The sequence below is a fragment of the Paenibacillus sp. FSL K6-1122 genome (assembly GCF_037977015.1).
Classification (GTDB): Bacteria; Bacillota; Bacilli; order Paenibacillales; family Paenibacillaceae; genus Paenibacillus; species Paenibacillus amylolyticus.
Map to the genome: position 1 here is coordinate 5,124,121 of NZ_CP150272.1, position 115,343 is coordinate 5,239,463.

Annotated in this window: 80 protein-coding genes and 1 pseudogene (1 of these 81 running past the window's edge); 36 read left to right on the plus strand and 45 right to left on the minus strand. The window is 45.9% G+C overall.

The window, feature by feature from the left end:
- The 3 genes from NSQ20_RS23065 to NSQ20_RS23075 all read right to left on the minus strand — a co-directional run.
- Nucleotides 1–1,866: the 5' portion of a beta-ketoacyl synthase N-terminal-like domain-containing protein gene (locus tag NSQ20_RS23065; RefSeq protein WP_339194816.1), read on the minus strand. It extends 2,334 nt beyond the left edge of the window; the window shows 1,866 of its 4,200 coding nt (coding positions 1–1,866); it begins with the start codon at nt 1,864–1,866; its stop codon lies off the left edge, out of view.
- On the minus strand, nt 1,856–18,631 hold the full coding sequence (locus tag NSQ20_RS23070; protein WP_340033051.1) for an amino acid adenylation domain-containing protein: 16,776 nt from the start codon (nt 18,629–18,631) through the stop codon (nt 1,856–1,858). Before NSQ20_RS23070 ends, NSQ20_RS23065 begins: the two co-directional genes overlap by 11 nt.
- Nucleotides 18,632–18,694: 63 nt before the next feature.
- Nucleotides 18,695–19,171, minus strand: coding sequence for a DUF6790 family protein (locus NSQ20_RS23075; protein WP_026080959.1), 477 nt, complete (start codon nt 19,169–19,171; stop codon nt 18,695–18,697).
- Nucleotides 19,172–19,594: 423 nt separating this feature from the next.
- Between NSQ20_RS23075 and NSQ20_RS23080 the strand changes: the two genes are divergently transcribed.
- Together NSQ20_RS23080 and NSQ20_RS23085 are read left to right on the plus strand one after the other, a co-directional pair.
- Nucleotides 19,595–20,020 (plus strand): Rrf2 family transcriptional regulator, encoded by a 426-nt coding sequence (locus NSQ20_RS23080; RefSeq protein WP_036668516.1) that lies wholly within the window; start codon nt 19,595–19,597, stop codon nt 20,018–20,020.
- A gap of 111 nt (nt 20,021–20,131) precedes the next feature.
- Nucleotides 20,132–20,989 (plus strand): SDR family oxidoreductase, encoded by an 858-nt coding sequence (locus NSQ20_RS23085; protein WP_340030944.1) that lies wholly within the window; start codon nt 20,132–20,134, stop codon nt 20,987–20,989.
- Between the two features lie 189 nt (nt 20,990–21,178).
- Here NSQ20_RS23085 and NSQ20_RS23090 read toward each other — a convergent pair whose 3' ends face one another.
- The 5 genes from NSQ20_RS23090 to NSQ20_RS23110 all read right to left on the minus strand — a co-directional run bounded on the left by NSQ20_RS23090 (nt 21,179) and on the right by NSQ20_RS23110 (nt 25,644).
- A complete protein-coding gene (locus NSQ20_RS23090) occupies nt 21,179–21,718 on the minus strand; it encodes an RNA 2'-phosphotransferase (RefSeq protein ID WP_315937217.1) in 540 nt (179 codons plus the stop codon).
- 31 nt (nt 21,719–21,749) lie between these two features.
- On the minus strand, nt 21,750–22,190 hold the full coding sequence (gene imm48, locus NSQ20_RS23095) for an Imm48 family immunity protein (protein WP_340030947.1): 441 nt from the start codon (nt 22,188–22,190) through the stop codon (nt 21,750–21,752).
- 309 nt (nt 22,191–22,499) lie between these two features.
- Entirely contained in the window at nt 22,500–23,489 is a 990-nt protein-coding gene (locus NSQ20_RS23100) for a serine/threonine-protein kinase (RefSeq protein WP_340028797.1), read from the minus strand.
- A 296-nt stretch (nt 23,490–23,785) separates the two neighbouring features.
- Nucleotides 23,786–24,658 (minus strand): alpha/beta hydrolase, encoded by an 873-nt coding sequence (locus tag NSQ20_RS23105; protein ID WP_340030949.1) that lies wholly within the window; start codon nt 24,656–24,658, stop codon nt 23,786–23,788.
- A gap of 332 nt (nt 24,659–24,990) precedes the next feature.
- Nucleotides 24,991–25,644, minus strand: coding sequence for a ribonuclease H family protein (locus tag NSQ20_RS23110; RefSeq protein ID WP_340030950.1), 654 nt, complete (start codon nt 25,642–25,644; stop codon nt 24,991–24,993).
- 154 nt (nt 25,645–25,798) lie between these two features.
- Between NSQ20_RS23110 and NSQ20_RS23115 the strand changes: the two genes are divergently transcribed.
- A complete protein-coding gene (locus NSQ20_RS23115; protein ID WP_338706654.1) occupies nt 25,799–26,431 on the plus strand; it encodes a DUF421 domain-containing protein in 633 nt (210 codons plus the stop codon).
- A 145-nt stretch (nt 26,432–26,576) separates the two neighbouring features.
- Here NSQ20_RS23115 and NSQ20_RS23120 read toward each other — a convergent pair whose 3' ends face one another.
- Nucleotides 26,577–27,344 (minus strand): ABC transporter ATP-binding protein, encoded by a 768-nt coding sequence (locus tag NSQ20_RS23120; RefSeq protein ID WP_315937241.1) that lies wholly within the window; start codon nt 27,342–27,344, stop codon nt 26,577–26,579.
- Nucleotides 27,345–27,346: 2 nt separating this feature from the next.
- On the minus strand, nt 27,347–28,423 hold the full coding sequence (locus NSQ20_RS23125) for an iron ABC transporter permease (protein WP_340033052.1): 1,077 nt from the start codon (nt 28,421–28,423) through the stop codon (nt 27,347–27,349).
- 166 nt (nt 28,424–28,589) lie between these two features.
- Between NSQ20_RS23125 and NSQ20_RS23130 the strand changes: the two genes are divergently transcribed.
- The 4 genes from NSQ20_RS23130 (at nt 28,590) to NSQ20_RS23145 (ending at nt 32,443) form a co-directional block, all read left to right on the plus strand.
- Nucleotides 28,590–29,654, plus strand: a complete 1,065-nt coding sequence (locus NSQ20_RS23130) for an ABC transporter substrate-binding protein (protein ID WP_340030952.1) — start codon at nt 28,590–28,592, stop codon at nt 29,652–29,654.
- A gap of 91 nt (nt 29,655–29,745) precedes the next feature.
- Nucleotides 29,746–30,192, plus strand: a complete 447-nt coding sequence (locus tag NSQ20_RS23135) for a MarR family transcriptional regulator (RefSeq protein WP_340030953.1) — start codon at nt 29,746–29,748, stop codon at nt 30,190–30,192.
- 56 nt (nt 30,193–30,248) lie between these two features.
- Entirely contained in the window at nt 30,249–31,112 is an 864-nt protein-coding gene (locus NSQ20_RS23140) for an alpha/beta fold hydrolase (protein ID WP_338706659.1), read from the plus strand.
- Nucleotides 31,113–31,237: 125 nt separating this feature from the next.
- The gene (locus NSQ20_RS23145; RefSeq protein ID WP_340030954.1) at nt 31,238–32,443 is read left to right on the plus strand and encodes an MFS transporter; all 1,206 of its coding nucleotides are present in this window, start codon (nt 31,238–31,240) and stop codon (nt 32,441–32,443) included.
- A 102-nt stretch (nt 32,444–32,545) separates the two neighbouring features.
- Here the strand turns inward: NSQ20_RS23145 and NSQ20_RS23150 are convergent, their stop codons facing one another.
- A complete protein-coding gene (locus tag NSQ20_RS23150) occupies nt 32,546–32,998 on the minus strand; it encodes an Lrp/AsnC family transcriptional regulator (protein WP_017687134.1) in 453 nt (150 codons plus the stop codon).
- Nucleotides 32,999–33,168: 170 nt separating this feature from the next.
- Between NSQ20_RS23150 and NSQ20_RS23155 the strand changes: the two genes are divergently transcribed.
- Nucleotides 33,169–34,353, plus strand: coding sequence for a serine hydrolase domain-containing protein (locus NSQ20_RS23155; RefSeq protein WP_253502225.1), 1,185 nt, complete (start codon nt 33,169–33,171; stop codon nt 34,351–34,353).
- A 53-nt stretch (nt 34,354–34,406) separates the two neighbouring features.
- On the opposite strand, the gene NSQ20_RS23160 is transcribed toward NSQ20_RS23155, so the two are convergent.
- From NSQ20_RS23160 to NSQ20_RS23175, 4 genes are all read right to left on the minus strand, one after another.
- Nucleotides 34,407–35,768 carry an amino acid permease gene (locus tag NSQ20_RS23160; RefSeq protein ID WP_127545010.1) on the minus strand — a complete coding sequence of 454 codons (1,362 nt, stop codon included), beginning with the start codon at nt 35,766–35,768 and terminating at the stop codon, nt 34,407–34,409.
- Nucleotides 35,769–36,631: 863 nt separating this feature from the next.
- Nucleotides 36,632–37,330, minus strand: a complete 699-nt coding sequence (sigK, locus tag NSQ20_RS23165; RefSeq protein WP_017687130.1) for an RNA polymerase sporulation sigma factor SigK — start codon at nt 37,328–37,330, stop codon at nt 36,632–36,634.
- A 130-nt stretch (nt 37,331–37,460) separates the two neighbouring features.
- A complete protein-coding gene (locus tag NSQ20_RS23170; RefSeq protein ID WP_340030955.1) occupies nt 37,461–37,760 on the minus strand; it encodes a hypothetical protein in 300 nt (99 codons plus the stop codon).
- An 89-nt stretch (nt 37,761–37,849) separates the two neighbouring features.
- The gene (locus NSQ20_RS23175) at nt 37,850–38,782 is read right to left on the minus strand and encodes an alpha/beta hydrolase-fold protein (RefSeq protein WP_340030956.1); all 933 of its coding nucleotides are present in this window, start codon (nt 38,780–38,782) and stop codon (nt 37,850–37,852) included.
- Between the two features lie 535 nt (nt 38,783–39,317).
- Between NSQ20_RS23175 and NSQ20_RS23180 the strand changes: the two genes are divergently transcribed.
- Nucleotides 39,318–41,729: a hypothetical protein gene (locus tag NSQ20_RS23180; protein WP_340030957.1), complete on the plus strand. Its 2,412-nt coding sequence runs from the start codon at nt 39,318–39,320 to the stop codon at nt 41,727–41,729.
- A 66-nt stretch (nt 41,730–41,795) separates the two neighbouring features.
- Here the strand turns inward: NSQ20_RS23180 and NSQ20_RS23185 are convergent, their stop codons facing one another.
- Both NSQ20_RS23185 and NSQ20_RS23190 read right to left on the minus strand, forming a co-directional pair.
- Entirely contained in the window at nt 41,796–43,043 is a 1,248-nt protein-coding gene (locus NSQ20_RS23185; protein WP_340030958.1) for an MFS transporter, read from the minus strand.
- 25 nt (nt 43,044–43,068) lie between these two features.
- Nucleotides 43,069–43,995 carry an ADP-ribosylglycohydrolase family protein gene (locus NSQ20_RS23190; protein WP_340030960.1) on the minus strand — a complete coding sequence of 309 codons (927 nt, stop codon included), beginning with the start codon at nt 43,993–43,995 and terminating at the stop codon, nt 43,069–43,071.
- A 505-nt stretch (nt 43,996–44,500) separates the two neighbouring features.
- On the opposite strand from NSQ20_RS23190, the gene NSQ20_RS23195 reads away from it, so the two are divergent.
- Nucleotides 44,501–45,169: an HAD family hydrolase gene (locus NSQ20_RS23195; protein ID WP_036615249.1), complete on the plus strand. Its 669-nt coding sequence runs from the start codon at nt 44,501–44,503 to the stop codon at nt 45,167–45,169.
- A 47-nt stretch (nt 45,170–45,216) separates the two neighbouring features.
- Nucleotides 45,217–46,389, plus strand: a complete 1,173-nt coding sequence (locus NSQ20_RS23200; RefSeq protein ID WP_340030962.1) for a mannitol-1-phosphate 5-dehydrogenase — start codon at nt 45,217–45,219, stop codon at nt 46,387–46,389.
- Nucleotides 46,390–46,601: 212 nt separating this feature from the next.
- Here NSQ20_RS23200 and NSQ20_RS23205 read toward each other — a convergent pair whose 3' ends face one another.
- The 3 genes from NSQ20_RS23205 to NSQ20_RS23215 form a co-directional block, all read right to left on the minus strand.
- The gene (locus NSQ20_RS23205; RefSeq protein WP_340030964.1) at nt 46,602–47,492 is read right to left on the minus strand and encodes a hypothetical protein; all 891 of its coding nucleotides are present in this window, start codon (nt 47,490–47,492) and stop codon (nt 46,602–46,604) included.
- Nucleotides 47,493–47,634: 142 nt separating this feature from the next.
- On the minus strand, nt 47,635–48,288 hold the full coding sequence (locus tag NSQ20_RS23210) for a YkyA family protein (protein WP_340030965.1): 654 nt from the start codon (nt 48,286–48,288) through the stop codon (nt 47,635–47,637).
- A gap of 37 nt (nt 48,289–48,325) precedes the next feature.
- Entirely contained in the window at nt 48,326–49,228 is a 903-nt protein-coding gene (locus tag NSQ20_RS23215) for a polysaccharide deacetylase family protein (protein WP_340030966.1), read from the minus strand.
- Nucleotides 49,229–49,456: 228 nt separating this feature from the next.
- On the opposite strand from NSQ20_RS23215, the gene NSQ20_RS23220 reads away from it, so the two are divergent.
- Both NSQ20_RS23220 and NSQ20_RS23225 read left to right on the plus strand, forming a co-directional pair.
- Nucleotides 49,457–50,401: a DMT family transporter gene (locus NSQ20_RS23220; RefSeq protein ID WP_340030967.1), complete on the plus strand. Its 945-nt coding sequence runs from the start codon at nt 49,457–49,459 to the stop codon at nt 50,399–50,401.
- Between the two features lie 63 nt (nt 50,402–50,464).
- Nucleotides 50,465–51,319 (plus strand): sulfurtransferase, encoded by an 855-nt coding sequence (locus tag NSQ20_RS23225; RefSeq protein ID WP_340030968.1) that lies wholly within the window; start codon nt 50,465–50,467, stop codon nt 51,317–51,319.
- A 210-nt stretch (nt 51,320–51,529) separates the two neighbouring features.
- On the opposite strand, the gene NSQ20_RS23230 is transcribed toward NSQ20_RS23225, so the two are convergent.
- Nucleotides 51,530–53,089 carry an acetamidase/formamidase family protein gene (locus NSQ20_RS23230; protein ID WP_340030969.1) on the minus strand — a complete coding sequence of 520 codons (1,560 nt, stop codon included), beginning with the start codon at nt 53,087–53,089 and terminating at the stop codon, nt 51,530–51,532.
- 287 nt (nt 53,090–53,376) lie between these two features.
- Here NSQ20_RS23230 and NSQ20_RS23235 point away from each other — a divergent pair.
- Nucleotides 53,377–53,526: pseudogene (locus NSQ20_RS23235) on the plus strand (sulfurtransferase); the annotation flags it as partial.
- A gap of 160 nt (nt 53,527–53,686) precedes the next feature.
- On the opposite strand, the gene NSQ20_RS23240 reads toward NSQ20_RS23235, so the two are convergent.
- A complete protein-coding gene (locus NSQ20_RS23240; RefSeq protein ID WP_076254351.1) occupies nt 53,687–54,589 on the minus strand; it encodes a CPBP family intramembrane glutamic endopeptidase in 903 nt (300 codons plus the stop codon).
- A gap of 167 nt (nt 54,590–54,756) precedes the next feature.
- Between NSQ20_RS23240 and NSQ20_RS23245 the strand changes: the two genes are divergently transcribed.
- Nucleotides 54,757–55,308: a TetR/AcrR family transcriptional regulator gene (locus NSQ20_RS23245; protein WP_305955673.1), complete on the plus strand. Its 552-nt coding sequence runs from the start codon at nt 54,757–54,759 to the stop codon at nt 55,306–55,308.
- 156 nt (nt 55,309–55,464) lie between these two features.
- Here NSQ20_RS23245 and NSQ20_RS23250 read toward each other — a convergent pair whose 3' ends face one another.
- Nucleotides 55,465–56,052 (minus strand): DUF1629 domain-containing protein, encoded by a 588-nt coding sequence (locus NSQ20_RS23250; RefSeq protein WP_340030970.1) that lies wholly within the window; start codon nt 56,050–56,052, stop codon nt 55,465–55,467.
- A gap of 68 nt (nt 56,053–56,120) precedes the next feature.
- Nucleotides 56,121–57,929, minus strand: coding sequence for an AraC family transcriptional regulator (locus NSQ20_RS23255; protein WP_340030971.1), 1,809 nt, complete (start codon nt 57,927–57,929; stop codon nt 56,121–56,123).
- A gap of 377 nt (nt 57,930–58,306) precedes the next feature.
- Here NSQ20_RS23255 and NSQ20_RS23260 point away from each other — a divergent pair, with 377 nt between their 5' ends.
- Both NSQ20_RS23260 and NSQ20_RS23265 read left to right on the plus strand, forming a co-directional pair.
- Entirely contained in the window at nt 58,307–59,278 is a 972-nt protein-coding gene (locus tag NSQ20_RS23260) for a phosphotransferase (RefSeq protein ID WP_340030972.1), read from the plus strand.
- A gap of 65 nt (nt 59,279–59,343) precedes the next feature.
- The gene (locus NSQ20_RS23265; protein WP_340030973.1) at nt 59,344–60,111 is read left to right on the plus strand and encodes an ankyrin repeat domain-containing protein; all 768 of its coding nucleotides are present in this window, start codon (nt 59,344–59,346) and stop codon (nt 60,109–60,111) included.
- Between the two features lie 154 nt (nt 60,112–60,265).
- On the opposite strand, the gene NSQ20_RS23270 is transcribed toward NSQ20_RS23265, so the two are convergent.
- Both NSQ20_RS23270 and NSQ20_RS23275 read right to left on the minus strand, forming a co-directional pair.
- The gene (locus tag NSQ20_RS23270) at nt 60,266–61,303 is read right to left on the minus strand and encodes an FAD-dependent oxidoreductase (RefSeq protein WP_076328162.1); all 1,038 of its coding nucleotides are present in this window, start codon (nt 61,301–61,303) and stop codon (nt 60,266–60,268) included.
- A gap of 21 nt (nt 61,304–61,324) precedes the next feature.
- Nucleotides 61,325–61,711 (minus strand): helix-turn-helix domain-containing protein, encoded by a 387-nt coding sequence (locus tag NSQ20_RS23275; RefSeq protein ID WP_076328163.1) that lies wholly within the window; start codon nt 61,709–61,711, stop codon nt 61,325–61,327.
- Between the two features lie 140 nt (nt 61,712–61,851).
- Between NSQ20_RS23275 and NSQ20_RS23280 the strand changes: the two genes are divergently transcribed.
- Both NSQ20_RS23280 and NSQ20_RS23285 read left to right on the plus strand, forming a co-directional pair.
- Nucleotides 61,852–62,205: a DoxX family protein gene (locus tag NSQ20_RS23280; protein WP_076328164.1), complete on the plus strand. Its 354-nt coding sequence runs from the start codon at nt 61,852–61,854 to the stop codon at nt 62,203–62,205.
- A gap of 113 nt (nt 62,206–62,318) precedes the next feature.
- Nucleotides 62,319–64,280, plus strand: a complete 1,962-nt coding sequence (locus tag NSQ20_RS23285; protein WP_340030974.1) for an AraC family transcriptional regulator — start codon at nt 62,319–62,321, stop codon at nt 64,278–64,280.
- Between the two features lie 180 nt (nt 64,281–64,460).
- On the opposite strand, the gene NSQ20_RS23290 is transcribed toward NSQ20_RS23285, so the two are convergent.
- Entirely contained in the window at nt 64,461–66,299 is a 1,839-nt protein-coding gene (locus NSQ20_RS23290; protein WP_340030975.1) for an exosporium glycoprotein BclB-related protein, read from the minus strand.
- 34 nt (nt 66,300–66,333) lie between these two features.
- A complete protein-coding gene (locus NSQ20_RS23295) occupies nt 66,334–66,693 on the minus strand; it encodes a hypothetical protein (RefSeq protein ID WP_036617491.1) in 360 nt (119 codons plus the stop codon).
- A gap of 905 nt (nt 66,694–67,598) precedes the next feature.
- Between NSQ20_RS23295 and NSQ20_RS23300 the strand changes: the two genes are divergently transcribed.
- From NSQ20_RS23300 to NSQ20_RS23320, 5 genes are all read left to right on the plus strand, one after another.
- Complete coding sequence (locus NSQ20_RS23300; protein WP_340030977.1) at nt 67,599–69,533, plus strand: carbohydrate-binding protein; 1,935 nt, start codon at nt 67,599–67,601, stop codon at nt 69,531–69,533.
- Nucleotides 69,534–69,566: 33 nt separating this feature from the next.
- On the plus strand, nt 69,567–71,630 hold the full coding sequence (locus NSQ20_RS23305) for a family 43 glycosylhydrolase (protein ID WP_340030978.1): 2,064 nt from the start codon (nt 69,567–69,569) through the stop codon (nt 71,628–71,630).
- 122 nt (nt 71,631–71,752) lie between these two features.
- On the plus strand, nt 71,753–71,986 hold the full coding sequence (locus tag NSQ20_RS23310) for a helix-turn-helix domain-containing protein (RefSeq protein ID WP_338708986.1): 234 nt from the start codon (nt 71,753–71,755) through the stop codon (nt 71,984–71,986).
- 254 nt (nt 71,987–72,240) lie between these two features.
- Nucleotides 72,241–77,211, plus strand: a complete 4,971-nt coding sequence (locus NSQ20_RS23315; RefSeq protein WP_340030979.1) for a discoidin domain-containing protein — start codon at nt 72,241–72,243, stop codon at nt 77,209–77,211.
- Between the two features lie 174 nt (nt 77,212–77,385).
- Entirely contained in the window at nt 77,386–78,105 is a 720-nt protein-coding gene (locus tag NSQ20_RS23320) for an SDR family NAD(P)-dependent oxidoreductase (protein ID WP_076252755.1), read from the plus strand.
- 79 nt (nt 78,106–78,184) lie between these two features.
- Here NSQ20_RS23320 and NSQ20_RS23325 read toward each other — a convergent pair whose 3' ends face one another.
- Nucleotides 78,185–79,213, minus strand: a complete 1,029-nt coding sequence (locus tag NSQ20_RS23325) for a hypothetical protein (RefSeq protein WP_076318803.1) — start codon at nt 79,211–79,213, stop codon at nt 78,185–78,187.
- 257 nt (nt 79,214–79,470) lie between these two features.
- On the opposite strand from NSQ20_RS23325, the gene NSQ20_RS23330 reads away from it, so the two are divergent.
- Together NSQ20_RS23330 and NSQ20_RS23335 are read left to right on the plus strand one after the other, a co-directional pair.
- Nucleotides 79,471–81,546: a methyl-accepting chemotaxis protein gene (locus NSQ20_RS23330; RefSeq protein WP_256721296.1), complete on the plus strand. Its 2,076-nt coding sequence runs from the start codon at nt 79,471–79,473 to the stop codon at nt 81,544–81,546.
- Nucleotides 81,547–81,640: 94 nt separating this feature from the next.
- Entirely contained in the window at nt 81,641–82,813 is a 1,173-nt protein-coding gene (locus NSQ20_RS23335; protein ID WP_076318802.1) for an aminotransferase class I/II-fold pyridoxal phosphate-dependent enzyme, read from the plus strand.
- Between the two features lie 290 nt (nt 82,814–83,103).
- On the opposite strand, the gene NSQ20_RS23340 is transcribed toward NSQ20_RS23335, so the two are convergent.
- The 3 genes from NSQ20_RS23340 to NSQ20_RS23350 all read right to left on the minus strand — a co-directional run bounded on the left by NSQ20_RS23340 (nt 83,104) and on the right by NSQ20_RS23350 (nt 86,868).
- Entirely contained in the window at nt 83,104–85,152 is a 2,049-nt protein-coding gene (locus tag NSQ20_RS23340) for an iron ABC transporter permease (RefSeq protein ID WP_036617472.1), read from the minus strand.
- Nucleotides 85,149–86,150 carry an iron-siderophore ABC transporter substrate-binding protein gene (locus tag NSQ20_RS23345; RefSeq protein WP_340030980.1) on the minus strand — a complete coding sequence of 334 codons (1,002 nt, stop codon included), beginning with the start codon at nt 86,148–86,150 and terminating at the stop codon, nt 85,149–85,151. The genes NSQ20_RS23340 and NSQ20_RS23345 overlap by 4 nt, the downstream gene beginning before the upstream one ends.
- A gap of 175 nt (nt 86,151–86,325) precedes the next feature.
- On the minus strand, nt 86,326–86,868 hold the full coding sequence (locus tag NSQ20_RS23350) for a CueP family metal-binding protein (RefSeq protein ID WP_340030982.1): 543 nt from the start codon (nt 86,866–86,868) through the stop codon (nt 86,326–86,328).
- A 164-nt stretch (nt 86,869–87,032) separates the two neighbouring features.
- Here NSQ20_RS23350 and NSQ20_RS23355 point away from each other — a divergent pair, with 164 nt between their 5' ends.
- Nucleotides 87,033–87,665 (plus strand): TetR/AcrR family transcriptional regulator, encoded by a 633-nt coding sequence (locus NSQ20_RS23355; RefSeq protein WP_036668629.1) that lies wholly within the window; start codon nt 87,033–87,035, stop codon nt 87,663–87,665.
- A gap of 106 nt (nt 87,666–87,771) precedes the next feature.
- Here NSQ20_RS23355 and NSQ20_RS23360 read toward each other — a convergent pair whose 3' ends face one another.
- Together NSQ20_RS23360 and NSQ20_RS23365 are read right to left on the minus strand one after the other, a co-directional pair.
- A complete protein-coding gene (locus NSQ20_RS23360; protein ID WP_036668630.1) occupies nt 87,772–88,542 on the minus strand; it encodes a glucose 1-dehydrogenase in 771 nt (256 codons plus the stop codon).
- 216 nt (nt 88,543–88,758) lie between these two features.
- On the minus strand, nt 88,759–90,609 hold the full coding sequence (locus NSQ20_RS23365; RefSeq protein WP_162163191.1) for an AraC family transcriptional regulator: 1,851 nt from the start codon (nt 90,607–90,609) through the stop codon (nt 88,759–88,761).
- 204 nt (nt 90,610–90,813) lie between these two features.
- Between NSQ20_RS23365 and NSQ20_RS23370 the strand changes: the two genes are divergently transcribed.
- Nucleotides 90,814–91,788, plus strand: coding sequence for an ABC transporter substrate-binding protein (locus NSQ20_RS23370; protein ID WP_051449599.1), 975 nt, complete (start codon nt 90,814–90,816; stop codon nt 91,786–91,788).
- A gap of 537 nt (nt 91,789–92,325) precedes the next feature.
- On the opposite strand, the gene NSQ20_RS23375 is transcribed toward NSQ20_RS23370, so the two are convergent.
- The 5 genes from NSQ20_RS23375 to hcp form a co-directional block, all read right to left on the minus strand.
- The gene (locus NSQ20_RS23375) at nt 92,326–93,351 is read right to left on the minus strand and encodes an NAD(P)/FAD-dependent oxidoreductase (protein ID WP_036668728.1); all 1,026 of its coding nucleotides are present in this window, start codon (nt 93,349–93,351) and stop codon (nt 92,326–92,328) included.
- A gap of 6 nt (nt 93,352–93,357) precedes the next feature.
- Entirely contained in the window at nt 93,358–94,374 is a 1,017-nt protein-coding gene (locus tag NSQ20_RS23380; RefSeq protein ID WP_036668632.1) for an ABC transporter substrate-binding protein, read from the minus strand.
- Nucleotides 94,375–94,476: 102 nt separating this feature from the next.
- Entirely contained in the window at nt 94,477–96,102 is a 1,626-nt protein-coding gene (locus NSQ20_RS23385) for a helix-turn-helix domain-containing protein (RefSeq protein WP_036668633.1), read from the minus strand.
- A 227-nt stretch (nt 96,103–96,329) separates the two neighbouring features.
- Nucleotides 96,330–97,739, minus strand: coding sequence for a PTS transporter subunit EIIC (locus tag NSQ20_RS23390; RefSeq protein ID WP_340030984.1), 1,410 nt, complete (start codon nt 97,737–97,739; stop codon nt 96,330–96,332).
- Nucleotides 97,740–98,036: 297 nt separating this feature from the next.
- Nucleotides 98,037–99,329 carry a hydroxylamine reductase gene (gene hcp, locus NSQ20_RS23395; RefSeq protein WP_036668635.1) on the minus strand — a complete coding sequence of 431 codons (1,293 nt, stop codon included), beginning with the start codon at nt 99,327–99,329 and terminating at the stop codon, nt 98,037–98,039.
- Between the two features lie 309 nt (nt 99,330–99,638).
- Between hcp and NSQ20_RS23400 the strand changes: the two genes are divergently transcribed.
- Entirely contained in the window at nt 99,639–102,290 is a 2,652-nt protein-coding gene (locus NSQ20_RS23400) for a cation-translocating P-type ATPase (RefSeq protein WP_036668636.1), read from the plus strand.
- A gap of 63 nt (nt 102,291–102,353) precedes the next feature.
- Here the strand turns inward: NSQ20_RS23400 and NSQ20_RS23405 are convergent, their stop codons facing one another.
- On the minus strand, nt 102,354–102,737 hold the full coding sequence (locus NSQ20_RS23405) for a VOC family protein (RefSeq protein WP_192133516.1): 384 nt from the start codon (nt 102,735–102,737) through the stop codon (nt 102,354–102,356).
- Nucleotides 102,738–103,018: 281 nt separating this feature from the next.
- On the opposite strand from NSQ20_RS23405, the gene NSQ20_RS23410 reads away from it, so the two are divergent.
- Nucleotides 103,019–104,359 carry an MFS transporter gene (locus NSQ20_RS23410; RefSeq protein WP_036668638.1) on the plus strand — a complete coding sequence of 447 codons (1,341 nt, stop codon included), beginning with the start codon at nt 103,019–103,021 and terminating at the stop codon, nt 104,357–104,359.
- Nucleotides 104,360–104,511: 152 nt separating this feature from the next.
- On the opposite strand, the gene NSQ20_RS23415 is transcribed toward NSQ20_RS23410, so the two are convergent.
- Complete coding sequence (locus tag NSQ20_RS23415; protein ID WP_036668639.1) at nt 104,512–105,168, minus strand: DUF2625 domain-containing protein; 657 nt, start codon at nt 105,166–105,168, stop codon at nt 104,512–104,514.
- 102 nt (nt 105,169–105,270) lie between these two features.
- On the opposite strand from NSQ20_RS23415, the gene NSQ20_RS23420 reads away from it, so the two are divergent.
- Entirely contained in the window at nt 105,271–106,758 is a 1,488-nt protein-coding gene (locus NSQ20_RS23420) for a DUF5123 domain-containing protein (protein ID WP_340030985.1), read from the plus strand.
- Between the two features lie 130 nt (nt 106,759–106,888).
- Here the strand turns inward: NSQ20_RS23420 and NSQ20_RS23425 are convergent, their stop codons facing one another.
- Nucleotides 106,889–107,872, minus strand: coding sequence for a sensor domain-containing diguanylate cyclase (locus NSQ20_RS23425; protein ID WP_340030986.1), 984 nt, complete (start codon nt 107,870–107,872; stop codon nt 106,889–106,891).
- 25 nt (nt 107,873–107,897) lie between these two features.
- Complete coding sequence (locus NSQ20_RS23430; RefSeq protein ID WP_340028746.1) at nt 107,898–108,704, minus strand: alpha/beta hydrolase; 807 nt, start codon at nt 108,702–108,704, stop codon at nt 107,898–107,900.
- Between the two features lie 219 nt (nt 108,705–108,923).
- On the opposite strand from NSQ20_RS23430, the gene NSQ20_RS23435 reads away from it, so the two are divergent.
- Entirely contained in the window at nt 108,924–110,138 is a 1,215-nt protein-coding gene (locus NSQ20_RS23435) for an MFS transporter (RefSeq protein WP_036668642.1), read from the plus strand.
- The gene (locus tag NSQ20_RS23440; RefSeq protein WP_036668643.1) at nt 110,131–110,694 is read left to right on the plus strand and encodes a TetR/AcrR family transcriptional regulator; all 564 of its coding nucleotides are present in this window, start codon (nt 110,131–110,133) and stop codon (nt 110,692–110,694) included. The genes NSQ20_RS23435 and NSQ20_RS23440 overlap by 8 nt, the downstream gene beginning before the upstream one ends.
- 85 nt (nt 110,695–110,779) lie before the next feature.
- Here the strand turns inward: NSQ20_RS23440 and NSQ20_RS23445 are convergent, their stop codons facing one another.
- Nucleotides 110,780–112,414 (minus strand): DUF1593 domain-containing protein, encoded by a 1,635-nt coding sequence (locus NSQ20_RS23445; protein ID WP_036668644.1) that lies wholly within the window; start codon nt 112,412–112,414, stop codon nt 110,780–110,782.
- A 336-nt stretch (nt 112,415–112,750) separates the two neighbouring features.
- Here NSQ20_RS23445 and NSQ20_RS23450 point away from each other — a divergent pair, with 336 nt between their 5' ends.
- From NSQ20_RS23450 to NSQ20_RS23460, 3 genes are read left to right on the plus strand one after another with little or no spacing between them, the layout of a single operon-like run.
- Nucleotides 112,751–113,401: a hypothetical protein gene (locus NSQ20_RS23450; RefSeq protein WP_036668645.1), complete on the plus strand. Its 651-nt coding sequence runs from the start codon at nt 112,751–112,753 to the stop codon at nt 113,399–113,401.
- A 34-nt stretch (nt 113,402–113,435) separates the two neighbouring features.
- Complete coding sequence (locus tag NSQ20_RS23455; RefSeq protein ID WP_036668647.1) at nt 113,436–113,993, plus strand: DUF1697 domain-containing protein; 558 nt, start codon at nt 113,436–113,438, stop codon at nt 113,991–113,993.
- 53 nt (nt 113,994–114,046) lie between these two features.
- Entirely contained in the window at nt 114,047–114,694 is a 648-nt protein-coding gene (locus NSQ20_RS23460) for an Imm50 family immunity protein (RefSeq protein WP_036668648.1), read from the plus strand.
- Nucleotides 114,695–114,816: 122 nt separating this feature from the next.
- On the opposite strand, the gene NSQ20_RS23465 is transcribed toward NSQ20_RS23460, so the two are convergent.
- A complete protein-coding gene (locus NSQ20_RS23465) occupies nt 114,817–115,260 on the minus strand; it encodes an Hsp20/alpha crystallin family protein (RefSeq protein WP_036668649.1) in 444 nt (147 codons plus the stop codon).
- Nucleotides 115,261–115,343: the final 83 nt, after the last annotated feature.

Here is a 115,343-nt window from a genome sequence, read left to right on the forward strand (position 1 = left end):
CATCTCAATCTTTCCTGCGGGCAATTGAAGAATTTCGGCCCAGGCTTTACGTACGGTATATTCCAAAGACGATGCGGAAACCGTCTCGTGTCCTTGCTGTTGTGTGTTTTCGCGAATCAGCTCTTCAATGGCCTCGATGTCCTTGGTAAATACTCCACGCTCATAATCGTTTCTCAGCATGAAACGCTGGACCTTGCCACTCGTCGTTTTGGGGATGACCTTGATTGGGAGAACATGAGTGATCTCAATACCCAATCCAGCCCTCATACGTTGGATCAGATCCTGTCGTACATCCAGAAACTGTGGAGTGCCCGATTTGTATTTAACAAATACAAGCAGCTCCTCAACTTGTTTGAGGCTGTTAAAGTGCCCGACTACCGTCAGATTCCCTCTCGGAATGCTGCTATTCTGGTACAAAATTTCTTCAAGATCATGCGCATAATGGTTCTGTCCCCGAATAAACACAATGTCCTTGATTCGTCCGCTTACAACTAGGGAGCCGTCAGCCATATAACCCAAGTCTCCAGTGCGAAGCCACCCATCCACATACATTTCACGATTGATCTCAGGGAGACTGTAATATCCGGAGGTTACCGATTCCCCACGAATCTGGATTTCGCCAACAACCCGCTCATCCAGCACTTCCCCCTGTTCATCCGCAATCCGGATCTGAATCCCTGTCATGGGATATCCTTCATGAACAAATTCGATCACATCCGAAGTATGGCTATCACTGCTAGGTAGCTGGACTGGCACAGCCAGTCCTTCCTGCACCAGCCGTGTACGCGAAATACGTTCAATTCGCGGCTCTTCCCCCAGTCTGGAGGTACATACACCTACTGTCGCTTCGGCCATGCCATATGCAGGAAACATCATATTGGGACGATAGCCACAAGAGCTGAATTTTTTGACAAATCGCTCGATAACAGACGTTGATATAGGCTCTGCACCATTCAAGGTCATACGCAGTGAAGACAGATCAAGCGTTGAGAGCTTGGAATCCGGGATCTTCTGAACCATCCATTCGAAACCGAAATTGGTACAGCAAAACCATTTTCCCTGATGCTCCGTAATCTTGCGCAAGAACAGATAAGGCGACCGTACGAAGGTATAAGGTGACATCACCATGATGTTGGCTCCACTCAGGACGGGTGTCAGATGCTGTCCAAATATCCCCATATCATGCGTATGCGGCAACCAGGTAAACACATTATCTCCTTCTTCAGCTCCAAGAAAAGTCTTGCATGCAATACTGTTGGCGATAATATTGTGATTTGTTAACTGCACACCTTTGGGAATTCCAGTGCTTCCTGATGAGAATTGCAGGAACACAATGTCATCAGGACAGGTTGGGCATAGATCAGCCATCTGCTGGCCTGCTTGAAGCTGGTTCACGCTAATCAACATAAGACCTTTGAATACCGGACTTTCCCCAAGCTGCTTATACTTGGGCATGTAGGCTTCCTCGACGATAACGACTGGACGCCCGAGTACCTCCCACACTTTCGTGAATTTCTCCAGACCGGCTGAGCCTGGTTCCCAGGCAGCCGGAGGACTAACCGGGGCGACAATAATGCCCCCCAGCATACAAGCCCAAAAGGTACGGTAAAATTCCTGTGACTGGTCAATCTCCAAAATAACGACCTGTCCTTGTTGAATGCCTTGCTCCTGAAGAGACTGCAGGTACTTGCGCGCCTGCATCAGTAATTCAGGATATGATTCAAACTGTTCGTCACCTGAAGAGCTGATATAGGTCATTCCCTTTTCTGGATGAGTATCTGCAATGTAGATTAGCATCTCAGCCACTGTTGAATAATGTTCTGGCACAATCAGCTCGGGTCCTCGCTGTATGGATTTACTGGACATGTTGCACCTCCATTGCCTCATTGTGAACTACCACTTTCACATCGCTACCAAGCTTGTCATCAATCAGCTGTTTCATACGTTTGATGTCCAGACCAGCCTGACAGGCCAGATGTACGTACAGACACTCTTCGTCGTAGCGAATAACCCATTCGAATTGGGCGAGTCCCGAATTCGAATCTTGGTCATCCGACGACTGAGACGACATTGGGATCGCTTCGCTACTGGAGATGAAGCCTTGATAATTAAACAGAATCATCTGACGCGGCTCCTGTTCTGTTTGCCTGTAGGCAGTTCCCAATTGTTCCTGTATGCCATCATATTGTGCCGAGAGGGAAGAATCATGTGTAAGTGCCATAAAGTTAATGCTGTGTCGCTTCGTAAATTCCAGACGTTTCAACAGATCTTCCTGTGTGAATTCACTGTCTACCAGCACTGGAATCAGATCAAGGAATTCTCCCACATAATCGTAGTAGGATTCTTCGCCATACTCCCTTCCGTAATGGACCAGGGCTATTGGCAATTGGCTTATGTTCAGATAAGCCGCAATGATGTTGGAAAAAGTTTCAAAGCATGTCCACCAAACCTCTGCAGGCTCCTTCCCTGCAAGGGACAACTCGACAGTCATCGCTGAAGGCGACAATGTTTCTGTTTCCTTCAACTTGTTCATGACGATGGCGTTACATCTCTTCCATGTTTGAAGTGAAAATTGTTTCTCTATTTCATCTTCTGATACCCCTATGGGGCCTTGAGACAGAAAATTTACATAATCCTCATAATTTCGTACTTGGTACAGAAGATCACTCTCGATCTCTATACCTTGCGGTCTATATAATGCCTTCGACTCAAGTTGCTGCTTGATGATTTGGGCACTCATACCATCAAACGCAAGGTGATCAAAACTCCAAATCAGCTTATGCTCCGTGGCTCCTGTACGCAAAATACACAGACGCCAAGGTAGTTCCTTCAACGTATACGTTTTGTGTAACAGAGACTGAACCAGTTTGTACTCCAACTGCTCAATCGTAGCCGAAGCATAATGACGAATATCAAGATACGGGATAAGCTGTTGCAGCATGTCCGCCGCTAACGACATATCACATGGATGCCAATACAATTGTTCTTCCTCATATATCATGCTGTGCAGCAACTGGTGCCGGGATATAACCCCAAGAATCAGGTGTTTTACAGCTTGTTCATTCAATTCGCCTTCCAGCGTTGTTGTAAATCCGCTTGCTCGTGAAGTCGTAGAAGCATGTGCTTGTTGAATTGGAGATAGTGGGAATTGCCCCATAGGGGTCATGCCCGCCATAAAAGATGAAACCTGATTGCAGCTGTTTAAGACATGCAGGACCAGGCTGTCCAGTTGTTTCTCATGAAGTATTATGTCCTGTGGTATGACTATCGGGGACTGAATATGCAGGCTATCTTCGGACCAAACTGACGCCGGAGGATTAATGTCTACCAATTTGGCAAGTCCTCTAACTGTCGGATATTGGAATAATTCGTTCACATTGATGGCAATTCCTTCTTTTTCCAAAATTTGAGTGAATGCAATCGCTTTGAGCGAATGCCCCCCATTTTGAAAGAAGTGATCTTCCACACCAATGCCTGGATCACCCAGGATCTGTCGCATGGCGGCAAGAATGACACGCTCTGTTTTTGTCCGAGGTGAACTCATCTCCAGAGACCTCTGCTGCTCTTCAACCAAATGCTCGGACAATGCTCTTCGGTCCACTTTGCCATTGGCATTAATCGGAAGATGATCCATTCGAATAATGCGTGCAGGTACCATGTACTCTGGCAGCTGCTGGTGAAGTTCTCTTCGAATATACTCAGTATCTGCTCCAGTATCGGTTGTATAAAAAGCGGCAATGTATAGACTTCCTGATGATTCTGTAACTGTCATGACAAAGGCATCACGAACTCCCGAAACACGCTCCATACAATTGCCTATCTCCGATAACTCAATGCGGAAACCTCTAATCTTGACCTGGAAATCCGAACGTTCAATAAAAATCAGACTGCCATCAGCCAGACGTTTGACGATGTCACCTGTCCGATACATTCGTTCTCCCTTGCGGAAGGGATCATCAAGAAAGTGTTTTCGGGTAAGATCCTCACGGTTAAGATATCCAATACCTACCGCATCCCCACTGATATACAGTTCACCTGGAACGTTCGGTGGCACAGGCTTCAGCTCATCATCTAGAACATACAAGGCTGTGTTAGACAGGGGGTAACCTATAGGCAGTGAGCCAGTATAAGGCTCTGTTTGCTGTAATAAGTGGTAGGAGGCAAAAAAGGTTGCTTCCGTTGGCCCATATCCATTTAACAGTCTGCCCGGCCCCACACATGCAAGCGCTTTGTTGGCATGACTCACCGATGCAGCTTCACCACCAAACATCACTCTACGCACATTCTTCAAGCAATCAGCATCCCAATCTACCAGCATATTAAACAAGGATGTCGGAATATAAAATACTGAAATCCGTTGCTGTTGGATGACATCGGCCAAACGAGCCATATCCAAAATGGTCTCTTTTGAGATTAATACAAGAGTAGCGCCATTTATTAATGAAGCAAAAATATCGAAAATGGAACCGTCAAACGCATAGTTAGAAATTTGCAGGATACGATCCTCTGGCACGACGGTAACAAAATTACTATTTTTCATGACTTTGGTTACATTGCGATGACTCATCACAGTCCCTTTTGGGGTTCCTGTTGACCCTGATGTATAAATGATATAAGCCGGGTCAAGAGCGGTCTTGTTCATATTTTCAACGGGCTCCTGAATGTCTCCTGAATCAAATGCTGCCAGTTCATCTGCCGGCACGATACAAGGAACTACAGATTGCCATGTGGAGGCATAAGCCGTTTCAGTCAATAACACAGCCGCATCGCAATCTTGCAAAATAAATTCAATTCTCGATGGCGGCGAAGCCGGGTCGATCGGGACATAACTGCAACCCACTTGGAGTGTAGCAAGAATACTGATCATCTGGTTCGGTCCACGGTCCAGAATGAGAGCAATACTGGAGCCTGATTTCACCCCTTGTCCAAGCAATCTGAACGCCAGCCACTGAACACGTTCATACAGATCCGCATAGCTCCATTCACCGTCTTCCCAGACCAATGCTGTCTTCTGTGCATGCACATGAACTTGTTCCTCGAATAATTGGGAAATGGTCGCATCTCGCGGATACTGGGCGGCATTATCGTTGACTCCGTACAGCAGCCATTCCTCTTCCTCCGGTGTAGTGATCTTAATCTGACCAATTCGTTCAGTATCCCCTGTTGTGATCTGAGACAGGATATACCGGAATTTATCCAGCATCAGTTCCATGGACTCGGCTTTAAACAAATCTGAGCGATAGTCAAGTTCAACCGTGTAACATTGTTTATGTTCGACCAGTGTCCAAGTCAGATCAAATTTGGCATCCACCTTACCTTCGACCCATGGTTCAAGCATCAGTTCCCCGGCTTCAGGATCATCGGTTCCCATATTAATGTAATTTAGCACCACATCAAATAGGGGGTTGCGGCTTAAATCACCGAATAGACCAAGTTGTTCCACCAGTGCTTCATAAGGATATTGTTGATGCTCATAACAGGATAACAGCTTGCCTCGCATCTCATTCAAATACGCCTCTGTGGAGCATTCTCTGTCCATGCTGGTGCGAATGGCAAGCATGTTCACGAACATACCCATAACGTTATTGAGTTCTGGCTTCTCACGCCCCGCAACCGCTGTACCAACGACCAAGTCGTCTTGACCCGTATACTTCCAGATTAATAGATTCAAAGTTGCCATAAACAACATATAGGGTGTAAGCCCTTGTTGAGTACAGAAGTCATTGACCTGTGTGCTTAACGACTCACCAAGTTCAATGGAACGTCTGTCTCCGCTGTAGGATGACGCGCTATGTCTTGGGAAGTCTGTAAGCAATTCAACCGGTGCAGGCATGTCCTCGAATTCCCGTATCCAAAACTCGGCGTCTTTAACAGATTGTCCATGTGACGCAGCTTCATCACGCCATTCCGCATAATCCTTATACTGAATATCAAGAGATTGCAATGTTTCTCCTCTGTACATGCGAGCAAAATCCTGCATCAGGATAGCAATGGAACTCTGATCCGAAATGATATGATGCATGTCGATGAATAAGATGTGTTCCTCTTGAGAAAGGCGAATGAGCTTAACACGAACCAATGGTGCGCTGGTCAGATCAAAAGGCTTGATCCATTCCATGACCTGCTCTAACCCTGCCGTTTCTAATTCCAGCAACTCCACCACGTTTGGAACCTGATCCTCCACAATTTGGAAAAGCTCACCATCAATCATTTCAAATCTGGTACGGAATGCTTCATGTCTCTCTACCAGTGCATTCATTATTAATCTGAATTGCGTAGGGTCAAGTTTTCCCCTTACCCTATAAGAGCTGGCGAGATTGTATGCCGTACTCTCACCTTTCATCCACTCATGCACCACATACATTCTTCGCTGTGCAGAAGTGGTCTTGTATTTCTCTTTCTTAGTTACAGGCAAGATTGGGTCCACTGAATCAGAGTCACTTGTAACCTGATGTTCAGCAATCCATTGAACCATGTGTTCAAATACAGAATGATCAAAAACCTCTTCCAACCCCAAATTTAATCCAAACATTTCTTTGATCCTCGACGCCAAGGAAATCGCTTTTAATGAATGACCCCCAAGCTCAAAGAAATCATCTTCAAGGCCGACTGCTCCTTTACCAAGCAACTCCTGCCACAATTGCGACAATACATGCCTTATCTCATCATCAGTCCGTTGAACCCTGACTTTCCCAGATGGAGATTGGTCTAATGCTGCGATAGAACCCGCTGCAACCTGCGACATACCTGCAAGCTGATACAACGCAACATCATGTTGATGAACAATGGGATCAAAGGAATACGTCGGCAGGGAGATTTTTTGCCTACGCCCCGTTCCGTTTAGCTGTTCCCAATCCAGCTCCATGCCAGAGCACCAGCAAAAAGCAAGTACTTTCATTAAATACACGTCTGCCTCAAGCAAGCTCTGACGATCTTCAGTAAGAGCAATGATGTTTGGCTCTGAAAATGAATCCGGGGCTATTTGTTCTGTATCCTGCAGCTGATTCGAAACGATCCACAGCGTATGCCCAGCAGATTCAGAAAGCGTCTTGCGATTTAGCAGCGTAAACAGGAAATTTGGAGATAACAGTGGTGCAATACTTGACGCAAGGTCTGTTACAGTTGCATCTGTCATCCTTCCTGTCAAAGCATCTGACAATGCTCCTTCTTCTAGTGACCAATGCTCCAGATTGTATAAAAGCCCCACGGCATGTACTGGATCAAGTGCATCACTAATAACCAACCCCACCAGTTCGCCAACGCCTTGTCCACAGACAGCATCCGGCTTGATACCAAGCTGCATCACGGTTTTATAAAGAGCATATTGCACAACAAAGCACTGCATGCGCTCAAGCCTTGAATCGGTTAACGATCGCCCTATGCCTTGGCGAATGGCATACTGTTCCTTGGACTCAAAGAGGTTCAGTATCTCTTCAAAGTACTGTTTGAATATCTCTGAGACCTGGCTGCGATACACAGAAGCATATAGTTCCCGAATCTTGCGCGCTTCCCAACTTGCATTTCCGCTGAGGTAAAACATGACCTTAGGCTTCCCATTCATCACACTTGACTGTGTCTCAAACTCTACAGACTGCTCGCTTGGCGGAGTATAACCGTCTACAACGATTAGTGCTTTACGATGAATGAATCTGCTTCTTCCCTTCTGTAGCGTCCACGCAGCATTGGGCAACTGCTCCGGCAATGCATGAATCGCCTGTAGAACCGAATCGTACGTGCGTTCCAGCGCAGATTCACTTTTGGCCGAGAAGGGCAGCAGAAGCAATGATTCATAATTGGCTTGGCTCTCTTGGACGGGCGGTTGCTCCAGAATGACGTGAGCATTAGTACCCCCGATCCCAAACGAACTGACACCTGCTCGCAGGATACGCTTCGCGTCTTCTAATGGCTGTGGCTCCTTGTTGATATAGAAGGGACTATGCTCCAGCTCCAACATCGGATTCGTCCGATTCATGTGAATCTGTGGCGGAACCACCCGGTGATAAAGCGTCAGTACGGTTTTAATAAAACCGGCGACACCTGCTGCCGCATCAAGATGCCCAATATTGGCTTTCACAGAACCTAGAGCACAATAATTTTTACGATCTGTTCCCCATGACTGCCTGAGCGCTTCAATTTCAATCGGGTCCCCCAGTTTGGTTCCTGTTCCATGCGCCTCCAGATAGGAGATCTCTTTTGGAGACACTCCCGAACGATGCAGGGCTGATTGAATAACCTTGACCTGCCCGGCCACACTCGGTGCCGTATATCCAATTTTGTCCATGCCATCATTATTAATTGCTGAACCTTTAATGACTGCATAGATATGATCTCCATCTCTCTGCGCGTCGCGGAGTGACTTGAGCACAACCATTCCGCATCCATTACCAGACACCGTACCAGATGCCTGCTCATCAAACGGTCTGCAATGACCATCCTTTGAATAAATCATGCCTTCATGCCAGTGATAACCTTCTTTGAGCGGATAAGAGATAGAGACACCTCCCGCAAGTGCCACATCACACTCCCCCCGAATCAGCGATTCAGCAGCTTGGTGGATAGCGACCAAAGAAGTCGAACATGCGGTCTGTACGGCCATACTCGGCCCTCTCAGATTTAATTTGTGAGATACTCGGGTTGTAATATAGTCCTTTTCATTTAAAGTCATGGCTTCAAAAGCCTGTAACAAATTACCGGAGCGACCGAGAAATTGCACCATCCATGGTAAGCTCAGTCCACTTCCGGCAAACAATCCTATAGCTCCCTCATAACTGTAAGGATCACATCCGGCATGCTCAAGCGCCTCCCATGAGCACTGATGCAGCAGCCGTATTTGCGGATCCATCATGTTGGATTCCTGATGCGGATATTCGAAAAATCCGGAGTCAAAATACTCAGTATCTTGCAGTACACCTTTGGCACGTACATAATCGGGATGTTTGAAGTCTTCCGGTCGTACACCCGCAGCGGTTAGATCCTCCTCATTCAGACGGGTGATACCGTCCTTACCTGCCATTAGGTTATCCCAGAACTCCTCGATATTTCTTGAACCGGGAAAATGCCCTGCCATACCAATGACTGCGATATCCGAGGAAGAAGAAATTCTGCTACTGTGTTCTGAAGCAAACGGGATACTCTGTTCCGGTCTGCTCTGCTCCACTTTGCTGTGTCCAACTGTGCTCATCACATACTCTTTTGGAGCCGTTGTCGGGTCCGGGTTCGTAACAGGATATCCAGCCAAAGCGATATGCCGGCTTTCCTCTTGCACCTGTTGTGTAACTATCGGCAGCATCTGCTCAGCCACCAGATGATCGACCAGTGATGCAATAGAGGAATGCTCAAACAATTGCACCAGCGGAACGCTTTTATCCAGATAGGCGTTCAGGCGATTATTGATCAGAATAAGCCCCAGCGAGTTGCCTCCGATGTCAAAAAAGTGATCATGGATATTAACCGTATCCAGATTCAATATTTCCTTCCACGTTGCAATGAGCATCTGCTCTAGGTCAACTTTTGCCCGCTCGATTCCTTGAATCGATGAGCCATAAACCAGAGCTGGATTAGCCTTCTCTCCCGTTTCAAAATCAGCCAGACGAAGGGCATTTCGATTCAGTTTGCCATTAGGTAGCACAGGCAGATTTTCCAGACGAATCAAGCGAGAAGGCATCATGTACTGTGGAAGCCGCTGCTTTAACCAGCTCCGAAGCTGTACGTCTTCATCTTCCATAACGGACGGCCCAATCCCAGGCTTCAGACTGTAGAAAAGAATTAATTGCAATGAATGTGGCTCGACCCCTTCTACCTTAACGACAGCCTCTCTTACACGTTCATAATTCATCGCTGCCTGCTCAATCTCGTTCAGTTCAATCCGGTAACCCCGAATCTTCACCTGCTGATCTAACCGTCCCATCAACTCAACATCCCCATCCGGCAGTATACGGGCCAGATCGCCAGTTCGGTACAAACGGCCTCCCAAAACATTGGGGTTTGCAATGAATCGGGCATCGGTCTCAGCAGCATTGTTCAGATAACCACGGGATAACCCTTTTCCTGCAATGCACAGCTCTCCATAACTTCCAGGTGGCAGTATTTCACCTTCATCATTCAGTATATAAATCTCTGTATTGGTAATGGGCTTGCCAACGGTAATCGCGGCTGTGTCATTCAATTCTTTGGTCGTTGACCAGATCGTAGTTTCCGTTGGTCCATACATGTTAAAGACTCGAGCAGGCGTAAGCCGCTTCAGATCGGTGAGGAGTCCCACAGGGACATTTTCCCCTCCGGTAAGAACACACCGCAGATTGCCCAGCGCCTGAGCGAATTCCGGATTTTCGACAAATGCCTTAATGCGTGAGACCGTGCTAAGAATGTGTGTAACACCATGTTCACGTATTCGACGTGAAGCAAGAGCCGGGTCAAGCTGCTCCTGCTCATTGGCCAGATACAGCGAATATCCGGTGCATAATGGTGTCCACACTTCAAATCCGAAAATATCAAAAGATATGGTCGTTACACTGATGATGCGATCTGTCTCATGCGCAAAAATATGTCGGTGCCTGATGTCCTCAACAAAATTGACCATCGCTTCATGAGTAATCATGACCCCTTTGGGACGACCGGTCGATCCTGAGGTAAAAATCACACAGGACAGATCCGAAGACAGGAGGCTTACGTCCGGGTTAACGGATGAGCGCACGTCCTGGACAGTTGGATCATACACAAATCGCTCTCCGCTAAAAGTCACTGTGCCTTCTTCATCAGGCGTACACAGCAATACGTTCATTCGGCTGTCTTCGATCATATTCACGATGCGCTGCGGCGGAAAAGCAGGGTCCAGAGGTACATAAGCCGCCCCAGCTTTCAGCACCGCCAATAGCATAATGATCAACGATTCATCTCGTCTGGATAATATGCCTATAGGTTCATCCCGGCGCACACCTTGATCAATCAGCTTCCAAGCCAGCGTATTAGCTTTTTCATTAAGCTCCCTGTAGGTAAAAGAAGCTCCAGATGATACAAGGAGAGCTTTCTTGTCTGGTGTGTGTTCTGCCTGCAACTCGAACAGCCGATGCAGACCCACCGCAGGAGTGTAATCCAGACGTGGACCAGCAAGACGATGGACTGAGTGCTCATGAGAAATGTTTCTATCAAACAGTTCGCTCAGAGACAGACTAGGCTGTTGTACAACCTCTTGGCAGAGTCCGATAAACTCCTGCATCATACCTTCAACTGTGTCCCGGCGGAACAGATCCAGCGAGTATTCGATATATCCTTCAATCACCTGCTTCTCCCTGTTTTCTTGACAGGTCATTAACAGATCATAAGTAGACGTACCCGTCTCCACCGGAAAAGAACTGAATTGCAAACCATGAAGTTCAAGTCCATGCAAGTCCATGTTCTGATAATCAAAACAAACATCAAATACCGGATTTCGGTTCAGCTCACGTGTCACGCCCAGTTGTGCCACAAGCTCATTAAACGGATATTCCTGATATGCAAAAGCATCCAGTGTATGTTGTTTGAGTTCGCGTAAAAAATCAGTGTACGTACGATCAAACGTTGGAAAATTCCGCATCGCAATCATATTGACAAACATGCCTACCGTCTCTTTCCACTCCTCTTGCATCCTTCCTGCAACAGGCGTTCCTACCACAATGTCCTGCTGACCTGAGCGGTGTGCAAGAAGAAGATTCCACACACTTAGCATTACCATATACATGGATGCTTCCGATGAGGAAGCCAGCTCATGCAAGTGTTGTGTCAACGAACGATTCAACGTGAAATGGAGACGTCCCCCTTGCATGGATCGCTGTGATGGACGCTCATGGTCAAGTGGAAGCTCCAGCACAGGTAAAGAAGGGCCAAGATGGTCCAGCCAGTATGTTTGATGTGAATTGTATTCATTTGAAGCGAGACGCTGCTGCTGCCATACCGCGTAATCTTTGTACTGCAATCGGACTGCTTGCTCTTTGCCAAAATATAAATCATTGAAGTCACGAGTGATGATTTCGACAGATGTACCATCCGCGATAATATGGTGAATATCAAAGAATAACAGATGCTTGCGCTCGCCTATTTTAATCAGTTCAACCCGCATAAGCGGAGCACTCCCCAGATCAAAAGGACGAATCAATGTCTCGATTATCGCAGGCAACTCTTGGTCATCTGCCACATGCTGCTCTGCATAGCCCATACTTAAGCGAACCGAAGGTTGGATGATCTGAACGATCTGACTACCCCGTATCTCAAACGATGTTCTGAGCGCCTCATGATGCTGCATCAACTTCTGCAAAGCAGCCTCAACTCTTATACGGTCCAATTCACCTTCAATAATGGTTGCAGACGGTAGGTTGTATGCCGTATTGCCTGGATCAAGCATCGCTTGTGTGAACATACGCATCTGTGCAGAAGAGATTGGATACGCATCCATAGTGGGTGCAGATTGAATTATCTGTTGGTCCACTTTTGGTTTGGCCATGACATAGAGATGCTCCGCCAGTTGAATAGGCGTTGAATGATTGAAAATATCTGCTACCTCAGGCTGAATTCCTAAATGAGATCGGATCCATGCAGACAAGCTGACTGCTTTGAGAGAATCTCCTCCAACCGCAAAGAAATTAACCTCTTCATCTAGATCATCAATGCCAAAAATCGTTCGATATGCGTCCAGGACAATCTGTTTCAGTTGGTCTGAACCACCAGTATAAACAGTCCCTTTTACTAGAGTAGAGCCACTTCCCTTACCCAGATCTGCATGCTGCCTATCATCCCCGGTACCCATTCCTTCCACTGCTGACGAGCCAGAAAGAGAAACACTGACAGGATAGGATTGTTTGTTGAAAACATAAGTAGGCAGAGAGCATTTGCGTCGTACCGTCTGCCCTTTGAACACCTTCCAGTCCGGTTCAATGCCTTCGCACCATAACTCCGCAAGTCTGCGGTTCACATAGATACTGTCCTGCTCCGTCTCCCTTACGTGACGTAGCATATTCAGTACCGTCTGGGAATCTCTTGATAGACTGTGCTGTCTGGCAAAGGAGCTTAGCGTTCGTCCTGCACCTACTTCAATTAATACAGCCCGCTCATCCTTCAACACTTCAGCCAGGTTTGATTCAAACAACACCGGCTGTAAAATATGACGGGACCAATAGTCAGGTTGTGTGATTTCATCTCCAAGCGCCCATGTTCCACTGGTGTTGGACAGTAAAGGGATCTGTGGCGTATGAAGTGAATGCTCTGCTAGATAACGTCTAAATTCCTCAGCGGCCTGATTCATCATTGGCGTATGGAATGCATGGGAAGTCTTCACACGAATGCACTTCCAGCCCAGTCCTTCAGCCTTGGCTTCCATCCGTGAAATGGCTTCAGCTGTCCCACCAATCACACTGGAACCTGTAGTATTCACCAGGGCAAGCCACATGTCTTCCTCCAGTTGTGACTTCACCTGCTGTGCATCCGCCATAATGGCAAGCATGACCCCGGGTTGTTGTTGTTGCATCAGACGTCCGCGAAGTCGAACTAACTTGACAGCATCTCCAAGTTCGAATACACCCGCTACAGCTGCGGCAGCCAACTCACCAATGCTGTGCCCGATCATGCCATCTGGCTTGATGCCCAGATCCAACAGCGACTTGGCCAGCGCATAACTTGTCATGAACAGTGCGAATTGGCTGTACTCCGTCTGGTTTATTCGCTCAGGGTGCTGATCCCCGTATACAACAGACAGCATATCTTCTCGTTCTTCCGAAGGCAGAAGGTCCAATATTTCCTGAATATAACTTCTGAAGATTGGAGCCAGGCCTGCTTGCTCTGTAGATCTGTATAGTTCTGCACCCATTCCCTGATACTGACTGCCCTGTCCGGGGAACATAAAGTATACGGGACGAGTGCCTTGAGCCGAATGGTATACCCGTGCTTTCCCCAGCTGCTGTATCAGCTTGTCCGGATTATCTTTCCATGTCTTATCCAGAATGAGTGCCTTACGATACGCAAAAACAGATCTACCTGACTGCAAGGTCCACGCTGCGTTCGATACAGATTGATTCGGCTGCTGAGTCAGATGTTCCATAATCCGTTCAGCGGTGCGGTTCAGCGAGTACTCTGTTTTGGCGGAAAAAAGCAATATATTTACGTCATCATCCGGACTGCACTTCTCCATCTCGGGAGCCTCCTCCAATACCATGTGAGCATTCGTGCCCCCCACACCAAATGAATTGATTCCTGCGCGCATGACTCCAACATTGCCCTGTTTCCAGTCCACCCCTTGTGCATTAACTTTAAAAGGCGTATTCAAAAAATCAATTTTAGGATTAGGCTGCTCATAATTCGCTGTTCCAGGGATATAACCTTGTCCAAGACTGAGCGCTACCTTGATTAAACCAACCACACCTGCGGCTGTATCCATATGTCCCACATTGCCTTTGACAGAACCCAGATAGCAAAATTGCTTTTGGTCGGAAGCAAAGGCCCGAGTTAACGAGTTTACTTCAATTGGATCACCAAGCAACGTTCCCGTACCATGTGCTTCGATATAACTCACCGTTTCCGGGTCTACTCCGGCTACCTTATAAGCATCCTGAATGACTTCAGCCTGTCCGCTTACGCTAGGAGCAAGAAAACTGAGTTTCTCTTGTCCGTCATTGTTAATTGCTGAGCCTTTGATGACCCCGTAGATATGATCTCCATCCCGCAGAGCATCGGTTACCCGCTTCAGCACCACAATTCCCATACCATTGGAGAAGACGGTTCCACTGGCTGCCGCATCAAATGGACGACAGTGTCCATCTGTGGAGAACATCATGCCATCCTCAAATATGTAACCCCCTTCATTGGGCAACTCCACGGTGATCCCACCAGCCACAGCCACATCACATTCTCCAACGATCAAAGATTGACATGCCAGATGAGGTGTAACCAATGAAGTAGAACATCCCGTAAGAGCGGTATAGGCCGGCCCTTTTAAGTTCAGCTTATAAGCCATTCGGGTAGCGAGAAAATGATTGGTGCTGAGCGTAAATGCTTCGTATTTACTGCTATAGTTAGCATCGTTAAAAAGCACTTGTCGGTACCATTCGAAGTCATCGGACCCGCCAAGGAACACACCTACCTTACCCGCTTCATCCGGTCTGCAGCCTGCATCCTCCAGCGCTTCCCATATTCCCTGATACAAAAGTCTGAATTGGGGAGACATCATTTTGGCTTCACCGGGAGTGTAATCAAAGAACCCTGCGTCAAACTCATCAATGCCGTTGGCACGTCCTTTTGCCTTGACATAACGAGGTGAACGCAGCAGCGCTTCCTCCACACCAAGCTCCCTCAATTCATCATCACTATAAAAGTGAATGCTTTCCCGCCGTTCAACAAGGTTACTCCAGAACTCCCTTATATCCTCAGCGCCCGGCACATTCACCGCCATGCCCACAATTGCAATATCCTCACGCATAATGCTGTCTTTTCGTTGAAACAATTGTTCCCTTTCAGTCGGTATCCGAACTCCCTCATCTTTTGGACCCAGTGCGGCAAATTGACGCAATGTCGGGCATTCGAAAAAACGAGGCACAGGAAACTCCACATCGGTATAATGCTTAAGTTTATTGTGAGCCTGAATGACAGAAAATGAATTTCCGCCCAATTCAAAGAAATGGTCATCGCGCCCTACTCTCTCAACACCGAGCACTTCGGCCCACACTTCGGCTATAACCTTCTCAAGCTCAGAAGACGGGGCGGTATAGAACGTACTGGAAGCGTGAGCATGCGTGATATCTGCCATGAGTGCCTTCCGGTCAATCTTCCCACTGCTATTCAATGGAAATTCGGATTTATGTACAAAAACGGATGGTATCATATATGCCGGTAACAAACGAGACAGATGCTCTCTCAATTCGACAGAAGGCAGCTCCTGCTCTGAAAGATAGTAGGCATACAGCAAGCCGGACCTACCTTCAAATGATTTCATGACTACCACGGTCTGGATGACACCCGGATAGGATGACAGGGTATTCTCAATTTCGCCTGTCTCCAGTCTGGCTCCCTGAATTTTAACCTGGAAATCAATGCGTCCCAGATATTCGATCGTACCGCTTGGGAGTGAACGTACCAGATCCCCTGTGCGGTACATGTACCTGAAATGCTCTGCGTCCTGTCCTTCTTGAAAGAAAGGATTAGGGACAAACTTCTCTCGGGTCATCTGTTCCAGATTCAGATATCCACGTGCAAGCCCAACACCGCTAAGACAAAGCTCCCCTGGAATACCTAACGGCTGAAGCTCATCATGATTTCCGACGACATACCATCTGGACTCATTGAGCGGGTAGCCAATCGGTACATTGCCCAAGCCTTCGTAATGGCTTAACGGATAATGAGAAACCCATATGGTGCATTCGGTTGGACCATAAACATTTTCAAGACTTGCTCCAATGCCTAACCTGTTAAATTTCTCAATGATGTCTGGCGTGACTGCCTCTCCGCCAACAAACATCCATTTCAGCGTTTCCAATGCTGACAGATCGGAGCGAAGCTCCATCGTTTCCAGAAAAAGACGGAATAACGTTGGAACAAAGTTGATGTGTGTAACCTTATGTGATGCCACCGTAGACACAATACGAGCAGGGTCTTTTTCTGCTCCAGGCTCAAGAATACTTAGTGCGCCTTCACCCATGAACCAGCCAAAAAGTTCCGTGGCGGATACATCAAAGGTATATGCCGTTTTCAGCAAGTAAACATCCTGCGCCTGCATTGGAAAACGACGCTCCAGATCAAGCAGTGTATTGACTACGCTATGATTTTCAACCATGACTCCTTTTGGCTTGCCTGTTGAGCCGGACGTGTACATGATATAGGCAAGGCTATGCGGATTCAGCGCCTCTTCGAGGTTTGAGACATCCCCCGTATAAGCCTGATCGCCCTCAACGTAGATGTACTGGACATCCAGAGTCTCGTCATCTTTTTCGGGTTGCATAGCCAGCACTATGGATATGTCTGCATCCGATATAATATAGGCCTTTCTGGACAAAGGGTAGGAAGGGTCTACAGGTACAAAAGCACATCCGGCTTTTAATACAGCCAATAGGGCAATGACCATATCCGAGGAACGTGGCATCTGCACGCCAACTGCTGCGTTATCACTTTTTTTACTCGCAACGATCTGCCTAGCCAATTGATTCGCTTTTGCGTTGACCTGCGCATAGGTCTGATGCTGCTTCCCTTCCATTAGAGCTACCCGCTCCGGGAAACGTGCTACTTTATCGTGAAATATATCCATAATATGTTGTGGAGTGTAGGGAAAATAAGAAGTTTGATTGAATCGGTACAGTAGGTTTTCTTTCTCATCCTGCATCAGGAGGCTGAACTCACTGATTTTTTGATCAGAATTGGTTACTAGTTGATTCAGCAAGTATAGAAATCGTTGGCCCATTCGCTCCATTGAATCTTCACGGAACAAGCTCGGTTTATATTGCAGCTTCAACTGCGCACCTTGCGGTAAACGACTCAACACCACCATCAGATCTCCTGGGAACGTAACCTTATCCTGATCCAGAATACGAGTTCCGAGCATATCTTCCTCATAGGAATCATACACAAAGGAGATATCAAACAACGATGGTGATCCGGGTTGAGCCTGTAACATGCTGTCTCTGACAATGAGGTTATTGGGATATCCGATGTTCCTGTACGTATCCATCCAGGTTGTGGCTACTTGTTGCAGCAGAGGTTTTAGAGTTGATTCGAGGTCAATATGGAATCGCATAGGCAACATATGGACAAAACATCCAATCGTTTCTTCCAAGTCCATACCGGGACGATGAGAATATGGGGAGGCAAAGGTGATATCGTCTGTACCGACATATTTACTCATAAGAATGCCAAAGGCACCCATAAAGAACATAAAAACGGTTACTTCATTATCTTTGGACATCTGTGTAATATCAGCCATTAACGATTCCGAAATATCAAATCGCAGTTCATGACCAATCCCTTCTTGTACAGAACCTGCTGGAAAGTCATGTTTTAGAGAAAGAGGTTCCGCTCCCTTCATTTTGTTCAACCAGTATTCCCGTTCTTTGGAGTACTTGTTTTCGTGCAGTTTCTTGTTCTCTGCCTCAACATAAGAGATGAATCCTTCATCCAGCTTGACATCCACAGGCTGATCTTCAAGAAGACACGTATATGACTGGATAAGTTTGTTTTTCATCAGTTCAAGCGACAAGCCATCACATATTAAATGATGAATACATAAGGTCAGAATATATCGGCTTTTATCCATCTGAACAATCATTATACGGAACAGAGGACCTTTCTCCAGATCAAAAGGTGTCCCGATGCATTCATCCACCAGTGCTTCTAACTTTTGTTCCTTTGGATTCTCCTGATTCTCGCTACTTAGGTCCCACAAGGCAAGTGAATAATCCATATCTTCATGAACGGATAACACAGGTACATCATTTTGAATCTCAATCCGAGTACGCAGCACCACTTGCTCATACATAAGCAATTCGATGGCCCGGCGAAATATCTCCATTTGAAGATGATCAAATTGCATTGAAGCTGAGATGTTATACGAAGTGGGATCATTCACCTGACAATCAAAATAGATTCCCTTTTGTGTTTCGGAAAGTTCAACGGTTTTTTGTACCATCACGACCACACCTCATCGTTTAATTGAGATTCAAGCTGTGTAAGGCAAAAAATAAGTTACAGCTTAGTGCATTACCCAGATTCCACCAGCCAATACGGAGAGAACCGTGATAAACGTTTGATACACCACATCCATAATGAGATTCCCGATACTGTCTCCATCTGCCTTGCGATTTTTAATCATGACATAAGTATGAGACCAAAGACCACTTAATCCGTATATGTACATCGTTACCAATACACCAACCCAAAAGTTTCCTTGGAACCAGATGGCCATAATCCCCATAACTCCAAGCCCTACCTGGGAAAAACCGTATTTAACCTGAAATGGTCCACCAGGCCATCCTAACATTTTGGCTGTCTGATCCGCTCTGGCAATGTTGACAACATAACCAATCACTCCAACCAATCCAAACGTAACCACAAACTGATGAAGCAACAATACTCTGCTAATCTCGCTCATTTCTCCGGGAAAACCTAACACATATAGGTGTACTCCCCCTGAAATTAGACCTAACAACCATAGAACCAAAAACCACATGCCTGTCCCACTCCCGCCGTTTGTTATTTGGAATCATTTGTAACTAAATGTACAATCTTGTAGTTAAACACATTATATAATCGCTTTTACATTTGTCAATTCATACATAATTTTCTAGTTTGTCGAAGCTTTTGTCATTTTTCTTCTTCTGTACGCAAACAAGAAAACCATATAGTTCCATTTAACTTGAAAATAATAGGAATTTAGACCTATTATTACATTAAAAGGTTTGAAACCTACTTCTTTTTTAACGCTTCAAAAGAACCACAACTCATTTATTTGACATAGCTGATAGTTCAATTATCATCTGTTTGATCATCTACGATTACAGAACAACAGCAACTATCCATTAAAATATAATATAAAGGAATTGACATCCGATCTCTTTGTAACTATTATAGTTACAACGGTGGTGATTATCCCATGAGACAAATCAGCAGTCGCTTTTCCATTGCGGTTCATACCCTGTCCCTGATCGCTGTTATGCCCAATGAATGCACCGGAGATGTGATCGCGCAGAGTGTGAATACAAATCCCGTGATTATTCGGCGGATTATGTCCAAGCTTAAACAGGCTGGACTGATTGACGTCAGACCCGGTGTGGGTGGTGCTTCCTTGTTGAAAGATCCAGCCGACATTACCCTTCTTGATGTATATCGAGCGCTTGAGGTCGTGGAGGATGGGGAATTGTTTAACTTTCACAAACATCCGAATCCGAAATGTCCGGTCGGCAACATGATTGAACACACCTTGCGTGCCGAACTCATTGAGGCTCAGACAGCCATGGAACAGCGCTTGAATCGTGTAACCATACAGCAGATGATGGATCAGATTCACGTCTCTGAATAAAAAAAGCTCATTATGAGCTTTTTTTAACCCTTTCGTTGTAATCACACCTGTTATAACAATTTTGATTACATCCATATGCAAACAAAACACATATCCTAGGAGGAAAAGAAAATGAAAATTTTGGTTACTGGCGCAACAGGTCAATTGGGTTCACTGGTTGTAGAGGCATTGTTAAAAAACAATTCTGCCAAGGATGTGGCAGTAAGTGTACGTAATCCAGAGAAAGCGGAAGCACTCCGCACTCAAGGCGTTGACGTTCGTCACGGTGATTTCGATCAACCGGAGACGTTGGAGAAAGCTTTTGCTGGTGTAGACCGTCTGTTGCTTATCTCGACTGATGGTGACAATGAAACGCGTATTCGCCAACATCAGGCTGCCATTGACGCTGCCAAGAACGCAGGTGTGGGATTCATCGCTTATACAAGCGTTGTGAATGCAGAGAAAAACACCCTTTCCCTGGCGGAAGTTCACCGCGCTACAGAAAAAGCTATTCGTGAATCCGGCATACCGTATTCCTTCCTGCGCAACAACTGGTACCTGGAAAATGAAGCAGGCAGTGTGCAAGCAGCTACGCAAGGTGCACCTTGGGTTCATGCCACCAATGACAGCCAAGTAGGCTGGGCTACCCGCAATGACTACGCCCATGCTGCAGCAGCTGTACTTGCAGGTGAAGGGCACGAGAATACCGTGTATGAATTGTCCGGCAAACTACGCACGCAAGCTGAACTGGCTGCCATTGTTGGTGAAGTGCTTGGGCAGGAAATCAACGTGCAAAACGTGGACGATGCCGCTTACGCTGACATCATGAAAGGTGCAGGTCTACCGGACTTTGTCGTATCGATGCTTGTTGATATGCAAAGTGCCATCCGTGAAGGCGCATTGGCTGTAGAGAGTGATACTTTAGAGAAATTGCTTGGCCGTCCGGCTCAGCCACTTAGCGAAGGTATTAAAGCAATTGTAGGCAAGTAAGTTTTGGATATGAGAAAGGGACACACCAACAAGTGTTGGATGCGTCCCTTTTTTTGTGTAGCTAACGATCAATACAACGGTATACAACTTGAACGGAAGACTGCACATTCAATCCATTCATTGCGACTGTTGCAATTCGAGATAGGTATTTATGCTTTCCACAACAGTTCATCACTCATTGCTCACCAGTCACTGCTCAAGAATATAACGTGCAGGAATGTGATCGGCCAGCCAGATATTTTCGTTTCCATGATAAAAAAGGATTCCGTCTGTGGCCGCTTGAGCAGCATTGATTTTCAAAATGACAGGCTGATCATCCCGTCTTCGTCCCACCTGATTGGCTGTATCGATGTCTGCGGACAGATGTACATATTGCCTTTGCCGCGGCTGTAAGCCATGTTCCATAATAGAATGCACTGCGCGTGCCGGGGTCCCATGGTACAGGGTTTCCGGTGGCTCAGCAGATATCTTCGATATCTTATGGGGTGTCGAATGTCCATACAATGCCCGAATGCGGCCAGAACGGATTTCATGTCTCTTTTTCTCCGAGGTTTGAATCATCTGCTCCAGATCGGCTTGCGTGACTTCCTTCCACTGCGGACTTTCATGTAAAGCCACCAGCAATTGCGAGATTTCCACCCAACCCTCTTCGTCCAGTTCCAGCTCATACTCCCATGGTGCATGTCGCAGAGCGTATGAGAGTTCCTTGCTTAATTTCATCAGATCCAATGCAATCATCTCCCACATCTAATAAAACCGTCTATTTTTGCGATTGAACCGCGGTTAAAATCTCCTGAATGTTACGTTCCAATCCTTCATCGTCTTCCTGATTGAATTGGCGGTGTCCATCAATCCCACGTTGGATAATCGTATTCATCACCGGATGAACCTCACGATCAGAAGCCACCCGAATCAGATCATCGGCAAAATCAACCGCCTGCTGCTCACTGTAATTAAATGGTTTAATCAACATCCGAATGCTCAAGGCATGGGCCTGCGGCTCCGCCAGCTGATCCCGATGAGTGATGCCATACACCGCGCCAAAACCAAAAGCAGCCATGACCTGACGCTCCAGTTCTGTTGTCTGTTCCAAAGGCGTGCCAATCAGCTCACACATTTTGTCCACCATCTGCTCCAACTCGTTTGCTGCCGCAGCCAGAATTACGTCATTAATATCGTCAGCGTTGATAAAATTAGTCATATTGGTTTTCTCCATTTCTGCACCGTATTTGATCCATTCTCTCAGACTCTATGAGAACATTGTATCGGAGTTGGGGTGTTCGTTTCAAATTCTATCTATAGGTGGAGCTGCTAATCACGGCATGATTTATCGTCTGGCTAACTTCGAGACGAACTCTATAAAATATAACGTCATTCAATTACATCCGATTCCCTATAACATAATAAATAACAAAAAAACCAAATCTCCTCTTTTATAAGTCGACTTGGTTTAATTTATTGTACGAATATGCTCATCTAGCATACCATTTTATAAAAGAGGTGTTATAACTCAAGCCATCTCATGTTGCTTTTTCGACTCCACTTCATAGACCTGCGTATGTTGATTCTCGGCTAAAGACCATTCCACTGTACCTGGCTTGCGCACTTTCCATACCCAGGCTTGAACTCGCAGCGAGCTTCTGACCCAAGCTAAGGAAGCACAGCGTTTCTCAGAACGAACCGTCAACCCCCAATGAATAACACGAGCGAGCCAAGGATTCACATACTCATTATGTGAGCGAACAGATGGCAATTCATCCTGGAACAACCGCTGTTTCACGTCCATAGGGGGTTGCCCACATGTCCAATAATGGAGCAGAGCTGCCAAACTATAGATGTCCGACATCGGTCCTTGACTAGATTTCTCCGAATAAAACTCCAGCGGAGAATAACCTGCCGATGTAAATATCACCTGTTTCTCTCCGGATTGCATAGGCCAACGGGTAGCTGAGCCAAAGTCCAGAAGTTTGGGTGTACCATCCTCCATAACCATAATGTTGGAAGGTTTCACATCCCGGTGAAGAATGCCTTGCTTATGTATGTAATCCAATGTATCCACCAGTGGAAGCAGCGTCTCCGTTATGAAAGCAGCATCAAGAGCATGATTATGTTCATTCAAATACTCGGTCAATGTGATTCCCGTGCAGTATTCCATAACCAGATACCCCGTACCATTTGCTTCAAAATGATCCATATACGATACAATATGGGGATGATCCAGTTTCGATAATAGTTCACCTTCGAGCAGAAATGCAGCCAGTAACTCCTGATATTGCCCACCGTATCCTCGTGAAGAGCAGAACACCCCTCGCTTGTCTGCCTGCCGTTCAGCCATTCTCTGTGGGAAAAATTCCTTAATGGCTACTTTTGCACCTGTGTTACGATCTCGCCCTGCATATACAATAGCCAACTCACTGCTGGCTAATACCTGTCTTACCTGATATGTATCATTTATAATCACATTGCGCTGCAATGCCATTTTGCAATTGTCTTTTCTCATAACAGACCTCTTTTCAACCTTGTCGATCGGAAGACTTTCCGCGTAAATGCATCACTTGGTTTAACCAGTCAGCAATTCATCGCCAACTATACATATAAACCAAATGATGCAATTTGAAACACCTTAACGCGAAATATTTAAATATTAATGATATCAAGCCTTCTGCGATATACTGCTAATCCCTATCCACACTACTCTATAGAAGAAAAGCATTCTCTTATATAGAGTATCGACAGATGGATGTAATTACTTTATTAAACTGGAGAATAACATTTCTCATCCTTCATTTACAGCTTTTATTTATAATTATTCTGTAAAAAACGCCCGATTTCCTCGTTCATCTGAACCAATACGTCCTGTGAAGGAAAATGTCCTGTATCATACTTGATGGCTTCTACATTCGTAATAATCTTTTGAGCTCGCTCAATACACTTATCCGCTGGGAAAAAGACATCCTTCTCTCCTACCAATAACAAGGTTGGTGACGTATAATTCACCAGTTCTTCCCGCTCCGTAAGCTTGGGCAGATCCTGATCTATGCTGACGTATTTAAAAAGTTTGCCGATAATGTTTTTATCCATTTCTTTCATGCAGTTGCACGACATGTTGTCCGTAATTTTTTGCAAAGAAGATGGTGAAGAAGTCATACGATACTTGACGAGTGGCAGCGTGATATCCTGAGCTGTTTTAATTTTGGAATTGACCGCAAGACCCGCAGGAGCAACCAATACAGCACACGAAATGCGTTCCGGAATATAGGTAGCCAGTCTGAGAATAATGCCTCCTCCAAACGATGGGCCGATAAATGCACTCTTTTCGATATCATAGTGATCCAGCAGATCCGATACCCATAATGCCAAACTATCAAACCGTGTCGAGATACTCGCTTCCTCACTATAACCAGGATGACCAATCGTATCAGGAGCAATAATCCGGTATTCTTTAAATAAAGAAGAGAACCAGGACAACGTCATCGGATTCACACAATTACCGCCTTGGAGAATAAATAACGGCTTGCCATCTAGAGGACCCGTCAGTAAAACATGTGTCTTTCCAAAACGCGTCTCTACATACTCCCGAGTAAATTCCTCACCCAACTCGTTCAAATAAATCTCATACTCTTCAAGTATGCTGCTCTTGCCTTCTTCACTTCTATAAATGGAACTCATGTCTGCCTCCTGCAATATATACTCAAATACCCCATTCTATTGAATGGACTTGCTAATCAATGGACCAAAAAGATAAAGAGGGCCTGCAGATGACAGGCTCCTCCATATGTTTAACTAATCATATTCAGATGATTATAGAGCGGAAACTGGAAATTGTAAATAACGATTCTAATAGACCAGAAATTAAGGAGGCATCCTTTGGAAAAATCAATTTCATAACTCACTAAAAATGGATTTTTGTAACTAGATATAGACAAATTAAACCGCATTTATCTATATCTAGCCTTGATTGAAGCAGCGAAAGGTATTATGAAATTGATACGGATAAATACCTACTTCCGGCCGTAATCTGCCTTGATTTCGCCCCACTGCTTGGTCTGCCATTTTAGCACTTTATTGTTGTACGTATTCGTCTGGAGCCACTGCTCCGCACGATCAATCATCAACCAGATCTCTTCCGTGGAGTTGTCTCTTGGCAACGTTGTGGCTACTTTTTTCTGCTTTAGCCATTTCATGGCATTGACCGAGTCGGTATACACCGTTTTGGTACTGCCTTCTTTTTTCAGATGTGCAAGGGCATGTACAATGGCCAAAAATTCGCCCAGATTGTTCGTGCCTTTGGAGATCGGTCCGACGGAGAAAATAACCTCACCGGTGCGGGTGTCTACTCCTTTGTATTCTACAGGTCCGGGGTTACCACGTGTGCCCACATCAACAGAGACGCTGTCGTAATCCACTTCCTCTGACGTTTCCATGCCAGCACTTCTTCCGCTACCAGCCGACTTTGTCTTCGACGCTCCGCCTGCACTTGAACCCCAGTTCCCTTTCCAGCCAGCACGATACGCTTCTTCTGCGGCTGTTTTGGACTCATAGGATTTATATTTTGCTCCAGTATAATGATCCGTCTGCGCTTTGCAATCTGCCCATGTGTTATACACACCCGGCTTCTTGCCTTCCCAGACAACATAGTATTTCTGTTTTGCCACTGTAACCCGCTCCTTTGTTCACTTCATCAATACCCTATTGTAAACGATCCGGTGGGCGGAATGAAAGCTATGGATTTATCCATCTGCATAATTTCTCCAACTCCAGAACAGTCTAAGAAACAAAGCGCATACTGGAATAGAAAGGAATATACGTATGGACTGGATATGGAAATCTGTTTTACTTGTACTTATCGGCATGATTCTGCTGCGAATTGCAGGACGTAAGTCGATCTCACAGATGAGTGTCGCCACAACGGTCATCATGATCTCCATCGGAACAACGATTGTACAGCCCATCGCAAATCATGAGCTTGGCAAAGCGATTGGATCAGCATCAGTCTTCATTTTGACATTGCTTGTAGTGGAACAACTGCAATTGAAATTTAATATTTTTGAACGGTTAATGAGTGGCAGTTCCAAAATCGTGGTAGAGGACGGAAAGGTCATTATCCCGAATCTGAAACGCATGCGTTATACGATGGATCAGCTTGAGATGCATATGCGACAGCACGGAATTACAAGTGTAGACGATCTGGAGACGGCGACGGTGGAACCCAATGGTCAACTCGGTTATGTCCTGAAACGACATGCTCGTCCCGTGACGATTGGAGATCTGGAAGAGATCCTACGAAGTTATGCGATTACAGGTAGTAGTCCAGCAACGGGAGAACACCCCCAACAAGACAACAGCAACAAGTCTTCAACGCATAGCGATAATTCCTCCGATATTTTTCAAGAAGTCAGCAAAGGTGCTCATGCTCATCCCGTTGATCCTAAGCTTCAATAGTTAATCCCTCCCCCACCTAAAAATTAAAGACCGGCCCTGCGAGCAATCAACAACAACATCGCTCCAACAGGTACGGTCTATGTTCATTTCAATTGATTATTTCGAAAGATTGCTCCAGGTCATCCAAACAAAGATATAGCCCCAATCAACGTGTACTCAAGTATGCAATACCCAGGCCACCCGTAACTGGATTTGTATAGATTTCACAATCGACATCAAATACCTCACCAATCATCTCGCGAGTCAGAATATCTGCCGGTTTACCATGTACCACAATCTGGCCCTTTTTCACCACATAGAGATAATCGCAATATTCTGCGGCGAGTTCGAGATCATGCAGCGCTGCCAATATGCCAATGCCGAGTCCACGGACAATATTTAGAATCTGAAGCTGGTATTTGATGTCCAAATGGTTCGTTGGCTCGTCCAGGATCAGGAATTGGGGTTGCTGTGCCAAGACACGCGCCAAGACGACACGCTGTTTTTCCCCACCAGACAAAGACACGTAATTGCGGTCTGCATGTCCAGTCAGATGTACTTTTTCCAAAGCCTGCTCGACGATTTCGTGATCCCGTTCATTATCCGTCTCCAGCAGTTTTTTGTGTGGGGTACGGCCCATCATGACCATCTCGCGTACTGTAAAATCAAAACTCAATTCATTAAACTGGCCAACAACGCCCATGTGTCTGGAAACAAGCTTTGGACTGGATTTGAGAATATCGGTATTGTCCAGAAAAACCTTACCTTGCTGCGGTTTGATCACTTTATAAATGCTCTTGAGCAGTGTTGACTTGCCACAACCATTGGGTCCGATCAGTCCAACGAACTGTTTGCCGTTCACCTGTAATGAAATATCCTTGATGATGTCCGTGTTCAGCACAGAGATGGATACATTTTCTACGTTCAGCTTCATCTTTAATTTCCTCCAAAACCGTAGCCTTTTTTGACCAGCATATACATAAACATTGGTGCGCCAATCATGGCCGTAATAATCCCGATTGGCAACTCCACGCTGGATATGAGGGATCGTGCAATAACATCCGTCCAGATGAGGAAAATGGCTCCAAACAGCACGGATACAGGCATCACTTTACGATGGTCGGAACCCACGAGACCTCTGACGATATGCGGAATAATGAGGCCGACAAAACCAATCATGCCACAGCTCGCCACCATAACGCCTGTCACCAAAGCGGTTAACAGCATGTACACCCTGCGGTACACACTCAGATTAATGCCCAGTGTAACGGCTGCTTCATCCCCCAATAACATCGTATTAAGAACTCTGGACTGTAAAAGGAAAAATAGAATCGCCACCAGCACGACGATACCCACGAGTGGAAGCTTGTTCCATCCGGAAGCCGCCAGGCTGCCCATGGTCCAGAACGTCACCGTTTTGATGCCTTCAGCATTGTTGGCAAAATAAATAATAAAGTTCGAAAAAGCGCTGCATAACGCGTTAATCACCATTCCGGCAAGCACCAGCTTGACCGACGTCATTTTCCCCCGAATCCCTGCCAAAGTCAGGACCAGTAAGGACGCACCCATCGCACCGGCAAAGGCCCAGAAAGCCACCCCCGTCTGACCAAGCCACCCAATCGCACCGAATCCAATAAGAATTGCAAAGGTTGCTCCAAGTGAAGCGCCTGAGGATATACCCAGTATGTAAGGATCAGCGAGCGGATTCTGCACAGCAGCCTGCATAACAGCACCGCACAAGGCCAAGCCTGCACCGATAAACATCGCCATCAGCACACGCGGGAAACGAATCTGCCAAATGATATCGGTAAAGGAACCTGTCTCAATCGGTGTTGTCCCCCACTGAAATCCCGTTAATTTGTATAAAAGAATACGATATGACTCCGCCAGCGGGATACGAACCTGTCCAATGGAAACTGCAATACCTACGGATATAAGCGTAACCATGATTAAAGCTGCAATCAGTAAAGCAAACCCGGATTTACTATGAATCAGAGACTCTCTTTTCCCCATACGCTGTGTCTGAACCTGAACCGTCTGTGCCATCTCTTCCCCCATCAATTCGCGTAAAATGTAGAACAAATTAAATTTAGCTATTTACAATGTGTTTTCTCGGATTATAATTGAGAATGATTATCTTTGTCAATTTAAAACACATAGAAAAGGGGTTCATCATTTAATGAAATTCACATCCAGAACCATTGGCTTTGCTGCTCTAAGTCTCCTGTTACTGCTGCTTGCAGCCTGTTCGAATGCATCAACTTCTTCCCCTGCCGAAGAGACGACTTCAACAACTAACACGACAGAAACTTCAGCTCCTGCTGAGAATACAAATAAAACGACGTACCCGCTCACCATTGAGAATTTCACGATCTCGGGTGAGGGCGGCGAGTGGAAACCCAAAGTGCAAGTATTCGATAAAGCACCTGAACGTGTTGTTGCGAATACCCAATCTGCGGCTGAGATGCTCATCAAATTAGGTCTGACCGATAAAATGGTCGGTGTCGCTGCTCTATACGGTTCCGTTACACCGGATGTGGCTGATGATTTTGCCCAAATTCCGGTATTGTCCAAGGATTATGTAGGTAAAGAGCTGGTTGTAGGTGCAAGCCCGGATCTGGTTCTCGGACGGGGCGACCTGTTCGCTGATGCAGACTGGGGTGTGGGTACCGTCGATGGATTGAATGACATGAATATCCGCACGTTTCTGCAAACGACGAATCACAAAGGCTCACTAGATAGCCTCTATAGCGATATTGCACAACTTGGAAAGATCTTCGACGTTCAAGATAATGCCGCAACATTCACGGAAAGTCTGAAGAGTCGTGTTGAAGCCATTAAGGCAAGTGTAGCCGATCAGCCTGATCATACTTTTGCTTATATCGTACCCGCTACAGAAGACACCATTACGGTAAGCAGCATGCAGAACGATACGTATCAGCTTGATGCATTTAGCCTGTTGAAGCTGAAAAATACGTTTGATGGTGTGCAAGGTGAAGTTAGTGTAGAGCAACTGATCACAGCGAACCCGGACTACCTGCTCTTGTCCGCGTATGCCGGTTCACCGGATATCGACAAGCTGATTCAGAATCTGTATGCCAACCCTGCCCTGCAAAGTATGAACGCAATCAAGAACAAACAGATCTATGTCACAGATTTCAGCCAGTTCTGGGGTTATGGATATCAAATTCTGGATGGCATTGAGAAAATGGGACAGGAAATGAAGGCTAATCCAATCAAGTAGTGACTTGAGCGAAGAGCAGGAGAAGAAATTCTCACTGCTCTTTTGCTATATTGGGCGTGCAAGAAATCACGGATCAAAGCTTGACATTAGTTTGATAACAAACTATATTACACGTATGAAAACAAGAGACGCTATTTCACTCATATCCAAAATTAAAGAGAAGGTCAACCGTTTCATCCTTACTGAGATGGCTGAGCAGGGAATCCAGGATCTCGCCACGTCCCATGGGGATATCATCTATGCCCTGTACAACAATCACAGGATGACCATGGCTGAAATCGCCAAAAAAATTGGCAAGGATAAATCCACGGTGACTGCACTTGTGGACAAATTGGTGCGGACAGGATACGTCCTCAAGGAGCGTGATGCAACAGATTCACGAGTTGTTCATGTGGCTTTGACTGCAAAAGGCGAACAATTAAAGCCTGTTTTTGAAGAGATATCTCAGCGCATGCTGGACGCGTTCTATGCGGACGTTACGGAAGCTGAGAAAAAAGAACTGCTACGAATTTTAATGAAAATCCATAGCAACTTCTAATTTTTTTCGGAGAAATAGTTTGATATCAAACTAATATTTCAGAGGAGTTTTTTGGTATGACGGACTACACTCAATTTTTACCGGAACATGAGGTAAAGAAGATCGGAGAACATGATTTACACTTGGAGATATTCGCAGGAACCCCGCCTCATGACGAAAAAACAACGACCCAGAAGCCCCCACTGCTGTTCGTTCACGGTGCATACACAGGCAGCTGGATGTGGAGCAAATATATCCCCCACTTTGTCAAGCACGGTTGGACCTGTTATGTCATGAACCTGAGAAGTCACTACAAGAGTCGGGTCATGGATATGACAAAGATTACGTTTGACGATTATTTAGAGGATATTCGTGAAGTGTTAGCCGAGTTCAACGAGCCTCCCGTCCTCATTGGCTTTAGCATGGGTGGAATTCTCAGTCAAAAGATTGCAGAAACCGTTACTCTGGCAGGCCTGGTTGTGATCGACGCCAGTCTGAGCAAGGAAGTGCATGAGCTAATCCCCTACCCGGAAAGTAATCGTATCACACCTGGAATTATCATGCCTGCACCTGTCCGTGATGAACTAACCAGTATAGATGAGACGGCAGAAGACATTGCTTTTCAGCGTAAATATCTTCAGATGGAGTCTGCGAAGGCATTTAGCACATTTTCCGTGATGTTTGGAGCAGATGGCGGTGTATCCATTAATGGCGACCTGATCCATTGCCCCAGCTTGGTGATTAAGGCTGTTTCCTGTGAAGACGAAGATCAGAGAGGCAAATTAACTGCCCAACAGCTGGATGCTGAATATGCCGGACTGTGGGATACGACCCATACAGGTTTACTGGTAGGCCAACGGTACAAGGAACCTGTCGATATCATCCTTGAATGGGTGAACAGACAATTCCCCTTTGAATTAACGGAAAAACTCACAAAATAAAATAAATACCATGTTAATACCTCCTTTTTACCTTTAATCCTGTATGCAAAAGTTTATTTTTTTTAGATAAGCTTATATGCATAGTTCTGGATAGGATTAAACGATAAGAAAAGAGGTTTTTATTCATGGCCATTAACACACCCCTCCCAAAACAAAGGGAGCTACCTTCCATATCTTCAGAACGCCTTCCGTGGGCTGGGCTTCTTGCATTAGCCATGGCGGGATTTATTTGCATCCTCACTGAAAGCCTGCCTGCGGGACTGCTGCCGCAAATTGCAAAAGACTTGGGGATCACAGAAGCCCTCACAGGACAGTTGGTGACTCTTTATGCCATTGGATCACTTGTTGCTGCCATTCCCTTGACTACTGCTACACGCGGATGGAGACGCCGACCTCTACTGTTAGTATGCATTAGTGGTTTTCTTGTCTTTAACACCGTTACCGCCTTATCTTCGGATTACATCCTTACACTTGCTGCTCGTTTCATGGCTGGAGTCTCTGCGGGTGTGTTATGGGGCATGACAGCTGGTTATGCTCGTCGAATGGTCCCGGATTCGTTAAAAGGTAAAGCCATGGCCGTGGCTATGGTCGGCACACCGGTAGCATTAGCCCTGGGTGTTCCAATCGGTAGTTTTCTCAGTTCTTATGTCGGCTGGCGCCTCATCTTCGGGATGGTATCTCTTCTAACCGTAGCTTTAATCGTATGGGTTCTCTGGAAAATGCCGGATTTTGCCGGAGAGCCAGCTGGTGAACGTCTTCCGCTGCATAAGGTGTTTTTAATTCCGGGAGTTAGGCCTATTCTGTTTGTTGTTCTGGCCTGGATGCTTGCCCATAACATTCTATATACCTATATTTCTCCCTACCTTGCCCAGACCGTATTTGCTAACAGAGTAGACTTGATTTTGCTCATTTTCGGTTTTACTTCCATTGTTGGAATTTGGTTAACCGGAATGCTCATTGACCGATTTTTGAGGAGATTGGTAATCATTAGCTTGGCAGCATTCGCTCTCGCGTCTGTCGTGATGGGAATCGGTACTCATCAACCTATGATTATTATCCTTGGCATCATGATCTGGGGAATTACGTTTGGTGGGGCTGCCACGCTACTACAAACTGCCATTGCTCAAGCCGGAGGCAAAAGTACAGATGTCGCCCAATCGATGCTGGTTACAGCATGGAATCTGGCGATTGGCGGAGGAGGCATCATCGGGGGCATCCTTCTTGAGCTATTTGGAGCAGGATACCTTTCTGGGGCGCTGTTTATCTTGCTTATTCCTGCGTTGCTTGTAGCTATGCGTGCTTATAAATATGGATTTACCAGAGCAAATTAACAGGAAGGCATTTTTCATGAGTTACACGTAAGACAAAAGAGGAGTTCACTTGATGTGGACTCCTCTTCTGCATTACATTTCAAAGTTTTATAGACTGTAATCTTATTCTGCCTGTGCCAGCAGATTTGGTCCTTCCACGAGATTCTTATGTGCAATTGGAGAAGACATGGTGATTAAAGTCATGTAAGTACCGTACGGATCACACTTGTTCTGAAACTCCTCGAGCCCCTGAATGGTATCTGTGAGGATTTTCAGCAAGTAATTGTACTCTCCGCTTATCCGATAACATTCCACAACTTCAGGTGACGCACGACAGAAATCCAGGAAAGGATAACAATCCCGCGTACGAAAAAGAACATAGGCTGTGCTCTGCTTGCCCAATTTGGATGGGGAGATTACGGTTCGATATTCCTCGATGATTCCCTTTTCTTCCATTCGTTTGACTCGTTCAGTAACAGCGGGCTGAGATAACCCCACCAATTTGCCTAGTTCGGTCATGGATAATCTCGCCTGATTCTCCAAGTGATACAGAATATGCTGATCTATTTCGTCCATGTGATCCACTCCTTTAAATACATAAGATATATTCAGAAATTACCTTAAGTATATTCGCCAATTCATTATAATGCCTTTAACAAACCATGTAATACAAGATCAATCATTTATATAATAAACACAGTTATCACGAGAAATCAAATACATCAGTTGGTGAGAGGAAGATATGTATGAGTAAAAAAGACATGACGACATTGCATAATTATGTGGATGAAGCCATTGACCGCGCTCTAAGCGAAAAAAGAATCGTAGGAACAGTTGTACAAGTTGCTTTAAGAGGGGAACTGATATACAGCCGGGCTGCTGGTTTCGCGGACAGGGAGCAAAAGCGCAGCATGTCGGAAAACGCTCTGTTTCGACTTGCTTCCGTAACCAAACCTATTGTCTCGACAGCAGCTCTGGCATTAATCTCACAAGGAAAGCTGAGTGTGCATGATCCGGTGACACGCTGGCTTCCTGCATTCCGGCCCAAACTTGCTAATGGTCAGGACGCTTTAATATCAGTACATCAGTTGATGACACACACCGCAGGCTTGACATACCGTTTCTTCCAAGAAGATCAGGGAACCTATGAGCTCGCAGGAGTATCGGATGGAATGGATTGGTCTGAAATTAGTCTGGAGGAGAATCTGCAGAGGCTGGCTTCTGCTCCTCTTCTGTATGAGCCAGGCAACATGTGGAGATATTCCATTGCGACAGATGTACTTGGTGCCGTTATCGAAAAGGTAACTGGGATGTCACTACGAGAAGCTGTCCAAACGCTGGTTACTCATCCACTCCACATGACCGACACTGACTTTGTTGCGGTGGATTCGGAACGATTAACAGCCGCATATGCTAATGGTTCTGAAGAACCGCGTCTTCTTCATCAGGAGTTGGAGCTGATTCCTTTTATTGAGGGTACTGCTGGCTTCCGACTGTCACCCAATCGTGCGAATCGTACTTCTGCTTACTTGTCGGGCGGAGCGGGTATAGTTGGAAGTACCGGAGATTTTCTTACTTTACTTGAAGCATTGCGACAAGGAGGACAGCCTCTTCTTACAGAAGCCGTTGCGGCTGAGATGTCCACCAATCAAATCGGGGATCTCGTGATGCCATACTGGCCAGGCAGAGGGTTTGGCCTTGGTTTTACCGTACTTAAAGATCCTGTCGCAGCCGGTACACCGGAATCCCCGGGTACGTGGCGGATGGGTGGAACTTACGGTCATTCCTGGTTTGTTGATCCAAAAGAAGAACTTAGTGTTGTAGCATTCACCAACACGGCACTTGAAGGGATGTCGGGCCAGTATACCACCGATATCTGTGGTGCAATCTACGCAGGCATTCGTGAAGGCAAAGAGGCTACACGAATATAAATACGAATAACCGCCCAATATCATTGGGCGGCTATTTGGCAACGATGGTAAGGCTACTGTCTGTTATTACTCAAATTTTTCTTTTTAAAAAGGTAGATCCCCGCAACAAGAATAAACCACACTGGCGTGACAAACAGTGCCACACGCGTATCTTCGGCCAATGCCAATACCACCAACACAAATGCCAGAAACGCCAGGATCAAGTAGTTCGAAAACGGATATAGTGGCAGTTTGAAGCGGCTGCGACTCGCCAGTTCCGGCTGAGTACGGCGGTATCTGAGATGACAGATTACCATGATGCCCCATACAAAGATAAAACACACGGTCGACACGCTCGTGATCAGCGTAAATACACCTTCTGGCATGATATAGTTCAGCACAATCGCGATCAAAATAACAATTGTGGAGAAAAACAGCGCGTTGGAAGGAACCTTCCTGTTATTCAGTCGTGCAAATGACTCGGGTGCGTTGTGATCCTTTGCCATGGAGAACACCATACGGCTTGTACTGAATATGGCACTGTTACACGCTGAAGCTGCGGACGTCAGTACCACGAAGTTCACAATGCCGGCTGCGGCTGCAATACCCACAGCGGCAAACACTTGTACAAACGGACTTTCAGTAGGCACAATGGCGTTCCACGGATAAATACTCATAATAATCAGCAGTGCGCCAACATAGAAGAGCAGTACCCGGATCGGAATCTGGTTAATGGCTCTCGGAATAACCTTCTCCGGGTTCTCCGTTTCCCCCGCTGTGAGTCCCACCAGCTCCATGCCTACAAAGGCGAACACCACCATCTGGAACGATATGATGAACCCATGCAGTCCATTCGGAAACCATCCCCCATGACTCCACAGATTGGTGAAGCTTGCTGGACCCTGATCCGTCGTAAAACCTTTGAAGATCATATATAAACCAACAATAATGAGTGCCAGAATAGCCACGACTTTAATCAGGGCAAACCAGAATTCCATCTCCCCAAACAACTTTACCGTTGCCAAGTTCATGATTAATAAAATGACTAACGCTATTAACCCTGGCATCCACTGAGGTACATTCGGAAACCAAAACTGTGTATACAATCCAACGGCCGTAATATCAGCCATGGCAATGGAGATCCAGCAGAACCAATAGGTCCAGCCTGTAATAAATGCCGCCATATTTCCCAGGTAATCACGCACAAAATCGACAAAGGAATGATACTGCAAGTTGCTTAACAGCAGCTCCCCCAATGCACGCATGATCAGGAACAATACAACACCCGTAATAATATAGGCCAGCAAGATAGATGGCCCAGTTAGCTGAATCGTTTTGCCTGCTCCGAGAAACAGACCTGTACCGATCGCACCTCCGATCGCCATCAACTGCACATGCCTGTTCTTTAATCCCCTTGTTAACGTTTCTTGCTGCATGATCAACCACCACTCTCTTTCTGCAAATGCTCTCTACGATGCAAAATATTATTACTCATCATATAATAATCTGCCCAGAATACATATCCCTCTTTTATATATTTTTTTGCACAGCAAAGAGGCCACCTTTGTAAGAGGTGACCACTTCATATGCTCCTATTTCATGCCCTGGGCTTTTATCAATCTTAAGTTACATCCGATCCATACTATTATCAGCCTATGTACATTCCTTTGTTATTCTCATGCCAAGTTATGCTGATAATACATATCTATAGAAGTATTTTAAAATAAAAGTCAAGCATAGAGCGGCAACAACTAAAAAGGTAATCGCTAATGAACGTTCGTTTTTCCAAATTCGAATAGCATTAGCAACATTAATTATGAATAATGCAAGCAAGTTAATGGTACCCGAGTTTGATTGAAACGAGTTGAACACGATCATCATAAATCCTACAATCCAGATTAACAAAAACCACAGTGGAATCTTCTGAAAAAGCTGCTTCATTATGATGTACTCCTTATATATTAAATTGGTCTGTGTACAAGATATTCTTCAACGGGAATGGAAATTCCTTTATTTAGGTCATAATCCCAAATAATTAATACTATTTAGATCCAGTTTTAAGTATCTTCACAGTAAAAAGGGCTCCCGATAAAGGCGCCCTCTGGTCTGTTAATCTATTCCTTTTTCTTTTCCAATCTGTTTTGAGGATATCAATTAGTGTAATTTCATTGCCCTCTTTGTCCGTGCCATTTTCAGAGAGCGCAGTGTATCAAATTTTCGATCTTAATGCATCTCCCTACAAATGCGGAAGGTTCAGAAAGCACCATCTTTTTAACGAAAAGCGCTATCTATCCAACAACTACTTTTGCTTATAAAACTCGTGGTACAGCTTCATTAACGCTCGCTTCTCAATCCGTGATACATAAGAACGTGAGATGCCCAGTTCCTTCGCAATTTCGCGTTGAGTTCGTTCCTCCCCGCCTGCTTCCAGGCCAAATCGACCGATTACAACTTCCTTCTCCCGGTCATCCAGGATATCTAGATTGCGATAAATTTTGCTTTTTTCAATCTTGAGCTGTACCCGATCTACAACATCATCAGCTTCTGTGCCAAGGATATCGATTAATGTAATTTCATTGCCTTCTTTGTCCGTACCGATAGGGTCGTGCAGGGATACATCTTTGCGTGTTTTCTTCAGAGAACGCAGATGCATAAGTATCTCGTTTTCAATACATCTCGCCGCAAATGTGGCAAGCTTCGTGCCTTTGCCTTGTTGAAAACTTTCGATGGCTTTGATCAAACCAATGGTTCCGATGGAAATCAGGTCTTCCTGATCTTCACCCGTATTGTCGAACTTCTTGACGATATGCGCGACGAGGCGCAGATTGTGTTCAATGAGCAGATTGCGAGAGTGAGCATTGCCTTCAGCCATAAGGCGCAAATGTTTGGCTTCATCACCCTCAGCCAGTGGCTGGGGGAACGCATTATTTTTGACATACGAGACGAGTAACGTTAACTCTTTAATGAATAGAGCAATTGCGGTAAACAATCCGGGCACAGATGACACCTCCTGCAGTTTTACAACGATCTGGCCTGAGCACATGTGGGAACAGGGTCGATCTATTGTATGTAGGCAGAGGCCCAGAAGTGCACGTACACTTGAAAAAGGGGATGATCTTGCGAAGATTTCACAGACTCACAGAAACAATGGAGCCCACCCGCTGAAGCAGGAGAAATTCTTTTTCCACACTTTCGATAAAATACTTCTTTTCACCAAATAGGACAACATCATTCTGGGCTAATGAAACATCGCTTTTAAAATAGATCACATTGTCCGTTTCCCGGAATGCACCTTTGTAATAAAACATCAGATCCCTCTCCTTCATAACAGTACCTATGTAATAAATTAAACCAATACTTACACTCTCATTAACCCCATCTCCAAAATTAAAAATACCCATGTGCTCCTTTCCGATGACTTGATTCATAACAAAAACCCCAGCTCTGTAGGAAACAGAACTGAGGCTGCGGCATATCCAATATGAATCCCATTAAATTTTCTAGGAATACCGGTTAATCACTTGAAGATTCGTTGTGAGAACTGATACAGGCCGCTGTTCCAGACAGATGGTTCGTGTCCACCTACATCCAGATAAAAGGTATGCGGAATGTTCATGCTGCTCAAGCCATTTTTGAAATTCTGGCTGACCCATAACAGACCATCACTCGATCCACAGGAGATCCACAACAATTTGAGTTGGCTAGCGACTTGTCCCGGGTTGGAAACCAGCTGCGATACAGATTGAGTATTCGGTGCAGCCGAGAAGGCCCCTACCCAAGCGAAGGTATTCAGATTTTTCAATCCGAAGTTAAGCGACTGCCCACCACCCATGGACAGTCCGGCTAGCGCACGACTATTCTTGTCTTTGTACACCGGATAATTGGCCTCGATATGAGGAATCAGATCCTTGATCAGGTCTTGCTCAAACCGTTCAAACGCTGCCACTTTGTCCGGAGCAAAAATGTCACCGACTGGACGATCGTCCTTCATGCCACGGCCATTTGGCATAACAACGATCATCTGGGACAGCTTACCTTCCGAATACAGGTTGTCCAGAATGTTCTTTGGTTTCATTGCATTAACCCACTCATACTCATCTCCGCCGATGCCGTGCAGGAGATACAGGACGTTATACTTTTTATTCGGAGAATATCCTGGCGGTGTATACACCGTCGCTTTCCGTGTATTGCCTACCGTTGTGGAGTAATAGGATATCAGATTGGTATTTCCGTGCGGAATATTGTTTCGATAGCCATCATAACCCGGTGGTGCCGGCACCACCGGAGTGTTAGCCAGAGCATTGTTAGCGTCATTGCCGGATACATTCATAGATTCATACGCTGTGTTCTGAGCACCAACCTCGCTGGAATCCGTAGCAAAAGCCATTGTTGGGGCAATCATGGCAACGATCATCGAAAGACTTAAAAGGATTGTAATACGTTTTTTCATCTCAATTTCTCCTCTCAATTTTGTCAAACTTAAGTATGCGTTTCTCGAAGTTTCACTGGATTACGCTTGATGCTGAAGTTCAACTTTTTCTAACGCGGTGAAGCAAGCTTCCTCTCAACCCAAAATTGAAAGCCCTTACAATAAACAGGTTAGATCACCTCCCTTCCCTTCAGAAAAACACTGAAACATGTATATTTCACTCTGTTTTCCCGACAGGAATTACTTATATAGTATATTTAAACTTATTTATCCATTTTTTGCAACAATATTTTCATTTCTGGCGATTCAATTCAATGATCTTATAGCATCAGAGTTTTTCTTCTTTCTTCTTTATTCTTTATTCTCGAATCATAATTAAAATTGTAAAACACTGTTGTTAAATTGAATATTTTACCTTATTATAGCTTCCATAGGGGGTGTCTATGAACAATTTCAATAGATTCATAATATTTTTCTTCTGAGATATGCTTACGCAAAAGTTTCAACGTTTCGGCCGCCAATATCTTTTGCAACTACTTTATTTTCTGGGAGGAAAATGATGATGTTCAATGTACGCTTTTCGATCAAAAAAGCATGGGCTTCATTCCTGGTTATTACATTATTGCTGCCTTTACTTGTAGGGTTATGGCCATCTAATGTCTATGCTGCATCTAACAATGAAGGAAAAATATCCATAACCGCAGATGATGAGTTCACACTTTTTATAAACGGCAGACAGACGGGAAAAGGCACCGACTGGGCCAAAGCCTATACGTTCCCTGTGCCGATTCAATCTGGCATCAATGTGATTGCGGTTCAAGCGAAGGATATAGGCCTCTATGCGGGACTGCTGGCAGACCTTAGCTACGGAGATGAGAATCTGGTTACGGATTTCAACTGGAAAGTATCTGAACGATATATCGAAGGTTGGGAGCAGCCCAAATTCGATGATTCGTCATGGTCACGTGCTACTGACTTCGGACGGTATGGCAGTGATCCTTGGAAACAGATTAGTGGCATGCCTGAGGAGACCAGTGCACGCTGGATCTGGGCAGGCAAGACCAATGTGAATGCTCCAGTTTCAGAAGCATATTTTCGAATCTCATTTAACGTCTCCGAAGATGGACTGGCTATTAGCAATCCCATTTCTTCTTCAGGTCAATTCGAGCAAGTCGATTATCAGTTAAAACCGACCCAACCCATGCCTGCTTCCATTGTGAAGAGACTTCCCCTGGTAAATGCCGTCTTTGAAACGGTGGAAGAGAGAGGTTCTATAGAACTTAGCGCCCAAGAGGCTGCCCAAATCGGTAATAACCTAGCTCCTGGTCAGATCTTTCTCGATCAGTCCTCTGCCCGGGCTATCAAAGTTACAAGCGTCAATAGAAGCTCTGGTGGTATGCGGGTAGATTACACCACTCCGGGTGTGGAGGAATTGTTCGATTACTATGATATTCCGGAGCAGGAGGTCTCGTTCGAAGAGCGTAATATCGTCATGCCTGATCCTGAGATGGTATTGGATAGCAAGGAATGGCTTGTTCAGGAAACCCCTTCCTTGTTAGAGACCGATATAACTGACGATGCTGAAATGCGACAGTTCAACATCGACAACACGATTCAAAATGATTTAGATGCAAATATGGACAGGGTTGCGGATGCAGAAACAATGGATATCGCTTCCACGGATATCGCACCCATGGATCTGAATGATGTGAATTCCATGGACATGAATGATACAAATGATATGGATCTGAATGAAATAAACTCCACGGAATTAACTGATATTAATTCAACGGATCTGAATGATGTGATTCGTGCTGCTGGAGCAGGTGATTTTGCCAATTGCAAAAAATCCGGCAATGAGTTTGTCTGTGATTTCAAGAAGGTACTTGTAAATCAACAAAATGCAAACGGTAACAAAGTGTTCGTTGAAGCAGGTGGCAAGCTCACCTTGATTGCACCCAAAGTTACGGGGAAATACGGATTTTGGGGAAAATATGATCTGAAATTTACTGCTGGTGAGAAAGCCAACATCTATATCAAAGGTGATGCCAAGTTCAAAAAAGAGGTCAAAGTTCCAATCATGGGCTTCAACATTGGTGCTGGCAATCTCGGAGCCGTATCTGTCGGCGTTTTTCTGGTCATTGGTATTGACGGCAACGTCACCTTTGAATTTCAGGTCGATCAGGGATACACGGTTACCGCGGGAGTCAAAGGGAAAACGCGTGTCTTTATTCCCGTGAAGATCCAGCCTTACAGCAGTGTGAACAGATATCTTACGGTAACCCATAAAATTGAAGGACAGATCACTGCTTGGGCAGGAGCCAAAGCGGAAGTCGGTCTGAAAATTGCCGGCAAAAAAATACTTGAGGTAAGTGTTTTTGCCGGCATTGAAGGCACAGGAAAATGGACAAGCAGCAATAATGTGCCCAGTACCATGTCTCTAAAGATTGATGCTCTCGTCAAAGGAGAAGGAGCTGTATTTAATAAGTCCTTCAAACTCTTCGAGCTGCGCTGGAATTTGGTGAATCTGGTGAAAACCCCTACCAATCCGGGAACCGGACAGAACCTGGCACGAAATGCTGCCATAACGGTAACTTCCACCTATCCCGGGTATTCAGCAGCCCGAATCAATGACGGGGATCGTAACACGGCCTTGGGGGAAAATTATAGCTGGGCCAATAACCGTAATTCCTCACTTCCCCAATATGTCGTCATTGATTTGCCGGCATCGAGTTCAATCCAGCGAATTGATCTGTATACCACCCAGGGATACCCGCTTGCCAATTATGATCTGCAATACTGGAATGGCTCAAATTGGGTGAATCTTGTACAGATTACAGGCAATCAAGAGTTAACGCGTTCACACACATTTTCAGCAGTCAGTACCTCCAAGATCCGTGTCGTAGCGAGTAAAGGTCCTTCCCATCAGCCAACCTATGTGCGAATCAATGAGCTTGAAATCTATTAAAACAGCATACCCAAAAAGCCTCAGCCCCTGGTTACACAGGATTGCTGAGGCTTTCTTGACATCTGTTTAGTGTACGGATACTGGATTAACTACCTCTGCACCCTCGGGTGAAGTCAGTCTGTCCTTCATCAACAGACTGATGAACAATCCCAGCAAACCCAGTGCAGCAATTACTGCGGCATACAAAGGCACTGAGATAAGTCCCGTATGCGTAATTGCATACCCACCCATATAGGCACCAGCGGCATTTCCCAGGTTAAATGCCGAATGACTTGAGGTTGTCGCCAGCAGCGGCGCTTCGCGGGTCATATTCATAATCCGAATCTGAAGTCCCGGCATTATACCAAACGCGGCTACACCCCAGAAGAATATGGTGATTACCGCGAGATAAGGATTCTCTAGTGTAATCGTAAGTGCAGCTAACAGAACAGCTAAGATCCCAAAGTTGACGATTAACGAAGGCATCAGCTTCCAGTCTGCCAGACGGCCGCCAACCAAATTGCCCAAGGTTACACCGAAGCCAAACAACACCAGAATCCAGGTCACACTTTGCTCTGCAAAGCCGCTGATATCCACAAGCATCGGCGTAATATAGGTGAAGACTGTAAACAAACTTCCGCACCCCAACGCCCCAATAAGCAGAACCAGCAACACTTGTGGACGAACCAGATTCCGAAATTGCTGTCCGAGGTTCGCTGGTGCTCCTTGCGGGAGGACGGGAATGAAACGAATGATACCAATCAACGAAATGATGCCCAAGATCGTAATCGCCCCGAAAGATGACCGCCATCCAAGCTGTTGCCCGATAAACGTACCAAACGGAACGCCAATAATGTTGGCAATCGTTAGCCCCGCGAGAACAACCGATACCGCTCCTGCCCTTCTCTCGGGCGCAACAAGCCGCGTTGCCATGATTGAACCTACACCAAGGAACGTACCATGAGCAAATGCCGTTAATATCCGTGCTGAGATTAACAACCCATAGGTGGGAGCAATAACGGACAATGCGTTCCCGATAATGAAAATGCACATCAGCAGTACCAGCAGTTTTTTCTGCGGAATCTTGTGTGTAAATACGGTCAATATCGGCGCACCTACCGCTACACCAAGCGCATATCCCGTAATGAGTTGTCCAGCCTGCGGAATACTTACATTCAGGTCTGTTGCCACATTGGGCAGCAAGCCCATAATAATAAATTCAGTCATACCAATCGCAAAAGCCCCTATCGTCAGGCATAACAGGGATAATGGAAACGCCCCTCGTTTACCTGACTGCGAAGCCTGTGGTTCTGTTGTGTGTCCTGTGGTGCTCATAGATGTTCTCTTCTCCTGTCTCTAATCAACGATTTTCTGTCGCCTTCAACCACAAGGCATCTGTTAGTTGTTCGAACGTTTCACGCATAGCCAGCTTGTCCCGCCAGTGTGCCGGAATACCACTCAGTCCATAATAAGCACCTGCGATCTGCCCATACACCGCACCTGTAGTGTCCGCATCATCACCCAGATTAACAGCTAACAACGCGCCTTCTTCAAAGCTTGATGACTTATGAAACGCCCATAGTGCTGCTTCAAGTGAACGAACCACATAGCCGCTGCCCTTAATTTCTGGCGGTTCTTTGCTCTGATAGGAACCCATAACAACCTCTTCAATAGCAGGCGAAAAAGTAGGTTCTTCCCTCCACTGTCTGCATGTCTCCGGCATCAACATGACGCTCTTGTTCGCTCCGCGCAGACCGGCAACAATTATGGCGGCCAGCACTTCACATGCTTCCACACTTTCCGTTGCAGCATGTGTTGTCCGGGAGCTCAGCCCGGCATAACGAACCGCCTCGTTTGGTTGATTAGCATAAGCCATCGCGACAGGTGCAAGCCTCATGATAGAGCCATTGCCCGCTGTCATCGGGTCAATTGATCCGCTGTAGGCTTCTCCAGTTATCTCAAACCTCTCCAAGGCACTTCTTGTGGCCCCGCCGATATCAAAGCAATCGCCTGTGCTGCTCATATACCCGACCTTGTACCAATTGGTGTATCTGCGCATCTGATCCGCAGGATCAAAGTCTGCCTTGCGTACCAGACTTTCTGCCAGACACAGAGCCATGGATGTATCATCTGTCCATTGCCCTGCCTCCAGCCCGAATACACCGCCACCCACGATATCCGTTACGGGTTCAAATGTGCCCGGGCTGCTGAATTCCACGGTAGTTCCCAACGCATCACCCGCTGCAAGCCCGATGAAGCAGCCATTGAAACGGTCCTTTTGCAACATGCTTGTCTTCCTCCCTTACTCCATATACTTTCAGAATCTTTCTTCCATTCTCCCACAGGGCCTGATCTGGCGTAAAGCTAATAAAATCCAATAAATTCAGCTCCATTTCTTCTATTATAAAAGTGTCGAAAGCTGTTGAACGGCCAGACTATCCAATTTTCATAAAAAAATTTTTATTTTTTTGAACTGTAAAAACAGTTTATTCAGTACACCGCTTACATGCAAAAGGGTTAACGGTTTGCAACGTTCATCATTTTCTGAAAACAAATCATACACGTGAAAATTTTCAATGTAAACAATCATGACGCGCTTGACCCTTCGGTTTGTCCTATGTTACGGTTTTATTAGCTTCAAACGCATATTTTTTCCCAAATTAATATTCATTTTCGGTTTATTGCGTCAACTAATATCCCGCAGGTTAATGAATACAGGGAATGAATTTGCAGAAAATTTTCATTTTTTTATTTTATCCCCAAACTAATTCTGAAACAGGAGGAACAAATTTATGATTAAGGCACTGGTGTTTGATTTCGACGGAACGATTATTGATACAGAGACAGCATGGTATATTGCTTTTCGTGATGCTTACAAGGAACACGGCGTAGATTTAACCCTGGAGATGTATTCACAATGCATCGGTACCAGTCTGAAAACATTTAATCCATATGAGTACCTCATCACAGATTTGAATCTTCCGATCGATCGGGAAGAGTTCAGGGAATCCGTTCAGTTGCAGCACGCTGCATTGATGAACAAAGAAAAGGTGCGTCCTGGTATTCAGGAATATCTTGAACAAGCACGTGAAGCCGGACTGAAACTCGCTGTAGCATCCAGCTCCAAACGGGAGTGGGTTGAACAACATCTGGAACAACTGAAACTGAAAGATTATTTTGAAGTCATTCGTACGGCAGATGATGTTGCAAATGTGAAGCCTGACCCGGAACTCTATACTCAAGCACTTGAAGCCCTTGGAGTAACTGCAGACGAAGCCGTAGCGATTGAGGATTCACCTAACGGCGCGCGTGCAGCTGCTGCGGCTGGTATGCACTGCGTAGTCATATCGAATACCATCACAGGAACACTGGAATTCGATATGCCTCACCAACGGCTGTCTTGCTTGACTGACCTTACATTTAACGATTTGATTTCGAAGCCACTCGTCACTACCGTCTAAGGTCTGCACGAATTTCGCGATTTAATCCTTAAAGGGGGAGTTCACACATGAAAGCTGTACATTTTGGTGCGGGCAATATAGGCCGCGGTTTTATCGGTCATATGTTGTCCGCTTCCGACTACGAAGTCTGCTTTGTCGCACGTAACCCGAAGAAAATCTCCATGCTTCAAGAGAGACAGGAATATCCGATTACACTTGCCAATAGAGATCAGGACACTACGATTGTCAACAACGTGACGGCTATTAATGTGAATGAGCAGAATCTGGTTGCTGAAGAGATCGCTTCAGCCGATGTGATCACAACCGCGGTGGGTGTATCTGCACTCGGAGATATCGCCGAACCGATCGCCAAAGGCATTCAACTTCGCATGAAAAACAATAATCAGGCTCCACTGCATATTATCGCTTGCGAAAATGCCATCGGTGGTAGCACCAGGTTGAAGAAACGCATCTATCCGTTTCTGGATGAACAAACTCGCAAAAAAGCCGAACGTTATGTTTCTTTCCCCAATGCAGCTGTGGACCGGATTGTTCCGGCTCAAAACCACAAAGACCCGCTGCAGGTCACTGTTGAACCTTTTTACGAATGGGTCGTTCATCGTCCAGCACTTCTGGATGGATTTAAGAAAATAGATGGCGTCCACTATGTGGATTCGCTTGAACCTTATATCGAGCGTAAAATGTTTACGGTCAATACAGGCCATTGTGCCGCCGCATACTTCGGCTATCTCGAAGGATTCAAGACGATCCGCCAGGTGATGAGTAATTCCACCCTTCGGGCCAAAGTGCGCCATGTTATGGAAGAGACCGGTCAGATGCTTATCCAGAAGCACGGATTCAACGCTCAGAAGCATAACAAATATATCGACACCATACTGGAACGCTTCGCCAATCCCAACCTGACGGATCAGGTCACCCGGGTCGGACGTTCCCCCCTTCGCAAGCTTTCGCCTCATGATCGGCTTGTTCGCCCAGCGCTGCAGGCCAGTGAATTCGGAATTGAAATTCCTCATTTAACTTCTGCTATGGCGGCCGCAATGCTGTTTAATGACAAACGCGACGAGGAAGCCATGAAGCTACAACACATGATTCGCGAAGATGGCGTCTCCGCCTTCATCCGTGAACACATGGGAATTCCCGACGAACATCCCGTTCATCAGAATGTAATCGCCCGTTATCAAGAACTCAGAGGGCGCAAGGAATCGACTATACTAACCTGATTAACGGATCAGGGCATGGGTTCGATCCTGCAAACTGAATAGAAGCACGGCCAAGAAGCCGGAAGGAACCTATGCAGCTGCATCGCTCCTTCCGGCTATTTGTCTATGCACGGCACGGTACATCCTATCTATATTGTAGTAACGTTAATAAAACAGCGCATCTCCTCTCTCAAGGAAACACGCTGTTTAGGGAATCTTTTTAATTTAATTTTCTACTCATTCATAATGGAATTGAGGGATGCATATACCATGGGCAGGAAACCTTCCGAAGGTTCACCAATAGGTGCTTGGATGTGGAAAATGAAACCATTGCCGTCCAGTTCTTTGACAATAAAGTACTCTGTTTTCTTATCATTCTGGGACATCATGTATAATCTTGCATCCTTCATCGGGCCGTTGCTGAGTTGTTCAGCTGTTAACTGCTTCACTTCTCCGGTCTCGGACAGCTCTTCCTTGGCATCCATCTTCAGCGCATCCAGATTGTAATTCGCCGGCAGCTTCTCAATCTCTACCTCATAATCCGGATCAATCTTCATTGTTAATTCATGGTCTTCGGCGTCAAAAGCCATCGGTTCAAACACATAAAGTGAATAACCTTTCGCTTGTGCCAGTGTCACTGGACGTTTCTCGGTCATTCCTTCTACCGTCACTTCCAGCTCTGATGTCTTCGGACGATCGGACGTTACTGTACCGCCTGCATTGGAACCGTTATTTTCATCACTAGATTCAATCTTTGCAATCTCTGTAAGTACCAACTGTTTCGTTGTTGCATCAATCGTTTTCTCTACATATTTGAAACGAACGGAATCTTCGTCATCGATATCATCCAGAGACTTCTGCAGATCTTCGCTCACCTGGAATGACATCGGCTTCTCATTCACTCGAATCTCCACGGTATGTGGATCAGCCCATCCAGTCAGAATACCTTCTGCTTCAATTGTAGCACTTTCATTTGGTTGTTGCTCCGGTGCTGGTGACTGTTCTTCCGTATTATTCACTGTTGGCTGTGCAGCAGGATTACTGTTCCCACAAGCCACAAGCGAGAATCCCATAAGTAAAACCAGGAGTGATGCACTGACTTTCATTGTATTTCCTTTTCGCATATGAACACCTCCGTTAGCTTATACGCAATGATGCTTGTCCATGTTGCTTCTCATCCATTGGCTTGGCTGTATACTAGTACTTACACGGGAGACAGGCAGCTCAATCATGCAAAATATCTGAATCGTTGCTCAGATCCTCTACTCAGCTGGCCTGATCCATCTGTACCAGTTTGGCATTGGCTCCGTTAAATGCTTTGGTCTGGAGGTTAAATTGCTTTCGGAATTCAGCAAGCTTCGCATATTCGCTATTCCGTACCCGAATGGCTCGCTTAATCTTAACCAGATTAGGTTCTGCACTTTCTCTCATCAGATCATACAACTGCTCATCGGCACTCAGACTCAACTGATACGAAGCAACAAAATTTTCCAATGCACGTGCTCTTGCTTCATATTGATCCAGCACCTTTTCAGCCTGTGCCAACGTTTCTTCTTTTTCAAATGATAGTTCTTTCAATGAACCGCGCAGGGCCACCGTCTTCTCGTTGGTCTGTTCCATGGCCTCTTCCGCCTGTTTCAACAACGTTCTTCGTTCATGGATATGATCTGCTGCCTGATCCAGCAGTGCTTCGAGATCACTGTTTTTGTTCTTGCCTTTGTCTAAAATAGACTTGTATAACTTCATATCTTCCTGCTCATGACTGGTCAGCGTCTTCAAACTCTGATCGATCTCCTGACCGCTGAGCACCAATTGGTTTATCTGATTTGCCGCAGGCTCCTGCGGATCTCCACAACCACACACCAGCAGAATTAGCAATACACTAACTGCCGCAAGCGCCACTTTTTTACTCGTTAGCACCAAAGTCCTTCCTCTCTTGCATCATCTTGTTGTTATATTACAAGCGGGTATCTCCGCTAAAATTGGCTACCCAGTGTGCATCCGGATCGTATACTTCGAACTCGTAACCCCGATCTTCGAGTAACTTCAGAATGCGTGGTAAAGCATGAACCGTCTGCTCCCGCTCATGCATCAGAATCACTTCCTTATCCCGATGTACACTTTTGCTCACCCGGGCCACAATCTTGTCCGGCTGACCGGGAAGATTCCAATCGAGTGAATCTGTCGTCCAGTCCCACATTTTGAATCCGGCCGCCGCAATGTCACCTCTGAACTTTTCACCGATCTGTGGACTGCTGCCATAAGGTGCACGAATAAGATGAGGTGTAAAACCAATCAGGTCCTGCACCATCTTCTGCTCTTTCTTGAACTCTTTCACAAAGTTTGCCGAGTTGCCGCTCTTATACAGCTTTTTATAGTTATGCGTCATGCTGTGAAGTCCAGGATAACTGCCTTCCTTCAACAGCCGTTTCACCGCTTCTGGATGCTGATTCAACTGACGTCCGATCATGAAAAAGGTAGCCTTCGCCTCATGCTGCTTCAATATATCCAGCAGTTGTTCCGTATATTCAGTTGGCCCATCATCAAACGTTATGTATGCCAATTTGCGAACCTGGCCCTGGAACCGTGCCGGCTCCTCCTTCGCATCCGGAGTAACTTGTATCATGCCGAGCTTGGCCGGCTGTTCGATTACAGTAATCGGAGGCGGCGCCACAACGCTTTTGATCCAATGCGTCATGCCAAAGAATACATATGTAATACCGGTAACGAACAGTACCAAGAGCATTAGAGCTATGATTACCCTTCCATACCGGATTTTTCTTCGTTTATGTGTTTTCGTGCGACTTGTGCTAGGCGGAATACTGCCACGCTCTCCCGCTCTCTCTTGTTGAACTCTCACTGTCATGCCACTTCCTTACTTTCATTTTTTCCCGATTATTGGTATATTATCTCGTTTCATGTCTCTATATAGAAGATTAATAGAAAAATGGATCGGGAGAATGACAGAATAGTTACAAGCCCGGTTACAATCTACTTATCTCTTCGTTCTCTTTATCTTTCCTGCGGTTGTCTTCTCCTGTATAATGAAGTGATTTACGCTATCAGACTTCAAGAAGGAGCTACACCCATGACAAGCTTGAACCGTGCCGGCAGATCCATCTATCTGTTATTCTTTGTCGGCATTATCGCCATTTCTTTCTCTTCGATCTTTGTACGCTGGTCTACCGCAGATGTTGCGGTCATTGCCATGTACCGTCTATTTCTGACCAATCTGCTGATGCTGCCTTTTGTCTGGAAATACAGACATGAGATGATGCGTCTGAGCTTACGGCAGTGGGGCTTGCTGCTTGCATCCGGTGTGATGCTGGCCCTTCATTTTCTGCTCTGGATGGGTTCGCTACGGCTCACCAGTGTTGCCAGTTCCACAGTTATTCTCGCGCTGGAGCCTATACTGATTCTTGCCGGTTCGGTATGGCTGTTCAAAGCCAAAATTAACCGCATGATGATCATCGGCATGGGCATCGCCCTGCTTGGATCAATCGTCATTGGTGCAGGAGATTTCCAGTTGGAAGGTACTGCCCTGCAAGGTGATATCCTGTCTTTACTTGGCACAATTGCAGTTGCTGTCCATATGCTGCTGGGTCAATTTTTGCGAGCGGGACTTAGTGCATTTTCGTATAACTTCTGGGTTTTCTTCGTAGCTGCTTGCACGCTGGCGGTATATAATCTGATCATGGGCCACCCGTTCGGGGGTTACGCTGCGTCAGAGTGGGGAATCTTCCTGCTGCTCGCCATTGTGCCGACAATCTTCGGACATTATCTTTTCAACTGGCTGCTTCAATATATGAATGCCACGACGGTATCCATGGGCGTACTTGGGGAACCCGTATTCTCTTCATTACTGGCCTGGATGCTGCTCGGCGAATCCCTCAGTGCATTACAGATGTCTGCCGGGGTCGTCATTATATTCGGGGTATGGATCTTCATTCGATATGGCAAAACCAAACCTCAACCCATTCCTGCTGATGCTCCTATCGCTGGCAAAGGGCCTGTTGAACCTACTACGGTATAACGTATTCATACGTAATGCATAGTTATGAACGACTCTACCACTCTCATAAGGCGGTGTATTTTGATGAAAAATATTGTATCCATGCGCTGGCTGCTCGCCAGAATGTATGAACCGGATGTAGTTATTGCAGATTGCCGATTCTTGCTCGGTCAGCCGGAGACTGGAAGACAAGCCTATGAAGCTGGACATATTCCAGGAGCTGTCTATCTCGATTTGGAAAAAGATCTGTCCGCTCCTGTGTCTTCGCACGGAGGACGTCACCCACTTCCTGATCCGGCTGTGCTCGCAAGTCGTCTCTCCAAAGCTGGCATCGGCTCCAATAGTCGTATTGTTGCTTATGACGATCAAGGCGGGATGAATGCATCTCGGCTATGGTGGCTGCTTCGCTATATCGGTCATGAACAGGTGTATATCATGGACGAAGGTTTCTCCGCTTGGAAAAACGCCAAATTCCCAGTGACCGCGGATGTGCCAGTTCAGATCCCGGCTTCTTTTGAGGTGAATGTGCAGCCAGCCATGCTGGCAAGTGTTGAGGATGTTCAGCAGGCTTCGGCAAATGACAGTGCCGTGCTAATTGACTCCCGTGATGCTCGCCGTTATGCGGGTCTGGAGGAACCGATTGATGCCAAGGCCGGACATATTCCGGGTGCGGTGAATTATTTTTGGAAAGATGTGTTGGATTGGGACGGACGTTGGACAGATACTGGGGTGTTAGAAGAGCGTTTCAGTAAGCTGGACAAGGATGGTGCGATTATCGTGTATTGCGGTTCTGGCGTCTCGGCCTGCCCTAACGTGATTGCGCTGGAAGAAGCGGGATTCTCGAATGTGAAATTGTATTCCGGAAGCTGGAGCGACTGGATTAGTTATGAGGAAAATCCGGTGGCTATAGGCGATGCAGAATCGCACAAAGACGTATAACAGTGTATAGATGTTGAATACATCGCTAGGTGGGTTATCTGCCCCGGCGATGTATTTTTCTATTTTTGGTCAACATCGAGTCAACAATACAACCCTTTAAGTATTTAAAAGCACACAGAAGTAGACCTAAAGTGGCAGCTTTTTTTGATTCATGATAACGGAAAAAACCGTGATGGACATCTGTCCACCACGGTTGAATAATGAAATCTATTATTGCTTTTTACTTAACGATACATTAGCTGTTAACGTCTTATCGATCGTCGTCCAGTTGACATAAGCACCTAATATTTCATTAATAACAGAAACCGGAACTACGGTTTCGCTATTTAAAAGCTTAGGTACGTTACTATTGAACACTAGTTTATCGTTAATTGAATACACATCTGAACCAATTTGAGCACTTATATTTTTCGTACCTAATTTGATTTGCGTTGAACGCGTCTTATTATCCCATTCTACTGTGCCGCCCAATAGCTCCGACATTGTTCGAATCGGTACGTAGAACTCATCGTTATGAACAACCGGTTTGATTGTCGTACCACCCACATTCATGGCAACGTCAACATATTCAAGGAAATCGGTCTTTCGAATGAGTCCATGAACCCCTTTCGTTCGGTCTACCACCTGAGATACTTCATAATCCGTTGCCGCCGATAGGTAAGCATAAGCTACACCTCTATCCATATCAAGCTTATCGGATAAGAATTGAATCGATTCACGTACGGATTCTTTCATGGCTTCATCCAAATCAGGGTCCAGTCCAATTGGAATCCAATAATCCTCGGTTTCAGCAAAGGGTTGCGTGAATTCTCCGCTGTGTGGTAGTGATGGATCACCTTTCTTTAACACCGTTAACCGAACTGTCCCCCTTAAGGAAGCTTCCAATGCAGTTAACGCTACTTCTCCATCTCCTTGAGCAAAGTGTGGATCTCCAGTATAGAATAGCCCACCTTTAACTTGAATCGGATAATAAATAGTTGCACCAACACCCAACTCATTAATATCCATATTGCCTCCTGTTTCAATAGGTGGGATAGAACTCACAACTTCACTGGTATTTGGTGCAACCCCCATAACACCTAGAAACGGGTTAATTGGGAAACGTACATTTTTGCCAGCTTTTGTTGGTAATACTCCATACCAATTGCCGTTGATTTCTTCAATAGGCGTAAATATAGATACATTATTATATAATTCTGGTTTTGTTGCGCTAGCTCCCTCTTGTGGGCCTGTATTTTCTGGAAATTCGTTAGGAAGGGCACCTTTACCATGGCGGTTAGAAATGACACCATATGGAACTCGAGTTTGCAACGAAAGGACTTCTACTTTAAGAACATCTCCCGGCTCCGCTCCCTCAACCGCTACTGGCCCAGTGATAATATGAGGGCCGTCTTTTACATAATCATGCTTAATCTCAGAAGCCGCAATCACCTTCGCATCATCCAACACTCCATCGGGGGATATCCCGAATTTGCCGAAGTACTCCACTGGATTTCTCCCTTGATCCTCTATCAGTCCCTCATGCGATACTGTATCAAATGTTACAGCACTTCCTGATGGTACAGTAAGAATCGGAGAGCTGTCTCGATTAGGCAGTGATCCCCAGCGAATGTTCTCAATCGCAGACGTTACATAATAATTACCTTCTACCTTATCAAGGGTTGTTGGTTGCAGTGGCATACTAAAACCCACTGAAGGTAGAGCAAATGTAAACATACTTATAATCCCTACTGAAACTCCAAATTTCCTAATCGTTCGGTTAATAAACATTATGCTCCCCCTCTATGATATGTAATATTTTCTAACACAAATAAACACTAACATATAAATACATTTACAACAATATTATTTTGTTAACAAACATAACATTAAGGAGCTATTTTTCAAGAATAAACTTATAAACATAAACAATATGTTAATATACTTATCATATGGAAGGCGTGTAAAACTAAAATACTCCTAGTAACTTAAGGATCCATCTTCAGAGATTTGAACAAACGAAATTAAGTTACAGGAAAACTATGTATGTCTTTGATGTTTATGAACCCGCCCCAAGAATACTACTGCACTCCGGTTCAGGCTTAATCACCTGTCCGCACGTGATTGCACTGGAAAAAGCGGGATACTCAAATGTGAAGTTGTATTCCGGAAGCTGGAGTTACTGGATTAGTTATGAGGAGAATCCGGTGGCTATCGGGGAAGAGTAGGTACGGAGCACAAGTCTGCAGGATCTCAAAAACAAATACACCGCCATGCAGGCTGATGCCTGGGGCGGTGTATTTTCTAGTGCCTGAGCGTCACTCGGGAATATGGGAGAGATAGAGGCATGTTTCATGGGGAGACTGATCCAACCAAATCCTTTCTCGCTCAATGAAACAGGATCTGCAAAAGAAAATGAGGAGAAGCATTCATGAGTCCATGTATCAAGATAATCACCCATATTTTACGATAGCGGGCCCATAAATAACCAAGAAACAGACCTGTAACCCCATGATTTGCAATTACTGTTGCCACATCAATATCCCAATGACCATTTCCTTGAATGGCGACATGCCAAATGGACCATAGTATTGAAACTAGTAGTATGGCGGGCCATCTTCCAAGCAACGTCTCCAATCGGGTTTGCAGCCATACCCGATAAAAAACTTCCTCCAATACGCTATTGATCATAAAACCAATCAACACCAAGAGAAGTAATTCTGTCATATCGGTTGCTACGATCTCTCCTTCTGGTTGTGCAATTGGAGAATAGAACTTTAGATAACCCCAGACCAAAATAACGATTAGTGGTACGATGACGTGTCTGCGAGTGCGAGGTTTTACCGAGATAATGTCTTGATGCCCGCCAGCCATTTTGCGATAAATCAGCAATAAAATCAACGGAGTGAACAATAATGTCGTTAACTTGAACGCCAAATAATATAGCTGGAAATGTAATCCTTGCTGGTCTATCGTTATCAGAGAAACCGTAAATAAAACGCCTGACAGCAATAATACAATCGATTGAACGACCAAGTGCTGTTTCTCCATTTGTTGGAAAATTGAGGAATCATGACTTTGATAAGGAATCATATGGATTAGAAAAATACCAAGGAATGCCGGTAACATACTATGCCATATTGGAATCACTTCCTCATGATCAGCCGTGTACCTTATATTCAAATTTCCGGTCCACACTAACCACAATACAGCAGCAAATATAATGATCATACATAATAAGCCGATTGCCTTTCCCCATGCTGGAAGCATTACTTTGAATTGCTGATTCATTCCAATTGCACTCCTTTGAGTGGCATGTTGCGTTTGCCCCATTCTTTTTTTAATTCAGTTGAGTTAAATAAATTCTAGCACATCCCTTCTTCATCGTCTATTTATTTCAGTTGAGTTAAATAATATGATATTCTGTGTGTATGCCAAAAATCGTGGACCATGAGAAGATGAAGAATATTATCGCTGAAGCTACTTGGAAAATCATTAGTGAGAAAGGCATTCATCATGCAACGTCAAGAACGATTGCGAAGGAGGCCGGATTATCACAAGGCGCTTTAAGACATTACTTTTCAAAACAAGAGAGTCTATTAGCGTTTGCAATTGAGTTAGTTAAGGAAAAGGTACTTACTCGAATAAAAAATCTGAATGCAAGAGAACTGGCGCCTCAAGAAAGAATTGTTGAATACTTGCTCGAACTAGTCCCGACGGATGAACAAACATTATTGGAAATGGAGGTTTGGTTTGCATTTGTAAGCTATGGAAAAACGCAAAAAGGGTTCGACGCCAATTATGAGGACCTGCAAAACGCAATCAAGAACTGCATCATGTACTTGAAAAATGAAGGTCTTCTGCGTACAACCGATGAAGAGAAGGAACAAGAAAAACTGTATGCCTTTATGAATGGGATGGCTCTCAATTTGTATCTAGAGCCGGATAAGATAAATAGAACACGAAGCAAAGAAATGATACAAGACTATATCAATTGGATTATACGTTAAAGGAAAACTTGATGCATAGATCAGGGAGCTAAGCCAGCTGACCCGCGCCTAGCAAAATACACAAGAAAGTCCGGTGGCTACCGGGGAAAAATAAAGACTAAAGAGCCCACGTTTTGTGTGGGCTTCTTTGTGCTTCCATTATATCCATGTAGCATTTTAGATGCTTACATTTCCGACCTCTGTAACGTTCAGATTCAGCCTATGTTTTCGGCATACTTCGTAAAAATCTTCTGAAACAATGGGTTTGAAGATATTGATATAATCCAGCATGAAAAATTCATGCTCGCCAATTCGCTCTTTATGAAGGCAGATTTGAGATACAACTTTGACGATCTTACGTGGAGGCTGTTGTACAGATGCAGCAATGACCGCTTTGCGCCCATATTCCGAACGTTCATAATCGAAAACATCCAAACGATCGAGCTGATGTGCAGTCCAATAGGTTATTTCAACCGCACGACCGTCGTGGTAACAGACCGTTGTCGGAATAAACTGTATATTTGTTTTCGTTTCCTCCAACAGCGTTTTAAAACGATCTGATACGTGTCTCGTTCCTGTGATCGTCTCAAAATAATCTACGTTCAGGTTGCGTACCGTAGACAGTAGCTCAACCTCTGCCGTTGTCCCCTCAGGCAACGGATTCTCTATCGCCAAATAATTAATATCTAATTGGGGAGTGAAAGTTGTTCCGCCACTAATAAACCCTCTACGTGGATATTGAGATTCCAGAAAATAATAGTTCAAAAGAATGATGTCTCCTTTCCAAATAAAGTTCCTTTCAATCAATTATACAGGTTAAGCGGCCCCTCCAATTACTCCGCGGTTTTAAGCAAGTTATCCACAATAAAATCAAGCTGTTTGTCTAACGAATAAATATCGTTGTAGAAAAATAAACCAAAGCTCATATCAATCAGACGTCCTTCTTTGACTGCGGGGATGTTATTCCAAATTGAATTGTCTGACAGATCAACCATTCCTTCAAAGGAAGAACGGAATATATAATCACCCACATATTCAGGTAATACTTCATAAGAAACGTCCTTGCTTGTAGCATCGTTTCTTGCATTTTCAATTTCACGTTGCAAGACTTCAGGTGCTTTCATCCCTAAATATTGATAAATAATCTGCGACCCCCGGCCATAACCCAAGCCTGTCATTACAGCCATGGAACCTTTGTTACTTTCCATTATTGTGACGGTTTTATCCAAAATACCTGCTTGTTCAAGTTTTTCCTTGCTTTGCTCAACCTTTTTGTGAAGGTTATCTAACATTTCCTGAGCTTGTCCCTCTTTACCCAGAATTTCACCAAGCAAATTCATACGTTCTTCTACTGGCAAGTCATAAGGAATATATACTGTAGGGGCAATCATTTTAAGTCCTTCATAGATTTCTTCATTGGTAACAATAATGAGATCGGGATTAAGCGCAGTTACTGCTTCCGGGTCCGGCTTAAATGCTCCTAATGAAGTGCCACCTTCCAGTTCGCTCGCAAAAGCCGCTCCTTCTTCTATAGAAGAAATCCCCACAGGATTTACGCCTAAAGCAAGCAAATCACCCATTAGATACAGGACAACCACTCGTTGTGGATTAACCGGTACTTCAATATCACCTTTTATGGTGGTTACGGTCTTCATTTGAGATTGTGTATCTGTATTGTTAGCGTTGTTGGCCGATACCTGATTCGTTGGCTTCTGAGAACCTTCATTGGCTGCCGGACTTCCTGCCCCACCAGTTGAACAAGCACTAAGCAATAGGCTTAAACAAAGTAATAATGTGATAGCCAAGGGTGTCTTTCTACTTCTGTACATCAATAATTCCTCCTCAAATATATGCTGATTATGATAATCATTATCAATATATAAGGAAGTTAGATCCTGTACAATGCCTAATCGTGCCACAGTCGATGGTACATTAGGACTTTCATGCTGCTTACGATAACGAATAGGTGCAATCCCCATATATTTTTTAAATATTTTAGCAAGATAATAACCATCCGGATAACCAACAGCCTTGGCAATTTCCTGTAAAGTAGCATCTGTAGCAAGCAGCAGTTCCTTCGCTTTGTTCATCCGGATTTGAATGACAAAATCAATCGGACTATAACCAGTCTGGCGTTTGAATAGCCTTGATAAATGACGTGGACTGCTGTCCATAAGCTCTGCTAACAAGTCCATTGTAATGGGTTCAGCATAGTGTTCCTGCATATAATATTTCATTTGGGCAACCAGGTCTGGCTTTATTGTTGGCACGCGCCCATTGTGGATTTGCCATAACAACTCGTATACAAATTGATAAAATAATGACTTTACATGGAACTGTTCCAGTGCCTCATGCTCTTCCCAAGCTGTCATCATGTACTGTACTTTGCCTAACAAGGAAACAGGCTGATCAGGTGCAAAGCCGTATTGAAGCTTGAAGGGATTACGGTGCTCCATCAAGGCCAGAATATCCTGACGTTCAGGCAGCGGGATGATGGCTTTGTAATAAATCATATAATATTCAAGGAACTCTTCAACAGGCAAAATGTTCAGGCAACAGCCCTTCCCACCATGCAAAACATGGAATCGTGAGACCTGATGATCTTTTCCATCCAACCGTATAACAGCATTGCCACGCACCATGTATAAGAAACAGCTCGCAGGGAATCGGTAGGAGTGAAGTACCTCCTTCCTTTGCATAGTTATATGGCGAATATCCATTATTTTAATAGATGCCTTGTTCCATAATAAAAGATGTTCATTGAAATGTAAGATGGCTTCCCAGCTCCTTAAAATCATTGGTCATATATAGTCAATAGAGAGTCAACTTGCATGCAAAATAGGGGCCGGATCACCCACTAACGTGAGTACCCGACCCCTTACTTTGATATACATATGAATATACAGACCTTAATCAACACTTTAACAGATCGAAAAGAAACAGTCTATATTTTTGGGAAAATACTCTATATATTTAGGTTGCTGGCCGGCAAAATACAGTTGAAACGGAGCTTAAGTCGATGATGTCCAACAACCATCTTACTCGTGAAGAATTACAGGATTATGTGCAACATGTATTTGGTGCCAGTTACCTCATAACGCAGAGCGCAAGAATACATGGAGGCGCACAAAAAGTCATTTACAAAATTGACTGCACGAATGGTTTCACTTGTATGCTGTACGTTTGGGATATTTCCAGCAACTATTTTCAGGAAGAGATCTTGAATGAACCCACTTTCCACAGTTCCTATGGCAGCGAACTTTTCTCTTTGAATACTCGCTTTCTCGCTCAACATGGAATTCGAACACCAATCTTGTATGATCTAAATAACGATAGAGACCAGCGCTCTTATGATTTTGCTCTTGTTGAGTATGTGGATGGACAGAAAGCCGAAGCCTATTTCCAGCATAAAAATCACAAAGATCGGGATGAGTTGTTTCAACGGATCAGGGATATGTTGTCTAATATGCATGGAATCCAAAGAAACGTTTATGGAAACGCCAACGATAACAGCAAAAAGGCTGGGCCTTGCTACCAAGTTCAGCGGTTAGATGCCGAAACAGCCTTATCCTATGCATCCAAACACATGACAGATATAAGGAAAAATGACGAAAGGTTGCTTGAGAAACTTTACGAATTGGAAGCAGCAATTCAACCTAGGGATCTCTATAGTTTCATTCATGGAGAGTTAGGTCCGGATCATATATGGATAGATCATGCTATGCAACCATGCCTTATTGATATTGAGGGCGCAGGATTCTTCGATCTCGAACATGAGCATAGCTTTCTGGAGTTTCGATTTGGAGACTTTTATCATTACGTAAAAAATAACGATCTCGACCCGGAGCGGATGACATTTTATCGATTTTGCCATCACTTGTCCTTGATATCAGGAGGATTGAAACTGCTTCATAGACAATTCCCCGATCAGCAATTCGCTAGGGGGCTCGCGGAGTATCATGCCAGATGTGCAGTTCAGATGCTTTCATGAATATGGATATAAGCCTGGAAGGAGATTTGAGCATGGAGTTTATTCACGAAGATGAAAAACTTGCAGTGAGCGTTATTCAAGCCATTCACACTGGAGATATTCCAACGTTAGAGCAACTGCTGGCAGAGAATCCGGGATTGGCAAACATAAGAATATTGGAAAGAAAGCCTGACAACGTAGATACAGACTCCAGTATCTCTCGAACGCTGCTACACGTGGTGACGGATTGGCCGGGGCACTTCCCTAATGGAGCGGATACCGTGCAAGTATTGACCAAGTTCGGTGCGGAAGTGAACGCTCCTTTTGTCGGTCCAAATATTGAAACACCTTTGCATTGGGCTGCAAGCTCCAATGACGTTCAAGTGCTCGATGCCCTTCTTGATGCTGGCGCAGACATTGAAACGCCTGGCGCGGTGATCGCCGGTGGCACGCCGCTGGACGATGCTATTGCTTTTGCACAATGGAATGCAGCATGGCGCTTGGTTGAGCGCGGTGCGATCTTTGCCCTTTGGCATGCCGCCGCCCTTGGAGATATTCACGCCATACAAGAACATTTTAAAGGAGCCAAACTCCCGGAACGTTATCCTTGGGGAACAACCACCTCCCCTTCTCCGCCCGATGCAGTAACCGTTGCCTTCTGGTGTGCTTGCCATGGAGGTCAAAGAGAAACAGCCGAATACCTGCTTGACCAAGGCGCCGAACTGAACTGGATAGCCAGCTGGGATGGAATGACTCCACTGGACACAGCAAAACGTAATTTTTCAGCTGAACTGATCCCGTGGCTTGAAAGTCAAGGTGCTAAATCCGCTAACGAGATTCACACAGGTAGATGAAAAGCTAGCATGGAATTGCCATTCGCCAGTGGCTGCGAATACAGTTATGAGGAGAATCCGGTGGCCACTGGGGAAGTATAGAAGACTCCAACAAATATCCACAACGAAAAGGACATCGCCACTTGAGCGATGTCCTTTTCGTTGTGGAGTGACCCTAGAACCGTGAGAGGCGGCAAGGGTCTAATTCATTTCTTGATTTGCCATCAATAATTTCACTTGCAGCCAGATTCGCAATCAGCGGCGCCAGCGTAATTGCAGAATGCATTACCGTCAGATAAAGTCCATTCATGTGATCATGGAAGCCCACAATCGGATAACCGTCTTCAGGCATGGGTCTCCATCCAACCTTTATGCTCTCCAGTTCCAGTTGATTTCCGTGCTTGAGACTGCGACGCAATGTGTCGTAAGCTCGCTTACCGACCGCCTGTGGTCCGTTTTCCTCCGACTCGTCGATATAATCTTCCGCAGCCAGCAGCGTATAATCTGTCAGTTGACGCGCTTCAAATTGCGCATTGGAGATTAATGTGTGTATCCGTTTATTAGCAGTTTTCATCCGAATCAGAATTGAAGGTGACGAAGTTACCGGCACGTGACAACCTAACGGGTTACAAAGTTCGGGTGTACCTGTTCCTGCGGCCAATACCACAACATCCGACTCCACAAAACCCTTGGATGTATGAACACCAACCAGACGGGGACCCGCTTGCTTCAGCTGTGTAACGTTGGTGTCGAACTGAATCTTTGCTCCGTACTCTTGCGCTTTGCTCAACAACAGCTCGGTTACCGCTATAGGGTCCACCGCACCTTCTTCGCTGACAAACATGGCTTCATCCGGATATTCCTTCAGATTGGGCTCCAATGCCTCAAGCTGCTCCCGGGTTAATTTTTGAAAGTGTTGCTCCCTTAGAGGCGGGGTGTCCCAAGTTAGCGCACCATGCCAATGAATTTTCAGTTCGGACAACTCTTGCTGAAGTGTGTGATATTCTTCCACAGCTGCATCGTACAAATGCCAGTATTCAAGAGCCACTCTATGCGTCGTATGTATCCAGGCAAATGATTTTTCTGTGACTTCACGCGCCGCGGCTGAGTGCCGTTCAATAACCGTTACATCTTGATTTCGTTTGGCTAGATGATAGGCCATACACGCCCCAACAATCCCTGCACCAATGATCACAATTTTTTGTTTATTCAAAACTAACTCTCCCTTGTCACCCTATCCCCCCAAGGAATCGATTTTCCGTGGTTCGGATGGGTGTGCTCCTTTTTCGTCTTCTTCGTTATACAGCTTCTCCATATGCTGCATATGGCCGGCTCCCCAGTCGCTCATTGTCTGGAGCACAGGTTTCATAAGCTGTCCGTACTCCGTAATCGAGTATTCGACCTTAGGCGGAATTTGGGCATATACTTCGCGATGCACAATATCGTGATACTCCAGTTCTTTTAACTGCTGGGTAAGCATTTTTTTTGAAATATCCGGAATGGCTTTTTGTAATTCGCTGAACCGCATTGTACCGTTGCTCAGCAGTCGTAGAAGAATCAAAGATTTCCATTTACCCGTGAGGATATCCAAGGCCGTTCCGAATTTGCAATATACCGTCATTCTTATTCCTCACTTTCTGACCATACCCGGGTATACTTTTGGTTACCTGGTTAGGTTTAAGTGCCTACTTCCAGATTGGGCCTTCTCACTTTAGTATAGAGGCAGATATTAAAATCGAGCAAGTGAGGGGATAAGAAAAGATGAATGTAACGTTATGGATCGTACAACTTATATTGGCGCTAGGTTTCATATATTCAGGATGGATGAAAACCATTCGTATCGAGTCGTCAAAAAAGACCTGGGCCTGGGTCAATGATGTGCCAAAAAGTCTAGTTATTTTGATCGGTATCGCGGAGCTACTCGGAGTGCTGGGCCTTGTTTTGCCTTGGGCACTGAACATCACTCCGGTGCTTACGCCGATCGCCGCAATCGCTTTGGCTGTTGTTACACTGCTTGGAATGCTGTTTCATATTCGGCGTAAAGAGTACCGGGAGCTCGGCGTAAATATCTTTTTTATAGTTCTTGCGTTGATCGTAGCCTTTGGAAGACTATAAAGGAAACGGGGAACGTTCTGGAAAGTGACAAAAAGCCACTAATATTATTATATAATAACCTCACCACATAAAAGGCTGGCTTCAACAGCTCATGGAAGGAAGACAACTCTCTATTGAAAGCAACCTTGAATGTACAAGAACACATACTCATCTGGAATTGTGCATCGCTCAAAATCATGGATGTACGACATATTGTCATACAGGCCGACGAGTGCGTACGTCCTTACCTGTTCCCTGCCAGCGCCTTTTTGTACGTAACGAATGGCAATGCAACCGTGATCTTAGACGGAAATGAGCATGCTACCAAACCATTTTATATGCTTCATGGGGGCAAAAACACCCGTCTGGACATCATCCTAACGGACGAATCCTTTCATTATTACCTGATTTTCTATAAAGCCTCCTTACCGCTGCCTGGCAAGCAGCATACACTTCAACAACCGGATCAACCATTGCCATTCCATCTCCAGTACGGTTTTATTCCATATCATCCTGCCATCCTCTACGAAATCACTGAGCGAATGCTGGGCGAGTGGAATAAACCGGGACGCTTGGAGCGACTCCATACCAAAACACTATTCTATCAATTTGTATATGAATTGCTCAGACAAATGGATCAACAGCAGGTAAGCATTGTTAGGCCTAACCTTGCTTCTCAGCTTATTCGCTATATGCAGGAGCACTACGCCAAGCCGCTGACGCGGGAAACCCTCGCTCATACATTCCATTACAGCGTCCCTTATCTGTCCAAGTACTTCCGACGTGAAACTGACGCAAGTCTAATCGATTACTTAATCGGTATTAGGATGAACAAAGCAGTAACGCTGCTGCAAAAGACCGAGTTATCTCTGCAAGAAGTCGCTGCAAGCGTCGGATATGCTGATGTATCCTATTTTATAAGAATGTTCAAAAAACATACGGGAGTCACACCAAAGCAATTCAAGGATGAGTCCGGACAAGTGACAAAAGGTTCTTATCGTCCTATCCTTAGGCTTCGATCATCCATTGCTCCGCGTAAACTCCGTCGTTATATTGATATCAGAGATGATAATCATTATCAACATAGCGAAAAAGGAGATTTACGGATGTATAGAAGCAAACTACCTGTAGGAATTACCCTACTGTTGTGCCTAACTCTATTGGTTAGCGCATGTTCCAGGCCAGCAAACACGAATGGAAGCACTGGCAGTACGCAAAGTCCAATTGTAGGTGCAGAGAGTAATATCAGTAACACCACAAACGGAAGCTCGGAGATGATACCCTATTCTGCGGTTAACGGTGAAGTACAAATCCCCAAAAAACCTCAAAGGGTAGTAATGGTTGCAGGAGCCTTTACCGGTCATTTGCTAGCTCTTGGCCTTAAGCCTGTTGGAACTGGTGATGAGTCCTTTAACAGTTATACAGAAGGAAAGCTCGATGACGTTGTCAACATCGGTAACGATGTACCCTACGAGAAAATCATGGAGTTGCAGCCGGATTTAATTGTCGTTTGGAATGACCCTGAAACGATCGAAAAGCTGTCCAAAATTGCGCCGACCGTCGCTGTTGAATATGGAATACCTCTAAGGGAGCAATTGATGGATTTTGGCAAGATGACTGGTAGAGAAGAGCAAGCGAAGGCCTGGATCGCAGAGTGGGATGCTAAGATCGCTGAATATAAACCACTCGTGGAGCAAGCGGTAGGTGATCGCACGGTTTCGATTTTTGATACGGGAAGTGCCAAAGAATTTTATGCCTACGGGAGCTTTGGTAGAGGTGGAGATATTATTTATGGCGAGTTCGGCCTGAAGGCACCGCCGATGATCCAGAAGGAAGCCATCGATAGCGGTAAAGGTTGGGCCAAGTTATCACTTGAATTGTTACCACAATATGCAGGAGATTATATCTTTGTAAGTGGATGGACAGGTGATGAGAGTGGAGATTCCGTTTTTGAAGGTCCTATCTGGGATAACCTCCCTGCTGTCCAGAATAATCACGTTTATCGCGAGGAAAGCCGTGGCTTCGTGTTTAGTGACCCAATTTCGTTGGAAGCCCAACTTAAATTTGTCGTAGACAGCCTAACCAAAACAGAGTGAAATTGAGTAGGCCACGGTATGTACGAGGCGAGGAGCAATCCTCGTCTTTTTATGTTTTTGTATAGTCCTTATCTTTCATTTGAAGAGAGTTTGAAAACAAAAGCACACACATAAACAGGGACCTCTCACCATGTTGGCAAGAGTCCCTGTCTTTAAACTTGTTATATAGCCCATTTTCCGTTAAGTGATGGTAAGGCCGCCACTTGCATATCCCGCTACCGTTGTAGCCACATCAATTCCGGCTGTTACTGATGCTGAGAACACCATAAGCAGGCGGTCACCGGCAGATACCGGAATACTCAGTCCTGTAGTCACCCCGCTGGATATTGTACCCAGTGCCAAAATGCCGGTCAGTGGAGGAGCTAAAGTTACCAATGCACCCGGTACAGCTGTAAAGGAGTTATTAGGTGTAGTGGATCGGAATAATTGTGCAGTTAAGGTTACTGTAGATCCAACCAAACTAAGTCCGGCTGTTGTGCTGAAATAAGCGGCCAGTGAAGTAATCGTTCCTGCACGCGATGCTGAGAAAGCAAAGTTAAGCAATGTGCCTGCAGCGCCTGTGAGATCAATAATTCCTCCGTTAACACTTACTCCGGTAGAACTGTTGCCAAAACCAACTAAACTGGAAGTATTCAAAAGTCCACCCAAAACTGTAGTCAACACAACGGGAAGTCCTGATGCATAAGGAATAATTGTTCCAGAACCACTCGCACCCGTAGCCCCGGTTGTACCGGTTGTACCTGTTGCTCCGGTTACTCCCGTTGTACCTGATGCGCCTGTTGCTCCCGTTACTCCGGTTGTACCTGCTGTGCCTGTTGCTCCGGTTACTCCCGTTGTACCTGGTACGCCTGTTTCTCCTGTTGCTCCTGTTGTACCTGCTGTGCCTGTCGCTCCTGTTACACCCGTTGTACCTGCTGTGCCTGTCGCTCCCGTTACACCCGTTGTACCTGCTGTGCCTGTCGCTCCTGTTACTCCGGTTGTACCTGATGCGCCTGTCGCTCCTGTTACACCCGTTGTACCTGCTGTGCCTGTCGCTCCTGTTACTCCGGTTGTACCTGCTGTGCCTGTCGCTCCTGTTACACCCGTTGTACCTGCTGTGCCTGTCGCTCCCGTTACTCCCGTTGTACCTGCTGTGCCTGTCGCTCCTGTTACTCCGGTTGTACCTGCCGTGCCTGTTGCTCCTGTTACACCCGTTGTACCTGCTGTGCCTGTCGCTCCTGTTACTCCGGTTGTACCTGCTGTGCCTGTCGCTCCCGTTACTCCCGTTGTACCTGCTGTGCCTGTCGCTCCCGTTACTCCGGTTGTACCTGCTGTGCCTGTCGCTCCGGTTACACCTGTTGTACCTGCCGTGCCTGTTGCTCCGGTTACTCCCGTTGTACCTGCTGTGCCTGTTGCTCCGGTTACTCCCGTTGTACCTGCTGTGCCTGTTGCTCCGGTTACTCCCGTTGTACCTGCTGTGCCTGTTGCTCCGGTTACTCCCGTTGTACCTGCTGTGCCTGTTGCTCCGGTTACTCCCGTTGTACCTGCTGTGCCTGTTGCTCCGGTTACTCCCGTTGTACCTGCTGTGCCTTGTGCTCCTGTTGCACCTGTCACTCCAGCTGTCCCTGGTGTGCCTGTCGCCCCCGTAGCCCCAGTTGCGCCTGTAGCTCCGTTGATGCTTGGGGTTTCACCCAGCAATTCGGAAGAAACCAAACGATGGGCTGTTACCAATGCGCCTGTGCTGCTCTTACCCCATACGGATACTTGCACAGGATCATTAACCGTCGCTGTTGTTGTAAAAGTAAACTCGAAGGCATCTAAATTGGCAAAATAGTTGTTGGTTACTATTTGATTAGGTGCGATGTCAAAAGACTCACTGACATACAGAACCCTCATTCCACCACTCATGTAATACCCTTGTATTTGTATGGTTGAGGTACTCACATCACTACGGTTATCAATTTTGACTGTAACTGTCTGAGTCGGCCTTACACCGCTAACAGCATTATTTTCTATTGGCCCTGTTGATAAAAAGCTCATCGCTACATCTCCTCTTTTGGGGATTTCTGATCTCCTAGATGTCATTAACTGTTTTTTCGTGCTCCACCACCCGGTGTGCATCTACCAATTGCCCAGAGGCTTGTTTGCCCCACACTGAAATCCCTACTTCCTCCACACCTTCCACGTCTGTTCCAAAAACAAACTCAAAAGCAGCTAAATCTGCAAAATAAGTTCTGGTCACTGCTTCATTAGGAGCAATACTGATTACTTCACTCACATACAGCGTTCTTGTTGTGCTTAGCACATACCCCTGAATGGATACTGTTACAGAGTCCACCTCAGCCCGACTTACCAATCTAATCGTTACCTGTTGGGTCGGTCTAACCCCGGAAACCGGATTGTTTTCAATCGGCCCAGTTGACAAAATAGCCATTTTTCCCATCCCACCTTTATGAACCTCTGACTCTAGCAGTATTTGGCATAAGCTCACTAGATAGTAATATTCAAACACTCAATCAACGGTGTGGACAAAACACAGGGGGCACCCCACCATTATCACTTAACAACCTTCTACGCTCAGGGCTTTAGCTATACAAAAACTGGAATATGTACAACAAAGAGAAGAAATTATGCAATGTCAAAGTTGGTCAGCAAGTAAGAGTAGACTTTGTTATATAACCAGGATCGATTCCAGAAAAAAACGAAAATGACCGTTCCCCCGTTAGATTCCAGGGAAACGGTCACAGCTTAAGACGTCTTTTTCTCGTATCTAATTGTTGGCCGGGTAAAGCTATGCTTGAAAGTGTAGTTTTATAGAATACGAGATAGTATTTTTACCATCAAGCCCAATGTTAAACACATAGAATAATCACTTTCTTCATCCTCTACTAATAAAATAGAAAAAGATTGTATTATCTTAAAATTGTGATATGATATCGTCAAGTTAATAAACATTTAAAAGAAAATATGAAAGATAATTACATTTAAATGTGACCAAACCTCTTTCTTCGCCAAATTTCAGTGTTCTAACCCATTTTATTGAAAGCGATTACAAAAAGAAACCTGACAGATTATAGCTTTTCTAATCGCACCCACAGATGCAGGCTTACTTCGGGTTATAGCCACTCCCCTTGCTGCCGTGACCACATACCCGGTGCACAGGTTGTCTGGCTTAAACCATATATGACAACATGAAGACTTAACCTAACAGCCAACCTAACCATTATTTCAAGAAGGGGGTGACATGAGGAAAATCTTTTCGTTTTTTCGACATTTCATCATCTCAGTTATTCTGAATTTCAGCTCACCAACTAATCCAATCTCATGGAGGCGAAACGTATGATTCGTAAACCGCTAGTTTTGTTGTTGTCGTGTCTGCTAATCTTTGTCACCCTGCCCGTTGAATCGAGCCATGCAGCCAATGCAGCCGTTGCCAAACTTCCTGGAAACTCTAATCCCCTCATCGATCATAAACTGGGAGCTGATCCTTATGTGCTCGTCCATAACAATCGGGTCTATGTCTACATGACAGGTGATGCATATCTGTACAACAGTGACGGCTCTGTCCGAGAGAACCAGTACAGCACGATTGGGAAAATTAACGTCATCTCCTCAGCTGACATGGTGAACTGGACAGACCATGGTTCCATCCCTGTAGCAGGTGCGAATAATGCCAATAATGGACAAGGAATTGCCAAATGGGCTACTCAGTCCTGGGCTCCTGCCATGGCGAAGAAAACCATTGCTGGCAAAGAAAAGTTTTTCCTGTACTTTGCCAACTCGGGTGGAGGTATTGGCGTACTCACGGCTGATTCCCCCATTGGACCGTGGTCCGATCCAATTGGTCGTGCCCTCCTGACTCACGGTACACCGGGTATGTCTGGCGTAACCTGGCTCTTTGATCCGGCTGTACTTGTCGATGATGATGGCTCTGCTTACTTGTATGCTGGAGGCGGCATCCCGAACGATACCAATGCTGCTTCCATTGCCAATCCCAAAACAGCTCGGGTCATTCGTCTCGGTGCCGACATGACCAGTGTGGTGGGCAGTGCTGTGACTATTGATTCTCCTTATATGTTCGAAGATTCTGGCATCCACAAGTATAACGGCAAATATTATTACTCCTACTGCATCAACTTCGCGGGAACACACCCCACTGCATATCCGAAAGGTGAGATCGGATACATGGTCAGCGACAGCCCGATGGGGCCTTTCACGTATAAAGGACACTTTCTGAAAAATCCCGGCACGTTCTTCGGTGTAGGCGGCAATAACCACCATGCCGTTTTCCAATTCAACAACGAATGGTATGTGGCGTACCATGCGCAAACGGTAAGCAAGGCATTCCTCGGTGATGGTAAAGGGTACCGTTCCACACATATCAACAAACTGACACATAATGCGGATGGAACAATCCAGGAAGTTCAGGGGAATATGACAGGTGTACCTCAGACCACTAACCTCAACCCGTATGTCCGCGTGGAAGCCGAAACCATTGGCTGGCAAGCAGGAATTAACACTGAACCGAGTCAAGCGAGCGGTGGACCTGTAGCCAATCAGAATGTCACTAATATTCATAACGGGGATTGGATCGCGGTCGGCAATGTTGATTTCGGCTCAGCTGGAGCCTCCAAGTTCAAGGCCAATGTCGCTTCTACCGGAAATGGCAACATCGAGGTACGACTGGACAGTCCGACAGGTCCTCTGGCTGGAACACTTAATGTAAGCTCAACCGGCGGTTCGCAAACTTGGCGCGAGATGGAGACGAATGTAACCAACGCAACGGGTGTACATCGTTTGTATCTGGTGTTTACAGGCTCAGGCAATGGAAATCTGTTCAAACTGGACTACTGGCAATTCACATCCGGTTCGGGCGGCAACCCTAACCCAAATCCTAATCCTAATCCAAACGTTACCCGTTACGAAGCCGAGAATATGACGCTTGGCGGCCAATACGCTGGCGTAATCAGTTCCCCTTTTAATGGAGTCGCTCTTTACGGGAACAATGATTATGCAGCATACAATCAATATTTTGCATTCCCAACCCATCAATTCTCTGTTCGCGGCGCTTCCAACAACAATAATACAGCTCGTGTTGATCTGGTCATCGGGGGTGTAACCGCTGGTTCTTTCTACTTCACGGGAACGGAGCCGACCGTTCAAACCCTCACCGGCATCACTCACGCTACAGGCAATCAGGAAATCAAGCTGGTCGTAACAACGGATAATGGCACTTGGGATGCTTACATTGATTATCTGGAGTACTCGCTTTAATTCATAGGACATGATCGATTGGGAGGATAGAATATGTGGAAAAAAATCAGTGCTCTTCTACTCGCTCTTCCTTTGCTTATAACATCATTCCCTTGGACAAGTCCCGCTGCTTCAGCCGCAACGTTCAGCAATCCGGTTATTTACGCGGATGTTCCTGACAGTGACGTCATTCGGGTGGGCAATGCATTTTATATGACAAGCACAACGATGCATATGAATCCGGGAGTCCCGGTCATGAAGTCTTATGATCTGGTCAACTGGAGCATCGTAAACTATGTATACGATACGCTTGGAAACGGGGATATACAGAACCTGAACAATGGACAAAACGAGTATGGGCGTGGTTCCTGGGCGAGCAGTTTGCGGTACAACAACGGTATATATTATGTGGCCTTTGGCTCGCTTTCCACGGGCAAGACGTATATTTACCAAACCAGCAATATTGAAACAGGGCCATGGACACCTTACACATTGAACAGTTATTACCATGACCCCTCCCTTTTGTTTGACGGGAATCGAACCTTTCTTGTTCATGGCAGTGATAACATCAGTATCGTTGAGCTGACACCTGATGCCAAGGCCGTTAAATCCGGCGGGCTCAATCAGGTCCTGATTCCAAACGCAAGCAGTGTTGCCGGCTCCAACATGATTGTAAAGGCAGAAGGAGCACACATTCAGAAGATCAATGGCATGTACTATGTATTCCTGATTGCATGGCCTTCGGGTGATGGTCGCATCCAGCTTGCCTATCGTGCAAACACATTGACTGGTCCATACACAGGTAAAGTTGTACTCAGAGACTCGGGAATCGCCCAAGGAGGCATCGTGGATACCGCATCCGGCGCTTGGTACGGCTTGCTGTTTCGTGATAGCGGGGCCATTGGACGCATCCCCTATCTCGTTCCAGTGACGTGGTCGGATAACTGGCCTGTGTTTGGGGTGAACGGCAAGGTTCCCCTTACCATGAATATGCCCGTTGAAGGTCAGCCTGCTGCCAAAATCTACGGGTCGGATGAGTTCAACGCAACCACATCAGGCACACCCTCAGTAACGCAACTGATAGTGAACGGCGGCTTTGAGGAAAGCAGCATTCAGCCCTGGTCCAGCAACAATACGGCAACCATCAACTTAACGAATGCCGAAGCGTTCAGCGGTACAAAAAGCCTGCTCGTCAGCGGCAGACAGCAGACAGCAGGCGGAGCCAAACAGATGGTTACAGGCAAGCTGGTATCGGGAGGAACGTACTCTTTTTCGGCAAAGATCAAATACACTACTGGTCCTGCAACCAAAACGTTCAATCTTAGCATCCAGAACGGTGCAAGTTATACCGGAATTACCATTATGGGCAGTGCGACGTTAACCCGCGGACAGTGGGGTACCATTCAAGGTACGTATACCGTTCCGTCGAATGCAGACCTGTCCCAAAGCTTTATTTTTGTGGAAACACCGTATAACTCGAATCCGGACCCGACCAATGATCTGATGGCGTTTTATGTGGATGACGTCTCCCTGACGAGCAATTCATCTTCCGGTACATCCAGTCTCGCTACTTTCTGGCAGTGGAATCATAACCCTGATGCTGCCAACTGGTCCCTGCTCCAGCGGCCCGGTTTCATGCGGTTAACCGCAGGCAAACTCAGCAAAAACCTGTTAGAAGCCCGCAACACGCTGACACAACGAACCTTTGGTCCAAAAAGCACAGGGATGACCGCTTTGGATACAGCCGGCATGAAGGATGGTGATTATGCTGGACTCGCTGCTTTTCAGGCGAAATATGGTTTTGTCGGCGTAAAAATGACGGGCAGCACCAAATCCATCGTTATGGCTAATGCCAGTTCCGGCACCATGACTGAAGTAGCAACTGTGCCATTAAACCAGAACAGAATCTATCTACGCGTCATCTGTGATTTTACGAACCAAACCGACAAAGCCTACTTTGCTTATAGCCTGAATGGTAGCAACTGGACAACCATTGGCAATACACTTCAAATGTCTTACACCCTGCCACACTTTATGGGATACCGGTTTGCACTATTCAATTATGCAACGAAGTCTACCGGAGGATATGCAGATTTCGATTATTTCCGCGTAGAATAAATGTAGTTTTATTCGGTTACTAATGTTTCGTTTATTGACCAGGACCTGGAACTCCACCATGTGTGAGCCAGGTCCTTTTCAGTACATTTCTTATGAAGAGTTTCAGCTTTTAACTTTTAAAAATCCCGGAACAAGTGTTAATTCAACAATTGCGCGAGCTGGAGCGGGACGGCCTTGTCACCAGACATGTCTACCAACAGATGCCTCCCAAAGTAGAATATGGACTTACAGAATATGGCGTTACCGCCAACACCATCGTGGATGTCATGTGTGCTTGGGGGAGGGACAATATTGCTCTCAGGCAACAACGGGGCGAAGATATCGTATTATTGGAGAACAACGATTCCGAATCTTGATTTCACAGTTGCACATTCCCCATACATTATGTAGGACATATGTCTCTTTTTCCACGAAAACGATTAAAAAACCTTTATATTCCAGACAAAATGATCGATATACAAAATGGGGCACCTGAATATCCCGTGTTGAGCATTGGATTCACATCTCACAAAAGCAACACGGGAAACAAAATGATACATACGGTAGCGAGTAAGAGAAGAAGAGAAGCTCTGTCTGGTGAGATGGCAAGGGCTAACAAAGGAGTAGTCATATGAAGGTACGAACGAGTCAAAGAGGAAAAACACGCAACATCTACATGAACTTGCTGTTATCTGTTCTGTTGTTGATTAGCAGCATCCCGCTGTGGCCGGTCTCAAAAGTGAACGCCGCAGATGAGGAACATCATCTGTTATCCCTGAACCGGCCTGTGTACAGTTCCTCATCTCTGGGCGGCAATACGGCAGATCTGGTGGTTGACGGCAACAAAAACAGCCGCTGGGAAAGTATATGGCAGCAAGATCCGCAGTGGATCTATGTTGACTTAGGCACGGTGGCCTCCATCTCGGGCATCTCCATCCAGTGGGAAAATGCGTATGCTTCCGCCTTTGATCTGGAAGTATCCAACGACGAGGTCAACTGGCAGTCTGTTTACTCGACAACGAAGGGGCAAGGCGACCTGACAGAAATTGAGGTCACAGCGGAGGCACGATATGTGCGCTTGTTCAGTCATCAAAGAGCACAGCCAGCCTATGGCGTCTCTGTATACGAATTCAATGTATATGGGACGGGCGGAGCAAATCCACCTCCCAAACCATTAGCAATGAACCTTGCACTAGGACAACCGGTTACAGCGTCTTCGGAAGAAATTGATGAGCCCAGCCGTTCAGCCGAGGATAAAGCCAAAATGGAAAAAGGGAATTACGAAGCACGGAATGTAACGGATGGCCGTCCGGATACACGCTGGTCTTCCATCTACAAGGATCAGGAATGGATTGTTGTAGACCTTGGACTAATCCGGGAAATCGGGAACGTATCCCTACAATGGGAAAACGCTTTTGGACGTGCATACGATATTCAAGTATCAAATGATGCAGACCAGTGGACTACATTATACCGGGAACTGCACAGCGACGGTGGACGGGATGAGATTCCGGTATACGCCGAAGCACGGTATGTGAAATTAGCCGGACTTGGCAGAGGAACAACCAACGGATACTCCCTGTACGCATTCGACGTCTACGAGTATATCGAAGGCGATGCCAAACCTGTGCATACAATTCCGAATATCCCTGAACCGTCCTCGGTAAAGGTGGGTTCCGGCAGTTACGCTGTAAATGACATCACCATGCTGCAGCCGAAAAACCCGAAAAATCGCACGGCTGACATCACAGCGCCCCTCCCTTCCAATGACTGGTGGCAGTCTATTCTTGTATCCGATCTGGGGGATGGCAACAGTCTGGTCACACTCCCGCTTAAAAGCAGATATACCAAACAAGGACTTCAACTTCTGAATCCCGGAGCTGGTTACGTTTCGGCTGATGGCGGTTCTATGGACGCTGACGGTGAACCGGATCTGATCATGAGCACCAGCAATATGAACCCGGCGCAGGTAAATACCAAGGTGGCGGGATATGGGGATTATTCCGCAACGATCATCATGAGCGATGATGACACAGCCAAAATGAATACCACGTTTGTCAAAGGTTCCCCTTTCCTGTACAACACCTTCGATAACCCGGATACCATTATTGTTCGTTCTCCCAACATCACACGTCTCTTCGATGATCAGAACCGTGAAATTGTTCTGAATGATGGAGAATCGCTGACGGCCGATCATATCGGTGTTGAAGTAACCAATCAGGACAGAGCGCCCACGCCTCAGACCTTTACAAGAAACTACGGGATCTTTGCACCTGAAGGAACCGTATTTATGAAACTTGGCAATACGCTCAAAATCAAGCTGGGCCAGAGCGAAAACTATCTGTCACTGGCTACCCTGCCGTCCGCGGCAGAACTGTCTTATTATTACCGGCATGCCTACGCCTTTGTAACCGATACAACAGTGGACTACAATTATAATGAGAGCACTTCACTGGTAACGACTACCTTCAACTCGGTAACCCGGACGAAGCGGGCAGGCTTTTCCTCCGAGACACTGATGGCCTTGTTGCCGCACCAATGGAAACTAGCGACTACTCCGGTTACGGAGCTTGCTTACCCTTCCATTCGCGGCATGATGAAAGTAAGTGAAGGCAATACGTTTACGACACAAGATCGATTCTATGGAATTATTCCGCAATTTGTGGAGCCAGATGATCCAACCTACTCGCGTGCACAATTAATCAGCTATCTGGATCAGCTTGACGCGGATACGGCAGGCAATCTGATGAGCGAGGATCCTTACTGGCAAGGGAAAAAGCTTCATCCGCTTGCGCTGGGTGTGCTCATCAGCGACCAGATAGGAGATACGGTACGACGAGACAACTATCTGTCCCTGCTTCGAACCATTTTGACAGATTGGTATACCTATTCGCCGGACGAACCTTTGCACTCGTATTATTTTTATTATTCGGATGAATGGGGAACCATCTTCCCTTACGGTAGCGGATTTGGTGTTAATACCGGATTGACAGATCATCATTTCACCTACGGTTATTACGTTTTTGCATCGGCTGTACTGGCCACATATGACAAAACATTCTTGCAAGATTACGGCGACATGGTTGAGCTTCTGATTCGGGACTATGCCAATCCTTCACGGACAGATGATCAGTTTCCATGGCTTCGCAATTTTGATCCGTACGCTGGTCACTCCTGGGCAGGTGGTTACGCCGATAATCGCAGCGGGAATAACCAGGAGGCCGCAGGAGAAGCGCTCTTTAGTTGGGTCGGCCAATATATGTGGGGTGAGGTGACAGGCAACAAAGCCTATCGCGACACCGGGATCTGGGGCTTCATGACCGAAGAGAAAGCTGCTGAGCAATACTGGTTTAACTATGACGGGGATAACTGGCTGGAGGATTACCAACACGCTACGGTAGGTCATGTGTACGGCAGCGCCTACCTGTATGGAACGTACTTCTCTAATGAGGCGGAGCATATTTACGGTATTCACTGGCTGCCGCCAGCGGAATGGATGACCTATTATGGACGTGATCCGCAGAATACTAAGGCTCTCTACAATGGTCTCATTAAGGACCTGGGTGGTCAGCAGGAGCGCACATGGCAGCATATTATCTGGCCATTCCAGTCCATTGGAGACCCGCAAGGTGCTCTAGCCAAATGGAATACGAGCGAGATGCAGCAAAATGAAGTCTTTAACGCGTACTGGTTCATGCACAGCATGGCTTCTACGGGAACACGCACGATGGATATATGGGCAGATGATCCGGCAGCAACCGTGTATGAAAAAGACGGCGTCTATACAGCTCAAATCTGGAATCCGTCCGACACTGTCAAAACCGTTCATTTCTACAATGCCCATGGCGCTTTGGGTTCGGCTACCGTGTATGCCAAAGCGCAAGTAAAGGTTAACCCGCTGGAACATTCCGTCGTTAAACAGCCGGATGCCTCTCAGGGTGTAGTCTATCTCGATCGGAGCCAATGGACCATTACGACATCCTCCAGTTCGGAGCCGGTAGAGCGCATGGTGGACGGTGATCTGACTACACGCTGGTCATCCGGACAGATTCAGAAGCCCGGCGATTGGCTGCATATCGATCTGGGTAGCGAACAGACTATGGATACGGTATTCATGAACTCCGGCAACAACGGCGGTGATTATGCTCACGGGTACGAAATCTACGTATCCAAAGATAACGAGAACTGGAGCGAGCCTATCGCAGAGGGAGCAGGAACATCTCCAAGTCTGTCCGTTGATTTGGGCATGCAAACCGCCCGTTATGTCAAAATTGTATTGACTTCCTCTGCAGACAGCTGGTGGTCGATCTCTGAACTCAAGCTTGCCCGATTTGGCAAGCTTGAAGCAACACCAGAGCTCCCACAGCCCGTACCGCCTCCAGATCGCTCTTCATGGATCGTAACCGCCTCCTCTACTCAAGGAGCAGATGTTACAGCCAACATGCTGGACGGAAGTTCAGATACACTATGGACAAACGGTAGGAAGCAAACCAAAGGACAATGGATTACCATTGACCTCGGCCAGAAGAGTTTTTTCGATGCCATAGAATTGGACCCGGGCCATGCGAAAGAAGACTATCCGAGACAGTATCGGATTTATGTCTCGGATGACGGTGAACACTGGGGCACATCCATTGCGGGCGGCGAAGGCACGCCTGGACGCATGTCCATCACTTTCCCTGAACAGCAAGCACGTTATGTGAAAATGGTGCAGATCGGGGATTCCGATCAATGGTGGACGATCTCCGAGTTGTCTGTTCATCATAATGGAACGGGCAAACAAAAGAGGCTGCTGCCAGATGGCTGGTCCGTGACAGCTTCCTTCGGAGACGATGCAGTGGCTATACTCGACGGCTCGGACCAAACACGCTGGACCTCCGGTCAGACTCAAACAGGCGGCGAATGGATTCAGCTTGATCTGGGAGCCTCGCAGCCAGTGAATCGGATTGTACTGGACAGCGCGCACAGCCGGGAAGACTTTGCTCGCGGTTATGAAATATATACTTCTCTGGATGGAGAGCATTGGGGAAAATCCTTGGCTTCGGGTGAAGGATCAGATGCGCTACTTTCTATCGCTTTTACACCGCATGAGGCACGTTATATTAAGGTCGTACAGACGGGTACCGATTCTCATTGGTGGTCCGTGGCTGAATTAGAGGTCTATACCGCTGATCAGACACCTTGGATATCCGGGGAACAGGATCATCTGCTACCTGCTGAACTGGATCGAACATCATGGACAGCGACTGCCTCCACCTCTGAAGATGTTGCGGCGATGCTCGACGACGATCTGAATTCACGCTGGACCTCTTCATCTGGTCAACATGCCAATCAATGGGTCCAGATTGATCTGGGAAGCAAGCAGAGCTTCAGCCGCTTGACAATGGACTCAGGCAGCAGCAGCAACGATTATGCTCGCAACTTCCAGTTTTTCACTTCTGATGATGGCGAACGTTGGGAAGGGGTTACGGAAGCACTGGGAACAGGACCTGTCATCTCACATACGTTCTCCAGACAAACGGCGCGATACATCAAAATTGCATTGACCGCGGACACTCCCGAGTGGTGGTGGTCCATCGCCGAGTTAAAACTTTACCATTAATGTCATCATGATCTCTCCAACCATCTCTCTCCCGTCCTTGCGGGGCAGAGGTGGTTTTTCTTGATAAGGATGAAGCATACCTCATGTAAACTTCATGTTCCATATATCACCTTTATAGTAAGATATAGATTAATGTAAATATTATTAATTTCTAATCGATAAGGAGGGCTTTATTTGAAAAATATAATTGTCTTTGGTGCAAGCAAGGGATTGGGCGATGCATTTGTCAGAGGTGTGCCACAATCCGGTGATAAGGTCTGGGTGGTCTCCCGCAGCAAGCCGGAAAGTCTGTCCGTGGAGGATGGCGTCGAGCGAATATGGATTCAGGCTGATCTTTCCGAGCTTCAGGCCGCAGAGCAAGTTGCCAGCCAACTTCAAGGCGAGACGTTGGATGTGCTTATTTATAACGTGGGGATCTGGGAAAAGGAAGGATTTGAAGAGCACTACACGTTTGATAAGGATGAACCCGCAGATATCAGTCAGCTGATCCATGTGAATGTGACTTCTACAATTGTATGTATACAGGCTTTACTGCCTCAGCTCCGCCAGTCTGAAGCAGGCAAGATCATCCTGATTGGTTCAACAGCCGGTTTGAGCAATGCAGGCAGCAGCCAGGTTTCTTTTGTCGCCTCCAAATTTGCCATACGGGGTATTACGGAAGCTCTAAGAGAACATACGAGAAATGACCGCATCGCGGTGACATGCATCAACCCGGGAGAACTGGCGGCAGAAATTCCGTATGAAGACGGGATGGAACGTGCACTGGCCGAGTATGATGGGACCCGCATTCCCCTGCAGGATATGGTCGCCATCGTTCGATGCATCATCAGCTTGTCCAAAGCGGCCTGCGTAAAAGAGATCAACATGCCCGCCTTAACGGATACGAACACCTAGATAGCAATGACATCTACACGCCTCAATCGGTCCGTTCACCGGGGTGCGCTCTGTATACACACGCTGGACAGACGCCCGTTTACATTAATACATGCGATAAGTGCGCAATACCTATAGAATCCAGACGTTCATGCTCAGGGATATTTTCATATAACAAATGGGATTTTCCGGCCTTGTCCAGGTGATCACGCATAGCTGCAATCCGTCCTTTGTTAACATCAATAAAACGAAAATCGATTTGGAGCAAATGCTCCAGCCCGGTTAGTCCAGCAAACGAATCCGCCTTGAGTGCCGTATTCATCTCTTTCAGTTCAATAGACTCCAAAGCATGGGCTGTCCATAGATGTGTCGTATCCCGCAACGATTTCATATAGTCCAGTTCGAGCTGTCTGAGAGAGGTCATATGGGAAAAGTCGCATAACTGCTCCAGCTTGGGCAAGGACAGATGCAGATATTCCAGCCCGCGCATCTGTTCGAGTCCCTGAATACTCGTCAGTTTGCGAACAGAGCTGAGCTTCAACATCGAGATGGTCGACTGTGTCAATACATCTAGTCCCCCTTTTAACTCACAGTGATCCAGGGATAGATACTGAAGCATAGGCAATTCCGCTAACACATCAACACTTTCGACCGTGCAGTTCAGAATGAGCGTATGCAGTTGGAGGCATGCCGCAATGGAAGCAAATCCGTTGAATTTGCCACGCAGTTCAAGAAAGGTCAATCGTTTGTAGTGTTTAATAAAATCGAGCACGGTTGCCTTTGCAGGTGAATTCAATCTTAGAAACTGCAGTTGCTCCATCGCACCCAGTATCGTCAAATCCTGAGCCTGCGAAAGATCAAGCTGCAAGGCAGACACATGTTTCAACTGTGCCAGTCGCCCCAAAAATCCGGATGAATATACCCCTTTAGGGTCCATATGTGATATGTGTAGAATCAGATCCGGCCGGGCAAAGAATACTTTGGCATCGAGCTCGGCAAGGTCCTCGTATGTATCCGCGTCAACGCGAAAATGAACCGTTGCTCTGCGACGCAACAGATGCACCGCCTGGTGCATCTTTTCGGCATTCCATGGAACCCCCTGTATTGAAGCATGCCATAACTCACTCACAGATAATCCCCCTTTTCCATCCATAGTTCCAATTCATTCCATTATAAACAAGATCGCCTGGATGAACCACTACCGATCCCGTTTTTTCATTCCTTTCCTCTTTTTTCATCCCTCCCCTTTCACCCTGCTCATAATCATACCTTTCCTTTCCGTTGCTTTCAGGATTATTCGACAGAAATCTACATAAAACTATAGATTAAGCCGACATATAACTTAGGCGTTTTGAGCTTTTTATTAATCATCTGGGGAGATGGAATATGTCGAACATGTTGAACAAGTGGGGGAAAAAGAGAGCACGGACATCCAGTATGGCAAATACGTTGTCCATTGTGCTGCTGATCATTATCGTAGTTGTCTTTGCCGTGCTGGGAACATTTATGTTTGCAAGCACACGAAACATTCTGGTGAAACAGCAGGAATCCATGCTCCAGACCAAGACACAAGCCATTGTTAGTGAATTTGATGCACTATTCAAGGAAAAGGGCGCACTGGTCAAGCAAATGTCCACCAACACATTATTTCAGCAATACATAGAAACAACAGCATCTGCTGCGGATGCGAAAAGTTCAACCTACGCTGCGGAAACACAGGCGACACTCGCCGCTATCGTTAAGGCAGAGCCTTCGTTTGCCGATGCCTGGGTCGCGGGTCTGGATGGAAAAGGCTTTTGGATTCAAAATGATGGTGTCGTATCTGCACCGGACTTTGATATCCAGTCACGTCCATACTACAAGCCGGTTACCGACGCAGACGGACTTTATTTCTCCGATCCGTACATTGATATTGCAGCAGGCGATGTACTCATGGGTATCTTTTATCCGATCAAAGACGAAAACAACACCACGATCGGCTTTGCGGCAGCGGATATTGCATTCAAGGATATCCCGGCGATTATGGAGAGTTATTCCCTTGGAAGCACGGGCTATTCCATGTTGCTGTCCAAGAGCGGGGAAATTCTGTACCATCCAGATCAAGAGAAGGTATTGAAGGAAAACATCCTGAACAGTACGGGGGACATGGGAGACATCGGCAAGAAAATGCTTGCGGGTGAAAACGGCGTACAACTTATGAACGACAATGGGGAACGTCGATATATCGGCTACGCTACCAGCAAAGATACGGGATGGTCCGTTGGTCTGACTATATCCGAAGAAGAAGTTCTTGCGGAATTAAAAACATTCACGTGGATTACACTTGGCGGTTTTGCTGCAGCTACCCTTCTGCTTGTGATTATTTGTTATATTACCCTTCGCCGTCTGTTACGCTCCATACCACAGCTGCTGGCCAAGATTAAACAGATTGAACAAGGTGACCTGACTGTCAAACTGGATATCAAATCTAATAATGAAATTGGACAGATCGCCACAGGCTTGAATTCCATGGTGCAGAAAATTCAGGGCATGCTGCAAATGGTCGGCAGCTCGGCGCAAATCCTGAACCAGTCGTCGAATGATCTGCAGGCCATCTCCTCACGAACGGCTGTGACCATGAATGACACATCAACAGCCATCAACGAGATTGCCAATGCAACGAATTATCAGTCCATCGAAACGGAAAATATCTTACGCAAAACAGGCTCATTATCCAGCCAAATTGATGAAATTGCTACCGATGCGCAGGCTATGGGAACGGTCGTGCAGACATCTGCTGATCAAAGCAGCCAAGGACTTGCGGTCGTGGAACAATTATCGAAATGGTCCGACGAAAACCACCAGTCCACCCAAGCAATGTCCTCTATTATCCAGGAGATTGACCTGAGTCGGAATGAAATATCCAGTTTTGTGGATACAGTCAAACAGATTGCCTCTCAAACGAACCTACTCGCCCTGAATGCCTCTATTGAGGCTGCACGTGCTGGCGAACATGGAAGAGGATTTGCCGTCGTTGCCGAAGAGGTCCGCAAACTTGCAGAACAGACGGCTCAGGCAACAGAGGAAATCAACAAAAAGGTGAATGTTATTGAAGAGAAAACAACCCTGTCGGTTGAACATACCATGCGCGGTATGAAGATTGCGGAGGAGAATGCCAAATCCGTAGAAGATACCAAACATGTTTTCTTCAGTATTAACAAAGACTTGAAAGATCTGCAGCAACGTATGATGCAGATTACCACTAATACCGCCAATGTACACAAACACAAAGATGAGATATTCCAGGCACTGGAGATTATCTCATCCACCACAGAGGAGAACTCGGCATCGACGGAAGAAGTAAGCGCCAGCACGCAGGATCAGCTGGATAGTATCGAACAGGTAGCGGATCTGTCGAAACAGTTGAACCAGCTATCTGGCAAACTGCAAGACGAACTAAGTCAGTTTAAAGTAAAGTCATGATCCGCAAGCTTTCCCCTGCTCTTCTCTTTTAGTCGCTGTCCATTTATTATTAATGAATATGCGTACGAAGAGGATTGGAGGCTGAATCATCATCATGAACTTTGCCAAACGAATGGATCATTTCAACGAAGGAATTTTCACCCGGTTGCTGGAGATCAAACGCCGCAGACTGGAGAACGGTCAGCCCGTTATTGATCTCAGTGTGGGTACGCCGAATATCCCACCTGCGCAGCATATTATAACTGCACTATGCGAGGCCGCTGCTGATCCGGCTAATTATATATATGCTGTGAATGATCAGAGTGAGTTGCTGCAAGCTACAAGCGATTGGTACAAGCAACGCTATCAGGTCGAGTTAGACCCGGCAACACAGATCTGTTCCTTGCTCGGTTCACAGGAAGGGCTGGCACATATATCCCTCTCCATTGTCGATGAAGGTGATCTGGTGTTAGTCCCTGACCCCTGCTATCCAGTCTTTGCGGATGGACCGTTACTGGCAGGTGCAGAACTGTATTATATGCCGCAAAAAGAAGAAAACGGGTATGTTATTCAACTTCAGGATATACCGGAAGATATCGCTCATCGAGCAAAATTTATGCTGGTCTCCTATCCCAACAATCCGACAACCGCGATGGCACCGGATCAGTTCTATCTCGACCTGATTGCCTTTGCGAAGAAGTATGATATTATCGTGCTCCATGATAACGCGTACAGCGAGCTCGTATTTGACGGAAAGTCATGTGGAAGCTTCCTCGCATTCCCTGGCGCCATGGACGTCGGTGTGGAATTCAATTCCCTGTCAAAAACGTACGGACTGGCCGGAGCGCGAATCGGCTTCTGTGTGGGCAATACAACCATGGTCTCCATGCTGAAAAAGCTGAAATCCAATATGGATTACGGGATGTTCCTACCTATCCAAAAAGCAGCAATTGCCGCTATTACCGGTGATCAATCGGAGGTTAAACGGGTCAGAGCTATTTATGAACAGCGAAGAGACATCCTCTGTGATGGATTCAGCAATCTCGGTTGGCCCATCGCTAAACCTGAAGCAACGATGTTCGTCTGGAGCCGGATTCCGGCGCACTACGACAGCTCGGAGCAATTTGCCATGGATCTGGTTACACATGCAGGAGTCATCGCAACCCCAGGCAGTGCCTTTGGTCCTTCAGGCGAAGGTTACGTTCGCTTCGCCCTCGTTCAGGATAATGAAATATTGCAACAAGCGGTACAATCAGTTGATGACAGCGGGATTCTGAAATCCAGCTAACGGGAGCACAATTCGAATGTGCTCAAGCCAAAATCCCCTCAAGATCCACAGGGAGTAAGAGTTTCACGTTTGATAAACGTGGTCTCTACTTCTTGTAGACGTGAGGGGATTTTGTCATTTGGTGCGGGAGTAGACATTCATCGGGTGAGGTTATCTGTGGGTACCACACGTCAGGTCCAATGATCCAATATCTATGCAACCCGGTTAAACAGGAACATAAGATCATGGCTGGAGGGCATACCGTGACAGCAAAAAGCCTGCTCGGGGAGCAGGCTTCAGGTTTGAACTTTTTATACAGACTTGCGCCAGTTGGAACGATACATCAGATACAGGAAGTACGGTGTTCCGATGATCGCAATGAGTATGCCTGATGGAATCTCTGTCGGTGCCATGACGGTTCTGCCGATTGTATCGGCGAGCACCAGCATGACTGCACCCGCTAATGCGGATAGGAACATGGATCGTCTTAACTTATTCCCCGTCAGTAGCCGTACCATATGTGGTGCAATCAGGCCGATAAAACCAACGGTTCCTACACAAGCAACCGCACCTGCTGCAAGTAATACACCAACTGTCATGGCCAATAATCGTGTACGACGTACTCCGAGACCAAGCCCGGATGCACTATTGTCGTCAAATACCAGCAGTTCGAATCTGCGTGCCAACCACCAAGCCACCGGTACCAGAATAACTAAAAATAATCCGATAACCCTCACCTGTTCCCAGGTACGAGCATAGGTGCTTCCTGTCAGCCAGATATATCCGCTGCTACCGTATACCGCACCACGGACAATCAGAATCTGAATACCTGCTCCAGCAATCGCAGACATCGCGATCCCCAGCAACACAACCGCCGAAGGGTTCAGTCCTTTCTTCCAGGCGAGGGAGAACACCACCACTGCAGCAATGGCTGCACCGATGATTGCCGCAATTGGCAGCAAGTATATCGGAAGACCCGGCCATAAGATGATGACCATCATCGCTCCAAGCCCTGCACCTGAGGACACACCAACAATTGAAGCATCTGCCAGCGGGTTACGTACCGCCATCTGAATGAGTACACCACTGATTGCCAGTGCAGCTCCTGCACCTGCGGCAACAAGTGTACGCGGAATCCGAAGCTGAATCAGCGCGGAGAACAGTCCATCCGATTGGAACAGACTTGGTAACCAATCGGCCAGAGGAATTCGCATACCGCCAAACATCGTACTGAGCAAGATAAGCACGACCGTTATGACTGAGAATAATACAGCCATCGGGCCAAATGCAAAACGACGCGCAGCTCCTCCTGTGCTCATTGAAGTAGACATGCCTGATCCGTTCGCAGCCTTCATCCGTGTAAGAACAAGCCAGATGAGCCACGGTGCACCAATGATCGCCATAACGGCACCCGTTGGTAGTTCCATGCTGGAGTTATGCACCATCTTGGCGAGGACATCTGCTCCAACCAGGAGCGCTGCGCCCCATATGAACACACCGGGTAAAAGTAATCGGTTAGAACGTACACCACTCAATCGAACCAGATGTGGTGCGACCAGTCCCACGAAGCCAATCGGCCCAATTACACTTACAATCACAGCGGCCAGCAATACAGCAAGAATTAACCCTACTGCACGAGCCAATGTAACCTTTTGTCCCAATGAAGAAGCCGTTGATTCATCCAACTCCAGCATATCCCACTGTCTGGACAGGATTAACGCGAGAAGGGTAATACCAACCACCCAAGGCAAAGCATAAAACACTCCACTCCAGTCATTCTGGACAAGTGTTCCGGAACCCCAAAGGAACAACCCTTGTGTCTCCATGGAGAAAAAAATATGTAATGCACTTGTAAATGAACCAAGCACCATCGATACAATCATACCGGACAACGCAAGTCGAACCGGGCTTGATGTTCGTCCGCCGCCCATGAAATAAGCCGCAAATGCTGCCAGCAAACCACCTAGTGCTGCGAAAAGAAAAGGCGACTGACTTAATAGACCTGGAAAAGCGATAGCTCCCAGCACCACCACAAAGTACGCTCCTGCATTAATGCCCAGCGTATCTGAAGCAGCCAATGGATTACGGGTAATCGTTTGCAGCAAAGCGCCCGCAACAGCCAGTGCGCCACCCGCAAGAATACCAATCACTGTACGCGGCATGCGCAAGTCCCAGACCATATTGTGCTCTAATGAATCCTGTCTGCCTGTAAGAGCGTCCCAAACGACATGCAAAGGAATGGAAGCTTCTCCATAACACAGACTTACAAAAAAAAGCACGATGAGAGCGGTTAGACCGCCCCCATATATGCTAATTGTGCGCCAATTCATAGCTGGCTTAGATCCTTGAACCGAACTCATTTGGTAATCGCCTCGACTACCCCATCAACCAATACTCTGGAGGAGATCGGTCCACCAAATGTCCATGTTGTGCTATCGAGTTGATATGTGCGTTTTTCCTTCACAAAATTCAGTCCGTTCCATACCGAGTTATCTTTCATAGCTGTGCCAAAGACGTCATCGTCTGGTTGTGTAATATAAATGAAGTTACTGTCCTTCACATCGGTTAAGGATTCAATACCTACTGTAGAGAAGCCATAGTTCTCAACTTTATCCGGCTTCCATTCGTTAACCAGTCCGATTTTGTCCAAAGTACCAATCACAACCGAGTTATCGGTAAACATACGCAAGCTGACTGCATTTTGATATGTGAATGCTTGTGTCAGTGCAAAATTGAAGTTTTCTTTCCCCGCAGCAGCCAGTTTTTCTTTGGCTTCTACATAGTGTTGATCGAGATCACTCAGAACTTCTTTTGCTTTGTCTTCTTTACCGAGAGCTGTTGCAATGTTATTAAAGATCTCTGTCATCTTGTCATAATCATAGCCGTCACCATCATACGGATCATATTCAATCGTTGGAGCAATTGCATTCAGCTGATCGTAGACCGCCGTGTTATTATCCGCATTGGCAATGATCAGATCTGGCTTCAATGCAGCAATAGCTTCCAGATTGGGTTCACTGCGTGTTCCGATATCCGTTACACTGTCATCCAGTGCTGCTTCGGATGTTACCCACACTTTATAGTTAGCGTTATCTGCGTTACCTACTGGTTGAACACCCAGGGCAACGACATCTTCCGTATATGTCCATTCAAGCGTAACAACACGTTCTGCTGGCTTGTCCAACTTAAGCTCTCCACGTTTATGCTTCACGGTAACAGGACCTGCTGTCTCTTCAGCCGGAGCACTACCCGAGTCACTACCTTGACTTGTATCTGTTGTAGTCGTGGTTTTACCACAACCCGCCAAAACCAGCACAAAGGCCAGCATAATCAACAGTCCATTCAACCCTTTTTTCATATCTCTTTTCTCCCCTGTTAATATGTATTTATATGATAACAATTATCATTATCACTATTGGATTATGCCGTAGGAATGGATTTTTGTCAATGGAAAGTACCTTATTCCCATTCTTTTATCAAATAAAAAAGGAAAAGATAGCTCAAAAGCCATCCTTCCCTTCTATTGATTGCTGTTAACTCAACTGCATCGTAGTGATGCATGTATTATCATTTTCGTATGTAGACAATTGCGTTTCTGCAACCTTTCCATCTCCAACAATACGAATCAGATAGGTTCTGTCTCTAGGCACCCAAAAATCCATAAATCCGTTCGCACCAGACTTAATCACTGCATCTTTCATAAAAGTGTTGCCTTGAGAATCGTGAATGGTAACGCTAAATTCCTTATTGCTCATTTCCCCCTGACAACCGGTCAAGCTATGAATTGCACAGGGATGGGTCTGGTCCACATAGGGTGCAATGGAAAGGAAAAATTCGTTCTCAGGCAAATCATATGTAATGGTTTTTTCATCTTGATCGGTGACGATTAACTGTTTGGCATTAATGGAGGCAGATTCCGGTGTCTCTTTTCCTGTGCTGATATCTTCCACCAATTTTCGGATGTTGGGCGCATTGGCTGTGCCCGCCTCATCCTTGCCCGTATTGTTTGCAAACAGATAGGTTCCGATTACAATCACAACTGCAACACTTGCAATGATCCACATTTGTTTCTTCATTTGGAGTCCATCTCCTCGTCCGTTTTGGTTTATTATAAGGGAGAACACAGTGATACGGACAGTTTACGACACCAAAGTAACCATATATTCACATTTTTGTATTGTAGCAAGAGTAATTTGCTGCCTGTGCACTGTATCATTGATAAGTAAGGGAGGTTGTGTATATGTTTAAGTCTCCATCTGTATCTGACACCGATCGAAGAGTACACAAATCCAAACTGGCTCTGAAAACAGCCCTTCTGGAATGGATGTCCCGTAAGCCCTTGGCCAGTATAACCATCACCGATATTGTCAAATCCGCCGATTTGAACCGCAGCACATTTTACAAGCATTATGTATACAAAGAAGACCTGTTTGATGAATTGTTAAATGACGTGATTGACGATCTAAAATTAGCCTATCGAGCACCCTATCAGCATTTCCGAGATTTCGATATTAAGGACCTTAACGCCTCAGCAATTCAAATTTTTGACCATGTGCTGGCTCATGCCTCCTTCTATACATTGCTGGTTAATTCTAACGTGCTACTGGATTTCAGGGATACACTCTATATAACACTTAAGAACTTGTATCTGGAGGATGTAACCGATCTGTCGCCTGATCCACGGTTGGATAAGGAACTTCTCGCCTGTTATCAGGCTAATGCCGTTCTTGGTTTAGTTACGGGTTGGGTGCAAAGCAATTTCAAATACAGCGCCTCCTATATGGCTGAACAACTGTTGGAATTCACACGCATGAACCGATCCCAAGAGATTTATCGGTCTAATCTCCATTCTGCAACGAGTCCATCAAGATAACGTTTAGCCATAACTCTGTAGTGGGATCTGTTGTTAAAAAGAGGTACTGTCTCCCTTGAAGCTTGAGATACAGTACCTCTTTAATATGTCGAAACGTTTATTTTAATTAGTTGCTGATCCATCCACCATCTACAGGCAACTCAACACCTGTAATGAATTTGGATTCATCAGATGCCAAAAACAGGTAGGCGTAAGCAATATCCATAGATTCACCAGCATGTGGAGGCAATGGAGCAAGATTTTTGTAATTCTCCCCCATCTCCACCTGTGATTTGATGCCTGCTTTCTCCACCATACCCGTAAACACAGCACCCGGATGTACGGAGTTCACACGAATATTGTCTTTGGCAAACCACTGTGCCCCGTGTTTGGTCAATGAACGTACAGATCCCTTGGAAGCACTATAAGCCGCGCCCTGGGCATCCGCTATTCCACCAATGATTGCTGCAATGGAAGAGGTATTAACGATCGAACCTTGTCCATTCTTCTGCATATAAGGAATGACTGCCTTCATGCCGAGCCATACACCTGTACCATTAATGGACATAACCTTGTCCCAATCCTCTAACTCAGCTTCCAAAATGCCTTTGGCCATATGAATTCCCGCATTGTTGACCAGAATATCTATTTTGCCGTATTTCGATACGGTTTCTTCCACAACAGCTTTCCAGGACTCTGGGCTGGACACATCCAGCTTCAACGCAATGGCTTCACCGCCACCAGCTACGATCTGTTTAACCTGTTCCTCCAAAGCTTCGACTGCCACATCGGTAGCCACTACCTTGGCTCCTTCTTTTGCAAATAATTGAATACCTGCCAATCCCATTCCACTTGCGGAACCGGTTATAATTGCAACTTTTCCAGTTAATCTGCCCATTCATATCATCCTTTCCTATTACGATGAGTGCCTCATTACGACACCCAATCTATTAACACCTTTAGTATACGGATGAAATGAAAGCTCTTTCAATCAGCAAATAGACAGGCTTTTGTGGGATAACCGATAATGTGTGCTTCCTTTTGTCTGTTATGTCAAAGTTAATCCACAAATCTAAACCAATCTGTTGTTTTCACTCTCATACTGTATTCCATCTCAAGGTGCCATAATCCGGTCTGCCATTTCCTCGGCTTGCAGCACCGCAGACAACGGGTCGGAGAGGAAATATCTATTCCAGTCAAGGCTAATAATCTGGCAGTGATCTGTCTCGATAGACTTCTGCCATGGTTTGCCTGAAGCTTGATCAAGTTCGTGTCTTGGACCATTATCCAACACCAACAGGTAGTCCTCCAGGTACCCACCTACCGCACTCCGCGCAATATCCAGGTATTCCAGGCCCGGCTCCAATAGTTCCTGGCGAACCTTGCCTGCTGGCTTCAAGTTCAGTAATCCGTAGGCTGCCTTACCTCCACGAGTTCCCGTATTTCCCACAAGGGTAATATGTTCTCCCCAGTTCGGATCAATGACGGTAAATGTCTTCTCTGCGGAGACCTTGCCCGGGATCGTTTGCTGCAAAGTATGTACTCTCCGCCCGTATTCGTTAATCCATGTTTCGGCTTCTGTCTGGCGATTCAGAATACGTCCCATCTCTCGAATCTCCTCCGCGACAGAGCCGTAACCAGTCCCTCCATAGACCACCGTTGGTGCAATTCTGGCATAGGAAGCGTAAGCAGCACGATTCCAGGTGATAATCAAATCGGGCTCCAGTTCAAGCACTTTTTCGAGCGAGATAAAATTATGATTGCCGATATCCTGTACTTGATCATAGATATAAGGCTCCAGCATTTGGTTACTTTCAATGAGTGAATGCGGCGCTCCGAGAGGCGTCACTCCCAATGCCAGTACTTCTCCCAAATTCCAGTCGACGACAACACGGCTAGGCTTGTTAGGTATCGTAATCTCGCCCATGCTTGTGGCAAGCATCCGAGTTCTGGCTCTTGGTACCGCGGGCGCTGGGGGTTTCCTCACTTGGACTCCTTTCAAATCTACAATCTCCTGTTCTGGCCAGGTCTGGTCGGCTTCAAGTATGGGTACCGTTCGTTCGCTCCATCCCGAATAATGACTTTCCAGAACGGCAAGTGGTTGGAATGTTTGCAGGGCTACATCTGGAGCACTGCACTCTCGACGCTTTCTGTAAAACTCAGGAGATACACCATAATGTTTCTTGAAATAACGACTTAGCGTGTAGCCGTTCTCATAGCCTACTCTCTCCGCGATTTCCTGTAAGGTCCCATTCGTGCTCACCAGTAGTTTTAATGCCTGTTCCATCCGAATCTGTGACAGCACACGGCTGGGACTCGTATTTAATTGAAGCTGAAACAATTGATTTAGATACCTTGGACTACAATTCAGCATTTCAGCTACCTGTTCTATCTTGAGTGGTTCCCCGAAGTGACGTTTCATATAATGCACCGCTTGATCTACCCGATCCAGCTTAGCATCGTTAAACTTCTGCTCCTGCATTTGTTTCAGCATCTCGGCGAGCCATTGGTAGAACAGCGCCTTGGTTTGAATCCGGCCTGCTGACTGTAGTTCATTCCATTGTCTGTATATCAACTGCATGATTTCAATTAATGGCAATGGACACGCTGGTTCAAAACCAAAACTTACTTGCAAAGACTCCGACCCAGTATATGTTTGGGATCTTTCAGTATTTGGCTTCTCTGACTCTGGTGACGAATAAGACAACATATGTATTTCCATCGGCTTCTTAGCCAGACAATCCAGGCGCGTTCCTTTGGAGGCGTGCAGAATATATGTCCCTTTAATGTGATGCATCGCCTGACCAAGCCAGATCTTCCCCTTGCCATTCGTAATTAGTAAAAAAGCATTCGAGGGAAGCGTCCACGTATTAGGATCTTCACTGATGTTAACGGTCATAATCCGAATATCCAGTAATCGGATTGTTATATGCTCCCATAATGCCCCGTATTCTTCTATGTTCATCGTCATGGACCTTTCTTTGTGTTTCCTCGTTACCACATCCAAAGCTTCGCCTCATCATATATGATAATCATTCTCAGTTCAACCTGTCGATTGAGTTCTGAAATGGTTATGCTTCCGCTTCCGAATTGGTTATTGTGCAATCGTTAGATTGTCTCTAGAGTTATATTAAATGAAAATCATTATCAATTAGAAAGAGGGTTCGTCATGTTGTTTAAGAAAGCTTGGTATCGTATCACCCTGCCTGTTTTGCTGATCATGGCCGTATTCATTAGTGGTTGTACCCAGAAAGAGACCGTGAAACCTGGGGCGACAGAAACAGGAAACACCGCACCGCAAACAAGAACACTCTCCACGATGATGGGAGACGTTACAGTCCCCCTCAACCCGGAGCGGGTTGTCGTTGATTGGAATATAGGACATGTTCTGGCTGTCGGCGTAACACCAGTTGGTGTGCCGAGTAGCCTGCTGGATTATGGAGTATTCCTGCGTGACAAACTTGTGGATAGCGCGGATTTGGGTAACCACAGTGAGGTTTCACTTGAGAAAATGGTAGAGCTGGAACCGGATCTGATTATCACATGGGACCAGGAGAAATTTCAGACCTATTCCAAAATCGCTCCGACTGTCGTATTCGTACCCGATCAGTATGCTTCCATGGAAGCAGAAGTGACAGCCATGGGCGAGATTCTGAACCGCGAAGCAGAAGCTATAACTTGGAACGAATCATTTAAACAACGGATCGCAGCAGCTCAGGCCAAAATTAAAGGTGTCATTCCGGATGGTGCCACCTTCACCGTTGCCGATTTTAACTTTTTGAAGAACCCAGCCATTATCGGCAACAGCGCCAATCGTGGTGGAAGAGCAGCCTATGAATTGCTTGGACTAACTCCGGCACCCAAGGTAAAATCAGATCTTCTGGACCAAGGCAAAGAAAACCTGGAAGCTAGCGCGGAGGTCTTTGGAGAGTATGTAGGTGATTACCTACTGATGATGGTTACAGAAGGCACGAAAGATCACTCCCTGTTGCCTACCGTCTGGGACAATCTGCCTGCGGTGCAGAACGACCATATCTACAAACTGGATATTCATAAATATTTCACTGCTGATCCCTATACCTCCATTCTACAAGCCGAAGAGATCGCAGATCGACTCGCAAGTGGACAGACTGAGCTGAATTAGCGCGAGTTTTCAATTCTAGTGAGGCCCGAAACCGAACCTGAACGTGTTCAGCGTAGGCAAGCGCACTGAATCCTGAATGTATGAGAACGTACCTTTCAAGTGCGAGCAGGCACTGACGAATCTGAGACGTCTTATTCAACGATTTGAAGCGCCTACAGAAACCTAAAGAACTTGAGACACTCTATATCCGATTAACAAGCCGTTTTCAGTTTTTTTATAAGGGGATTTTGGTAGATAACGTGTCTGATGGACCTTACAATTTAAGAAGATGAGCTGAAGGCCAAATAAGATGTCCTGAGTTCCTTAGAAAATCATCTATCCATTCGCCAAGATCGGCAGTCTGGAGATTCAAGACCGTTTATCCATCTCAGCGTATCCTTATTGATAATAGTGACATGTTCAAACCAAATAAAACAGCGCCACCTCGTTCTGGTGGGCGCTGTTTGTGTAAACTTTTTTTGAAGCCCGACACAATTTCGAGGAGATCTCGAAATTGTGTCGGGCTCTTCAGATTGCCTTCCATTCACGCAAACCTATCTACGTATTGGAGAGCGCTTTGTTTTTCTCATAAAACCGGGCATTGTGAGAAGATACCCCTGCCATATCGGAAGCAGCAGGTTCCAGATACGTCTTGGCACTGTTGACTGCGAGCACCGCATCGTTAAAAGCACCTGCGATCAGCCTGACTTTGCTTCCATAAGTAATGAAATCACCTGCTCCGAATATGCCTGGAATGTTGGTACGCATGCGCTGATCAACGGACACGCCGTAATCTTCACGCGCCAGTCCCCATTGCACAAGGTTACCGAAATCACGATCATATCCGTGGCTTACGACAACTTCATCCACTTCAACATGTGTGATCTCACCAGTTTCTACATGGGCCAACTCAACACGATCGATTTTATCACCTGTACCGTATAAGCGTGAGATGTTAAATGGCGTCATGACGTTGGCCTGAGCTTTCATCTGAGCAACTGGCGACTCGTGTCCGGTAAATTCATGACGTCTGTGTGCCACCGTAACTTCACTTGCTATTTTGCCCATTTCATTCGCCCAGTCGACTGCGGAATCACCACCACCCGAGATCAGAACACGCTTCCCGGCAAATCGGGACAGATCCGTTATCGTATAGTGCAGATTTGTCAGCTCATACCGATTGGCACCCTCGACATCCAGCTTTTGCACCTGGGTCATGCCTCTGCCCGCACATAACAGGATGGTACGTGTGTAATGGCGCTCCCCTGTTTTAGACATGAGTACAAATACACCATCTTCACGTCGTTCAAGCTCAGCAATTTCCTGCCCAAATACAATCGTTGGATCGAACGTTCTCGCTTGTCTCTCCAGCGATTCAATCAGCTTCTCACAGCGAATCGGATCAACCCCGCCCACATCCCAGATCAGCTTCTCCGGGTATGTACGCATGAATCCGCCGAGTTCCTGTTTGGCTTCGATGATCTTGGTACGCATGGCTCTCATGCCACTATAAAAGGAGGCGTACATTCCAGCAGGTCCCCCACCAACGATGGTAATATCGTAGATATCCAATTGTGTCTCCATCGTCATCTATGGCACCAACTTTTCAACAACATAGTCCATCAATTTTACAGAGCCAATTGGACCCACACCCGATACGAATTGGCTTGTCTTCAACGGGAAGACATGATCATTCTTCACAGCCTCCAGATTCGACCACACCTGGCTTGCTTTGAGATCTTCCATAGATTTCTTCGTGTCATAACCTACGAGGGTTCTGTCTTCCAGGAAAATATAATCCGGATTCATCTCAGGCAAGAATTCCAGAGAGAACTGGCTAAACCAATCTGTAGAGTCTTTGATCGCTTCAGGACTATTCAGACCCAGGATATCATAGAAGAAAACACTGCTGCTTCCTCCTTTGGGACCCATGAAACGGTAACGATTGTGCTCTACCCGGAGAACCAATACGGTCTTGTCTCCCAGGGCTGTCGCAATTTTCTCTTTCGCTTGTGAGGCTTTCTCATCGAATTCAGCCAGTACTTTGGCAGATTCTTCGTTCTTGTCAAATATGGCAGCCAGCTTTGGCATAGCACGTTTCATTTCACTGTTGGCATCAAGTGCCACTGTAGGAGCGATTTTGGACAATTCATCATATACGCCCTGTTCCATACCTTCGCCAGCGGTAAGAATCATATCCGGTGACAACGCAAGCAACTGCTCATAATTATATTGATATTGCTCGACTTCAATGATCTGGACCCCGTGTTCTTTCAAATAATCAGGGCGGTATTCCGCTTCAACTTCTGGAGTTAACAAAACGATTTGGGGTGTAACACCCATTTCAATCAGATACTCGGCATAAATCGAATCAAACACAACCAGATTTTGAGGATGAGTTGGAATCGTTACTTCTCCAAACTGATCCTTCACCACCTTAGTCCCACTTTCAGTCGCTGTTTCTTCTGCAGTACTCGCTGCTCCTTCAGTTGAAGCCCCTGCTGTTCCAGCTGTAGCATTCTCTTCCTTGGTTCCACCGGAACATGCCGCCAACATCATACTGATCACCAACAGCATGATGCCCAACCCTTTAAATCTTCGTGACATGATATACTTCGCCCCTTATGTATATTGATAATGATAATTATTATCAAATAGTATCAAATAAGAAGTGTTGCTTCCATAGCATATCGTGCGTATTCAGTTGGATTATTGTGCTCTCTCATGAAAAGATTCCGCAAAATGGCGAATGATCTGATTAAGAATCAGAGTGTGTCCCGTTATTCCGTGACCGTCTACCCACAGGTGAGTATCTACGTAAAATACCCGATTATTTTTCACAGCCTTCAGCTCGTTCCATTGCGGACTCTCCCATAGTTTCCTCATATTCTCTTCAGCACTGAAGTGCTGCATGATTCGCTTCTCCACAAAGAGGTAATCGGGATTGGCTTGTTTGAGCAGTTCAAGCGAACAAGGGTTAAACCATGCTGTACCTGAATCCAGTGCTTGCGGCAGTGTTAATCCAAGCTGTTCATATAACAAGTGTGATACCCCGTGTGAATGCCCACCCAGATATCGATAACCAAATGCTTCTACCCTCAGCAGCATGACAGTGGACGCGGATTGGATGAAGGGTTGCAACTGTCGCTTAGCTACGCTGACTTCGTGTTTCATCTGCTGATGCAGTCTATAAGCCTCATCTTCTTTATAAAACCAGGCTGCCAATTGATTGAGCATTGGTTCTACATCTTGATGAAGTCCGGTTAGAATCGGTGCAATTGTGCGCAGTTCCCTTTTGACCTCTTCCGTCAATACGTTTCCAATCAACATCTCCGGTTGAACTTGTCGAACAAGTTCTATCTCCACCTCATACTGTGTCACCTCCAGCATCTTCACTCCATGAGCGGTAAATTGTTCACGGTGATGTGGAGACAACAGGATCGGAGTTACCACTACGGCATGGGGGATGACACCCAGATGAATCATAATTTCTGCACAGATTGGAGAAAGTGATACGATTTTGCGCTGCTTCATCGTCTGCCTATATATCTTAGGTGATACGCCAGTCAATTGTTTGAAGCGCCGGCTAAAATAATGAGCATCTTCAAATCCAGACTTTTTGGCAATATCCTGTGAGGTTGCAGCGGTTAATATCAGTTCTTCCTGCGCGCGATAGATCCGGTAGTGTGCAAGATAATCCAGAGGTGGCTTACCATATCGCTCACTAAATTTGCGGGAGTAATGCCATGGACTGATTCCGGCAATCTGAGCTAACTGTGTACGTGTAATGACCTGATCATAATGCTGCTGCATGTAGTCAATGGAGCGAAGTATACCGTGTTCTGGCTTCAACTCGTCATCCGGTTGTTTCCGATATAGATTACTTAACAACTCATATAACAAATGCTGATTGCCAACCCTTTCTGCACTCTGATCCTGTGTATGCACTTCACTCCAATGCTGAATGATACTTGCCAGACTTCCACCGGACAGTTGCACTTTCTGATACGCCTCTCCTGACGGTAACCGCCATTCGAACTTCTGAGCTTCCCGTCTATCATGCAGCACCGAATATGTATCGAACTGAACATGCCAGCCTGCCAGATCCAGGTTGCCACCTTCAATGACCTCCATTACGGAGTTCTCTTCAACCGCAATTAATTCTCCATAGGAGACGTGAACTCGGTGTCCATTTATATTCCAGATCGCTTTTCCATCAATGATAAATATCAAGGTGTGACTGAAAAAGTGATGCAGCTCGCCTTTTGTTATCCATGCGTTGCTTAGTGCATTCGTTGACTTCCATTGAGCAATCCATTCCATGTTGTCAGACATAGGTTATCCTTTCAAAGGGATTAGTAATCCAGATTTATAGTTTTCACTATATCAAAATACATGACAACTCCATAACCAACAAGGTATGGCTTGAATAACATGGAGGACAGCGATTATACATTTCATACTTACATTAATCAGAAAAACACAACAAAAAAGCCCGTACCACAAGGCACAGGCTCTTTCTTACAACTTTAATACTACTTTTCAATGCTACGTTTTACGTATTACTCAATGCTGGCTTTCGGTGACCCCTGTCCCCGTTTCTGTCCTTTTCCTGCCATCCAATACGTTAGTCCACCTGAGACACCAAACGCAATAACCACACCAATGCAAGTGTGTAACAGATTCAGGCTACCCTCTTCGATGAAGAGCGGGAGGCTGACCAAGCTCGGATTCCCCACCATAGCAAATGCCTTGACAGATAACAATCCGAAATATAGTCCACCCGCAGCTCCACCCAGCAATGCCGCATAGAAAGAGGATCTTTTTCTCATGTTGACCGCATACAATGCAGGCTCTACAACTCCAAGGAGGGCTGTTCCAGTAGCCCAGAAAGCCAGGCTTCTTGATGTTGGCTCTTTCGAGCGGATTCCGTTTGCAAGCGCAGCCCCCGCTTGTCCAACAATCGCCACTAACATGGCAGCAATCACCATAGAACCACCATTCATAACCATTTCATTAATGATGATGGCAATCAGCCAGTAGTGTAATCCCATAATTAACATCAGTGAGAAGACAGCTCCCAGTAACATCACCGACAACACTGGAGCATTAGCTACTAGTGAATTCAATGCCTCCGGCAGATATTCATCAATCCAGGTGCCGACTGGACCAAGTATCATCAATACTAGCGGAACAAGAATCAGTAACGTCAGGAATGGAGCAACCATCCCTTTGGAGAATTTTGGACTCCATCGTTCAACGACTCTTTCCAATAAGGCGGCTGCACAGATCGTTAGAATGACCCAGATGGGCGTAGAGTAAAAAGCAGGCTGAGACACAAGTGGCAAACCCAGGAAATGCACCTCTTTTTCCCCTGACATCAGCATGGTCATCTCCGGATAAAACATGAGTCCGCCAATAGATGCTGCAACATAGATATTGCTCTTCAACCGATAAGCTGTGCTGATTGCTACCAATATAGGCAGTACATAAAATACACCGTCTCCAATGATCCTGAAGATCGTAAAGGTCTGGCTGTCCATCAATGCTGAAGAGTCGGCAGAACTGTACGTATCCATTAACGCAATAATGGCGACTATAATTTTAATAACAGCGGCTCCGAGAATCGCAGGCATCAAGGGCCTGAATACATCGGATACAAAATGTAAGATCGAGAATCCGTTTTTCTTCGCGTGTCCCGCTTCCTGCAACGCTGTCCCTGTCGAATCCCAAGCGTCCATACCCAGTAACGTATTGTAGATGAGTGAAGATTCATCTCTTATTACCAGATGACAATGCTCACCTGTTACCCGAATATTTGCTACAACATCTGCGGAGGTAAGAGCCGACATGTTCAACTGTGTACTGTCCTTCAGTACCAGTGTCGTTGTGTCCTTATCATGTTCTACGAGCTTAATGTTCTCCTTGCCACCTGCGAGTTTCAACCAATCTTCAATTTGTGTGTCATGCATTATGTACGATCTCCTCATATTACGGTAAACCCGTGTTTTGTGATGTGTTATGATCTAATATGCCTCTATCTATATACACATTTCCATGAAAAAACTTCAATAGGATAAAAAAACTAATTTACCTGACATTTCATGTTCATTTATACAAGGTATATGGACCTATGAAAGTCGAAAAAGCAAAAAAGCCTACTTTTATGTAGGCTCTTATCCATCTGTACTTATGAGTCATACTCTTCATACTCACAACCGACATTCGCAGTCATCAGATGATGTTGCACGTAAATATACATCCTCATCCTATGACAGTGCCAACATCGCGTTCATATCTTCTTCTGCCGTTATAATTAACTTTAGACCAAACATATCTACGAGTACATCCAAGACACCTTCCGATATAAACTCAGGCGGTTTTGGTCCAATACGAATGTCCTGAATGCCAAGGCTGAACAGGCCAAGCAGGATCGCAACTGCTTTTTGCTCAAACCAGGACAGCACAATGCTGACAGGTAACTCGTTCACGGTACAGCCAAAAGCATCCGCCAAAGCCATTGCAATTTTCACCGTAGAACCGGAATTGTTGCATTGACCCAGATCGATATAACGCGGTATACCCGTGTCTCCAACCGTACCATAATCCACATCGTTGAAGCGGAACTTACCACAGGAAGTCGTCAGAATTACGGTATCATTCGGCAAGGATGTCGCAAGTTCACGATAGTAGTTGCCACCTTTGCCTGGCGCATCACAACCAGCGATAACGAAGAATCGACGGATATGCCCGTCTTTCACCGCTTGAATAATCTCGGGCGCAAGCCCAATCACGGTCTCATGATGGTATCCTGTCGTTAAAACTTGCTCGGACTGTACATTAGCCGCAGGCAGTGACAATGCGCGTTCAATCAGGGGTGAGAAGTCATCCTCTGTAATTTTGGCAACGCCCTCCAGACCCGCCACTTCGTATGAGAAAAAGCGGTCTGCATATGTGCCTTTGATCGGCATAACACAGTTCGTCGTTGCGAGAATAGCACCCGGGAATTGTTCGAACAGTCTGCGCTGATCGTACCATGCTTTACCGATATTACCCTTGAGATGGGCATATTTCTTCAGCGCCGGATAACCGTGTGCAGGCAACATTTCCGAGTGGGTATAGATGTTGATTCCTTTCCCTTCAGTTTGACGAAGCAACTCCTCCAATGCATACAGATTATGCCCTGTTACCACGATGCACTGTCCTTCAATCTGGTTCTGGCTAACCGTAATCGGTTGCGGTACACCAAAGCGGTCCGTGTGCGCACGATCCAACACATCCATAATGCGGATTGCTGCATTACCTACCTTCATCGCCATCTCCAGATGTTCCTGTACATTAAAATTCGAGTTCGTCAATGTCATGTATAATGCCTCATGTGTAATCCGATCCACCTCAGGATCAGAATATCCCAACTGGCGTGCATGTGTCGCATAAGCAGCGATGCCTTTTAACGCAAAAATCATCGTATCCTGCAAACTTGCGATTGTTTCGTTTTTGCCGCATACCCCTACCACGGTACACCCGCCACTCGGCGTCTGTTCGCACTGATAACAAAACATATGGTTTCCCCTCCAAACTTAGATTAAACGCAGTTCGTTATGTAATAGCGTAACAGACCCTGATATGAGCTAGTGTGATGGTGCACACAGTTTCTGATCCAACATCTATATTTGGTTCTCCAGATTATCATCCAAACTGGAAATAATAACATTCAAAAAAAGGCATATCTCGGATCATTATGAAAAATACTGTGTACAGCTAAAAACGTATAAATCCATAATCTTAAAAAAATACGAAAATGAAACGATTCTAGATTTTGCCCGTAAGGGTAATACACAGAGAAATCTAATATTCAAGGAGCTGGTCAATTGCAACATTACAGACACAGTGCGGAGGAAACCCTTCAGGATGTACAAAGTTCCTCCAAGGGACTTACGACCTCCGAAGCTGCCAAGAGAATTGAAACGGAAGGATATAACGAGTTAAAAGGTAAAGATGCAACACCCGTCTGGAAATTGTTCCTCGAAAATTTCAAAGATCCGATGGTCATCGTGCTGCTGATTGCAGCCGCGGTACAGGTTGTACTTGGACACCTGATTGAATCATTGATCATATTCCTGGTTATTTTGCTCAACGCGGTGATCAGTGTAGTGCAGACCAAAAAAGCCGAGAGTTCACTTGACGCGCTGAAACAAATGTCTGCACCTGAAGCCAAGGTCATTCGTGACGGGCAGAAAAAAACCATTCCAGCGAGGGAACTCGTTCCCGGTGATATTGTTATGCTGGATGCAGGTGATTATGTCCCGGCAGACGGGCGTATCCTGGAATCAGGAAGTTTGAAAATCAACGAAGGCATGTTGACCGGAGAGTCCGAAGCTGCGGAGAAACACGCCGATACCATCCCGGATGAGGCTCCAATCGGAGATCGTCGCAATATGGCCTTCAGTGGCTCACTGGTCGTATATGGACGGGGCATGCTTGTCATTACAGGTACAGCTCTCAAAACCGAAATCGGCAAAATTGCCGAACTGATTGAAAATGCCGAAGCCAAGAACACACCATTACAGCGCAAGTTGGAATCATTTAGCAAAAAACTGGGCTTTTTCATCCTGGGCTTGTCGATTCTCATCTTTGGCATTGAAGCCGGTCGTGTATGGTTGACCGAAGGTACGGAGAATATCGGGCCTTCCATCGTAAATGCACTGATGTTTGCCGTAGCTGTTGCGGTTGCTGCCATTCCTGAGGCCTTATCCTCCATTGTGACTATCGTATTGTCACTCGGAACAAATAAGATGGCCAAACAACATGCGATCATTCGTAGACTGCCTGCCGTTGAGGCGCTCGGCTCTGCCAGTATCATCTGTACGGATAAAACAGGAACGCTAACTCAGAATAAGATGACTGTCGTTGATTATTACATTCCCCATGGCACCAAGGACGAATTCCCCGATGATCCCGATCAGTGGTCGGAAGAGGAACGGCGTCTGTTACATATTGCAGTGCTCTGCAATGATTCAAATATTAACCAGGAAGGCAAGGAATTGGGTGATCCAACCGAAGTGGCCCTCATTGCCTTCAGCAACCGGGTGAACAAGGATTACAATGAAATCCGTGACCAGTTCCCGCGTGAAGCTGAGCTTCCTTTTGACTCGGATCGAAAGCTCATGAGTACGGTGCATACCTTTGAGGGACAGACGGCTTTGCTGACCAAGGGTGGACCTGATGTGCTGTTCAGTCGCTGTAGTCATGTGTTTATCAACGGTGAGGTTCAGCCCCTCACACCTGAGATTCGCACACAGTTTGAAGAAAAAAATGAGGCCTTCTCGAAACGTGCCTTCCGTGTGCTGGCCTACGCGTACAAAAAATTCGATGATAAAAACCAGGTCACCATTGATGACGAGCATGATCTGACACTGGTTGGTTTGACAGCGATGATTGACCCACCGCGTGAAGCGGTATACGGTTCTATTGAAGAGTCCAAAAAAGCGGGCATTCGCACCATCATGATCACTGGAGATCACAAAACAACGGCTCAGGCGATCGGTGTGGATATCGGCCTTGCCGAACCGGATGACCTCGCCATTACCGGAGCCGAACTGGACAAAATGTCTGATGAGGAGCTGGATCAACAACTTGAACATATCTCGGTTTACGCCAGAGTATCACCTGAGAACAAAATCCGGATTGTGCGTGCATGGCAGCGAAAAGGTAAAGTTGCAGCCATGACCGGAGATGGAGTTAATGACGCACCTGCGCTGAAACAAGCCGACATCGGCGTAGCGATGGGTAGCGGAACAGATGTCGCCAAGGATGCGGCTGCCATGATTCTGACGGATGATAACTTTGTCTCCATCGTGAATGCGGTCAGTGTTGGACGGATGGTATTTGATAACATCAAAAAAGCCATCGCATACCTGTTTGCCGGTAACCTCGGCGCGATTATCGCCATTTTGTTTGCCTTGATCGTCGGCTGGGTTAATCCATTTACGGCCCTACAGCTGCTGTTCATCAATCTGGTGAACGACTCCCTGCCTGCCATTGCTTTGGGTACAGAGAAACCCGAGCCGGATGTCATGCGACGCAAACCGCGTGATATTAACGAGGGTATCTTCGCAGGCGGAACCCTGCAAGCTGTGATTACGCGTGGTGTCCTGATTGGTGCGGCTGTTATTGTGTCCCAATATATTGGACTTGGCATCTCGGAGGAAATCAGTGTGGCTATGGCATTCACAACCTTGATTCTGGCACGCAGTCTGCAAACTTTTGCAGCACGTTCCAACACACAGACGATCTTCCAGGTGGGTTTCACGACCAATAAATTCGTGCTTGGCTCCATTCTGGTATGTCTCTGTCTCTATGCAATCACACTGATTCCAGGTGTTCGCGGTGTCTTCGCCATCCCGGATACATTCGGCTGGAATGAGTTCCTGATTGCAGGCGGACTTGCTCTTGCTGCAGTCATTCTCATGGATGTCATCAAGTGGATTCGCAATCGCGGCAAACAAGTTACTGTGGCGTAAGATCTGCAGTTATAACATGCACAAACAGGCGCCCGTTATCGGAGCGCCTGTTTCTGTATCTAATTATCCCTGTTTGATGCCAAAAGCGATCCAGCGTCCATCAATATCCTCGATCACAAACTCCTTGTTATTATAGTCTGTATGATTGAGGGCACGTACGATTTTCACATCTGCGTTGATCAATTCCTGTTGAAGCTCTTCCTGGTTCTGGGTAATAAAATATGCATCATATCCATAGCCATATAATTCTCTGTTGGGTATGACCTTCTGTCCATTGCTTTGGGTCAAAATAATCTCGGTAAGATCACGATACAGGCAGATATGAGGTTCCGCGGCATCGAGATATTCGACGACCCGAAAGCCCATCTTTTCTTCATAAAACTGCGCGGTTCGATTCATATCAAGCGTCGGAAATACGCTATGGGACATTAATAATGCATGAGTCATGGGTATAATCTCCTTCATTTTAAACATGCTAATTACTTACATATCTAGTTACCTAACCGCTGATCCATCTGCTTATGTATGTTCAATGATCATTTTAGTTAAATTCAGGAAATCCGTCTATTGTTTATTATTAATATTTCTATGCTCATCACACCGAATGAATTAGTATGACATTATTGCCATATGATGAAATGGGGTGTAAAATGATATATTGCTTTTCATCACATTTTCATCAAAGCTCTATCCGACTTCATATTCATACCCAAGACAGGAATGGTACCGTGAAAGATAAAATTGTCATGCCACTCTGGACATGTTGCCTGTTCATCGTTGTGATGAATACCACCATGTTCAACGTTTCTTTGCCAGTCATTATTCATGATCTGCAGATTACCTCGGACCTGGGGTCTTGGGTGATCTCAAGTTATTCAATTGGTTACGCCCTGTCGACGGTGATCTACAGTCGATTGTCAGACCGTATCCCGGTACGCAAACTGTTAACGGTCGGGCTTCTGATCCTGGGGTTATCTTCATTGCTAGGGTTGTTCGCGCATAACTTTGCAATCCTGTTACTGACACGTATTCTGCAATCTGCGGGTGCAGGAGTTATGGCCGGGTTGGGTCTCGTCATTGCAAGTCGTTACATCCCGGTGGAACGACGCGGAGCTGCCATCGCGCTGATCTCATCAGGTAGCGCCATGGCTTTTGGACTTGGCCCCATTGTCGGCGGACTCATTAGCGAGTACTGGGGCTGGAACGGACTTTTTGCCATAACCGTGCTTGTCCTGCTCGCTCTGCCTGTATTGCTCTATTTTCTCCCCCGTGAATCCGTCAAAACAGATCAGCCGTTCGATGTGATTGGTGCCATATTAACCGTCATTAATGCCACTACACTTCTGGTAGCGATCACCCAGCAATCCTGGTTATGGTTCGCCATAGGCGTTATCTCGCTTATTGCACATCTCCTGTATATTCGGAAAGCGAGTCTTCCGTTTGTGAATCCACAAGTGTTCCAAACGCCAGGATACACCCGGTTAATCCTTATCGGATTCTGCGTGCTGGTGGTGAATCTGGGCAATCTGTTTTTGATGCCGCTTGTGCTTGCTGATCTATATGGGCGCTCTTCGCTCGCCATTGGTTTGCTGATTGCTCCTGGGGCAATCGTCGCAGCATTCTGCACCCGTTTCGTCGGGCGTTGGATCGACCGTTATGGCAATATGCGATTTATGATCATTGGACACATCCTGCTCGCAGCGGTACTTGCCTTATTTATGCTCGGACTGGATCAATCCGCCTTGATCATTACCAGTGGTTATCTCTTTTTCTCACCGGCACTGTCAGCCTCCATGGCTTCACTGAATAATGAAGCGTCACGTGTGCTGCCCAAAGCGCAAATCGGTTCCGGTATGGGCATGTTACAATTGATTCAGTTCTTCGGTGGTTCGGTGTCTGTAGCCGTATGTGGGCTGCTGCTACACAGTATTCCGGGAGTCTCGGTCGAGCAAGCTTATCATGTGGTGTATGCTTGTCTGTTGCTCGTCTGCGTTGTTTCACTCGGGTTGACCGTCTGGCATAGCAGAGCTTCACGCTCAAGCATTAAACCTGTTACATTGGACAATTGATAATTGATGTTTAAAGTTCAGAACAAAAAGGCCCGCGCCAAGCGCGAGCCTTTTTTAGTTTGGAACAGAATGCCGTTTTTTTAAAGTAGATCACTCAATGAACTTGAATTTACCGGTTAATTTCCTGATTTCGTCCTACAGCAGCATGCCAACTATTTACCGTCCAGTGCAAACTTCCAGGCCTCCATTATGCTAATTGGGGCTTTACTACTGCTCTCGCCGTCACCTTCCTGCGTCCAAAGTGGTGGGTAATACGCAAATACTTGTCCTGTCTGGAGCTGAGACATATCCTCTTGCCAGCCTTTCCAGCGAAAGGTCCGATAGAACTGCTCCAGATCACCATTCGCCAGCCAGTTGATGAAACCTGAATATGCCAGTTCTGTCGATTCCCATTCGAGTGTATCCGGTGCAAAATAATAAATGTGTCCCGTGCGGCCATACTTGCCTGTATCCAGTCCGAAGAAACCACCTGCCGCATCATATGCAACGACCATCATACCTTCCAGTACATCTACCCAAGGTTGCTCACTTACACCATTCCAACTGGTGAGACTCCCCGATGTACTGTCACCACCCGCACCAAGCAGCGTGATCCAGCCATGGTCCAGTACAATACCTTCTGTCTCATAAGCAACAGCCCCCAAATAGGATTTGGTGCTTATTTGCAGACGATAAAGGGTATCCTCTCCAGCTTCTTGTTTTGCTGGAACATACACATATGTATTTTGCCCACTATCCAGGAGTTCCTTAAGTTCTTCCCATGCGTGATTCTCCCGATCTACTAATTCAGCTATCGTTAATGTATTCATGAGCAGTCTCCTCGCTGATTTTATAAGAGCATATCATGGGTTATTAACCCGTTCAAATCTGCTATAATCTATCTTCAAAGCTAAATTCAAGGGGGAAACGATTTGATTCGCGTAGTTATACTTATGATTCCGATTCTGATGTTGCTTGTATCCGGTTGTCAGAATCATACATCTGCCATGAAGGAACCCGTTTCTGTTCAAAAATCTGATCCCCAGGTCATCCATTACATATCACCCCAAGGAAACGACTCGAATAAAGGAACGATTCAATCTCCTTGGAAAACGTTGCAGCACGCAGCAGACCATGCTTCGCCAGGAAGCACGATCTATTTGCGTGAAGGTGTCTATCATCAGAAAGTCAAAATCATCCGGAGCGGTAATTCTTCCGCTAATCCAACCCTATTTTCAAGTTATCCTCAGGAGCAGGTTATCATTGATGGTAAAGGTTTATCTGTCCGGGGCATTGAAGGGTTGATTGAAATTGAAAATGCCAGTTATATCACGATTCAGAATCTCGAAATTCGTAATTTTACAACCAAACTTGGGGGCCAAGTTCCATCCGGGATCTATGTCCACGGAGCAGGTGAACATATTCAGCTGTTAGGCAACACCATACACGCGATTGCTAGTTACGCAACTCCTGAAGGTCCCGATTTGCGGGGCAGGGATGCCCACGGTATTGCCATATATGGCACAGAGCACCCTCAAGCTTTACGCGATATCATCATCAAGGATAATGAATTGTATGATCTTACACTTGGTTCAAGCGAGTCACTCGCAGTCAACGGTAATGTTGATACCTTTGCTATCCAGGACAATATCATCCATGATTCCGACAATATTGGTATTGATCTGATCGGGTACGAGGGTACGTCCGAGGACGACACGTACGATCAGGCTCGGAACGGCATTGTACGAGGAAACGAAGTCTACGATATTACGTCCAATAACAACCCCTCCTACGGTAAAGACCTGCCCAATGATACCAACTCGGCGGGCGGCATCTATGTAGATGGCGGGAAAGATCATATCATCGACCAGAACCGGGTATATCGGAGCGACATCGGAATTGAGATTGCATCAGAGCATGCCGGACGTTCAACCAGCAACATTACCGTGCGTGATAACCTGATTTATTCCAACAGATTGACGGGGATTGCCATGGGAGGTTATGACGAGGAACGAGGAGCTACCGAGGATAGCAAGATTATGTACAATACACTTGTGGGAAATGATACCCTGAATGCAGGCAATGGACAGTTATTCATGCAGTCACGGACAAAGAACAATACGTTCATGCGTAACATTCTCGTATCGGGCAGCTCGGAAGTACTGATATACAACGAATATACTAGCAATACCGGCAATGTGTTTGACCATAATGTCTATTACTCACCAGGTGAGCAGAAAGATGCCCTGTGGGTTTGGAAAAATAAAGCCTACTCCGGCATCGCTGCCTACATCAAGGGATCTGGCAATGATGCACACTCCATATATGTGAACCCGGCATTTATGGATGAACCGAGCGAAGATTTTCGTCCTCAGGCGAACTCTCCGGCTAAGGCGTATGGTTACCTTGCACCGCGATAAATTAACCCTGAGTCTGCCATCTCAACTTAGTAAATCTTTTTCACGCAAATAAAAGGAGCCTGTGCATGTGGGATCATCTCCCTCATCATGCACAGACTCCTTTTTGCTTTCTTTTGATGCAATCCAATTCTTAACTTTTTACCATCTGAGCTGCATGTGTCACCCGGTTTCGTCCTCCGGTTTTGGAGGCATACAGGGCGTTGTCCGCTCTTTGGAACAAGGATTTTTCCGTATCTTCCTCTACTACAGTAGCTGCACCGATACTCACTGTAATGTTATATTCACCCCAGTCGGCTGAAGCAACCTGTGAACGATATCGTTCTGCAATACCGATCGCCTGCTCCTCTTCACAATCTGGAAGAATGATAACAAATTCCTCCCCACCGTAACGTGCAACCACATCCGTACTTCGCGATACCGTTTGCAGCAGCCCTGCCAGATTGCCGAGCACCAGATCTCCGATCGGATGTCCGTACGTATCATTAATGCTTTTGAAATGATCAATGTCCACAACGAGCAGGGAGAAATAACGTTGTTTCTCCTGGAACATCATCAAACTTTCAAGCATTTTTTCCTGGAAAAACCTGCGGTTCTTCAATCCTGTCAACAAGTCGGTGGAGGCCAGTGTCTCCAACTGATCATTCACTTTGATTAACGCCTGCTCTTTAATTTTATATTCCTCATGCAGTCGTTCAAGCTCCTTGTTCGCTCCTTGCGTCGCTTGATACAACTCTTGTAGCTTCGTTTTGGTATGCAAAATATCCTTCTCATGTTCGATTCGCTTACGCATGACTACAACGACACAATCTACCACGCTTTCCCCGTTACGTGTCTGACGAACACCGTTAAGCAGAACAGGAACAGCCTTCTGATCACGGGTACGGAACGTGAAGTACATCTCGTCCACATGTCCATATAACTGGATGTAGGGATAGAAATACGTATGGAAAAACACCTTGTTGCTTACCGTCATGGTGGATTCAATATGTTGCCCTATGAGCTCATCGCGTTCATATCCAAGCATCGTAAGCATAGTTTGATTAATCGACTGTACGACGCCCGAATCAGAGATAGAGAAGTATCCACAGGGAGCCAGATCTAATTGTATATCCATGGAATAACTGCCTTTCTTCCGCGTTTTATGCGCTCGTTAAATAATCCTTAATCATTCGGATGGTTTCTTCCGGTTGACTCAGATGCGGATAATGTCCCTTGGCCGTCATCTGTTGCAATCGGCTATTCTTCAGATGAGCGTGTAAATAATCCCCTACTTCTATCGGGGCAATACTGTCATCCGAGCACTGAAGGATTAATGTTGGCACAGTTGCCTGCTCCAGATCAATACGACAGTCAGATAAAAACGTCACTTCGGCAAATTGTCTCGCAATATGCGGATCTCTGGAGCAGAAGCTTTTCTCCAACTCTTCCGTCAGCTCTTTCCGTTCCGGATTGTTCATCACAATGGGTGCCAGATAACTCGCCCACCCAATAAAATTCATCTGCATCATCTCAAGTAATTCATCGATATCATTCCGATCGAAACCTCCATAATAATTCGGAAGATCATTCACGTAACGTGGGGAGGGCCCTAACATTATAATTTTTTTGAAATATTTGGGGTTCTGAATTGATGCCAGCATACCAATCATACTACTGACGGAATGCCCGACAAATATGGTGTCCTTTAGTTCGAGCGCTTCCATAACTTCCAGCACATCCTGGGCGTATCCTTGAAGGTTGCTATATTTGATAGCATCATAATAGTTAATTTGAGATTCGCCAGATCCAACATAATCAAACAACACCACACGGTAGTTCTCCATAAAACCTGGAATAATGTAACGCCACATATCCTGATCACATCCAAAACCATGAGCAAATACAATCGTTTGGCTACCCGAGCCAAGTACCTTAACATTATTTCTTACAAGTATATCAACCGTCATTGCATATCACCTCTCCGAGGTAGTATTCACTTGAATCATTTTATCTGATTAGTATACCGGAAAATGTTGGAATATGAATTAAAAATAATTAATAACTTCTCTCATCCACTAAAAAATCATGAACTCCTGCTCTGAATACGCGCTTTACAATCTGACGATCGTCAGGTAAAATCAGTTCAACATGTCGCGCGACAGAGATCAATATTACGGAGGAAAACCATGAGTACTTCAACACATAGCTCTACACCTCAGCAACTCTGGGGAAGATCATTCCTATTTATCATGTTAGCCAACGCATTATTGTTTATGGCATTTGAAATGTTGCTTCCGACCTTGCCTTTGTTTGTCTCAAGTCTTGGTGGCGAAGCCTCCCAAATTGGGCTTGTTACCGGCGTATTTATGTTTTCTGCCATCTTGATTCGACCCTTCACTTCTGTTTTGGCAGCTCGAATAGATAAAAAATATCTATTGATTATCGGCATCACTATCTGTGCATTAATGACAGGCGCATACTACCTATCGTCAGGTATTTGGATGATTCTTGTATTTCGAGTGATCCACGGATTCGGATTTGGTTTGGCAACGACATATTTTGCAACGATTGCCACTGAAAACATACCAAGAGATCGCCGGGGAGAAGGTATGGGGTATTTCGGCGTAGGGGAGACGGTCGCTATATCCATTGGTCCATTGATTGGAACAAGCCTGTTGTTTAGGTACGACTACCAGAGCCTGTTTATGGGAGGTATGTGCATTTTGCTGTTAGCTCTCCTAATGACAGTGTTTGTATCCAGAAAGCCGAAAACAGAAGGTAGTAGCGAGTCTATGCAAACTCATGTCCCTTCGGTGAAACTGATTGAAAAGAAGGTACTCTTCCCTTCCCTTCTCATTATGCTCGTTGGCATTGCAGCGGGTTCAATCATGTCCTTTGTGGCTTTATTTGCCGCCGAAAGAGGGTTCGAGAATATAGCCTGGTTTTTCTTCATCGTTGCCATTGCCAGCTTCGCCGTTCGACTGTTTTCGGGGAAAATGTTTGATCGATGGGGACCAGGTTCCGTGTTGTTACCTTCTGCCGTGTTTGCAATCGCGGGGCTACTGGTTCTGATTATCGCCCAGAGTGATGTGCAATTCCTGATCGCCGGTGCGTTATACGGCTTTGGTTTTGGTGCCATATTCCCGGCGATTCAGACCTGGTGTGTGAATCTTGTAGAAGAACATGAGCACGAAAGTGCGATGGCTTCCTTCTTTAACTTCTTTGACCTCGGAATTGGCGGTGGTTCGTTGATCCTGGGCGTTGTGGCTTCTGCATTTTCCTATACGGTGGTGTATGCTATCTCTATAGGCATTTTTGTGGTATATATCTTGTTATATTTGGTATACTCCCAAAAACAGCAGAGGTATACAGCTCGCCAACTGGAGGTAGACATTGAGTAAAAAACGAATCAAGGAAATTGCCATTCAACATTTTAATCGTCTGGGTTACGAGGGGACCAAGATGGCGCAGATTGCCGAAGAGGCAGGCATTCGCAAGCAATCCCTGGCTTATCATTATTCATCCAAAAAAGCGTTATTGCTGGAGTTATATGAGGAAGTTGTGCAGGAGGAACAACAGTTTGTACGCCAATTCTTCAGCGAGTCTGTTACCCAAACTTTGGATCAGCAGCTATATGCCTTTTTGCATGAACACAAAAATCGCTTTCTGACTCACCCAAACGTTGCTTTTATGTATATCTTGTCTTTTATCACACCGCTGGAGGTGCATGATTTTGTGCTAGCCCAGTATCGAACGTACCTCGGGACACTGAAGGAAGAGCTGGCAGCCGTATTTACCAGACATTCCGATATACGCCTGAGTCCGGAAGAAGCCACCGTAGCTTTTGTCACCGTGATGGATGGATTGGATGTACAGCTCGTGTATGAGACACGGCAATCCTATGAACAAGCTTTGGCAATCACCTGGAATGTCTTCTGGTCAGGCGTCCAGCGTTAACGGATCAATTACGATCAGACTACACAAATAAGAGAGGTGTCCCACCAGCCATGTTGATGACTTTTGGGACAGCCCCTCTATTTCTTTATTTTACGGTTAGGATCACACGTTGATAACGCTTCAACTGATGCTCTCCATCATCCTGTACTTCGGCAACGATATGAAGGGTATCACCCGATTTGGCATCGTCAGGAACGGTAAATGTCACCGCTTCGGTGTCACTGCCCTGTAATTTTATCGTATCCACCTGCTCATCCTTGGCAAGTTCACGATGCAATCCAAGCTGCAGGTCACCCGCCATTTCAGGCTGAACTTTGTTCGGTGTTACTTTGGAATCCTCATAAGTGTCCGCTTCGAAATATCTCCACCACGTATAGGTCAGTTGATCTCCATCCGGGTCTGTGCCTTCCGCGTGAAGAGTAACTTCCTCCCCAGGACTAACACTCAGATCCAGCCCTTCCTTAATCGTTAATGACGGATTATGGTTGGCACCTTCGTAAGTGTCTGCAACTGCCCAGTCTGCACGTGCTGCAAAATCATCCTGCACATCGTCAAACCATCTCATCAGAGAGTATTCGGCTTCATAGCGTTTGGTGTAGGGATCGTAATCAAGCACATTGTTTCTAAACAGCTTGTCGTTCACAACCCCAAAGCGTCCACCCCAACCGCCGTAGGAAGGGTCTTCCATACTGCGCAGCCCATTATCAATCAGATAAAAGAAGGAAGGAGAGTCACCCTCAGATATAAAATCGTACTTGTCATATTGTGGATTGTTCTTCAGATACTCAGCACTTCCCCGTTGTTCTTCGGCTAGTTCGCCTTCGATCATTTTACCATCACCCATCGATGCATACATATCCATCAGCTTGCCATGTCCGTTCAGAATATTCTTGACCATCCAGTCGCCATGAAGCTTACTGTTCACTTCTTCGGCATGCATCTTCCATGCATAGGCAAAATGCCAGAAGTTCGACTGGTCGTTGAGAATGCGGATATCTGGCCAATTCTTCGCAATGTATTCGTTGTAGCTGTCATCCTGATCGAGGATGATGTACAGGACCAGTTTGTCACTGACTTTTTTGCGAATCGTATCCCACTCGGCCGTATCCTTGTACTGTTCTTCAATCGATTTTAGCGCTCGGGCTGTGGTATTGGTGCCCCCCCATGTCTGAACAATCAGGTCTCGGGAGTCATCGTCGAGGAAAAGAGTTTCGAGGAACTCGGAACCTTCGGTTTCCTTCTCCATCTCCCCTTTATCGGATATATTACCGATCTTCGTCATCGCTCGAAGCTGTTCCGGCTCCGGGTACCCATCCGCATGTTTGGATAAGTTCGGGTAGATCTCGCCATAGGCATCGATCATATCGTACACCCACTGTGTGCCTGTCCAGCGGAAGGGTTTGATCCCCTCTTCCTCGTCTCCAGCATAATGATACACCGAGCTGGTCAGTACAATTCCGGCAAGGTCCATTTCATTCGAATATAAGAGGAAACGAATGACGGAGTTCATATCATCCACTTCACCGTCGGTTGTAATCACTGTTCTGCCTTTGGCAGCTTGGTTGTTTGCAGGTTCCTGGGTTTCATTCTCTGTCTGTTCTGTCGGCTGATTCGGTGTGTCACTTACGGTTTGTGGCGCTTTGGATGCGCACCCACTAATCACCAGGATGATACTGAGACAACCTGCGGCAAAACCGTTTAACCATTTTCTCTTGTTCATAATGCTCCCCTTTCTTCTGTACAGCGTGATGTTAGTGTTGGGTTGGAAATAAGTACGTCCTCTGTTTTTTCTATCCTTAATATGGACCGTAGAATGCAAAAAAACCCGAACAACATTATGAATGGAACAAAGTCCACGCATAGTGATGTTCAGGTTTTGCCTGCCCGAAGCAGTAACAATCCTTATTTGAGTGAAAGTATATCATGTCCACTCATGAATGTAAACGTATTCAAATGTTTTTTTGAATTTATCTTTGATATAGTATAATGCTTATAGCCAAGAATCAAACGAATCGGCCTGTTATTATATCAATGTTATTAGGAGGACTCAGACATCATGCAACAACTGGATGCGGCCTTAAGCCGTTTGGTGGAACAGCAGGATTTATATAATGAAGCTTATGGACTTTTCAAAAATCATGATCTGCGTCCCCGCGAACAACATCACCAGCCGGAAGTGGATACACGAATACCTCTTTCTCCAGAACTTCAGTATCTGTACAATCATTATGAAATGATGGATGCGGATGCGGAAGGTACACTCAAAATGAAAAATGCCGCCGTCGAAATCGGTGATGCCGCACTTATTTCCTTTGTCGCACCTGAACATCTGCTTCGTCAGCAACTGGGGTTCCGCTGGATTGGCATGAATGAACCTTATGAGGAGTCCTCCACTTGGCCAAAAACTCACGTTGTCATCGCAAACTTTAACGATGATCCGTTAATTGTAGATGTGGAAGCACCAAACTCTCCCGTATATGCCGCTTTTACAGGTGGAGAACCAAACCGTGTTGCTGATTCACTATCAGACTTTTTCAGTGCACTAGCCATCCTGATTGAAGCGGCGCGTACCTATGCCGGAGAAGTAAAAGATGAAGAAACCTATGAAACCAAGCCCCAGTATCTGGAGCAAGTGGAACCTTTATTGCAAGATCTGTTGGGAGAAGAGTATACTGCTCATCTGTTCGAATATCTGTCCTTTTGTTAAAACAGTGAATTGAAGGAATTGGAGGGGCGCCCATATGATCTATGTGGCTTTGCTACGAGGCATTAATGTAGGCGGGAACAATAAAATTAATATGAAGCAGCTGAAAGAAACATTTGAACAAGCAGGCATGCTGGATGTCGTTACCTATATCAATTCTGGCAATATTATTTTTGCCGATCATCAGGAACGTGCCGATGCAAATTGGGAGATATCCCATGTGTTAGAACAGGCCATCGCCGCCGATTTTGGCTTACAGATCAGGGTAATGGTGCGGAATATGGATGAAATCCAAAGTGTTATTCAGGCACTGCCAGAAGAATGGGTTAATGATGACACAGCCAAAAGTGATGTGATGTTCCTCTGGGATGAGATCAATGAGCCCTCCGTGCTGGACCAGCTGCCCATCAAACCGGGAATCGGCACACTAATCTATGTTCCCGGAGCGATTTTATACTCAGTCAGCAGAGAAGATGCATCCAAAAGTGGCATGAACAAGCTTGTGGGATCCAAAGTATATGCCTATATGACGGTTAGAAATGTGAATACCACACGTAAGATATATGCCCTGATGCAAGCAGCAGCAGAGAAATAATACAGACAGGTGGAGATGATGCCACGCAGCTTGTGGCAATTGGAGGTAGTCTAATGAACAGAGCATGGACATTAAACGTCAGCGTCCGATCCGTAGAGCGGGAACCATTCTGGTATGCACCCCAGACTCCCTGGCAGATACAGGGACAAGGTTTTCGAGTGAAATTCCATACCAATAGGGCAATCGACTTGCTTGCTCAAGATCAACTGCTTGTTACCGTTGGTGAGGAAGGTACCGCGAACTGGGCTGCTTTTATCGGAACAGTCGTGGAATGCGAACCAGACTCTCTCCTGCTCTATACAAGTCCTCAGTACGAGGCACAGTTAATGGATATTCGGAGGTTGGAACGTGAATTTTCTCCTTTGGCTTCCATCCTCGGAGCGCAACATGTAATCGAAACTCTGGGCTATTTCCCTCCCTTCCATTATGACGAAATTACGGATGTGCAGCTGGAAACAGTCCAAAATATACAATCCCTCTCTCTTGTGCTAACGCATAATGCTGATCAGGAATGGGAACAGCAGGTGCACTTCCATTTTGAACATATTCAGCAAGAGATGTTCTCCCCTGTGGAGGCATCTAACGTTTGTTTACAGCTAAGTTTCACTTATGCAGCCGATCAGATCCGTGTTAACTTGGATGCCGTATCCGGCTTCTCCGCTACATTCCTATGCAGCACAATTCATATTCAATTCCATTAACCCGGTTATGTAAAAAATCCCTTCATGGGACAACATGACAAAACATCTTTACAGATGTTCTTCCATGCCTATTACCATAAAGGGATAGCTCAACTTCTTCAGCTACACATTTTGCATCTGGTTTAGTCAATTTGAATGCGTCTGCGAGATTGATCATCACCAGGACGTTTCGGAATCTCGAGCTTCAGCACACCTTCTTCCAATCTGGCCTTAATGTGCTCCTCATCAATATGATCAACATAGAATCGACGGATAAATTCGCCGGAACGGCGTTCCTGCCGTATGATTCGATTGGAGTCATCCTTCTGCTCCACTACATCATTGCGTTTGGCACGAATAATCAACTCATTACCTTGAACCTGAATGTCTATGTCCTCTTTGGCGATGCCCGGAAGCTCGGCTTCTACCGAATATTTGTCTTCTTCCTCACGAATGTCGGTCCGGAATGGCTGGGAGCCAGTTCCAAAAGGGGAGAGGAATGAGTTCTCAACCATGTCATTGAAGGATTTCAACATGTGTCCGAACGGGTCTTCATTTCGTTTACGAAACGGAATCAGATCAAACATGAAAATCAGCTCCTTTTGTGTGGTTGGTTTATTGGTGTTGCTTACATTGATTATTATAATACCCTTGCAAATAAGGCTCAAAG

Coding starts and splice junctions, on each gene's coding strand:
- NSQ20_RS23070 (WP_340033051.1), bottom strand. CDS start 18,631: ATGGTACAAAAAACCGTTGAACTTTCCGAAACACAAAAGGGAATCTAT.
- NSQ20_RS23075 (WP_026080959.1), bottom strand. CDS start 19,171: ATGTGGTTTTTGGTTCTATGGTTGTTAGGTCTAATTTCAGGGGGAGTA.
- NSQ20_RS23080 (WP_036668516.1), top strand. CDS start 19,595: ATGAGACAAATCAGCAGTCGCTTTTCCATTGCGGTTCATACCCTGTCC.
- NSQ20_RS23085 (WP_340030944.1), top strand. CDS start 20,132: ATGAAAATTTTGGTTACTGGCGCAACAGGTCAATTGGGTTCACTGGTT.
- imm48 (WP_340030947.1), bottom strand. CDS start 22,190: ATGACTAATTTTATCAACGCTGACGATATTAATGACGTAATTCTGGCT.
- NSQ20_RS23100 (WP_340028797.1), bottom strand. CDS start 23,489: ATGAGAAAAGACAATTGCAAAATGGCATTGCAGCGCAATGTGATTATA.
- NSQ20_RS23105 (WP_340030949.1), bottom strand. CDS start 24,658: ATGAGTTCCATTTATAGAAGTGAAGAAGGCAAGAGCAGCATACTTGAA.
- NSQ20_RS23115 (WP_338706654.1), top strand. CDS start 25,799: ATGGACTGGATATGGAAATCTGTTTTACTTGTACTTATCGGCATGATT.
- NSQ20_RS23120 (WP_315937241.1), bottom strand. CDS start 27,344: ATGAAGCTGAACGTAGAAAATGTATCCATCTCTGTGCTGAACACGGAC.
- NSQ20_RS23125 (WP_340033052.1), bottom strand. CDS start 28,423: ATGGGGAAAAGAGAGTCTCTGATTCATAGTAAATCCGGGTTTGCTTTA.
- NSQ20_RS23130 (WP_340030952.1), top strand. CDS start 28,590: ATGAAATTCACATCCAGAACCATTGGCTTTGCTGCTCTAAGTCTCCTG.
- NSQ20_RS23140 (WP_338706659.1), top strand. CDS start 30,249: ATGACGGACTACACTCAATTTTTACCGGAACATGAGGTAAAGAAGATC.
- NSQ20_RS23145 (WP_340030954.1), top strand. CDS start 31,238: ATGGCCATTAACACACCCCTCCCAAAACAAAGGGAGCTACCTTCCATA.
- NSQ20_RS23150 (WP_017687134.1), bottom strand. CDS start 32,998: ATGGACGAAATAGATCAGCATATTCTGTATCACTTGGAGAATCAGGCG.
- NSQ20_RS23155 (WP_253502225.1), top strand. CDS start 33,169: ATGAGTAAAAAAGACATGACGACATTGCATAATTATGTGGATGAAGCC.
- NSQ20_RS23160 (WP_127545010.1), bottom strand. CDS start 35,768: ATGCAGCAAGAAACGTTAACAAGGGGATTAAAGAACAGGCATGTGCAG.
- NSQ20_RS23170 (WP_340030955.1), bottom strand. CDS start 37,760: ATGAATCAAGTCATCGGAAAGGAGCACATGGGTATTTTTAATTTTGGA.
- NSQ20_RS23175 (WP_340030956.1), bottom strand. CDS start 38,782: ATGAAAAAACGTATTACAATCCTTTTAAGTCTTTCGATGATCGTTGCC.
- NSQ20_RS23180 (WP_340030957.1), top strand. CDS start 39,318: ATGATGATGTTCAATGTACGCTTTTCGATCAAAAAAGCATGGGCTTCA.
- NSQ20_RS23185 (WP_340030958.1), bottom strand. CDS start 43,043: ATGAGCACCACAGGACACACAACAGAACCACAGGCTTCGCAGTCAGGT.
- NSQ20_RS23190 (WP_340030960.1), bottom strand. CDS start 43,995: ATGTTGCAAAAGGACCGTTTCAATGGCTGCTTCATCGGGCTTGCAGCG.
- NSQ20_RS23195 (WP_036615249.1), top strand. CDS start 44,501: ATGATTAAGGCACTGGTGTTTGATTTCGACGGAACGATTATTGATACA.
- NSQ20_RS23200 (WP_340030962.1), top strand. CDS start 45,217: ATGAAAGCTGTACATTTTGGTGCGGGCAATATAGGCCGCGGTTTTATC.
- NSQ20_RS23205 (WP_340030964.1), bottom strand. CDS start 47,492: ATGCGAAAAGGAAATACAATGAAAGTCAGTGCATCACTCCTGGTTTTA.
- NSQ20_RS23220 (WP_340030967.1), top strand. CDS start 49,457: ATGACAAGCTTGAACCGTGCCGGCAGATCCATCTATCTGTTATTCTTT.
- NSQ20_RS23225 (WP_340030968.1), top strand. CDS start 50,465: ATGAAAAATATTGTATCCATGCGCTGGCTGCTCGCCAGAATGTATGAA.
- NSQ20_RS23230 (WP_340030969.1), bottom strand. CDS start 53,089: ATGTTTATTAACCGAACGATTAGGAAATTTGGAGTTTCAGTAGGGATT.
- NSQ20_RS23240 (WP_076254351.1), bottom strand. CDS start 54,589: ATGAATCAGCAATTCAAAGTAATGCTTCCAGCATGGGGAAAGGCAATC.
- NSQ20_RS23245 (WP_305955673.1), top strand. CDS start 54,757: ATGAAGAATATTATCGCTGAAGCTACTTGGAAAATCATTAGTGAGAAA.
- NSQ20_RS23255 (WP_340030971.1), bottom strand. CDS start 57,929: ATGGTGCGTGGCAATGCTGTTATACGGTTGGATGGAAAAGATCATCAG.
- NSQ20_RS23260 (WP_340030972.1), top strand. CDS start 58,307: ATGATGTCCAACAACCATCTTACTCGTGAAGAATTACAGGATTATGTG.
- NSQ20_RS23275 (WP_076328163.1), bottom strand. CDS start 61,711: ATGACGGTATATTGCAAATTCGGAACGGCCTTGGATATCCTCACGGGT.
- NSQ20_RS23280 (WP_076328164.1), top strand. CDS start 61,852: ATGAATGTAACGTTATGGATCGTACAACTTATATTGGCGCTAGGTTTC.
- NSQ20_RS23290 (WP_340030975.1), bottom strand. CDS start 66,299: ATGAGCTTTTTATCAACAGGGCCAATAGAAAATAATGCTGTTAGCGGT.
- NSQ20_RS23295 (WP_036617491.1), bottom strand. CDS start 66,693: ATGGCTATTTTGTCAACTGGGCCGATTGAAAACAATCCGGTTTCCGGG.
- NSQ20_RS23300 (WP_340030977.1), top strand. CDS start 67,599: ATGATTCGTAAACCGCTAGTTTTGTTGTTGTCGTGTCTGCTAATCTTT.
- NSQ20_RS23305 (WP_340030978.1), top strand. CDS start 69,567: ATGTGGAAAAAAATCAGTGCTCTTCTACTCGCTCTTCCTTTGCTTATA.
- NSQ20_RS23315 (WP_340030979.1), top strand. CDS start 72,241: ATGAAGGTACGAACGAGTCAAAGAGGAAAAACACGCAACATCTACATG.
- NSQ20_RS23330 (WP_256721296.1), top strand. CDS start 79,471: ATGTCGAACATGTTGAACAAGTGGGGGAAAAAGAGAGCACGGACATCC.
- NSQ20_RS23335 (WP_076318802.1), top strand. CDS start 81,641: ATGAACTTTGCCAAACGAATGGATCATTTCAACGAAGGAATTTTCACC.
- NSQ20_RS23340 (WP_036617472.1), bottom strand. CDS start 85,152: ATGAGTTCGGTTCAAGGATCTAAGCCAGCTATGAATTGGCGCACAATT.
- NSQ20_RS23345 (WP_340030980.1), bottom strand. CDS start 86,150: ATGAAAAAAGGGTTGAATGGACTGTTGATTATGCTGGCCTTTGTGCTG.
- NSQ20_RS23350 (WP_340030982.1), bottom strand. CDS start 86,868: ATGAAGAAACAAATGTGGATCATTGCAAGTGTTGCAGTTGTGATTGTA.
- NSQ20_RS23355 (WP_036668629.1), top strand. CDS start 87,033: ATGTTTAAGTCTCCATCTGTATCTGACACCGATCGAAGAGTACACAAA.
- NSQ20_RS23360 (WP_036668630.1), bottom strand. CDS start 88,542: ATGGGCAGATTAACTGGAAAAGTTGCAATTATAACCGGTTCCGCAAGT.
- NSQ20_RS23365 (WP_162163191.1), bottom strand. CDS start 90,609: ATGAACATAGAAGAATACGGGGCATTATGGGAGCATATAACAATCCGA.
- NSQ20_RS23370 (WP_051449599.1), top strand. CDS start 90,814: ATGTTGTTTAAGAAAGCTTGGTATCGTATCACCCTGCCTGTTTTGCTG.
- NSQ20_RS23375 (WP_036668728.1), bottom strand. CDS start 93,351: ATGGAGACACAATTGGATATCTACGATATTACCATCGTTGGTGGGGGA.
- NSQ20_RS23380 (WP_036668632.1), bottom strand. CDS start 94,374: ATGTCACGAAGATTTAAAGGGTTGGGCATCATGCTGTTGGTGATCAGT.
- NSQ20_RS23385 (WP_036668633.1), bottom strand. CDS start 96,102: ATGTCTGACAACATGGAATGGATTGCTCAATGGAAGTCAACGAATGCA.
- NSQ20_RS23390 (WP_340030984.1), bottom strand. CDS start 97,739: ATGCATGACACACAAATTGAAGATTGGTTGAAACTCGCAGGTGGCAAG.
- hcp (WP_036668635.1), bottom strand. CDS start 99,329: ATGTTTTGTTATCAGTGCGAACAGACGCCGAGTGGCGGGTGTACCGTG.
- NSQ20_RS23405 (WP_192133516.1), bottom strand. CDS start 102,737: ATGACTCATGCATTATTAATGTCCCATAGCGTATTTCCGACGCTTGAT.
- NSQ20_RS23415 (WP_036668639.1), bottom strand. CDS start 105,168: ATGAATACATTAACGATAGCTGAATTAGTAGATCGGGAGAATCACGCA.
- NSQ20_RS23425 (WP_340030986.1), bottom strand. CDS start 107,872: ATGGATATACAATTAGATCTGGCTCCCTGTGGATACTTCTCTATCTCT.
- NSQ20_RS23430 (WP_340028746.1), bottom strand. CDS start 108,704: ATGACGGTTGATATACTTGTAAGAAATAATGTTAAGGTACTTGGCTCG.
- NSQ20_RS23435 (WP_036668642.1), top strand. CDS start 108,924: ATGAGTACTTCAACACATAGCTCTACACCTCAGCAACTCTGGGGAAGA.
- NSQ20_RS23445 (WP_036668644.1), bottom strand. CDS start 112,414: ATGAACAAGAGAAAATGGTTAAACGGTTTTGCCGCAGGTTGTCTCAGT.
- NSQ20_RS23450 (WP_036668645.1), top strand. CDS start 112,751: ATGCAACAACTGGATGCGGCCTTAAGCCGTTTGGTGGAACAGCAGGAT.
- NSQ20_RS23455 (WP_036668647.1), top strand. CDS start 113,436: ATGATCTATGTGGCTTTGCTACGAGGCATTAATGTAGGCGGGAACAAT.
- NSQ20_RS23460 (WP_036668648.1), top strand. CDS start 114,047: ATGAACAGAGCATGGACATTAAACGTCAGCGTCCGATCCGTAGAGCGG.
- NSQ20_RS23465 (WP_036668649.1), bottom strand. CDS start 115,260: ATGTTTGATCTGATTCCGTTTCGTAAACGAAATGAAGACCCGTTCGGA.